At 64.4% G+C, this 94,270-nt stretch carries 75 protein-coding genes; 42 read left to right on the top strand and 33 right to left on the bottom strand.

Annotated elements, in window-relative coordinates; genetic code table 11:
- Positions 1-159: 159 nt before the first annotated feature.
- Positions 160-450: a hypothetical protein gene (locus tag AB3X95_RS36665; RefSeq protein ID WP_176111852.1), complete on the top strand. Its 291-nt coding sequence runs from the start codon at positions 160-162 to the stop codon at positions 448-450.
- A gap of 32 nt (positions 451-482) precedes the next feature.
- Here the strand turns inward: AB3X95_RS36665 and AB3X95_RS36670 are convergent, their stop codons facing one another.
- Positions 483-1,973 (bottom strand): hypothetical protein, encoded by a 1,491-nt coding sequence (locus tag AB3X95_RS36670; protein ID WP_368623849.1) that lies wholly within the window; start codon positions 1,971-1,973, stop codon positions 483-485.
- Here AB3X95_RS36670 and AB3X95_RS36675 point away from each other — a divergent pair.
- Positions 1,855-2,277 carry a hypothetical protein gene (locus tag AB3X95_RS36675; protein ID WP_368623850.1) on the top strand — a complete coding sequence of 141 codons (423 nt, stop codon included), beginning with the start codon at positions 1,855-1,857 and terminating at the stop codon, positions 2,275-2,277. The two genes, AB3X95_RS36670 and AB3X95_RS36675, sit on opposite strands and share 119 nt — an antisense overlap.
- 344 nt (positions 2,278-2,621) lie before the next feature.
- Here the strand turns inward: AB3X95_RS36675 and AB3X95_RS36680 are convergent, their stop codons facing one another.
- On the bottom strand, positions 2,622-4,562 hold the full coding sequence (locus AB3X95_RS36680; protein ID WP_368623810.1) for a sigma-54-dependent Fis family transcriptional regulator: 1,941 nt from the start codon (positions 4,560-4,562) through the stop codon (positions 2,622-2,624).
- 440 nt (positions 4,563-5,002) lie between these two features.
- Between AB3X95_RS36680 and AB3X95_RS36685 the strand changes: the two genes are divergently transcribed.
- The 6 genes from AB3X95_RS36685 (at position 5,003) to AB3X95_RS36710 (ending at position 11,818) form a co-directional block, all read left to right on the top strand.
- Positions 5,003-6,058 (top strand): NAD(+)/NADH kinase, encoded by a 1,056-nt coding sequence (locus AB3X95_RS36685; protein ID WP_184227748.1) that lies wholly within the window; start codon positions 5,003-5,005, stop codon positions 6,056-6,058.
- A gap of 82 nt (positions 6,059-6,140) precedes the next feature.
- Positions 6,141-7,124 (top strand): thiamine pyrophosphate-dependent dehydrogenase E1 component subunit alpha, encoded by a 984-nt coding sequence (locus AB3X95_RS36690; RefSeq protein WP_176111856.1) that lies wholly within the window; start codon positions 6,141-6,143, stop codon positions 7,122-7,124.
- Positions 7,125-7,158: 34 nt separating this feature from the next.
- A complete protein-coding gene (locus AB3X95_RS36695; protein ID WP_184227749.1) occupies positions 7,159-8,163 on the top strand; it encodes an alpha-ketoacid dehydrogenase subunit beta in 1,005 nt (334 codons plus the stop codon).
- 3 nt (positions 8,164-8,166) lie between these two features.
- A complete protein-coding gene (locus AB3X95_RS36700; RefSeq protein ID WP_176125491.1) occupies positions 8,167-9,276 on the top strand; it encodes an acetoin dehydrogenase dihydrolipoyllysine-residue acetyltransferase subunit in 1,110 nt (369 codons plus the stop codon).
- A gap of 5 nt (positions 9,277-9,281) precedes the next feature.
- Positions 9,282-10,262: a lipoyl synthase gene (gene lipA, locus AB3X95_RS36705; RefSeq protein ID WP_368623811.1), complete on the top strand. Its 981-nt coding sequence runs from the start codon at positions 9,282-9,284 to the stop codon at positions 10,260-10,262.
- Positions 10,263-10,411: 149 nt separating this feature from the next.
- Positions 10,412-11,818 carry a DNA-binding protein gene (locus tag AB3X95_RS36710; RefSeq protein ID WP_368623812.1) on the top strand — a complete coding sequence of 469 codons (1,407 nt, stop codon included), beginning with the start codon at positions 10,412-10,414 and terminating at the stop codon, positions 11,816-11,818.
- Between the two features lie 153 nt (positions 11,819-11,971).
- Here the strand turns inward: AB3X95_RS36710 and AB3X95_RS36715 are convergent, their stop codons facing one another.
- The 3 genes from AB3X95_RS36715 to AB3X95_RS36725 all read right to left on the bottom strand — a co-directional run bounded on the left by AB3X95_RS36715 (position 11,972) and on the right by AB3X95_RS36725 (position 14,906).
- A complete protein-coding gene (locus tag AB3X95_RS36715) occupies positions 11,972-13,441 on the bottom strand; it encodes an aldehyde dehydrogenase (protein ID WP_368623813.1) in 1,470 nt (489 codons plus the stop codon).
- Between the two features lie 12 nt (positions 13,442-13,453).
- A complete protein-coding gene (locus tag AB3X95_RS36720) occupies positions 13,454-14,491 on the bottom strand; it encodes an LLM class flavin-dependent oxidoreductase (protein WP_176368694.1) in 1,038 nt (345 codons plus the stop codon).
- Between the two features lie 73 nt (positions 14,492-14,564).
- Complete coding sequence (locus AB3X95_RS36725; RefSeq protein WP_368623851.1) at positions 14,565-14,906, bottom strand: alpha/beta fold hydrolase; 342 nt, start codon at positions 14,904-14,906, stop codon at positions 14,565-14,567.
- On the opposite strand from AB3X95_RS36725, the gene AB3X95_RS36730 reads away from it, so the two are divergent.
- Positions 14,814-15,005, top strand: coding sequence for a hypothetical protein (locus tag AB3X95_RS36730; protein ID WP_368623854.1), 192 nt, complete (start codon positions 14,814-14,816; stop codon positions 15,003-15,005). The two genes, AB3X95_RS36725 and AB3X95_RS36730, sit on opposite strands and share 93 nt — an antisense overlap.
- On the opposite strand, the gene AB3X95_RS36735 is transcribed toward AB3X95_RS36730, so the two are convergent.
- Complete coding sequence (locus tag AB3X95_RS36735) at positions 14,998-15,600, bottom strand: amino acid synthesis family protein (protein WP_176125497.1); 603 nt, start codon at positions 15,598-15,600, stop codon at positions 14,998-15,000. The two genes, AB3X95_RS36730 and AB3X95_RS36735, sit on opposite strands and share 8 nt — an antisense overlap.
- Positions 15,601-15,834: 234 nt before the next feature.
- Here AB3X95_RS36735 and AB3X95_RS36740 point away from each other — a divergent pair, with 234 nt between their 5' ends.
- The 15 genes from AB3X95_RS36740 to AB3X95_RS36810 all read left to right on the top strand — a co-directional run bounded on the left by AB3X95_RS36740 (position 15,835) and on the right by AB3X95_RS36810 (position 31,954).
- Positions 15,835-16,125, top strand: a complete 291-nt coding sequence (locus tag AB3X95_RS36740; protein WP_176125498.1) for a DUF1330 domain-containing protein — start codon at positions 15,835-15,837, stop codon at positions 16,123-16,125.
- Positions 16,126-16,227: 102 nt separating this feature from the next.
- Positions 16,228-16,914 (top strand): GntR family transcriptional regulator, encoded by a 687-nt coding sequence (locus AB3X95_RS36745; RefSeq protein WP_368623814.1) that lies wholly within the window; start codon positions 16,228-16,230, stop codon positions 16,912-16,914.
- Positions 16,915-17,165: 251 nt separating this feature from the next.
- A complete protein-coding gene (locus AB3X95_RS36750; RefSeq protein ID WP_368623815.1) occupies positions 17,166-18,101 on the top strand; it encodes an alpha/beta fold hydrolase in 936 nt (311 codons plus the stop codon).
- Entirely contained in the window at positions 18,094-19,062 is a 969-nt protein-coding gene (locus tag AB3X95_RS36755; protein WP_184227757.1) for a flavin reductase, read from the top strand. Before AB3X95_RS36750 ends, AB3X95_RS36755 begins: the two co-directional genes overlap by 8 nt.
- 110 nt (positions 19,063-19,172) lie before the next feature.
- Positions 19,173-20,204, top strand: a complete 1,032-nt coding sequence (locus tag AB3X95_RS36760) for a polyamine ABC transporter substrate-binding protein (RefSeq protein WP_368623816.1) — start codon at positions 19,173-19,175, stop codon at positions 20,202-20,204.
- A 75-nt stretch (positions 20,205-20,279) separates the two neighbouring features.
- A complete protein-coding gene (locus AB3X95_RS36765) occupies positions 20,280-21,164 on the top strand; it encodes an ABC transporter permease (RefSeq protein ID WP_176368690.1) in 885 nt (294 codons plus the stop codon).
- Between the two features lies 1 nt (position 21,165).
- Positions 21,166-21,960, top strand: coding sequence for an ABC transporter permease (locus tag AB3X95_RS36770; protein ID WP_176111870.1), 795 nt, complete (start codon positions 21,166-21,168; stop codon positions 21,958-21,960).
- Positions 21,961-21,988: 28 nt separating this feature from the next.
- Positions 21,989-23,077, top strand: coding sequence for an ABC transporter ATP-binding protein (locus tag AB3X95_RS36775; RefSeq protein ID WP_368623817.1), 1,089 nt, complete (start codon positions 21,989-21,991; stop codon positions 23,075-23,077).
- Between the two features lie 11 nt (positions 23,078-23,088).
- Complete coding sequence (locus tag AB3X95_RS36780; RefSeq protein ID WP_176368688.1) at positions 23,089-23,796, top strand: GntR family transcriptional regulator; 708 nt, start codon at positions 23,089-23,091, stop codon at positions 23,794-23,796.
- A gap of 27 nt (positions 23,797-23,823) precedes the next feature.
- On the top strand, positions 23,824-25,284 hold the full coding sequence (locus tag AB3X95_RS36785) for an NAD-dependent succinate-semialdehyde dehydrogenase (protein WP_368623818.1): 1,461 nt from the start codon (positions 23,824-23,826) through the stop codon (positions 25,282-25,284).
- Positions 25,285-25,378: 94 nt separating this feature from the next.
- Complete coding sequence (locus AB3X95_RS36790) at positions 25,379-26,299, top strand: LysR substrate-binding domain-containing protein (protein WP_176125506.1); 921 nt, start codon at positions 25,379-25,381, stop codon at positions 26,297-26,299.
- A 186-nt stretch (positions 26,300-26,485) separates the two neighbouring features.
- Positions 26,486-27,781, top strand: coding sequence for a dicarboxylate/amino acid:cation symporter (locus AB3X95_RS36795; protein WP_184227762.1), 1,296 nt, complete (start codon positions 26,486-26,488; stop codon positions 27,779-27,781).
- Complete coding sequence (locus AB3X95_RS36800) at positions 27,778-29,244, top strand: aspartate/glutamate racemase family protein (RefSeq protein ID WP_184227763.1); 1,467 nt, start codon at positions 27,778-27,780, stop codon at positions 29,242-29,244. Before AB3X95_RS36795 ends, AB3X95_RS36800 begins: the two co-directional genes overlap by 4 nt.
- A gap of 95 nt (positions 29,245-29,339) precedes the next feature.
- Entirely contained in the window at positions 29,340-30,758 is a 1,419-nt protein-coding gene (gene aspA / locus AB3X95_RS36805) for an aspartate ammonia-lyase (protein WP_368623819.1), read from the top strand.
- 74 nt (positions 30,759-30,832) lie between these two features.
- Positions 30,833-31,954, top strand: a complete 1,122-nt coding sequence (locus AB3X95_RS36810) for an asparaginase (RefSeq protein ID WP_368623820.1) — start codon at positions 30,833-30,835, stop codon at positions 31,952-31,954.
- A gap of 43 nt (positions 31,955-31,997) precedes the next feature.
- Here AB3X95_RS36810 and AB3X95_RS36815 read toward each other — a convergent pair whose 3' ends face one another.
- Positions 31,998-34,604: a PAS domain-containing protein gene (locus AB3X95_RS36815; protein WP_368623821.1), complete on the bottom strand. Its 2,607-nt coding sequence runs from the start codon at positions 34,602-34,604 to the stop codon at positions 31,998-32,000.
- A 300-nt stretch (positions 34,605-34,904) separates the two neighbouring features.
- Here AB3X95_RS36815 and AB3X95_RS36820 point away from each other — a divergent pair, with 300 nt between their 5' ends.
- Entirely contained in the window at positions 34,905-35,081 is a 177-nt protein-coding gene (locus AB3X95_RS36820) for a hypothetical protein (RefSeq protein WP_176125512.1), read from the top strand.
- Positions 35,082-35,117: 36 nt separating this feature from the next.
- Here AB3X95_RS36820 and AB3X95_RS36825 read toward each other — a convergent pair whose 3' ends face one another.
- Positions 35,118-37,346: a SulP family inorganic anion transporter gene (locus AB3X95_RS36825; RefSeq protein ID WP_368623822.1), complete on the bottom strand. Its 2,229-nt coding sequence runs from the start codon at positions 37,344-37,346 to the stop codon at positions 35,118-35,120.
- A 248-nt stretch (positions 37,347-37,594) separates the two neighbouring features.
- On the opposite strand from AB3X95_RS36825, the gene AB3X95_RS36830 reads away from it, so the two are divergent.
- A complete protein-coding gene (locus AB3X95_RS36830) occupies positions 37,595-40,888 on the top strand; it encodes an adenylate/guanylate cyclase domain-containing protein (protein WP_368623823.1) in 3,294 nt (1,097 codons plus the stop codon).
- A gap of 20 nt (positions 40,889-40,908) precedes the next feature.
- On the opposite strand, the gene AB3X95_RS36835 is transcribed toward AB3X95_RS36830, so the two are convergent.
- Complete coding sequence (locus AB3X95_RS36835) at positions 40,909-41,265, bottom strand: CPBP family intramembrane glutamic endopeptidase (protein WP_176111882.1); 357 nt, start codon at positions 41,263-41,265, stop codon at positions 40,909-40,911.
- Positions 41,266-41,496: 231 nt separating this feature from the next.
- Between AB3X95_RS36835 and AB3X95_RS36840 the strand changes: the two genes are divergently transcribed.
- Positions 41,497-42,384: a class I SAM-dependent methyltransferase gene (locus AB3X95_RS36840; RefSeq protein WP_368623824.1), complete on the top strand. Its 888-nt coding sequence runs from the start codon at positions 41,497-41,499 to the stop codon at positions 42,382-42,384.
- On the opposite strand, the gene AB3X95_RS36845 is transcribed toward AB3X95_RS36840, so the two are convergent.
- From AB3X95_RS36845 to AB3X95_RS36895, 11 genes are read right to left on the bottom strand one after another with little or no spacing between them, the layout of a single operon-like run.
- Complete coding sequence (locus AB3X95_RS36845; RefSeq protein ID WP_368623825.1) at positions 42,321-43,874, bottom strand: efflux transporter outer membrane subunit; 1,554 nt, start codon at positions 43,872-43,874, stop codon at positions 42,321-42,323. The genes AB3X95_RS36840 and AB3X95_RS36845 overlap by 64 nt on opposite strands.
- 2 nt (positions 43,875-43,876) lie before the next feature.
- A complete protein-coding gene (locus AB3X95_RS36850) occupies positions 43,877-47,122 on the bottom strand; it encodes an efflux RND transporter permease subunit (RefSeq protein ID WP_368623826.1) in 3,246 nt (1,081 codons plus the stop codon).
- On the bottom strand, positions 47,119-48,225 hold the full coding sequence (locus AB3X95_RS36855) for an efflux RND transporter periplasmic adaptor subunit (RefSeq protein ID WP_184227798.1): 1,107 nt from the start codon (positions 48,223-48,225) through the stop codon (positions 47,119-47,121). The genes AB3X95_RS36850 and AB3X95_RS36855 overlap by 4 nt, the downstream gene beginning before the upstream one ends.
- A 2-nt stretch (positions 48,226-48,227) precedes the next feature.
- A complete protein-coding gene (locus AB3X95_RS36860; protein WP_368623827.1) occupies positions 48,228-49,898 on the bottom strand; it encodes a fatty acyl-AMP ligase in 1,671 nt (556 codons plus the stop codon).
- 16 nt (positions 49,899-49,914) lie between these two features.
- Complete coding sequence (locus AB3X95_RS36865) at positions 49,915-50,919, bottom strand: fatty acid desaturase (RefSeq protein WP_176125518.1); 1,005 nt, start codon at positions 50,917-50,919, stop codon at positions 49,915-49,917.
- 55 nt (positions 50,920-50,974) lie between these two features.
- Positions 50,975-53,752 (bottom strand): phosphoenolpyruvate synthase, encoded by a 2,778-nt coding sequence (locus tag AB3X95_RS36870; protein ID WP_368623828.1) that lies wholly within the window; start codon positions 53,750-53,752, stop codon positions 50,975-50,977.
- Between the two features lie 15 nt (positions 53,753-53,767).
- Positions 53,768-55,429 carry a nucleotidyltransferase domain-containing protein gene (locus AB3X95_RS36875; protein ID WP_368623829.1) on the bottom strand — a complete coding sequence of 554 codons (1,662 nt, stop codon included), beginning with the start codon at positions 55,427-55,429 and terminating at the stop codon, positions 53,768-53,770.
- 18 nt (positions 55,430-55,447) lie between these two features.
- Positions 55,448-56,530, bottom strand: coding sequence for an SDR family oxidoreductase (locus AB3X95_RS36880; RefSeq protein WP_368623830.1), 1,083 nt, complete (start codon positions 56,528-56,530; stop codon positions 55,448-55,450).
- Positions 56,531-56,556: 26 nt separating this feature from the next.
- Positions 56,557-57,474 carry a hypothetical protein gene (locus tag AB3X95_RS36885; RefSeq protein ID WP_184227774.1) on the bottom strand — a complete coding sequence of 306 codons (918 nt, stop codon included), beginning with the start codon at positions 57,472-57,474 and terminating at the stop codon, positions 56,557-56,559.
- Complete coding sequence (locus tag AB3X95_RS36890) at positions 57,471-57,800, bottom strand: phosphopantetheine-binding protein (RefSeq protein ID WP_176368669.1); 330 nt, start codon at positions 57,798-57,800, stop codon at positions 57,471-57,473. Before AB3X95_RS36890 ends, AB3X95_RS36885 begins: the two co-directional genes overlap by 4 nt.
- Positions 57,801-57,817: 17 nt before the next feature.
- Entirely contained in the window at positions 57,818-58,588 is a 771-nt protein-coding gene (locus AB3X95_RS36895; RefSeq protein WP_176125524.1) for a Coq4 family protein, read from the bottom strand.
- 526 nt (positions 58,589-59,114) lie between these two features.
- Between AB3X95_RS36895 and AB3X95_RS36900 the strand changes: the two genes are divergently transcribed.
- The 4 genes from AB3X95_RS36900 to AB3X95_RS36915 all read left to right on the top strand — a co-directional run bounded on the left by AB3X95_RS36900 (position 59,115) and on the right by AB3X95_RS36915 (position 64,086).
- Positions 59,115-60,224, top strand: a complete 1,110-nt coding sequence (locus AB3X95_RS36900; RefSeq protein WP_368623831.1) for a hypothetical protein — start codon at positions 59,115-59,117, stop codon at positions 60,222-60,224.
- 71 nt (positions 60,225-60,295) lie between these two features.
- A complete protein-coding gene (locus tag AB3X95_RS36905) occupies positions 60,296-61,828 on the top strand; it encodes a radical SAM protein (protein WP_368623832.1) in 1,533 nt (510 codons plus the stop codon).
- A gap of 68 nt (positions 61,829-61,896) precedes the next feature.
- Entirely contained in the window at positions 61,897-63,324 is a 1,428-nt protein-coding gene (locus AB3X95_RS36910; protein WP_368623833.1) for a tryptophanase, read from the top strand.
- Between the two features lie 9 nt (positions 63,325-63,333).
- Positions 63,334-64,086, top strand: coding sequence for an AAA family ATPase (locus AB3X95_RS36915; RefSeq protein ID WP_184227776.1), 753 nt, complete (start codon positions 63,334-63,336; stop codon positions 64,084-64,086).
- Positions 64,087-64,235: 149 nt separating this feature from the next.
- Here the strand turns inward: AB3X95_RS36915 and AB3X95_RS36920 are convergent, their stop codons facing one another.
- A complete protein-coding gene (locus AB3X95_RS36920; protein WP_176125529.1) occupies positions 64,236-64,709 on the bottom strand; it encodes an Lrp/AsnC family transcriptional regulator in 474 nt (157 codons plus the stop codon).
- A gap of 288 nt (positions 64,710-64,997) precedes the next feature.
- On the opposite strand from AB3X95_RS36920, the gene hppD reads away from it, so the two are divergent.
- The 3 genes from hppD to AB3X95_RS36935 all read left to right on the top strand — a co-directional run bounded on the left by hppD (position 64,998) and on the right by AB3X95_RS36935 (position 68,880).
- On the top strand, positions 64,998-66,071 hold the full coding sequence (gene hppD, locus AB3X95_RS36925; protein WP_368592888.1) for a 4-hydroxyphenylpyruvate dioxygenase: 1,074 nt from the start codon (positions 64,998-65,000) through the stop codon (positions 66,069-66,071).
- A 173-nt stretch (positions 66,072-66,244) separates the two neighbouring features.
- Positions 66,245-67,630 carry an amino acid permease gene (locus AB3X95_RS36930; RefSeq protein ID WP_368623852.1) on the top strand — a complete coding sequence of 462 codons (1,386 nt, stop codon included), beginning with the start codon at positions 66,245-66,247 and terminating at the stop codon, positions 67,628-67,630.
- 44 nt (positions 67,631-67,674) lie between these two features.
- Complete coding sequence (locus AB3X95_RS36935; RefSeq protein WP_368623834.1) at positions 67,675-68,880, top strand: amino acid aminotransferase; 1,206 nt, start codon at positions 67,675-67,677, stop codon at positions 68,878-68,880.
- Positions 68,881-68,944: 64 nt separating this feature from the next.
- Here AB3X95_RS36935 and AB3X95_RS36940 read toward each other — a convergent pair whose 3' ends face one another.
- A complete protein-coding gene (locus tag AB3X95_RS36940; protein ID WP_368623836.1) occupies positions 68,945-70,063 on the bottom strand; it encodes a patatin-like phospholipase family protein in 1,119 nt (372 codons plus the stop codon).
- Between the two features lie 300 nt (positions 70,064-70,363).
- On the opposite strand from AB3X95_RS36940, the gene AB3X95_RS36945 reads away from it, so the two are divergent.
- The 7 genes from AB3X95_RS36945 (at position 70,364) to AB3X95_RS36975 (ending at position 80,531) form a co-directional block, all read left to right on the top strand.
- The gene (locus AB3X95_RS36945; protein ID WP_368623837.1) at positions 70,364-72,412 is read left to right on the top strand and encodes an ATP-binding protein; all 2,049 of its coding nucleotides are present in this window, start codon (positions 70,364-70,366) and stop codon (positions 72,410-72,412) included.
- A 125-nt stretch (positions 72,413-72,537) separates the two neighbouring features.
- Complete coding sequence (locus tag AB3X95_RS36950) at positions 72,538-73,503, top strand: LysR family transcriptional regulator (protein ID WP_176125534.1); 966 nt, start codon at positions 72,538-72,540, stop codon at positions 73,501-73,503.
- 52 nt (positions 73,504-73,555) lie between these two features.
- Entirely contained in the window at positions 73,556-74,965 is a 1,410-nt protein-coding gene (gene tcuA / locus AB3X95_RS36955) for an FAD-dependent tricarballylate dehydrogenase TcuA (RefSeq protein WP_368623838.1), read from the top strand.
- Positions 74,952-76,169, top strand: a complete 1,218-nt coding sequence (tcuB, locus tag AB3X95_RS36960; protein WP_311733512.1) for a tricarballylate utilization 4Fe-4S protein TcuB — start codon at positions 74,952-74,954, stop codon at positions 76,167-76,169. The genes tcuA and tcuB overlap by 14 nt, the downstream gene beginning before the upstream one ends.
- A gap of 45 nt (positions 76,170-76,214) precedes the next feature.
- A complete protein-coding gene (locus AB3X95_RS36965) occupies positions 76,215-77,534 on the top strand; it encodes an MFS transporter (protein ID WP_176125537.1) in 1,320 nt (439 codons plus the stop codon).
- A gap of 486 nt (positions 77,535-78,020) precedes the next feature.
- Positions 78,021-79,589: a hypothetical protein gene (locus tag AB3X95_RS36970; protein WP_368623839.1), complete on the top strand. Its 1,569-nt coding sequence runs from the start codon at positions 78,021-78,023 to the stop codon at positions 79,587-79,589.
- Between the two features lie 249 nt (positions 79,590-79,838).
- Positions 79,839-80,531 (top strand): phosphatase PAP2 family protein, encoded by a 693-nt coding sequence (locus AB3X95_RS36975; protein ID WP_368623840.1) that lies wholly within the window; start codon positions 79,839-79,841, stop codon positions 80,529-80,531.
- 99 nt (positions 80,532-80,630) lie between these two features.
- Here AB3X95_RS36975 and AB3X95_RS36980 read toward each other — a convergent pair whose 3' ends face one another.
- The 7 genes from AB3X95_RS36980 to AB3X95_RS37010 form a co-directional block, all read right to left on the bottom strand.
- Positions 80,631-81,722, bottom strand: coding sequence for a porin (locus AB3X95_RS36980; RefSeq protein WP_368623841.1), 1,092 nt, complete (start codon positions 81,720-81,722; stop codon positions 80,631-80,633).
- Positions 81,723-81,791: 69 nt separating this feature from the next.
- A complete protein-coding gene (gene dmpG, locus AB3X95_RS36985; protein WP_368623842.1) occupies positions 81,792-82,808 on the bottom strand; it encodes a 4-hydroxy-2-oxovalerate aldolase in 1,017 nt (338 codons plus the stop codon).
- A 13-nt stretch (positions 82,809-82,821) separates the two neighbouring features.
- Complete coding sequence (locus tag AB3X95_RS36990) at positions 82,822-83,772, bottom strand: acetaldehyde dehydrogenase (acetylating) (RefSeq protein WP_368623843.1); 951 nt, start codon at positions 83,770-83,772, stop codon at positions 82,822-82,824.
- 13 nt (positions 83,773-83,785) lie between these two features.
- Positions 83,786-84,589, bottom strand: a complete 804-nt coding sequence (locus tag AB3X95_RS36995; RefSeq protein WP_368623853.1) for a fumarylacetoacetate hydrolase family protein — start codon at positions 84,587-84,589, stop codon at positions 83,786-83,788.
- A 29-nt stretch (positions 84,590-84,618) separates the two neighbouring features.
- Positions 84,619-86,157 (bottom strand): bifunctional 3-(3-hydroxy-phenyl)propionate/3-hydroxycinnamic acid hydroxylase, encoded by a 1,539-nt coding sequence (locus AB3X95_RS37000; RefSeq protein ID WP_368623844.1) that lies wholly within the window; start codon positions 86,155-86,157, stop codon positions 84,619-84,621.
- Between the two features lie 107 nt (positions 86,158-86,264).
- On the bottom strand, positions 86,265-87,119 hold the full coding sequence (gene bphD, locus AB3X95_RS37005; RefSeq protein ID WP_368623845.1) for a 2-hydroxy-6-oxo-6-phenylhexa-2,4-dienoate hydrolase: 855 nt from the start codon (positions 87,117-87,119) through the stop codon (positions 86,265-86,267).
- A 53-nt stretch (positions 87,120-87,172) separates the two neighbouring features.
- Positions 87,173-88,228 (bottom strand): VOC family protein, encoded by a 1,056-nt coding sequence (locus AB3X95_RS37010; protein ID WP_260332352.1) that lies wholly within the window; start codon positions 88,226-88,228, stop codon positions 87,173-87,175.
- 116 nt (positions 88,229-88,344) lie between these two features.
- Between AB3X95_RS37010 and AB3X95_RS37015 the strand changes: the two genes are divergently transcribed.
- Complete coding sequence (locus AB3X95_RS37015; protein ID WP_176126546.1) at positions 88,345-89,100, top strand: TetR/AcrR family transcriptional regulator; 756 nt, start codon at positions 88,345-88,347, stop codon at positions 89,098-89,100.
- A 78-nt stretch (positions 89,101-89,178) separates the two neighbouring features.
- On the opposite strand, the gene paaK is transcribed toward AB3X95_RS37015, so the two are convergent.
- From paaK to AB3X95_RS37035, 4 genes are all read right to left on the bottom strand, one after another.
- Positions 89,179-90,504 (bottom strand): phenylacetate--CoA ligase PaaK, encoded by a 1,326-nt coding sequence (gene paaK / locus AB3X95_RS37020; protein ID WP_176368656.1) that lies wholly within the window; start codon positions 90,502-90,504, stop codon positions 89,179-89,181.
- Positions 90,505-90,541: 37 nt separating this feature from the next.
- Positions 90,542-92,101 (bottom strand): 3-hydroxyacyl-CoA dehydrogenase PaaH, encoded by a 1,560-nt coding sequence (gene paaH / locus AB3X95_RS37025; protein WP_368623846.1) that lies wholly within the window; start codon positions 92,099-92,101, stop codon positions 90,542-90,544.
- 14 nt (positions 92,102-92,115) lie between these two features.
- Positions 92,116-93,318 carry a 3-oxoadipyl-CoA thiolase gene (gene pcaF, locus AB3X95_RS37030; protein ID WP_368623847.1) on the bottom strand — a complete coding sequence of 401 codons (1,203 nt, stop codon included), beginning with the start codon at positions 93,316-93,318 and terminating at the stop codon, positions 92,116-92,118.
- A 188-nt stretch (positions 93,319-93,506) separates the two neighbouring features.
- Positions 93,507-94,270, bottom strand: a 764-nt coding sequence (locus AB3X95_RS37035; RefSeq protein WP_368623848.1) for a 2Fe-2S iron-sulfur cluster-binding protein, incomplete at its 5' end; no start/stop codon positions are given.

Consider the following 94,270-nt stretch of genomic DNA (forward strand, 5'->3'; position numbering starts at 1 on the left):
GCCTGGCGCTGACAGCGCTCAGGCCACGACCGAAGCCGGAGCCGACTTCGTACTTGAGGGCATGCGGGTGTCTGCACCGTAGGCGCCCGTATTGCCGAAGTTCGGCCAGACGAGCGAGGAGGTCGTAGCGGCTTCGAGCAACCGGATTTCCGCCAGCCAATGAAAAAGGATAATCAGCAGCATATTGCGGTACTGGTTGTTCTCATATCCCAAATCGCCTTTCTGGCAATGTTCGCATTCGCTGAGCATGTCGTCAGGCATAACAAATGGATCGCCGCAGGATTTGGATTCGACCTTTTATTCGGGCTGATTCTGTCGGTCGGTTTTGTCGGGACCTGGCGCGCGCGCGCTATCGATTCAGATTTTCTCGGCCTTCTTCTGGCCAATCCGGTCGAGCTGGCTGTCGTTATTGCAACTGCCGGTCAGTTGGTGGCCATTCTCCTTGTTTAAGCCGATCGGAAAGTGCGCGTCGCAACATACGCTCAGCTATCGGCATGGCTCGCGATAAAGCTCGCGAACGCGTTATATGGAAGCGCAAGCGCCGTGCCGTTGATCATCAGGCCGTAGGTGGAGTCCCCGCTATCGAGCTCGTAATACATCGCCGATTGGATATTCTTCGTCTTTCTCGCCTGATAGTAAGTGAGCAGACGCGAGCTGATGTAGTTGGCCCGATACGCCTCGGTCTTCTCGGGCCCAGTGTTCCATTCTGAGATCACGAAGGGGACGCCGTAGCGGGCCTTGCAATAGGTGGGCAAATCGAAGCCCGGGCCGGACCCGTCGGTGCCGATGTCGAAGATGTCGCCGTACACCTCGTAGTTGTGCCACGTAGTCAGGTCCCACCTCACGGTCGGATGGCCGCTCGTGCCATCGGGCTGCTTGCCATCCCACAGAGCGTCGGACGCGCCGATATCGGCAACACAAAAGTTGACGCCGCATTTAGCGTCCGCCTGCACCGACTTCACTCCGTCGATCATGCCGCGCATCACGCCGCGCATCAGCGGCCAGTTCGCATTGTTGAAGTCGACTACGCTCGTTCCCGCGCTGGTGGAGTCGAGAATGATCCCGTTCGCGCGCGTCAATTCGTTACCGCATTCATACATGGTCACGCCGTGGGGTTGCAATGCCGACGCGACAGTCACCGCGCAATTGAAGCCCCGCGTATAGGCCGCCGCTTCACTCGTGAACAGGTTGCCGTTGCCGTCGTAGATGCCGACGTCGATCAGCACGAAAAGAGTCAAGCCAGCCGGCTGGAATGCTTGCGCCAACGCCAGGACCTTGGCGAGTTGCGGTGCGTAGTCCGTACAACTGAGCCGGTACGTCGAGCAGCCGAGGGCTTGCATGATCGATACGATCTGTGACGTCGAATACAGGTAGTCGTAATGCCCGTTGACACCGTGAAACGAACCGGCCGGCGCCGCGGTCGCGGTGCGCGGATCGCTGCACGGCAACCATTGGTCCGCATCGCCGCATACATAGAACTGACCGCTGGTCGATTGTGCCCAGAACTTGCCGCCGTACCACAGCAGCAGCGCCGCATTCGACATCGTGCCGACGGCATTGCGATTGCGATACACGACGCCGTTCACGACGGTCCATATCGAGCCGGCCTTGTCGATCAGATACGTCGCGGGCGGGATCATCGCGCCGTCGACCGAGGTGCCGCCCAAACGCGGGTCGTTGCACGCGAACCATGTCGTCCCATTCCATCCGTAGAACTGACCGCCGGTTCCCTCGTGATAGATCGTGCTCCCGTACCAGAGGATCAACGAAACGTTGTAGGTGTAGCCCGCTGCGACGCCGTTCCTGTAGACAGACCCGCCGACCAGGGTCCACGACGCGTTCTGACTGTCGATGATCACCGTCGCCGGCGGGATCGTCGTGTTCTGTGGCGAAGCGTTCGAAGCGTTGCCCGGCGACCCTGAGTTCGGGTCTGATGCAGAGCCGGAGCTGTCGCCCGAGCCCGACGTATCGATGAGTCCCGTTCCATTCGATGGCGCCGGCGACGAGCCGTTCGCCACCGTGGTCGCGCTACCCGTCGAGGGCGCAATACTCGCGGTGGTCGTGCCCGTCGTGCCTGTCGTGCCCGTCGAGGCCGTGATGCCGGAGCTTGCCGTGCCGGTAGAGGGTGATGCCGCGGTGCTCGACGGACTCGCGGAATTGCCCGTGGAAGAACCGCCGGCATCCGGCGTACCACTACTATTACCACCACCGCCGCCGCCGCCGCACGCGCTCAATACGACAGTTCCGCCGAGCGCAGTAAGACAGCCAAGAAATTGACGTCGTCCAATCATGACAATAGCGCGGGCTGCCGCGAGGCGACCCACGAGAAAATCTGGAGAGAGAGGGGGAGTCCTGCGGGTCGCGAGTGCGTCGCGTGAGCCGTTCAGGACATGCGATGTGCGGTAGTGGATGGTCTTTCGTTGCGACCGATCACTGAGTCCGGCAGGTCATGCCTGTCTGTCGGCATGAATTGCGCGTAGGAGCAGGGGGGTGCGGAAATAAAATCTTTTCGCTCGCAATGGACGAATTGCGGAAAGATTTCACTCGCTGGATGCGGGCGTGGGAATCGGGCGAGGTGTGGGCAGCGGCGGGCTTGGACCCCCGCCGCCTTTCGCGGCCGCCTATGCGCGATGCGGCCCGACGATGCCCAGCCGCGCGATGCGCCGGTACAGCGTCGCGCGCGATATGCCCAACGCCTGCGCGGCGGCGTTAGGCCGCCACTGGCAACGCGTGAGCGCTGCGACGATCCGTGCCCGCTCGTCGTCGGCGCTGGCCGGCGACGTGGAGGCCGCCGAGAGAGCCGGCGTCGCGGCGGGCGCGAGTTGCGCGGCAAAGTCTGGCGACACATGCCGCAACTCGACGCGGGCCGAATCGCAGACCGCGCACGCATAGCGCAGCACGTTGCGCAACTGGCGGATATTGCCGGGCCACGAGAAGGCGGCAAGGCGCTCGGCGAATTGCGGATCGAGCATCAGCACATGGCTGGCCGCCTGTGCTTCCTCGTTGAACACCGTATCGATCACATCGCGGATGTCGGCGCGCTCGCGCAGCGGCGGTATCCGCAGCGTCGCGCCGCTCAGTCGATAGTAAAGATCCTCGCGGAACGACCCGGCATCGACCATCTGCATCAAGTCCCGGTGCGTCGCGCAGATCACGTCGATATCGACGCGCACTGGCGTATCGCCGCCGAGCGGCACCACTTCGCCCTCGGCGAGCACGCGCAGCAGGCGGGTTTGCAGGCCGAGCGGCATGTCGCCGATTTCATCGAGAAACAGCGTGCCGCCATGCGCGAGCGCGATCTTGCCGCGCGCGCCGCGACTGCGCGCGCCGGTGAACGCGCCAGGCGCATAACCGAACAGCTCGCTCTCGATCAGCGGCTCCGGAATCGCGCCGCAATTCACGGCGACGAACGGCCGCGTGCGCCGCGAGCCCGAGTCGTGCACCGCGTGCGCGAACACCTCCTTGCCGACACCGGTTTCGCCGAGCAGCAGAACCGGCAGCCGCTTGCCGGCGATCCGCAAGGCGACTTCGGCGTTGCGCGCGATCCGTTCGTCCGAGCTGTGCAGAAAGCGGCTCATTGCGCCGATGCTGCCATCGGCGTGCACGTCGCCCGGCCGTGTCGTGACGAGCGGGCGGCCCGCGCGTCTCATCGGTGCGCGAATGCGCGCATACAGCATCGCGCCGGTCGCGCGCAGCCGCAGCGCCACGATCATGTCGGTGCGCGCGACGTCGTGCAGACGTACCTCGGACGTGTCGAATATCTCGTCGATGTGGCGCGGACCGTCGAGACCCGCGATGCTCTCATGCGCCTTGCGGTTCGCGGCGGCGATGTTGCCGCATTCGTCGAAGGCGATCAGCGCTTCGGGTTGCGCTTCGACGAAATGGCGGCTTTGATGGCCGAACAGCACCCAGTGCTGCGCGGTCTGGTTCAGGAAGTAGCCGTCCTCGATCAAACTCGCGCTTTGCCGCACCAGTTGAAAAACCAGCCCCTGGCTGTCGCGGTTGTCCGGCGATCGGATCGCCGAGGCATCGAGCACGCCGATCAATTCGCCGGTCGGCGCGAAGATCGGCGAAGCGCTGCACGTGAGCGTCGTGAACGCGGCCCGGAAGTGATCGGTCTTGTGCACGGTGATCGGCGCGAGATCGGTGAGCACGTTCGCGATGCCGCAGGTGCCTTCTTCGCGCTCGGACCAGCACGAGCCGATATGCAGCCCCGCATGCTTGAAATCGTTGCGCCGGTCGCGGTCGATCCGATAGTCGATCGTGACGCCGTGCGCATCGGACAGCATCACGCAATAGTCGGCGACGCGGATCATTTCGTGCAGCCGCGTCAGGCACTGGCCCGATGCGCGCAGAAAGGCTTCCTCCTTGCCCTGGACTTCACGCAGCTCGGCGGACGACAGCACGCGCGGGCCGATCACGGAGCTGGGGTCGAGCCGGTACTGCTCGTACGAGCGCTGCCACGACGACACGAGGCGCGGCGAATTCGCTGGCGCGGGCAAGCGTCCTTCGATGGCCCCGCGTACGCGATCGACGTGCTGCGTTTGAGAAACATAGGGCATGGCCGGCTCCAGGCGAGCGACACCGAGTAAGGCGAGTCCCTGTCTTGTAGCACATCCGCCACGAGCAATCACATTGCGGCGCAGCACTCGAGGCGCGTGAGACGAACGTCTCAGAGGCTGGCGAGACGCTGGTCGCATCGCGCAAACCCTTGTCTGGCGCGGTGCCGCGCAAGCGCCGCGGCGTGTGTCGAGCCTCGCGCCTCGTCGCGAAGCGCGCTCGTGAGACACAGTGAACTGCGCGGCGCAGGTCCGATGAAAGCGGCCGTGAACGCGGGCCCCCGCGTCTGCCCTTTGAATACAACGCTTGCGGCGCGTGCGCACGGCGCGCAAGCAACTGGCCCGACCTTTGCAGTATCGCTGGCAGACGAAAGCAAACGCGACAGCAAGCGCGCTTCACCCCAACAAGTCCGCTTCGCAACTCGCGCACCGGAGACAAGCCAGTGTTATCGCCCATCACCGTCGGCGTGATCGCGAACCCGGCATCGGGCCGTGATATTCGACGCCTCACCACACACGCTTCGGTGTTTCCGACCGCCGAGAAAGCGAACATGGTCGTGCGCCTTCTCGCGGGCCTCGGCATGTTCGGCGTCGCTCGCGTGCTGACCTTGCGCGACCGCACAGGGGTTGCCGCCTTGGTGCTGCGTGCGCTTGAAACCCATGCAGCCGTGGCCGAGCCGCAGCCCTGGCCGAAGGTCGAATTCCTCGAACTGCCGATCACGGACAGCGCGGCGGACACTCACGCGGGTGTCGCGCGAATGGTCGGCTTGGGTGTCGACTTGATCGCGGTGCTCGGCGGTGACGGCACGCATCGCGCGGTGGCCGCGCATTGCGGCGACGTGCCGCTGCTGACGCTGTCGACGGGCACCAACAACGCGTTCCCAGAACTGCGCGAAGCGACGGTGGCGGGCCTCGCGGGCGCGCTCGCCGCTTCCGGGCTCGTGCCGCCCGAGGTCGCGCTGACGCGCAACAAGCGTTTGGTGGTCCGCTGCGTCGCGGGCCCGAACAAGGGGCGCGAGGAAATCGCGCTGGTCGATGTGTGCGTGAGCCGGCAGCGGTTCGTCGGCGCGCGGGCGGTCTGCGAGCCGACGGATCTCGAAGCGCTGTTTCTGACGTTCGCGGCGCCGGATGGCATCGGTCTGTCGTCGATCGGCGGCGCGTGGGCGCCGGTCGAGCGCGGCGCGCCCTACGGGCTGCATCTGACGTTCGCGCGTGCGGGCGAATCCGGCGTGCCGATCTTCGCGCCGCTCGCGCCGGGCCGTGTCGATCAGGTGACGATGCGCACCTGCGAGCGTTTCGAAGCGGGTTGCTGGACGCCGCTGCATACCGAACGAGGGACGCTCGCCTTCGACGGCGAGCGCGAGATCGAGCTCGAACGCGACGACCGCTACGAGATCGCGCTCGACTGGGCGGGACCGCTCACGGTCGATGTCGGCCGCACGCTGCGCTTTTGCGCGTCGCGGCAGTTGATGCGCGAAGCGGCGGCGCGTCGGAGGTAATCAATTCAGGAGGAAGCCAACGCTGGAAACAAAGCCGGCTGAAGTAGCAGTGACCATCGAGATCATTCCCAGGAGACACACCATGTCTGTTTCGACGCAGTTGAGCAAGGAAAAGCTGCTGGAAGCGTACCGGATGATGCGCACGATCCGCGAGTTCGAGGAGCGTCTGCACGTCGAATTCGCGACCGGCGAGATACCCGGCTTCGTGCATCTGTATGCCGGCGAGGAGGCGTCGGCGGTCGGCACGATGATGCATTTGAACGATGCGGACTATGTCGCGACCACGCACCGTGGTCATGGCCACTGCATCGCGAAGGGTGTGGACGTGCGCGGCATGATGGCCGAAATCTACGGCCGCAGCACCGGCGTGTGCCGCGGCAAAGGCGGCTCGATGCATATCGCCGATCTGTCGAAAGGGATGCTCGGCGCCAATGGGATCGTCGGCGCGGGCGGGCCGCTCGTGTGCGGCGCCGCACTCGCCGCGAAGCTAAAGAAGACCGGCGGCGTCGGCGTGTGCTTCTTCGGCGACGGGGCGTCGAACCAGGGCGTGATCTTCGAATCGATGAATCTCGCTTCCGTCTGGCGCCTGCCGGCGATTTTCGTTGCGGAGAACAACGGCTATGCGGAGGCGACCTCGTCGACATGGTCGGTCGCGGCCGACAACATCGCCGACCGTGCGAGCGGCTTTGGCATGCCCGGCGTGATCGTCGACGGCTTCGATTTCTTCGCGGTGCACGAGGCGCTCGGCGCCGCGATCGAGCGGGCGCGCGGCGGCGGTGGCCCGACGCTCGTCGAAATGAAGTTGTCGCGCTATTTCGGGCACTTCGAAGGCGATGCGCAAACGTATCGCGCGCCCGGCGAAGTGCAGAAGCTGCGCGACGAAAAAGACTGCCTGAAGCGCTTCGAGGAGCGCGTGGTGCGGGCCGAAATGCTCAGCGCCGACGAACTGCGCGGCATCGATGCGACGGTGAAGCAGTTGATCGACGGCGCAGTGACGGAAGCGAAGGCCGCGCCTCTGCCGACGGCTGCCGACCTGCTGACAGACGTCTACGTGTCCTATCCGTAATCCACAGCGCGAATCATTCAATCAGGAGACAGTCATGGCACGGAAGATCACGTTTTCTCAGGCGATCAACGAAGCGCTGAGCCAGGAGATGGCACGCGATGAAACCGTCATCGTGATGGGCGAGGACAACGCGGGCGGTGCCGGGTCCCCAGGCGAGCAGGATGCGTGGGGCGGTGTGCTCGGTGTGACGAAAGGGCTTTTTCACAAATATCCGGGGCGGGTGCTCGACACGCCGCTATCGGAAGGCGGCTTCATCGGCGCGGCGGTCGGCGCGGCCGCATGCGGTCTGCGTCCGGTGGCCGAGCTGATGTTCATCGATTTCATGGGCGTCTGCTTCGACCAGATCTTCAATCAGGCCGCCAAGTTTCGCTATATGTTCGGCGGCAAGGCAGTGACGCCGGTCGTGATTCGCACGATGCAGGGCGCTGGCCTGCGCGCGGCCGCGCAGCACTCGCAGATGCTGACGTCGCTGTTCACCCACATACCCGGCCTGAAGGTGGTGTGCCCGTCGACGCCATACGACGCGAAGGGTTTGCTGATCCAGGCGATCCGCGACAACGATCCGGTCATCTTCTGCGAGCACAAGCTGCTGTATGGCCGCGAGGGCGACGTGCCGGAAGAGTCGTATGCGATTCCGTTCGGCGAAGCGAACGTGGTGCGCGAAGGCGACGACGCGACGATCGTCACGTATGGCCGGATGGTTCATCACGCGACCGATGCCGCCGAAACGCTCGCGAAAGAGGGCATCCAGGCCGAGGTGATCGATTTGCGCACGACCTCGCCGCTCGACGAGGAAACGATATTGGAAAGCGCTGAGCGAACCGGACGCGTCGTCGTGGTCGACGAGTCGAATCCGCGCTGCTCGATTGCGACCGATATCGCCGCGCTGGTCGCGCAGCGCGCGTTCCATTCGCTGAAGGCGCCGATCGAACTCGTGACCGCGCCGCATACGCCCGCGCCTTTCGCAGGCGTGCTCGAAGACATGTATATCCCGTCGGCGGAGAACATCGCCGCGGCCGTGCGGAAAGTAAGGAGCTGAGCAATGCCGATTCACATGATCACGATGCCCAAGTGGGGGCTGTCGATGGAGCAGGGGCAGGTCAACGGCTGGCTGAAGGAGGTCGGCGAAAAAGTCGCGAAGGGCGACGAGATACTCGACGTCGAGACCGACAAGATATCGTCGGGCGTCGAGTGCGCTTTCGACGGCACGTTGCGCCGGCAGATCGCGCAGCAGGGCGACACGCTGCCGATCGGCGCGCTGCTCGGCGTCGTCGCGGACGCCGAGACGTCCGATGCCGACATCGATGCAGCCGTCGAGGCGTTCCAGCGCGACTTCGTGCCGGCCACCGCGGATGCCGCGGACGCGGGGCCGCAGCCGGAAAAAGCGCAGATCGGCGGGCGCACCGTGCGTTACCTGAAGATCGGCGACGGCGGCACGCCCGCTGTGCTGATCCACGGCTTCGGCGGCGATCTGAACAACTGGCTCTTCAACCATGCGGATCTCGCCGCGCACCGCGCCGTGTGGGCGCTCGATTTGCCAGGGCACGGCGAGTCGGGCAAGGCGGTCGACACGGGCAGCCTCGACGAACTGGCGGACAGCGTGATCGCGTTTCTCGATGACCGGGGCATCGAGCGCGCGCATCTGGTCGGCCATTCGATGGGCGGCGCCGTGTCGATGACGGTCGCCGCGAAGGCGCCCGAACGCGTCGCGTCGCTGGCCTTGATTGCGGGTGCGGGGCTCGGCGACGAGATCAACCGCGAGTACATCGAAGGCTTCGTCGCGGGCAGCAGCCGCAACACGCTGAAGCCGCATCTGGTGAAGCTGTTCGCCGACGGGTCGCTGGTCACGCGGCAACTGGTCGAAGACATCGTCAAGTACAAGCGGCTCGAAGGCGTGAACGACGCGTTGCGCAAGATTGCCGCGTCCGCGTTCGAAGGCGGGGTGCAAAGCCGCGTCTATCGCGACCGGCTCGACACGCTCGCGCCGCGCACGCTGGTGATCTGGGGGGCGCAGGACCAGATCATTCCGGCCGCGCACGCACAGGGGCTGCCCGCTCAGGTGCGCGTGCACGTAATCGACGGCAAAGGGCACATGGTGCAGATGGAGGCTGCATCGGACGTGAACCGCCTGCTCAACGAGTTCTTCGGATAACCGCGATGGACGCCGCTTCTCATACCGACAGCGTCACGGCGCTTGGCCAGCATGGCAAGCGCAATCGCGACAAGCTCGCCCGCATTCCGGTGAAGATCGTGCCGGCGGACCATGCGGCCGTCTTGCCGAAGCCGCCCTGGCTGCATGCTCGGCCGATGATGAGCGAAACCGTCGCGGGCATGGCGGCGGTTCTGCGCGAGCACAAGTTGCATTCGGTCTGCGAGGAGGCGATGTGTCCGAACATCGGCGAGTGCTTCGCGCAGCGCACCGCGACATTCATGATCATGGGAGGGATCTGCACGCGGCGCTGCGCGTTCTGCGACGTCGCGCATGGCCGGCCGCAAGCGCTCGACGAGGACGAGCCCGCGCGGCTCGCCGACGCCGTCGCGGCGCTGGGGCTGCGCTACGTGGTGATTACATCGGTGGACCGCGACGATCTGCGCGACGGCGGCGCCGCGCACTTCGCGCGCTGTATCAAGCTCGTGCGCGAGCGAATACCGGGTATTCGCGTGGAAATCCTGACGCCGGATTTTCGCGGGCGAATCGAGCGCGCGCTCGATGCGCTGTCCGGCGCGTGGCCGGACGTCCTCAACCACAACATCGAGACGGTGCCGTCGCTGTATCGGGCGGCGCGGGCAGGCGCGGACTATCGCGGTTCGCTCGAATTGCTGTCGCGAGCGAAACGCCAGAACGCGGCGGCGTTGACCAAATCCGGCCTGATGGTCGGCCTCGGCGAGACCGACAGCGAACTGCTCGCCACGATGCGCGATCTGCGCGCCCACGACGTCGACGTACTGACGATCGGTCAGTATCTCGCGCCGTCGCGGTATCACATGCCGGTGCGGCGATATGTGCCGCCTGCGACTTTCGACATGCTGCGCGATGAAGGTTTGAAGATGGGGTTCGTCGAAGTAGTGGCGGGGCCGCTCGTGCGCTCGTCGTATCACGCCGATCGGACGCCGCAGGGCCACGCCCCAATCCCGTGAATACCTCCCCGTAACCTCGGCTTTTCGACCGATTGGCCGCCAGCCAGGTAGCCGACAATTGGTGACTATACGAGGCGAGTCCCAGCACGCGGCTGCCTCCCGGACGACGAAACGGTATTCGTCACCACGTGCACTTTGTCGAGGCAGACATGTCAAGCAACATTACGATCACGGACGAACTCGTAGCTGAAATCGCAAACCGGATGGCCGACGAGGGCCAAAAGGTGTCTCCCGTCGCCATCTGGTCCGAAGTTCATAGCGGTTCGGTGGTCGCGGTGTCCGCGGCATTGCGCAAGTGGCGCGAAACGCGCGCCGCGCGGGTGCCGCAGGTCGTCGAACGTCCTGCTTTGCCGGAAACCGTGACGGACACCATGCGCGAAGCGCTCGACCGGCTGTGGACGTCGGCGCAGGACGAAGCGGAACGCTCAGTGGCGCGACGCCTCGCCGCGATGCGCCAGCGTGTCGAGGACGCCAGCAACGAGCGCGACGAAGCGCTCGCCGAACTGCAAACCACCGTCCAGGAACTCGATGCGCTGCAGGTCCAGCTGGACAAGATGACCAGCGCCTACGACGAGAAGGTCGATGCCGTGGCCGGGCTGGAAGAGGACATCGCTCTCGCGGTGCAACGCACCGACGCGGCCGAGAAGCGCGCGCAGGAGCTTGCCGACCGCGTTTCGCAACTCGAAGCGGAACTGGAGCGCGCGGAACACGCCGCGCAGCGTGGAGCGATTGCGGGCGACGAGAGCGATGCCGCGGGCGAGGGCGAGGCGGCGTGCGAGTCGGCTGAGTCGGTAGTCGAAACGCCGGCCGGCGAAGCAGAGCGCGCGGCGCTGGAAGCGGAGCATGCCGAAGCGGTCGCTCGTCTTCAGAGCGAGCTCGAAGCGATTCGCGCGCAACTGCAGGCTGAGCAGGAAGCGCATGCGGCCCGACGCGAAGAGGTCGAGGGCGCGCAGGCTGAACGGGATGCCGCCGCGCTCGAATTGCAGAATGCCCAAACGCGAATCGCCAGCCTGAGCGACGAGCGCGATGCGGACGCTTCCGAAATCGCGAGGTTGTCGGCCAGCTTGTCCGAAGCGCAGCAGCGTGCCGAGGCGGAGCGGCAGCGCGTGGCCGAACTGGCCGAAAGCGCGGCGGCCGCGAGCGAGAAGGCCGAGGACGCGGAATCGGCGTCGCCGGCGGGGGGCGACTCGCAGGAACTCGAGGCATTGAAGGCGCAGATGTCGCGCGACGCGCAAGCGCATGCCGCAGCGATTGCCGAGGCGCGGGAGACCGTCAGGAAATGGTCCGACTACTCGAACGCACTGAAGCAGCAGCTGACTCAGGCGAATGAAAAAATGGTGGTCGTCCTTGCCCGCGGCGCGGGCGAAGCGACCTTGAGCCGCCGGCTTTCCGCTGAACTCGGTCGGGTCGAGCCGGAGCATGAATTGCTGCGCAAGGAGATCCAGCAGCAAGTGATCGTCGAAACGATCACCGCTCACCTCGAGAAACAAGGCTACCGCTACGACGAGCAGACGGGTGCGGTGTCGAAGCTGAACACCGAAGGCTCGCCTGCGTGACAATGGGCAGAACGCTGTTGTTGTTCGACGGGTTTTTCATAGTGTCCATCTTTGTCGCACAGGCGTGCGCCATGCTACGTTCGATGGACGTGACATGGCATTGCCCTCTACGGCTTTGAAACGGTGCAGCGGGGAATGGACCGCGCGCTGGACTCAGCGCATCACGAACGGATCGCTGATCGGCTCGTCCGAGGTGCGCAGCCATACCGACTTCGTCGTCGTGTATTCGAGCGCCGCGGCCATGCCGCCTTCACGGCCGTGACCGGACAGGCCGAAGCCGCCGAATGGCACCAGCGGAGACACCGCGCGATAGGTGTTGATCCAGACGATCCCCGAGCGCACGCGCTTCGACACGCGATGCGCGCGAGTCAGGCTGGTGGTGAAAATGCCCGCGGCGAGACCGTAGGCGGTGCTGTTCGCCTTGTCGATCGCTTCCTGCTCGGTGGTGAACGTATCCACCGAAAGCACCGGCCCGAACAGCTCCGTCGTAATGCTGTCGGCGTCGCTCACGCCGGTGCAGTCGAGAATCGTCGGCGCATAGTAGTAGCCGTCGCGCGCGAGCGTCTTGCCGCCGGCGAGCACCCTGGCGCCCTGGCGCACCGAGTTCGCGACGACCTTCTCGATGTTGCGCAGTTGCCTCTCGGTGCAAAGCGGCCCGTATTCGGTCGTCATCTCGTTGGGCGAACCCACCCGTATGCGCGACACGCGCTCCACCAGCAGGGCGAGAAACCGCTCTTTCACGGAGGCTTCGATCAGCAGCCGCGAGCCCGCCACGCAGCTTTGGCCGCTCGCCGCGAAGATGGCCGCGACCTGCGCGTTCACGGCGCTCTGGATATCGGTATCGGCGAACACGATGAAGGGCGACTTGCCGCCCAGTTCCAGCGACACCTTCGCCAGGTTGTTCGAGGTGTTCGACACGATGTGCCGCGCAGTTTCCGGGCCGCCCGTGAAGGCAACCTTGTCGACCTTCGGATGGCTGCTGAGCACGGCGCCGCATTCCGGCCCGAAGCCGGTAATCACGTTGACGACGCCTGGCGGGAAGCCGGCCTCGTGCACGAGCTTCGCGAATTCGAGCAGCGGTCCTGGGGCTTCCTCGGACGCCTTGAGCACGACCGTGCAACCTGCGGCGAGCGCCGGCCCGAGCTTGACGGCGGATAGGAACAACTGGCTGTTCCACGGCACGATCGCGGCGACCACGCCGACCGGCTGCCGTTCGAGCCAAACCTGCATGTCCGGCTTGTCGACGGGAATGCTGCTCCCTTCGAGCTTGTCGGCGATGCCGGCGTAGTAGCGGTAGTACTCGGCGACGTAAGCGATCTGGCTGGACGTCTCGCGAATGATCTTGCCGGTGTCGTTCGTTTCAATTTCAGCGAGTCGCGGCGCAGCCTGTTCGACGAGCCCGGCCAGCTTGTAGAGCAGCTTGCCGCGCGCCGACGCGGTGAGGCCGGCCCACGCGGAATCGGTGAGCGCGCGGCTGGCCGCCTCGACCGCGCGGTTGACCTGCTCCGTGCGCGCTTCGGGCATTTGCGCCCACGCTTTGCCGGTGGCCGGATTGACGCTCGCGAACGTGGCGGCGCCGGGTTCGAACTGTCCGTCGATATACAGCTGAAAATGCGAATCCATGGCGTCGGCCCCTTACCGGAATGCAGGCATCACGTCGTTGATCATGCGTTCGAGCGATGCCTTCTTGCGCTCGAAGCTCATGCCCGTATCGATCCAGAACGAGTACTCGTCGAAGCCGAGCGCCTCGTATGCCCTCAGGCGCGCAATCACTTCCTCGGGCGTGCCGATCACGTTGTTCTTGCGCATCGCCGCGGGCGTGTAGAACGGATGAGCGGCGATCTCTTCCGGGCTCAGCGTCTTGATCATGCCGCGGCTCACCGGCCGCTCGTTCTTGAACCATGCACCGAAGTAGTTGTAGAAGGTGTTCACTTCGTCGGCCGCGATCTGCGCGTCGTTTTCGCTGCTCGCGACATACGTGTGACGCAGCAGCATGATCTGCGGGCGCGGCAGGCTGCTGAACTTCTCGCACGCGGCGTTGAAGTGGCCAACCAGCTTCTCGACCTCTTCGTCGCCCAGATGCAGCGGCGTCACCTGCACGTTGCAACCGTTGGACACCGCGAACTCGTGGCTGTTCGGGTCGCGCGCGGCCACCCAGATCGGCGGATGCGGGCGCTGCAGCGGCAGCGGCGAAGACGTCGTGGAAGGAAATTTCCAGAATTCGCCTTCGTGCGCGTAATCGCCTTCCCAGAGCTTTTTCACGGCCGGGATCAGTTCGCGCATGCGTTGACCCGCGCCCCACGCGTCGAGCCCCGGATGCAGGCGTTCGTATTCGAACGAATACGCGCCGCGCGCGATGCCCAGCTCCAGGCGGCCGTTCGAAATGATGTCGGTCATCGCGGCTTCGCCGGCGAGCTTGATCGGGTGCCAGAACGGCGCCACCACCGTGCCGGTGCCGAGCCTCACGTGCTTCGTCTTGTTGGCGAGGTCCGCGAGATTGATGAACGGATTCGGCGCGATCGTGAAGTCCATGCCGTGGTGCTCGCCGGTCCAGACGGCGTGCATGCCGCCGCGATCGGCAATCTGGCAAAGCTCGACCATTTCGTCATACAGCTGCTTCTGACTGGTCTGCCCGGAGACGCGCTCCATGTGAACGAAGAGGGAAAATCGCATGATGTGACCTTTCAGGAATGAAGCGGGCGGACTGTGCCGTTGCTATGGTCGCCGAAGTACAACCCGTAGCTCTTCAACTGGCTTTCCTTGCGGTAGCGGTGCAGCATGCTGGCCACGGCGCTGTCCTGCAACGCTTGCGTATCGATGTCGTCGAGGCCGATGAATTCGCCCGAAGCGTCAGCCGAAGCGGCGAGTTCATCCGGCGCGCTGCACAGGAACGAGATGTACTGGTATTGGGTTTCGGTGTTGTTGTAGGCCGAATAGATGAAGCTTGCCGATGCGTCGGGCTGGTGCTTCTCGCCGCTGCCCACTCGACGAACTGTTGCAAGCCGGCGCCTGGCTCGAGCGGATCGCTTCGACCGTGGCCCGGCACATCGACCGAGATCAGCCGGAACTCGGACGACAGCCCTTCGATCTGCGGGTACCACGCGAGCGCCTGCATGCCGACGCCGTGGATCAGGACCAGCGGTTCGCCGCTGCCCTGCTCCAGATAGCGAGCGACGCGCTTATTTGACAGCTGCAGGGTTCTTGACGTCATTTCCGAGCTCTGCGAGGTCTTTGTAGCGATCGCCAATGCGGTGATGCGGACGGCCACCGGTCGCGGCGCCAATCGCGATCACGAGTTCGTCCGCGGCCGGCGCGTCCGCAATCGCAAACTGCAGCGTCAGATAGTGCGAACGGCGGCCTTCGTCGTTCTTGTCCATCATCGGGATCAGAAGCGGCGCATTGGCGGGTCCGCGCGTGTTGTTGAACGCCAGATACGACTTCGCACCGACGGCCGAGCGATACGTGTTGCCGAAGTGCAGCGTGTGGATCAGCGCGGACGCATGCTCGATCTCGCCCGCAAGGCCGACGATCGCGCTCTTGCCGAACGCTTCGACCGCTTCACCCGAACCGGCTTCGTCGATGATCAGCCTGGTCAGGTGCTCGCTCAGTTGCGGCGCGAGCGCACGAATCTCCGGCGACAGGTCTTCCACATAACCGCGGCCCGCCCACGGGTTCTTGATCACGGCGGCCGCGCCGATCATTTTCAGCGGCTTGGCGGCGACCTTGTCGCCGTCGACGAAGACGGTCTCGACATGGAGGATGGATTTGCGAATCAGGCTCATGGCAGCTTCCTGCGTGGGTTAGATGTGTGAGGCATTGTGGTATACCATGTTACGGCATGCCATGAGTGTTAACCCGGGGCGCCGTGGAAGCCGCGTCTGGTGGGGAAAGGGCGTTTTTTGCGAGGGATTTGCTGGCGAGCAGCGACGTCGAAAACACGTAGCGCGCGGTTCGTCGGACCATCAACGAAGCGGCAACTATGGCGCAAACCATTCTGGATTTACGAAGGAGGAGATATGGCTGCATATTGGATCGCCCACGTAACCGTGCTCGATGCGGCGAAATACAAGGGCTACACGGACCTCGCACCGCAGGCGTTCAACAAGTACGGCGCGGTGTTTCTCGCGCGCGGCGGCGCGTCGGAGGTGCTGGAAGGTGAATCGTTCGAGCGGCACGTCGTGATTCGCTTCAGGGATATGCAAACGGCGCTCGACTGCTATCACTCGCCCGAGTATCAGGCCGCCAAACAGAAGCGCGACGGACATTGCCGGGCACAGATCACGATCGTCGAGGGCCTGGGCGGCTGATTGTGCCCTCGTGTGCAAGCCTGAAAGTCAGATGAGTCATAATATGGCATTCCACGCCCGCGCCCTCGGTGCGGGCCCTCGTCCATCGTCCCACTGCCGCCTATGCACGACCTCAAAATCGACCGCAATGTCAAAACCTTGCGTGAACTCACGCTCGACAAACTGCGCGCCGCGATAGTCCAGGGGTATTTCCGGCCGGGCACCCGCCTCGTCGAACGCACGCTGTGCGACGAGCTTGGCGTGAGCCGCACCGTCGTGCGCGAGGTGCTGCGGCATCTGGAGACCGAAGGCTTGGTCGAGATCGTCGCTCGGCAAGGTCCGATCGTCGCGCGGCTCGACCCCGCGCAGGTCGGCGAGATTTATGAGTTGCGCGGGCTGCTCGAAGCGAACGCCGCCCGGGCCTGCGCCGAGCACGCCACGCCTGAAGTCGTGCGGCAACTGCGCGAGGTCCGCGCAGTCATCGAAGACGCGTTCGAGAAACACGATCTGCCGCGCGTGCTCGAATACACCGAGCGCTTCTACGAAACGATGTTCGAAGCCGCCAACAAACAGGTGTCGCTGGCGGTCGTCACGTCGCTCAATGCGCGCATCAACCGGCTGCGCGCGTTAACCATCGCGACGCCGGGCCGAGGCGGCGACTCCAACCGCGAAATGAACCTGCTGCTCGACGCGATCGAGCGGCGCGACGGTGACGCGGCGTCCGCAGCGTCGTTCGCGCATATCAAGCGGGTGTCGGAACTGGCTTTGACGGTTCTTGCGGAGCAGAACGAAGCGAGCGGCGACGCCTAAGCCCATCCGTAGTCGCCCCTGTCAAGGCCGCCGGCAACTGCCGGCGGCCTTTTCTTATGTCTGTTTGATCAAGCAAACACGCGCATAGCCCAAACCGTGCCAGCGTAATTCATCGCAATATCATGGTATTCCATAATACGCTATGCAGTGTTGTAGGCCATAAGATGGCATACCATAATCTCATCGATATTGATCTTTTGGCTCGAAGCCTGAAAGGAGAACCCCATGACGTGCGAAGTGGAGCGTGTCCGATGAAGCCCGATATGTCGCCGACGCGCGTGATCTCGCATGGTCAGCGTGGCCGCACCGCGGGCACCTGCTACAGCGTGTACGCGCGGCAATCGGACGCCGCCGCCGAAACCGTCGTGCTGATCCACGGCGTAGGCATGAATCAGAGCGTGTGGGCGCCGCAGATCGATGCGTTATCCGAATCGTTTCGCGTCGTTGTCTACGACATGCTGGGGCACGGCGACAGCGTGCTGCCGAGCGCGGAGCCCTCGCTCGACGAATATGCGGCGCAACTCGCGTCGCTGCTCGACGCGCTGCGGATCGAGCGCGCGCACGTGGTGGGCCATTCGATGGGCGCGCTGGTCGCACTGGAATTCGCGCTGACCCACCCCGAGCGCACGCTCAGCGTCGCCGCGTTGAACGCGGTGTACGACCGCACGCCGGCACAGCGCGAGGCGGTGATGACGCGCGCGGCCACGCTCGGCGATGCGCGTGCCGACACCGGGGTGGACGGAACCCTGTCGCGCTGGTTCGGCGATCCCATTCCGGGACACCTGACCCAGGCCGCGCGGGCGGTGCGAGCGCTGCTGCTTGCCGTTGATCCGGTGGGCTACGCGCGCACCTACCGTCTGTTCGCCTGCTCGGACGACGCGCATGTCGGGCGTCTCGCGAGTCTCGAGATACCCGCGCTATTTCTGACGGGCGAGGGCGATCCGAATTCGAGCGCGCAGATGTCCCGGGCGATGGCCGCGGCGGCACCACAGGGCCGCGCCGAAGTGATCGCGAACGCGCGCCACATGATGAACGTCACCGACCCGGAGCGCGTGAACGCAAGCCTGCTCGCGTTCCTCGTCGAAGCATCGGCGGTGCGACGGAAGGGCCCCGTAACGACCGCGGCAACGACCGCAGCAACTACCGCAGCAACTACCGCAGTACCAACCGGAGAACGCCATGGCTGAGCCGATCATCGCCCCGACCGCGCAACCCGCTTTCGATATCGTCGATTTTCGACGCGCGCTCGGCGCATTCGTGACGGGCGTGACCGTCGTCACGACCGTCCAGGCAGACGGTTCGCCGCGCGGCTTCACGGCGAACTCGTTCACGTCGGTGTCGCTCGATCCGCCGCTGATTCTCGTGTGCGTCGCGAAGACGGCGGCGAGTTACGCAGTGTTCTCGGACACGCACCGCTTCGCGGTGAGCGTGCTCGCCGAAGACCAGAAGCATGTGTCCGGCGTGTTCGCTTCGAAGGCCGCGGACAAGTTCGCGCAAGTGCCGTGGAGCACGCGCAAAACGGGCGCGCCGGTGATGGATGGCTCGGCCGCGAGCTTCGACTGCACGACGCATCAAGTGGTCGATGCGGGCGATCACATCATCCTGATCGGTCGCGTGGTGGACTTCGTGCAAACGAGTTCGTCGCCGCTTGGCTACTGCCGCGGCGCATACGTGAACTTCAGCCTGTCGCAGGACGCGCTGACCGCGGCTGGTGGGCGCGCGAAAGTCGGCGCGATCCTCGAGCACCGCGACGGGCTGGTGCTCGTCGACACCGGCAAAGGCTTGGGGCTGCCAACCGGCATCAAGCTCGACCCGGCCAGCGACCCCGCGAGCCTGCACGGCGTGCTCGCCAAGCTCGGCCTGCATGTGCATCTCGACTTCCTGTTTGCGGTATTCGAGGACGGCAGCGGCAAGGAGCCCGGCGTGCATATCTACTATCGCGGCCGCGTGATTCCCAACGGCTCGCCGTGGCTCGACAGCAGCGTGCGCATCGTGCCGCTGACCCAGATTCCGTGGGACGACGTGAGCGACGCCGCGGTGCGCTCGATGCTCGAACGCTATGAGCGCGAACGCAGGCAGGACGCGTTCGGCATTTATGTCGGCGATAGCGAAGCCGGCACCGTGCAGCCGCTGGGCCTCGCGCATTGACAGCGCGGCACCGCTGCAACCAACAACTCACAACTCACAACGATGAAGCCGGCGCGTTTTCTCGCCGCCGGACCGACGAAGCAACACCCAACCGTATCCCGGAGACAGACATGAGCAGCAGAAGCATTCCGTTTATCGCGCCGTTGTTCGTTGCTTGCGCGACGGCGCTCGCGACAGCGCCCGCACTCGCCGCAGACCCGATCGTCTTCACCAGCTGGGGCGGCACCACGCAGTCGTCGCAACAGAAGAACTGGGCGCAGCCGTTCACGCAGGCGAGCGGCATCACCGTATTGATGGATGGCCCGACCGACTACGGCAAGCTGAAGGCGATGGTCGACAGCGGCAACGTGAGCTGGGACGTCGTCGATGTGGAAGGCGACTTTGCGTACGCCGCGCAAAAGGCCGGCCTGATCGAGCCGATCGACTACTCGGTCGTGAAGAAGGACGAACTGGACCCGCGCTTTGCGACTCCGGACGCGGTGGGCAGCTTCTATTACTCGTTCGTGCTCGGCTACAACAAGTCGAAGTACACGGGCGCGCAGCCGCAGACGTGGGCCGATCTTTTCGACACGAAGAAATTCCCCGGCAAGCGCACGTTCTACAAGTGGTCGGCGCCGGGCGTGCTGGAAATCGCGCTGCTCGCCGATGGCGTGCCGCCGAACAAGCTCTATCCGCTCGACCTCGACCGCGCGTTCAAGAAGCTCGACACGATCAAGAGCGACATCGTCTGGTGGAGCGGCGGCGCACAATCGCAGCAACTGCTCGCATCGGGCGAAGCGCCGATCGGGATGTTCTGGAATGGGCGCTTGCACGCGCTCGCGCAGACCGGTGTGCCGGTGGCCATTTCGTGGAACCAGAACCTGACCGCCGCCGACATGCTGGTGATTCCGAAGGGCGCCAAGCATCGCGCGGAAGCGATGAAGTATCTGGCGGCCGCGACGAGCCCGCAGGCGCAGGCGAAATTCGCCGCCGAGACGGGTTACGCGCCGATCAACGTGAAGTCGGCGGCGCTGATGCCGGCCGCGATGGCGAAGACGCTGCCCGACCAGTACAAGGATTCGCAGATCAATCTCGACATGAAGTACTGGGCCGACAACCGCGACGCGATTGCGAAGCGCTGGTACGCGTGGCAATCGAAATGAGCCGCACGGACCGACGTTAGAGCCGCGCGCCGCGCGATGAACCGGCGCGCACAGAGACACCGAGCAGGAGACATCATGCCCAACGTAATGAGTACCGTCGCGCATCCGCCCGCGACGGCCGCGCGCAAGCGGCGCGACTGGCGCAGCATCTGGCTGCTGACGCCGGCCATGTTGCTGCTGCTGATCTTCTTCCTGCTGCCGGTGCTGTCGCTGCTATTGCGCAGCGTGCTCGAGCCGACACCGGGACTGGAGAACTATCAGCAACTGGTCGGTTCGACCACGTATCTGCGCGTCTTCGGCAATACCTTTCTCGTCGCGACGGTCGTGACCGTCGTCACGGTGCTGGTGGGCTTTCCGATGGCATGGCTGCTCGCGATCGCGCCGCGCAAGCTCAGCTCCGTGCTATTCGCGATCCTGCTGCTGTCGATGTGGACCAACCTGCTCGCGCGGACTTTCGCGTGGATGGTGCTGTTGCAGGGTACGGGTCCGATCAACCGCGCGCTGATGGCGATCGGCCTGATTCACGAGCCGCTCGCGCTCGTGAACAACCTCACCGGCGTGACGATCGGCATGACATACATCATGCTGCCGTTTCTCGTGATGCCGCTGCACGCGACGCTGCGCGGCATCGATCCGTCGACGCTGCGTGCCGCCGCGGTCTGCGGCGCGAGCCGCTGGCAGGCGTTCTGGCGCATCCTCGTGCCGCTCGCGATGCCGGGCGTGGCCTCCGGCGCGCTGATGGTGTTCGTGATGGCGCTCGGCTACTTCGTCACGCCCGCGCTGCTCGGCGGTCCGTCTTACATGATGCTCGCCGAACTCATCGCGCAGCTCGTGCAGGAACTGCTGAACTGGGGGCTCGCCGGTGCGGCGGCGTTCGTGCTGCTGGCGGTGACGCTCGCGCTTTACGCGCTGCAATTGCGCTTTACCGGCAGCGCGCGCGCAATTCAGGGAGGACGCTGACATGTTGCTCGATTTCGATCGTCTCGGCGGGCTTCGCTGGGCACTGGTGGCCATAGGCGCGGCCGTCGCACTGTTTCTGCTGCTGCCGATCCTGTTCATCGTCGCGCTGTCGTTCGGCGATTCGCAGTGGCTGATTTTCCCGCCGCCGGGCTGGACGCTGGAGTGGTATCGGCAGCTTTTCACGGACGCGGGCTGGATCGACTCGCTGCTGACGAGCGCGAAGCTGGCCGTGATCGTGATGGCGCTTTCGGTGCTGCTCGGTTTTCTTGCGTCGCTTGCGCTGGTGCGCGGCAAGTTCCGCGGCCGCGAAGCGGTGAAAGGCTTCTTCCTGACACCGATGGTGCTGCCCGTCGTCGTTCTGGCCGTCGCTCTGTACGCGTTCTTTCTGCGCATCGGCCTGAACGGCACGATGACCGGCTTCGTGCTCGGCCATCTGATCATCGCGCTGCCGTTCTCGATCATCTCGATCAGCAACTCGCTCGTGAGCTTCGATACGGCGCTCGAAGATGCCGCGCTGATCTGCGGCGCGTCGCCGCTCACCGTGAAGCTGCGCGTGACCCTCCCTGCGATACGGCTCGGCCTGTTCGCCGCCGCGATCTTCGCGTTTCTGGCGTCGTGGGATGAAGTCGTGGTGTCGATCTTCATGTCGAGCCCGACATTGCAAACGCTGCCCGTGCGTATCTGGTCGACGCTGCGGCAGGATCTTACGCCCGTCGTCGCGGCGGCGTCTTCACTGCTGGTCGCATTGACGACCGTATTGATGCTGGCGGGCGCCGTGCTGCGCCGCGCGCGCTAATCGACGTAATCAGCGAGGTAAACAAGCCATGACTGCATTCCTGCAAATCCAGCGTCTGCGCAAGACCTACGACGACGTCGTCGCCATCGACCAGGTTTCCCTCGATGTGCGCAAGGGCGAATTCATGACGTTTCTCGGACCGTCCGGTTCGGGCAAGAGCACGACGCTGTATATCGTCGCGGGCTTCCAGGAGCCCACTGACGGCCGCGTGCTGCTCGACGGCAAGCCGCTGCTGGCGGTCGCGCCGAACAAGCGCAACATCGGCATGGTGTTTCAGCGCTATACGCTGTTCCCGCATCTGACCGTGGGCGAGAACGTGGCGTTTCCGCTGCGCGTGCGCCGGCGCCCAGAAGCCGAGATCAACGCGAAAGTCGACAAGATGCTCAAGCTCGTGCACCTGTCCGAGTGCCGCGACCGGATGCCCGCGCAGCTGTCGGGCGGGCAGCAGCAACGCGTGGCGATCGCCCGCGCGCTGGCCTACGATCCGCCCGTGCTGCTGATGGACGAGCCGCTGTCCGCGCTCGACAAGAAGCTGCGCGAGGAAATCCAGCTCGAACTGCGCCGCATCCATCAGGAAACCGGCGTGACGATCCTCTACGTCACGCACGACCAGGAAGAAGCGCTGCGGCTGTCCGACCGCATCGCGGTGTTCAACAAAGGCCGCATCGAGCAGGTGGGCACCGGTGAGGAGCTGTACGCGAACCCGGCGTCGCGCTTCGTCGCGAGCTTCATCGGCAATTCGAATTTCTTGCCGGTAAAGGTGACGAAGAATTGCGATGGCCGGCTGAACGGCGTGTTTCCGAACGGCCATCAGATCGCCGCGAATGACTTCAATCCGGTGCTCAGCGCCGGCGACGACGGCACCTTGATGATCCGCCCCGAGCAGATGCGCATCAGCGCGCTGCAAAGTGCCAGCGGCACGAGCGGCCTGCCCGTGACGGTGCGTGATATCACGTATCTCGGCGACGCGATGCACTACGCGGTGGCGACCCCGTGGCAGCAGGAAATCTCGATCCGGATGCCGGCCGCGCATCGGCACGACAGCGGCATCGCGATTGGTACCCAGGCGCTCGTCGACTGGGACGCACGCGATGTGCGCCTGTTCGCTCAAGCATGACGGCGACTGCCATGAGCGGCGCACTGCCATCGCTGAAGGTTCAACGCCCGACGACCACCTTGCGCGAACTCGCGCTCGAGAAGATGCGCACGGCGATCCTGGAGGCCCATTTCCATCCTGGCGAGCGGCTTGTCGAGCGTTCGCTGTGCGAGATTCTCGGCGTGAGCCGCACCGTGGTGCGCGAGGTGTTGCGGCACCTGGAAACGGAAGGGCTCGTCGACTCGATACCGAACCAGGGGCCGATCGTCGCCGTGCTCGACTTCGATACGGCGGCGGAGATCTACGAAATACGCGCGCTGCTCGAAGGCGAGGCGGCGATGGCGTGCGCGAAGCATGCGAACGAGCAGACGGTTGCCGATCTCGCTGGTTTCATCGAACAAATCCAGACGGCGTTCGAAGCGCAGGATCATCCGGCCGTCAGGGCGCTCACTACGGCCTTCTACGAACGCATGTTCATCGCGGGAAAAAAGCATGTGGCCTGGGAGATCGTGCAGTCGTTGACCGCGCGCATCAACCGTCTGCGAGCGCTGACGATCGCTTCCGACGACCGCGGCCGCCAGGCCGTCGACGAGATGCATCGCATTCTCTCGGCCATCGCGGCTCGCGATAACGCCGCCGCGCGCGAGGCCGCGATCGCGCATGTGCACCGGGTGGCCGAAATCGCCCGCAAGCTGCTGGCCGAAGGGCATGAGCAGGCGGTGTGGCGTCAGGCGGGCTAGCATTTTTGTGTATCAAAGGAAAGCAACGTGGAATTGAAGACCCTGTTGAAGGACGCGGCGCTTCTGCGCGATCAGGCTTATATCGACGGGCAATGGTGCCCGGCCGACTCGGGTGCGAGCTTCGACGTATTGGACCCGGCAACGGGCGCAACGCTGGGCAGCGTTCCGTTGATGGGCGAGGCCGAAACGACGCGGGCAATCGATGCGGCAAACGCCGCGTGGCCAGCGTGGCGAGCCCGCACAGCCAAGCAGCGCTCGGTCGTGATGCGCCGCTGGTATGAGCTGATGATCGAGAACGCCGACGACCTCGCGCTGATCCTGACGGCGGAACAGGGCAAGCCGCTCGCCGAAGCGAAAGGCGAAATCGCTTATGGCGCATCGTTCATCGAGTGGTTCGCCGAGGAAGGCAAACGCGTGGCCGGCGACACGCTCGCGACGCCGGCATCGGACAAGCGGCTCGTCGTCCTCAAGGAGCCGATCGGCGTGTGCGCCGCGATCACGCCGTGGAATTTTCCGAACGCGATGATTACCCGCAAGGTGGGCCCGGCGCTTGCGGCGGGCTGCCCGATCGTCGTGAAGCCCGCCGAAGCCACGCCGTTCTCCGCGCTCGCGCTCGCGGTTCTGGCCGAGCGGGCCGGCGTGCCCAGGGGCGTGCTCAACGTCGTGACCGGCGATCCGAAGGCAATCGGCGGCGCGATGACGAGCAGCCCGGTGGTTCGCAAGCTGTCGTTCACCGGATCGACGGGGGTGGGCAGATTGCTGATGGCGCAAAGCGCGCCCACGGTGAAGAAGGTCACACTCGAACTGGGCGGCAATGCACCATTCATCGTGTTCGACGATGCCGATCTCGACGCCGCGGTGGAAGGCGCGATTGCATCGAAGTACCGCAACAACGGGCAAACCTGCGTGTGCACGAATCGCTTCTACGTGCATGCGCGGGTCTACGACGCGTTCGCGTCGAAGCTGGCTGCGGCAGTCGAAGCCCTGAAGGTTGGGCATGGCATGGAGGGCGGCGTCACGCTGGGTCCGCTGATCAACGACGCGGCGGTCGGCAAGGTCGAAGCGCACATCGCCGATGCGCTCGGCAAAGGGGCGACGCTTGCCACGGGCGGCAAGCGCCACGCACTCGGCCACGGCTTTTTCGAGCCCACGGTGCTGACCAACGTTACAGCGCAAATGGCCGTGGCGAAAGACGAGACCTTCGGCCCGCTCGCGCCGCTGTTCCGTTTCTCTAGCGACGAAGAAGTGGTGAGGCTCGCCAACGACACCGAGTTCGGACTGGCCGCCTACTTCTATAGCCGCGATATCGGCCGCATCTGGCGCGTGGCCGAACAGCTCGAATACGGGATGGTGGGCATCAACACCGGCCTGATCTCCAACGAGGTGGCGCCGTTCGGCGGCGTGAAGCAATCGGGTCTCGGCAGGGAAGGCTCGCACTACGGAATCGACGATTACCTCGTGATCAAGTACCTGTGCATGGCGGTTTGACCTCGGTCCGATAGTCAGCGCGCGGCACGGTCAAGCGTAGAATTGCGGGCGCAGCGGCGAGCCGATTCGTCGCCTGACCGGAGACCGATGGCTGATGGAAATCAAGTGGATCGAAGACTTCATCGCGCTCGCCCGCTATCAGAGCTTTTCCCGCGCGGCGGAGTTTCGCAACGTCACGCAGTCGGGATTCAGCAGACGGATTCAGCAGCTCGAACAATGGGTCGGCGCCGATCTCGTCGATCGCAGCGGCTTTCCGCCGACCTTGACTCCGGCAGGCCAACTGTTTCGTGACGCGGCCGAAGACATCCTCGACAAGCTGTTCGACACGCGCGCGATCATTCGCACCGAACAGCGCATTGCCGGCACGAGCCTGCAGATCGCGGCGGGCCACACGATTGCGCTGAACTTCCTGCCCGCGTGGCTGCGCACGCTGTCGAAGCATGTCGGGGAAGTGCGCGCGCGCGTGATTCCGGCGAACGTGCACGATTCGATACTGATGCTCGTCAACGGCAACTGCGAGCTGATGTTCGCTTATCACCATCCGCAGCTGCCATTGCATCTCGATCCGACTCGGTACGAATGCGTGACCGTGGGCGTCGACACTTTCATGCCGGTATGCAGGCCCAATCAGCGGCTTGCGCACGTGTACCGTCTGCCCGGCGTGATCGAACATCCGATGCCGTTCATCGCCTACACCGAGACCAGCTACTTTGGGCGCTGCTTCGCGTTGCTGATGGAGCAGAGCAAAGCGTCGCCCGCGTTGCATCTTCACTATGAGTCCGACATGGCCGAGGTCGTGAAGAAGCTCGTGCTGGAAGGCGAGGGCGTCGCATGGTTGCCGAAGAGCTCGATCGCCGCCGAACTCGACAGCGGCGAACTCGTCGCCGCCGGCCGCTCGGAATGGCAACTGCAACTGGAGTTGCGCGTGTACCGTGACGTGACGAATCGCAGCGAACTTCTCGATACGCTGTGGCGGCATCTTCTGGCTTCGTCGGGGCCCGCCGGGCAGCGCTGATAGGGTTATCCCGCGTTATGCGAAACTTGCATAGCCATATGCAACACTAGCATTCAAGGCGGTTCTGCCGTCTCTAGAATTCCGTCCAGACACAAAAGCGGTGCATCCACATGCGATGTGCCGGCCATTCCCGAGCGCGCGCCGGTCGATGCCGACCGTTCGTGCGCCATCCCTGGACGGAGACACATGAAGAATCGGCTTACCCTCTACATCCTCGCCGGCATGCTGCTCGGCGTGGCCGTCGGTTATGTCTGCCATCGCACCGCGGCCGATGCCGCGCACGCGAAGGAGATCGCCGGCTACTTTTCGATCATCACCGATATCTTCCTGCGGCTCGTGAAGATGATCATCGCGCCGCTCGTGTTCGCCACGCTCGTGTCGGGTCTCGCCGGCATGGAAGGCACGAGCGACGTGCGCCGCATCGGGCTGCGCTCGATTGCGTGGTTCCTGTGCGCGTCGCTGTTCTCGCTCGCGCTCGGCCTCGTGCTCGCGAATCTGCTGCAACCGGGCGCGGGCTTGCACATGGCCCAGACGAGCGCTGACGTGGCCACTGGCCTCAATACGTCCAGCCTCAACTTCAAGGACTTCGTCACCCACGCGTTCCCCACCAGCATCATCGATGCGATGGCGCGCAACGATATCCTGCAGATCCTCGTCTTCTCCGTGCTGTTCGGCATCGTGCTCAGCGTGATCAAGTCGGACCCGCGCGTCGCGCCGCTGATCGCGGGCGTCGAAGCGCTCGTGCCCACCATGCTGAAGTTGACCGATTACGTGATGCGTCTCGCGCCTCTCGGTGTGTTCGGCGCGCTGGCCTCGGCGATCACGGTGCATGGCCTCGACGTGCTGACCACCTACGGCAAGCTCGTCGCGAGCTTCTATACGGGGCTCGCGCTGCTGTGGGCGGCACTGATCCTTGCCGGCTACGCGTTTCTCGGCAAGCCGATCTGGGCCTTGCTCAAGGCGATCCGCGAACCCGCGATGCTGGCGTTCTCCACCGCGAGCAGCGAGGCGGCGTATCCGCGCCTGACGGAGAAGCTGGAGGAATTCGGCGTCGACAAGAAAGTGGTCGGCTTCACGTTGCCGCTCGGCTATGCGTTCAATCTCGACGGCTCGATGATGTATCAGGCGTTCGCCGCGATCTTCATCGCGCAGGCGTTCGGCATCGACATGCCGCTCGGCACGCAGATCGTGATGCTGCTGGTGCTGATGGTCAGCAGCAAGGGGATGGCGGGCGTCGCGCGCGGCTCGGTGGTGGTCGTCGCGGCGGTGGCGCCGATGTTCCACCTGCCACCATCGGGCGTCGTGCTGGTGCTCGCGATCGACCAGATTCTCGACATGGGGCGCACCGCGACCAACGTGATCGGCAACAGCATCGCGACGGCAGCCATCGCGAAGTGGGAAGGCAAGCGCGTGGCGCGCCAGCAGCGCCGCGCGGCGATCGGCACGGCTTCGTTCGGCCAGTTCGAAGGCGAGACGAAATGAGCGGCATCGATGCAACCGCTGCCACGAACGCGCGCAAGTTCGGCGTGGTGGGCGGGCTCGGCCCGCTCGCGAGTGCCGACGTGTTCTTCAAACTGATCAAATCGACGCCGGCCACGCGCGACGCCGAGCACTTCGATGCGATCTTCGAGCAGCAGCCGTTTCGCAGCGCCGATGCCGACAGCGAGACGCTGACGCAGCGCAAGCTGTACATCTTCGATCTGATCAGCAGCTTCGAGAAGCGCGGCGTGACGACGGTCGTGCTGCCGTGCTTCCTGAGCCATACGTTCATCGACGAACTGAAAGCCAATTCGCCGCTGCAGATCGTCGATATGGTCGATGCGGTGCGCAGCCACGTGCGCAGAAGATTTCCCGCGGTGCGCCGCGTGGGCGTGCTCGCATCGGCCTATACGCGGCGCAAGCGTCTGTTCGAGAAGTGCTTTGCGGCGCCAGAATTCGAAGTGATCCACCCGCGCATCAGCGACGGCACTGATTTCGTCACCGAAGCCGTCTATGGCGAGGATGGCGTGAAGAGCGGTAATCTGCGTGGCCGTCCGGTCGAATTGCTGCGCGCGGCTTGCGAGGATTTGATCGCGCAGGGCGCCAATGTCATCGTGCCGGGGCTCACCGAAATCGCGCTGGTCGCGGATGAACTGGGTGCGTTGCGCGTGCCGCTCGTCGATTCGAACCTGGCTTACGCGCAATACGTCGTGTCCGGCCAGTACCACACGCCCGAGACGATCTTCAAGGTCGGCGTGGTGGGCGGCGTGGGTCCAGCGGCCACCGTCGATTTCATTCACAAGATCGTGCGTGCGACGCCCGCGCAGCGCGATCAGGACCACATCAAGCTGCTCGTCGAGCAGAACCCGCAGATCCCGGATCGCACGGAGAACCTCATTGGCGATGGACCCGATCCGACCATCTCGCTGTACGCGACCTGCAAGAAACTCGAAACGGGCGGCGCGGATCTGATCGCGATCCCGTGCAATACCGCGCATGCCTTCGTCGAGCGGATCCAGCCTTATCTCGGCGTGCCGATCGTCAATATGCTGACGGTGACCGTGCGTTATCTGCGCGAGTCGTTTCCCGCGCTGCGCTCGGTCGGCGTGCTCGCGACCTCCGGCACGCTCGCGAGCGGCGTCTACCAGAAGGCGCTCGAATCGCAGGGCTTGCGGCAGGTCGTGCCGGCACCCGCGCTGCAGGCGCGCGTGATGGACGCGATTTACGGCAAGGACGGCGTGAAGGCCGGATTCACCTCGGGGCAGTGCCAGCAAGACCTCGCCGCGGCGATCGACGGACTGATCGCCGAGGGCGTCGAAGTGATCGTTCTCGGCTGCACGGAACTGCCGCTGCTGCTGCGCGAGCCCTATGTGATCGGCGCGAACGGCGCGCGCGTGAGCGTCGTCGATCCGACCGATGTGCTCGCGAAGCAGTGCGTCGCCTGCGCGACAGCGCCGCCTCGATAACCCAACCGCATCACCCATTCAACGCGACGGACCTGCACACGACGTGTGCCGGATGACCCCGCTCGCCTGTCGTTTTCAGAACCTGAGAGGAACTCATGCTTGCACCGACCGAACGTATCGAACACGACCTTCTTGGCGATCTCGCCGTGCCCGCGACCGCGTACTACGGCGTACACACGCTGCGCGCGCTGCAGAACTTTCCGATCACCGGTCTTCCGATCTCCGTGTATCCGAACCTCGTCAATGCACTGGCGAGCGTGAAAGAAGCCGCCGCGCTTGCGAATCACGATCTCGGCCTGTTGAGCGCAGCGAAGCTGCAGGCCATCGTGCATGCATGCAGGCAAGTGCGCTCAGGCACTGCGCACGAGCATTTCGTCGTCGATGTGATTCAGGGCGGCGCGGGCACGTCGACCAACATGAACGCGAACGAGGTGATCGCCAATCTCGCGCTCGAACATCTCGGGCGACAGCGCGGCGAATACGCGATTCTTCATCCGAACGAGGATGTGAATCTCGGCCAGAGCACCAACGACGTTTATCCGACCGCGCTGAAGATCGCCACGTACGCGGGAATCATGCAACTCGTCGATGCGATGGGCGTGTTGCGCGCATCGTTCGAACGCAAGGCGGTGGAATTCGGCAACGACCTGAAGATGGGCCGCACGCAGCTTCAGGACGCGGTGCCGATGACGCTCGGCCAGGAGTTCAGCACCTTCGCGGTGATGCTCGGCGAAGATGAAGAGCGGCTGAAGGAGGCCGCCCAACTGATCTGCGAGATCAACCTCGGCGCGACCGCGATCGGCACCGGCATCAACACGCATCCAGAATACGCACAGCTTGCCTGCAGGCACCTGAGCGAAATAACCGGTATTGCGTTGACCACGTCACCGAACCTGGTCGAAGCGACGCAGGATGTCGGCTCGTTCGTGCAGCTTTCCGGCGTACTGAAGCGCGTCGCCGTCAAACTGTCGAAGACCTGCAACGATCTTCGCCTGATTTCGAGCGGCCCGCGCGCGGGCCTCGGCGAAATCAACCTGCCGCCGGTGCAGGCGGGTTCGAGCATCATGCCGGGCAAGGTGAATCCGGTGATTCCCGAGGTCGTCAACCAGATCGCGTTCGAAGTCATCGGCAACGATGTGACGGTGAGCTTTGCCGCCGAAGCGGGTCAGCTGCAGCTCAACGCGTTCGAACCGATCATCGCGCACAGCCTGTTCAAGAGCGTCGCGCATCTGCGCGCGGGGTGCCTCACGCTCGCGTCAAAATGCGTCGACGGCATCACCGCGAATCGCGAACGGCTGCGCGCGATCGTCGAGAACTCGATCGGCATCGTGACCGCGCTGAACCCATACATCGGCTATACGCACTCGACCGAAGTCGCGAAGGAAGCGCTGGCGTCGGGCAAGAGCGTGGCGCAGATCGTGATCGACAAAGGGCTGCTGAGCCAGGCGCAGCTCGACCAGATCCTTCAACCGGCCATGCTGACGCAACCGAGAAAAATGTCCCCGGCGGAATGAGCGACGAAGGTTTTCCCAGTGACAGGTCGCGTGTATACGCACGCGACTCATTTAAACGATGGTGGAGACGAAACATGAGCATCAACACGATCAATCGAAAAGCACTGCGGCTGTGCGGTTCGGCGGCACTTCTGATTGCGGCACTTGCCGCGGGTACCGGCGCGCAGGCGGCCGACGCGTCATCGCAACAGGCAAGCGCCGTCACCGCAATGCCGCGCGTTCTGCTGCTGGCCACCGGCGGCACGATCTCGGGGACCGCCGATCCGCGCTCGGCAATCGGCTACAACTCGGGCAACGTGAAGGGGCAGGAACTGGTGCGCGGCGTGCCGGGCATCGAGAAGCTCGCTAGCATCAACGCGGAGCAGATCTCGAACGTCGGTTCGCAGGACATGAACGACAAGATCTGGTTGCAGCTTGCGCGGCGAATCGACGAGGCCTTCGAGCGCAACGAGGCCGACGCCGTCGTGATTACGCACGGCACCGATACGATCGAGGAAACCGCGTTCTTCCTGAACAACGTGCTGCACTCCGACAAGCCGGTGGTACTGGTCGGCTCGATGCGCCCGGGCGGCTCCACCAGCGCCGACGGCCCCAACAATCTGTACGAAGCCGTCGAAGTGGCGGCGAGCCCGCAGTCTCGTGGCCGAGGCGTGATGGTCGTGATGAACGATCAGATTCACGCGCCGCGCTGGATCACCAAGACCAATACCACGGCGGTACAGGCGTTCGCGTCGCCGAACGCGGGCGCGATCGGTTATGTCGATCCGGCCAGCGTGCGCTTCGTGATGCCGGCGGTGCAAGCGACGCGCACCGCGCTGAGCCTGCCCGCGAACGGGCAATTGCCGCGCGTCGATATCGTGTATGCGCATAGCAACATGGATGGCCGCCAGATCGAGCATGCGATCGCCGATGGCGCGAAGGGCATCGTCGTAGCTGGCGAAGGCGATGGTGACATGTCGAAGGAAGCCCTCGCGGCGCTCGACCGCGCGGCGGCAAAAGGCATCGTGGTGGTTCGTTCGACGCGCCTCGTGTCGGGATTCGTGAACCGGAACGTCGAGGTGGACGACGACAAACGCGGCTTCGTCGCATCGCTCGATCTGAATCCGCAGAAGGCGCGCTTGCTGACGCAGTTGCTGGTGGCCAACGGCGTGACCGATCCGGTCAAGGTGCAGCAGGCATTCAGCGGAACGTGGTGATGGGTTGGGGGCGGCTCGGCATCGCAAGCGACGGATAGCCGCTCTAGCGCCCCTCCATCAGCGACGAAAGCAGCTTCAGCAGGCTATCGATATTGACGGGTTTGACGAAGTGATAGTCGAAGCCCGCCGATTGTGCGCGCAGCCTGTCGTCCGTCTGACCGTATCCGGTGATCGCGATCAGCAAGGGCTTCGCATCGCCTTTGCGGCGAAGCTGCCTAGCCAGTGCGTATCCGTCGATATCCGGCAAGCCGATATCGAGCAGCGCCACGTCCGGCGCAAAAGACGGTGCCGCGTCCAGCGCCTCGGCTGACGAATACGCGACGCGGGCCACATGCCCTTCTGATTCGCACAGCATCGCGAGTGAATCGGCGGCGTCGCGATTGTCATCGACGACCAGCACGCGCAACGCGGTTCGCGCGTGCCCCGGCGCGGGCTCCGACAGCGCGACCGCCGAATGGCGTTCATGGTGGTGCAAACGCGGCAGTCGGACCGTCACCGTGGTGCCGAGATTGGGGCCTTCGCTGTGCACGGCGATCGTGCCGTTGTGCATTTCGACGAGCTTCTTGACCAGCGACAGTCCGATGCCGAGGCCGCCATCCGAGCGATCGAGCGTGCGTTCGCCTTGCGAAAAGAGCTCGAACACCTTCGGCAGAAGCTCGGCCGAAATGCCCGTGCCGGTATCTTGCGTGACGATGGAAACCCATTCGCCGTCGGCCGCCACGTTCACCGTGATATGCCCGTTCTCCGGCGTGTACTTGCTCGCGTTGTTCAGGATATTGACGAAGATCTGCGAAATCCGCGTGATGTCGCCGCATACCCACGTGGTCGGGTCGCAAACACTGACGTGCAACTGCTGATGACGAGCTTCGGCCATCGCCGCGATCGCCTCGACAGCGTGATAGACGGCCGTGCCGACCAGAACGGGCTCGAGTTGCAGCACGATGCGGCCTTGGGTGATGCGCGACACTTCGAGCAGATCGTCGACGATTCGCGTCATGTGCTCGACCTGCCGGCGCATCAGGTTGATCAGCTCGTGGGGGCGTGAGCCCGTGTCGGGCTGCTTGTCGAGCAATGCGATGGCAGTGCGTAGTGGCGCGAGCGGATTGCGCAGTTCGTGCGCGAGCATCGCGAGAAACTCGTCCTTGCGGCGATCGGTTTCGCGCAGCATCAGTTCGAGCTGCTTGCGCTGGGTGATGTCGATCACGCTGGCGATGATGCGCAACGGCTTGCCGTCCGCGCCTCGCTGAAGCAGCGCGCTGCCGTGCATCCATTGTTCGCCGTACGCGTTCTGCAAGCGGAATTCGAAGTTCGCGACCGGGTCGTGGCCTTCGGCCAGTCGGCAGACATATTGTTCGAGCATCGCGCGGTCGTCGGGATGCACGTTGCGCAGCGCCTCGTCGTAGCTGAGCACATGGTCTATCCGCGGTGCGTGGCCCTCTTCGAACGACAGCGTGCGCGAGGTCAGGTCGAAGCAGACGATGTTCAGCCGCGCCGCCTGCATCGCGACGGACAGACGCAGGTTGCGCGCTTCGATCGCCAATTGCGCTTCATACTGAGGCGTCACATCGGTCGTTGTGCCGAACCACTCCTGGAGTTTGCCGTGGCTGTCGAACAGGGGCGCCGCCTGCGCGTGCATCATCCTGTACTGGCCGTCGTGACGCCGCATGCGGAACATGAGCGATCCGGGCGCGCGTCGCTGCAGCACATCGACCCACCCCTGCCTTGCCGCCTCGCGGTCGTCCGGGTGAACGTAGTCGAGCCATCCCCAGTCCGCCAGACGGACCGCGCCGTCGCCCGTGAAGCGGCTCCAGTCCTCGCCTGCGGGCCGGATGTCGCCGTTCGGCTCGGCCGACCATACGAGTGCGCCCGTCGATTCCACGAGCACCCGATAACGCCGTTCGCTGAGACTGAGTTGCTCTTCGGCTGCCCGCTCCTTGCTGATGTCGAAGGTCACGCCGTACACATGCGCGAGCGTACCGTGCTCGTATTCCGCGTGGCCGCGCATACGCAACCAGCGTGGTGAAGGCGATCCACCGTCCAGCACGAAGTCGAATTCGAAGGGACCGCCGTGTTGCAGAGCGTCATCGACCTTCCGCTGGAATAGCGCCCGATACTCCGGTTCGACACGGTTCTCCAGATCGGATAGCGCAAGCGCATCGGTGCCGGGTGGAAACCCGTACAGATCCGCGAGTTGCGAGGTCATTCGCACGACGCGGCGCTTCATGTCCCATTCCCACGCACCCATGCGAGCGCCGTGGAAGGCAGCCTTCAGGCGTCGCTCGCTCGCTTCGTACATGGCCCACGCGTGACGGGCTTCGTGGATATCTGTCGCGACGCCCACCGTGTCGCCGATGCGGCCATTCGCGTCGCGCTCGGCTTGAAGATGCAACACGTGCCAGCGATACTCGCCGTCCGCGCGCAGCAGACGCACTTCGACATTGCCGAGCAGCGTGCCGTCCCGCATCTGCCGCACTGCGTCGAGCACATGATCGATGTCGTCGGGATGAACGAAGGTCTTCCAGTGCATCCCGACCAGTTCAAGGGCGGGAATGCCGAGATACCGTGATGTCCACGGGTTGGCGTAGCGGACGACGCCGTCGCGATCGGCACGCCAAACGAATGAAGGAAGGAAGTGAGCAGGATCGTTCATCAGCGTCCTTGCATCGGTTTCCTCTGCGGACATGGCGCCGAGGATGATCCAGCGCTGCGCACATGGTGTGCCTGCTTACATTAGCTAGCCCGAACTGCCAAACACGATGTTTGTACCATGCGAATGTTCATGCGGTAAAGGCGAGCCAGACAGTCGGAGATATAGACGGATGCCGCGATGGCATTGAACTTGCTCAATTGTGCATATCAAGCCGGCGGTTTCGCCGCAATGAACGCGTGCGTCATTTCCGCTTTGAACGCATCCGAGACGGGACCACCGGCCATCCAGAAGGAGACAACGATGAATCACCCCGAAAACAGCAAGCCGCAGGAAGGTCAGCCGCGCGATGCGGCTGGGATGAGCGAAACCTACGTGCCGTCATACCGTTTGTTGTTGAAAGAGCCGACCGTACTGCTTGCTGGCAACCCGATCGACCGCACGGATGTCGCAACCGCAGCGATCCTGGGCTACAACTGACGATCGCGCGCGATGCGCCGGTCCTGCATACATAAGTTACAAAGCCGCGCGTAGCGCCTCATCGGCAACGGCAAGGCGCAACGCAATCGTCTTCACGAGAAACCGATGCAACTGTTGCGCGGTTGCCGGGTCCTGCTGTTCGAGTTCGAGCAGCCGGGAGATCGACAGGCGGTACACGCGCGTCGGTGCCTCGGCAATCACGTCCGCGCTGCGCTGCTGCTGCGTGTACACCGCCATTTCCCCCACTACCGTGCCCGGGCCGAACGAGCGCAGACGCGCCGAGCGGCCATCGGCGAGCGGCAGCGAGATCGCGACACGTCCTTGCTCGACGAAATACAGCGCATCGCCCGGCTCGCGATGACGAAACAGTGCCTGGCCTGAAAGCAGATCACGCATCTCCAGACTCGCGACCAAGCCGTTCAACGCACTGGCCGTGAAATGCGGCTCGAGCATCGCACGCAGATCGCCGCCATGCGCGAGCGCGAGCGAGTTCGACGCTAGCAGTTTGTCTTCGATCCACTCGAGACCCGCATCGAGCGTATCGAATTGATGGATCTTCAGATTGAGGGTGCCGGTCTTCTCGAGCAGATCGCGCGAGCGCGGCGGCAGCGCGGTCAACACGAGGTCCGCGTTCTTTGCCGCGCAGAGTTGCCTGATCTTGACGAAGCTGATGGATACCGAGGCATCCATGCCATGTGTCGCCGCAAAGTCCAGCACGACGAAACGGACTTGCACGGGACTGTTTGCATTGAAGCGTTCCCGCAGGCGCTGCAGAATCGAATTGGCCGTGCCGAAAAAGAGGAAGCCTTGCAGGCACATTCCGCATACCTGGGAGCCGATGGCACGCAGCGCCTGGGTGTCTTCGATGCTGCGCTCCACATTCGAGGACCGCGCGCGCAGGTCGAACTCCATGCGTATGCAGCCGACCCGGCCGTAGAGCAGCGTGAACATCACACATGCCGCAACGACGCCCACGACTACGCCGACGATCACGCCATAAGCGGCGATCGTGCCGAGAATCACGGGCACGAGCAGATACTCATACCAGTTGAGCCTGGTCCAGGCGCCCGCGAGCCAATGCACGAGCAGACGCAGCCCCATGAACAGTTGAAGGCCGACCAGCACCGGCACCGGAAACAGCGCCACGATGTCGGGCGAGGTGGCGAGCACGACCACGCACGCAAGCGACGCGAACACGCCCGCCACCCGGCTCGTCGCGCCCACCCGCGCATTGAGCATCGAGCGATTGAACGACTGGTAGCCGACCATGCCGCCCAGCAGTCCGCTCGCGAGATTGGCGAGGCCGGCGGCGCGCATCTCGCGATTGAGGTCGACGTCCTCTCCGGTGGCCGTGCCGATCGCGGTCGAATTCATCAGGATGGTCACGGCCGATACCGACGTCACCACCAGACTCTCGGGAAGATGCGCGCCGACCGCCGACCAGTCGATGGCGCCTTGTCCGAGCCTCGCGGCCAGGTGCAGCTCCGGCAGCCCGGCAAGGTGCAGCTTGACGCGCGGCAGCAGCAGACCCATGCCGCGCGCGTCGTCGATCGAAATTCCGGCAACCTGTAGCAGAACGTAGAAAAGCACGACACCGAAGGCCAGCGTGAGCGGCAACGCGGCAATGTGCTGCCACGTACGCATCAGAACCGTGGCGAGCACGCCGACGACGAGCGCCGGAAGCCATGTGATCCAGTGAAGGTGCGCGAGCAACGCGAGCGTGTGCCACTCCAGCGGCTGGCCCGTCAGCACGCGGAACGCCCCGGCGAGCAGCAGGTAGCCCGTGCCGGCGAGAAACCCGCCGAGCACCGGATAGGGCAGGAACTGCAACGAGCGGCTGCGCCTGGACGAGCCGATCGCATAGAGCGCGATGCCCGTCATCACCGAACAAAGCGCGATGGCGATCAGCACCGTGAGGATCTGCGTCTGCGGTGAGCCGCCGTCCGCGCGCACGCTGCTGGCCACACCCGCCGCCACGCCCGCGAGAAAGGCCGCCGCGTTGCTGTCGGGGCCGCCGATGTTGATGCGCATCGAACTCGTCAAGGCGATCACCAGCGCCGTGACGACACAGCTCACGAGCGCGGTGGGCACGCCCAGCATCGCGTAGCGCGCAAGATCGGCGCTAAAGATCATCGTGCCGAGGCTCATCGCATAGCACAGCATGACGAGCGTCGATACGGCGCCCGCCGCCACGTCGCCTGGCAGGCCCGCCAAACGCGAGCGCAGCGCGACGTCGGAGACGGAAACGGTCTTGCCCGGCTTCACGTGGATTCCCGGTCGAATGCGAGGGCGCCGCGAGGCGCGCCAGCCAGTATCCTGCGCGGCTCGAACGGCTGTCAAACGCGATGCAGCGTGCTGATCGGACACCTACACTGGTTATTCATCGGCCTCGTAGCTGGCGGCTCCACGCGAATGCACTGCGCCTCAGGGCCGTTCACGCGGGCGGCCGTCACGCGCGTTATTCGTCTGAGTTTTTGCCCGCGGGACCACGCATCGGAGGCAGGGCGACGAACATGGACATCGAGAAATGGCTGCGGGGCCTCGGGCTCGAGCAGTACGCCCACGCGTTCGCGGCAAACGACATCGACACGTCGCTGCTCGGGCAGCTGACCGACGCGGACCTGAAAGAGCTTGGCGTACAGTCGCTCGGCCACCGTAAGCGCATTCTGGCCGCGGCGACGGCATCGCTACCGACAGCGGCGCCGCTATCGCCCGCCACGGCCGACGACCACGAAGTGCCCGCGGACGAGCGCAGGCAGGTCACGATTCTGTTCGCCGATCTGTGCGGGTACACGATGCTGTCGCGCTCGCTCGATCCCGAAGACCTGCGCGCGCTGATCGGACGCTATACGGCGCTGGTCGACGGGATCGTGCTCGCCTATGGCGGCACGATCGACAAGCACATCGGCGACGCGGTGATGGCGCTGTTCGGCGCACCCCGCTCGCACGAGACGGACACGCTGCGCGCCGCGCGTGCCGCACTCGACATTCACGACGGCGTGGCGCGACTGGCCACCCAGACCGGGCGGCAGTTGCAGGCGCACATCGGCATTGCGAGCGGCGAGGTCATCGCGGGCGCGCTGGGCCGCGCCGACGCGCAGGACTACACCGTGCATGGCGATCCGGTGAACCTCGCCGCTCGGCTCGTGGCTGCCGCGCCAGCGGGCGAAACCTGGCTATCCGACGACGCAGCGCGCACGCTCGGCGACGTCGCCAGTTGCGAGGCAATCGGCGAGCGGCGCTTCAAGGGCATCGACACGCCGGTGCGGCCATGGCGCCTCGTCGCGCTCGGCAGCGAGCCGGTCAGGACGAGCCACAGCCATTTCGTCGGACGCGAAGCCGAGCTCGAACAGTTTCATGGCATCCTGCATGCGTGCATGGCAAAGCGCGCGGGGCACGTCGTTCATGTGCGAGGCGAAGCCGGCATCGGCAAGACCCGGCTCGTCGACGAGATGCGGCGCCATGCGCAGGCGCAGGGCTTCACGCTGCATCGAAGCCTCGTGCTCGATTTCGGCGTCGGCAAGGGCCAGGACCCGGTGCGAACCATCATCGGCAGCCTGCTCGGCTTGCCGGCCGGTGCATCGAGTGAGGCACGGCAGGCCGCCGCCGCGCAGGTCGCGGCCGAAGGCATCGTCAAGGCCGAGCAGATCGTATTTCTGCACGACTTCCTCGACCTCCCGCAGAGCGCCGAATGGCAAACCATTTACGAGGCCATGGACCACGGCGCGCGCAAGCGCGGCAAGCAGGCGCTCGCCGCGAGGCTGACCGAGGACGTGTGCGCGCACGCAGCGACGCTCATCGTCGTCGAAGACCTGCATTGGGCCGATGCCGAAGTCATCGGCTACCTGTCGGCGTTCGCGTCGGGCATTGCCAACGGTACGGGCCTGCTGGTGACGACTTCGCGCGTGGAAGGCGATCCGATCGATGCAGGCTGGCGCGCACGTTGCCGCGACACGCCGTTCGCCACGATCGATCTCGGACCGCTGCGCAAGGACGAGGCGCTGAGCCTGGCGGGCAATTTCATCGATGCGACTCAGCGTGTTGCGCTCGCCTGCATCGAGCGCGCGGGCGGCAATCCGCTGTTTCTCGAACAACTGCTGCGCAACGCCGAAGAAGGCAGCGGCAGCAACGTACCCGCGTCGATCCGCAGTCTGGTGCTCGCGCGGATGGACCGGCTCGCGCCTCGCGACCGCCTGGCGTTCCAGGCGGCCGCCGTGATCGGCCAGCGCTTCGACCTGGCGCTGCTGCGAGAACTGGTCGGCGATCCTGGCTATGTCTGCGCCGGACTGCTCGTCAATGCACTGGTGCTGCCGGAAGGCGAGGACTTCCTGTTCGCGCACGCGTTGATCCAGGAGAGCGCCTACTCGACGTTGTTGCGCGCGCGCCGCCGTGAACTTCATCTGCGCGCGGCCGAATGGTTCGCACACAGCGATGCCACGTTGCACGCCCAGCATCTCGATCGCGCCGAAGACCCGCATGCGCCGCACGCCTACCTGGGCGCGGCGGTGGCTGAGCGTGCCGCTCATCGTTTCGAAGCCGCGCTGCGGCTGGCCGAGCGGGGCATCGAGATCGCGCGGTCGGACGCGGACCGCCATGCACTGAGCTGCTGCAAGGGCGAGCTTCAGCGCGACCTGGGCGACATTGCGGGATCGATCGCGACGTACCGCACCGCACTCGCCGCCGCCACCGACGACACCGCCCGATGCGACTGCCAGCTCGGGCTCGCGGAAGGTCTGCGGGTCAGCGAGGGTCTCGACGAAGCACTCGGTCTGCTGGCGCAAGCGCAACGGATCGCGGAGCGGGACAACCGGCTGGGCGAGCTGGCAAGCCTCCATTATTTGCGCGGCAACATCCTGTTTCCGCTCGGCAAGATCGACGCCTGCTGCGCCGAACACGAGCGCGGTCTCGCCTATGCGCGCCGCCTCGGTCTGCCCGAGGCCGAGGCTCGCGCGCTCGGCGGCCTGGCGGATGCGGCGTATGCGCAGGGACGCATGCGCACCGCGTTCCATCATTTCAGCGAATGCGTGGCGATGAGCCGGGAGCACGGCTTCGGCCGCATCGAGGTCGCCAATCTGTCGATGCAGGGCTTCAGCCGCATCTATCTGAACGACGCCGGTCCGGCACGCGAGGACGCCATCGCTGCCGCCCGCACCGCCGAGCTGATCGGGCAGCCTCGCGCGCAATTGCTGGGTGAGACGCTGGGGGTGTTCGCGTGCCAGGAATTGGGCGACGTGCAGGCGGCCAGCAAGCATCTCGCGCAGGAACTGCGCGTGATCCGGCAACTGGGTGCGCGCCGCTTCCAGGCGCAGAACCTGGAGATGCAGGGGCGCCTGTTACTGGACCAGGGATGCCGCAGCGAAGCGGTGTCGGCGCTGCGCGAAGCACTGGCCATCTCACGCGAGGTGGGCAGTCAGTTTTCCGGGCCAAAGACCTTGAGCGCACTGAGCCGCGCGGTTGACGACAAAGACGAGCGGACGCGGCTACTGGCTGAAGGCGAGGCGCTGTTGCGCCTTGGCGCGGTCGGCCACAATCACTTGTGGTTTTACCGCGACGCCATCGAAGCGATGCTGGGGGCGGGCGATCCTGCCGGCATGCTGCACTACGTGGACGCACTCGAGGCCTATACGCAGCGCGAACCGTTGCCGTGGTCCGAGCTTTTCGCGGCGCGTGGCCGTGCGCTTGCGCTCGCGCTTCGGGCGCCGCTCACGGACGCCACACGATATGAACTGCTGCGGCTGCTCGAGGCGCTACAGCAGGCCGGCTTTCGCAACTACGTGGGCGCGGTCGAAGCGGCCCTTGCGGCTTGAGGCACGCGCGTAGCCGATCGTCAGCGCGGCGCCGAATCGTCGCGGGGCGGGTCCTTGTGGACCAACTCCATGTCGATGGTGCGGCCGTCGTCGTCGGGTGTGTCCCTGTGAACGACCTCCATGTCGACGGTGCGGCCGTCGTCGCCATACGCGGCCGCCTGCCGGCGCAACTTGCGCATCTTCCACCACAGATAGCCGACCACGACCGTGCCGACCGCGAACAGCACGGCGAACAGCACGATTGACAGCGTCGCGGCCACCACGAACAGGATCGCGCTCAGGGCGACGGTCAGCAACCGACCGAACCAGCCTGAGCCACCGATCCGGATCCCTTTCTCATATGTCACCCGCCGCGGCGGCGGTCTGTCGTTTTGCATCGTTCATCTCCCGGCCGCCGTCCGGCGGCTGATGCGGGTAAGTCCTAATCCGTTGTCATTATGCGGGATGTGAACGGCGAGCGTCGCCGGCGCGGGGCGACTCGGCGTATAGTCGATTGACGCCGTTAAAGAAGCCCGCGCGTTGGCTCGTTTAACTTCGGTAGTAAGTTGCCGCTCGCCAAGACTGACCGAGCGGCGTGGTTTTCAGTTACCTCGGTTGCCCGCGTAATCATGCGACGCCTGCATCTGCTCGAAATCGAAGACCAGCCGTGGTGCCCACGCGCCCTCCGTGACGGCGGGACGGACTGGCTGCACTTTCTGGCCAATTCCCACAAGGGCTTCAACGTGATCGCGGGCAAGCTGCGCGAGGCGATGCGCCGGGTTGGCAGCGACCGGATCGTCGATCTGTGCTCGGGCGGCGGCGGGCCATGGCAGACGCTTGCACCGTTGCTCGCGCTGTCCGGCCGCGTGATGGTGCAGTTGACGGACTTCTATCCCAATCGCGCCGCGTACGAGCGGATCTCAGCCGGGTCGACCAACTGTGTCACTTATGTGAGCGAACCGGTGGACGCGATGAACGTGCCATCGAGATTCGACGGTGTGCGCACGATGTTCAACTCGTTCCACCATTTTCGGCCGGACGATGCGCGCGCGATCCTCGCCGACGCCGTGACGAAGCGCCGCGCGATCGTCGTCGTCGAGGGTGCGGATCACCGGCTGCTCGGTATCGTGTTCATCCTCGTGATGCCGCTGATGATGCTCGCACTGACTCCGCTGATCCGACCGTTTCGCTGGTCGCGGCTAGCGCTCACCTATGTGCTGCCGGCGATCCCGCTGCTGTGTCTGTTCGACGGCATCGTGTCGATGCTGCGCATCTACAACCCCGACGAATTGCGTGAGATGGTCGCGAGTATTCCGGATCAGCAGAGCTTCGATTGGGACATCGGCACGCTGCCGGTGCAGGGCTCGCCGCTCGGTCTGACTTATCTTGTCGGCGTTCCGCGGCAACCCGCAGGCTTGAACGCAAACGCGCGCCGTCGGCAGCGGCGCGCGGATCACTTGCCGGCCAGATGCTCGGGTGTCTGGGTGTTGCCCGGCGGCAACTCGCCCATCGCCTGAAACAGCGTCGCCGTATCGGCCAGGCGCCGGCCGATCAGGCGGATTTCTTCCAGCCTCGCAGCTTCGTACTGCTGCTCGCCGCCGCGAGCGGATGCAGCGGGCAGCGCGCCGAGCCGCTGACGTGACGTGGCATCGTCGAACGTCTCGCGTGCGTCGCGGGCAGCGCCGCTCGCGGCTTCGAGTGCCTGCGCGTCGTGTTCGAGCGACGCAAGCGTGTCGGCGACGTTTTCGAACGCGGCCAGCACCGTCTGCTTGTACTCCAACACGGCGGCCTCGTAGGTGTCGATCGCCGCGCGCCGCTGCGCGACGAGCGCGCCGCCATGAAACAGCGCTTGCGACATCGTCGCGGCGATGTTCCAGATCGCGCCGGCGCCCGACAGCGCGAGCGGCCAGCTGAACCCGCCTTGTCCCATCGATGCGTTCAGCGTCAGGCTCGGAAAGAGTTGTGCGGTGGCGACGCCGACGTCGTTCGCGGCGGCTTTCAGCGCCGCCTCGGCGGCCGCGATATCGGGCCGTGAGCGCAACAGGTCCGATGGCAGCACGACCGGCACGTCCTGCGGCAAATGCAGGCTCGCCAGATCGGGCTCGGGCGGCGCCGCGTCGGGCGTGCGGCCGAGCAGCACCGCAAGCGCGTGTCGGGTCACGGTCAGCCGTTGCCGCAGATCGGCCACGCTGACCTGGAGCGCGGCGATGCTTTGCCGCGCATTCGACACGTCGCCGCGCGTCAGCGACCCGAGCTGGTAATGCCGTTCGGTATCGTGAGCCTGATCGCCCGCCAGCACGATCAGGCGCTCGGTCGCATCGATCTCGGCGCGCAGCATCGCCGCCTCGATCGTCGCCGTGACGATGTTGGTGGCCAGCGCGCGGCGCGCGGCTTCGCGTTGATACGCATCGATGTCGACCCGCGCGGAGCGCGCCGCGTTGGCCTTGCGCACCGCGCCGAACAGGTCGAACGTGTATTGCGCCTGGACCACGCCGATGAACTCGTTGTAAAGCAGCGTATTCGGCGCGCCGGGAACCGGAATGCCGAGATCGCGTCCGCGCGAGGCCTGCGCGACCAGATCGACCGACGGCAGCAGCGTGGCGCCGATCTGCGCGCGCAGTTGTTCGTGCGCGGCGGCCAGGTGCTTGTCGGCGGCGGCGAGCGTCGGGCTGTTGCGCAGGCCTTCTTCGACGAGGTCGTTCAATGTCGTCGAGCCGAACAGCCGCCACCATTGCGGCACCGGCTGCGCGCCAGTGGTGAAGCGCTGTGCGACACCGAGCGCCTCGACCGTCTGCGCGGGCTGCGGTTCGACGCCGTAATGGGCGGGCGAGGGCATCGCCGGCGGCTCGCCGCTCGGACCGAACGAGCATGCGCCAAGCGCGATCACAGCGGCCGCGCCGAACGCCGCGCGCCAGCGATGGATCGACACGGCCCGCGCTCGACGCGGCGCGAAAGTGAAATGCGGCGCGCTCGCCGGCACGTCGATGGAGTTGCAGTCTGTGCGCACGATCAGCTCCACGTGTATTCGATTGTCGAGGACGCGGTTCGCACCCCGCGTTCGAAGTGCCGCACCTTGAACGCGGTTGCGTAGAGCGCAGGAACGAAGAACAGCGTCAGCACGGTGGCGCCTGTGATGCCGCCCATCAGTGCGGTCGCCATCGGTCCGAAGAAGGCCGATTGCAGCAGCGGGATCAGCGCGAGCACGGCGGCCGCGGCGGTCAGCATGATCGGGCGGAAGCGCCGGACCGTGGCGCTTACGATCGCATCGAAGCGCCCCTGGCCTGCGGCGATATTGCGTTCGATCTGATCGACGAGAATCACCGAGTTGCGCATGATGATTCCGGACATCGCAATGACGCCGAGCATCGCGACGAAGCCGAACGGCTTGCCGAACAGCAGCAGTGCGGCGACCACGCCGATCAGGCCCAGCGGCGCGGTGAGCACGACCATCAGCACGCGCGCGAAGCTGCGCAGTTGAATCATCAGCAGCGTCAGCACCACCACGAGCATCAGCGGCAGTTGCGCGATCACCGACGCCTGCGCGTTGCCGCTGATCTCGCCCGCGCCGCCGGTCTCGATCCGGTAGCCGATCGGCAGCGACGCGCGCAGCGGCGCAAGCGTCCGATCGATCGCCTGGGTCACGTCGAGCTCCAGCGCGTTGCCGCGCACGTCGGCCTGGACCGTGATCGTCGGTTGACGGTCGCGGTCCCAGATCACCCCGTATTCGAGTTCGTTGTGCAGGTGTGCGAGCGTGCCGAGCGGAACCGGGCCGTTCGGCGTCGGCATCGCGAGGTTCACGATCTCGGCGGGATCGACCCGCTCACGCTGCGGCGCGCGCAGGTCGACGCTGATCAACCGGTCGCGCACCCGGTACTGCGTGAACGTATAGCCCGACAGCGTCATCGCGAGGAAGCTCGCCACGTCTTCCGACGTGACACCGAGCTCGCGCGCCTTCTGCTGGTCGATCTCGAAGCGCAGCGAGCGTTCGCCGGGTTCGTCCCAGTCGAAATGCACGCCCGTCGTGCGGGCATCGGCCTTCATCGTCGCCGCGACTTTTTCCGCGATTTCCCGCACGGTGGCGAGGTCGTTCCCGCTGACGCGAAACTGCACCGGATAGCCGACCGAGGGGCCCGTCTGCAGCGGCGAAACGCGCGCACGCACGGCGGGAAAGCTGTTTTGCAGCGTGCTCGCGAGCCAGCGTTCGAGCTTTTCGCGGTCGTCGACGGACCTGGCGGTGATCACGAGCTGCGCGAAGTTCGGCTGGGGCATCTGGACGTCGAGTGGCAGATAGAAGCGCGGCGCGCCCGTGCCGACGAAGTCGACCAGATGATCGATCTCGGGCCGGCCGGCTAGCGTCTTTTCGAGGCGCGCGGCTTCGCGCAGCGTCGCTTCGAACGACGCACCTTCGGGCAGCCGCAGGTCGACGAGCAGCTCGGGACGCTCGGAGCTCGGGAAGAACTGTTGCGGCACGAGCGCGAAGCCGGCCAACGCGACGACGAACAGCGCAGCCGTGACGCCAATCACGACGAGGCGGCGCTTCACGCACCACGCGATGCAGTCGCGCAGGCGGTCATGAAAGCGGGGCGCGCGGGGCGCCGCCAGCGGGGCGCGGCGCGTCTGCGCGTCGTCGCGCCGGCGCAACTTGCGAAGCGCGCGCCGAGGCGGCGTCTCGCGCGCGATGTCCTTGCGTTCGGGCAGCAGGTGATAGCCGAGCAACGGAATCAGCACGACCGCCGCGAACCACGAAGCAACCAGCGCAATCGCGGACACCTGAAAGATCGAGCGCGTGTATTCGCCAGTGGCCGATTTCGCCAGCGCGATCGGCAGGAATCCCGCCACCGTGACCAGGGTTCCCGTCAGCATCGGAAACGCGGAGCTGCTGTAGGCGAACGCCGCGGCCCTCGCGCGGCCCCATCCCTGTTCGAGCTTCACTGCCATCATCTCGACCGCGATGATCGCATCGTCGACGAGCAGCCCCAGTGCGAGGACCAGCGTGCCGAGCGAGATCTTGTGCAGGCCGATATCGAACCCATTCATGCATAGCGCGGTGACCGCGAGCACGACCGGGATCGAGATCGCCACAACCACGCCGGCGCGCCAGCCCAATGAGATGAGGCTCACGGCCAGCACGATCACGATCGCTTCGGCGGCGGCGCGCAGAAAGCCGTTGACCGAGTGCGAGACCGCGTGCGGCATGCTCGACACCTGGAGGAGTTCGAGCCCCGCGGGCAGACGCGCGCGCAATTCGGCCGTCTTCGCGTCGAGCAGCTTGCCGAGCTGAATCACATCGCCGCCAGTCTGCATCGTGATGCCGATGGCGAGCACCGGGCGGCCGTTGGTGCGAACCTGCGAGACCGGCGGATCGTCGTAGCCGCGCTTGATCGTCGCAATGTCGCCAAGACGAACGAGGCGGTGATTGATGTCGATCAGCGTGTCGCTCATCGCCGTCAGGTCGGTGAACTGCCCGCTCGGACGCACGAACACGCGATCGAACGCGGTGGTGAGCGTGCCGCTCGGCGTGACCGCGTTTTGCGCGTTGATCGCCCGCGCGAGTTGTTGCGGCGTGATGCTGAGGCGCGTCAATTGCGCGTTGGGAATCTCGATCGTGATGTGCTCGTCGGGGTCGCCGAAATAATCGACTTTCGCGACACCGGGCACACGCAGCAGCACGCCGCGCAGTTCGTCCGCATAGTCGTGCAGTTGGGCCGGCGAGAAGCCGTCGCCGGCGAGCGAATAGATGTTCGTGTAGACGTCGCCGAATTCGTCGTCGAAGTACGGCCCGCGCACGCCGGGCGGCAGCGTATCCGCGATGTCGCCGATTTTCTTGCGCACCTCGTACCACGTGTCGCGCACCTCGCTCACCGGCGCGGAGTCTTTCATCGTGAAGACGATCAGCGATTCGCCCGGACGCGAGTAGCTGCGCAGATAGTCGAGATGCGGCGTCTCCTGCAGCTTGCGGCCGATCCGGTCGGTCACCTGCTCCTCGACCTGGCGCGCGGTCGCGCCGGGCCAGAAGGTGCGGATCACCATCGCGCGGAACGTGAACGGCGGGTCCTCCGATTGTCCGAGCCGCGAATAGGCGAGCACGCCGAACAGCGTCGCGAGCACGACGGCGAAAAAGACGAGCGCCTGGTTGCGGATCGCCCACGCGGACAGATTGAAGCGGCCGGTGTCGTCCGCTGCTGGCCGCCGCGGTCCACCCGGTTCACCGGGGCCGCCCGCTCCGTCGGGCCCCTGGCCGAACAGCGCTCTCATGATGCGAAGTCCTCGGGATGCAACGGCGCGACCGCGCGCACGGTTTCGCCGGCGCTGACTGTGTGCACGCCTTGCAGCACGACGCGCTCGCCATCGGTGAGACCTCGCGCGACGGAGATCGTGCGGTCGTCATAGCGGCCCACCTGGACCCGGCGCAATTCCAGCGCCTCGTCGCCGGGCCGCACGACCCAGACGGCCGGCGCATTGCCGTCGTGAAAGAGCGCGCTGGCGGGCAGCGTGATCGGGTCGTCCGCTTGCGCCTCGCCGGACGCGTCGGCGAAGGTGATGGTGGCCGTCATGCCGAGGCGGACTTCGGGGCCTGGCGCATCGAGCGTCAGTTTCGCGCGATAGGTGCGGCTGCCGGGGTCTGCTGCCGGCGACAGCTCCCGGACGTGCGCGGTGAAGCGTCGGTCCGTGACGGCCGGCAGCGACACGCTGGCCGCGCTGCCGACCGCCAGCGCGTTCAGCAGGCTCTCGGGCACGTCGCAGAGGATATCGACCTCGCCGGACCACGCGAGGTGGTAGACCGGCTGTCCCGCCGCGACGTTCTGCCCGGTATCGGCGTCTTCGGCGGTGACGACGCCGGCATGGTCCGCCGTGAGGACCGTGTATTGGGTCTGATTCTTCAGCAGCGCGAACTGCTGTACCGCCTGATCGCGCTGCGCGGCGGCCGCCACATACGCATCCTGGGTCTGCTCCAGCTGCGCCGTCGAGATCAGCTGCTCCTGCGCCTGCGCCCGGTCGCGATCGAGTTGCTGCTCGGCGAAGGTGAGCCGATGCTGTGCCGCCATCAATTGGGCCTGCGCGCTCGCGAGGCTGCGCTGCGCGTCGTCGGCATCGAGCCGCGCGATCACCTGGCCGGCCGTGACCGTATCGCCGAGCCGCACCTTCCGCTCGACCAGCTTGCCGGCGACGCGAAACGACAGCGGCGTCGCATAGCGTGCGTTGACTTCGCCCGGCAGCGTCGCGAGCACCGGCTTGCTGTCCCGATGCACGACCACCGCGATGACTGGGCGCGGCAGCGTCACCTCGGCTTCTTTCGCGTGACAGGCGGCGAGCGCGAGCGCGCCCGACACCGTCAGCATGATCTCGCGCCAGCGCATGCTCACGAGTGTTCCTCCAGCTCGCCGGCTTCGAACTGCGCCTTGGTCCGGCGGCGCTGCACCTTGCCGCTCGAAGTCCGCGGCAAGCTGCCCGCCTGCACGATCGCGACGTGACCGACCTGCAGGCCCGCGCATTCGGCGACCTTCTGCGCGATCGCACGGCGCAGCGCCGTGGCCTCCGCGGGCTTGCCCTCGGCGCAGACGACCAGCGTCTCGTCGCCGTCGCGCATCACGCCGAACGCGATCACGCCGCGGCTTTGCACGCTCGGCAACTCGGCCACCGCCCATTCGATGTCCTGCGGATAGAGGTTCGAGCCGTGAATCACGATCAGGTCCTTGCTGCGGCCGCAGATATAGAGCTGGTCGCCCGCGACGTAGCCGAGATCGCCGGTCTGCAGCCAGCCGTCGCGGTACGCGTCGGCGCTCGCTTCGGTGAGGCCGTAGTAGCCCACGGTGATGCTGGGCCCGCGCGTGACGATCTCGCCGACGCAGCGTTCGGGCAACTCCCGCCCGGATTCGTCGACGATCCGCAGCTCGTGTCCGGGAAAGCAATGGCCGCAGCCGACCAGTTCGATCGTGCGCAAGCTGGTATCACGCGCGGCCGGTATCGCTCGACCGAGCCCCAGCGGTGCCGCATAGACGACGTCGGTGACGATCGGCTGGCCGTGGTCGTGAAACGTGATCGCGAGCGTTGCCTCGGCCATCCCGTAGCACGGCAGCAATGCTTCGGCGCGAAAACCGGCCGGCTCGAAGCGCGCGCAAAACTGGCGCAGCGCTTGTGCATTGATCGGCTCGGCACCGCAGCCGGCCACACGCAGCCGACTCAGGTCGAGGCCTTCGAGGTCCTGGTCGCGCGTGCGGCGCGCGGCGAGCGCATACGCGAAGTTCGGCGCGAAGCTGATCGTGCCGCGGTACTTCGTGATCGCCTCCATCCAGAGGCCGGGCCGGCGCACGAATGCTTCGGTTGATAGCAGCACGCTCGGCAAGTCGCAGATCAGCGCGCCCAGCACGCTGATGAGTCCCATGTCGTGGTGCAGCGGCAGCCAGCTCACATAGACATCCCGCTCGTGCAGATCGATGCCGCGCGGTCCGAGGAACGCTGTTGCATTCGCGATCAGATTGCGATGCGTGACCATCACGCCTTTCGGCAGCGACGTACTGCCCGACGTGTATTGCAGAAAGCACAGGTCATCGGGATGCAGCGCCGGCAAATCGCAGGCGGGCGGCTCGCCGTCGAGCAGCGCTTCGACGGTCACGATGCGTTCGAGGCCGGTGTCGGCGGCCAGCACGTCCTCGATGGTCTCGCGTGTCGAGTTCGACGTGAGCAGCATCCGCGCGCCTGCCGAGCGCACGATGTGACTGACGGTTTCGGCGTAGCGTGCGCGGGTTCTGAAGTTCAGGCTTCCGCGCGGAAAGATCGGGACCGGCACCAGACCGGCGAACGACGCGCCGAGGAAGCTCAGGATGAACGCTTCCGGGTCGAGGATCACGAGCGCGATACGGTCGCCCTTGTTCAGGCCCAGTGCCACGAGCTTTTGTGCACGCTTGCGTGCCTCGCGCTCGAGCGCGTCGTACGGATAGTAGTGCTCGTCGCCGTGCGAGGAGACAAAACGAAGGCCTCGAGCGTCGCCGCGCGGCAGCGCTGAAACGGCATCGACTAGCGTCAGGTTCATGGTGACGGCTCCCCGCTTACTTGGTCGAGATTCCGTGATCGAGCGAAGCAGCGGGCGACCAGTCGCGGATCGGCTGCAGACGGCGACGCAAGAGCGCGACCACCTCGTCGTCGCTGCGCACCGGCGCGCCCGGCAAGCGCACGAAATGCCTGGCGAGCTTGCGGTGCTGACGCGTGACGAGCAGCAGCCAGATCTGCGCGATGTCGATGCGATCGAACACGACTGCGTCCTCGTGACCGTACTTCTCCAGGTTCGCGGCGAACTCCTTCGTGAGCTCGCTGAAGTGCGTGCCTTTGCGGACGTGGTGGTAGATGTGATAACCGGCGTTGAAGACGCGCGCATTGAAACGCGAGTCGATCGTATTGGTGCTGCTCGTGTACGGGTTGTCCGGATGATCGGGGTCGATGAACGCGTGCTGGACCCAGTTGCCGATCATCATCATCAGCCGCACGAATACGAACGGGAACACGAACACGACGAGCGTCGCCCGCAGGTTCCAGTACGCGGCCGCGCCGATCGCTGCATAGAACGCGATCTCACCGACGAGCAGTTGCCGCATCAGCTTCGTATTGCGCGAGCGCCACAGATAGACGCTGAGCTCGACCGGCACCAGCGCGGCGAAGCGCAGGTAGTAATGCAGAAAGCCGATGACGCTATCGCGCTGAAACCGCATCGTCGAACTCAGGTCGCGTGGCAGGTTGTCATCGATGTGATGCATGCCCATGTGATGGACATAGAACGTGCCCGGCGTCTGGCCGAAGAACGGGCACAGCACCCAGTCGAGCAGGATTTCGAGCGTGCGGTACTTCTTCCTGAAGAGCCGCCGATGCAGCGTGCAGTGGTAGCTCATCGTGAAGCGGTCGCCGAACATGTTCCAGACCAGCACATAGGCCACGCCCGCCCACCAGGGAAAGTGGCCGAGCCAATACAGCACGGCCGCGGCGGGGATGAATATCAGCGCGCACTCGATGTAGAGCCACAGATGCGGCAGGTCGCGACGATCGTTGAGCAGGCGGTACATGGCAGTTTCCTTCAGGGGCGGTTGCAGTGGTCGGTCAAGGGGGTGGGGATTCGTTTCAGGTCGGCTCGGGCAGTTCGATCACGCCGCTATGGCCGTCGACCTTGAGCTGCATGCCTGACTGCACGCACGTGGTGAGGCCCGGAATCTGTACGACGGTCGGGATGCCGATTTCGCGTGCGACGATCGCGGCATGGGTCAGCGGACTGCCGCGCTCGATCAGCAGGCCGGTCGCCGACGCGAATACCGGGACCCAGCCGGGGTCGGTCCGATAGGTGACGAGGATGCCGCCGTCGAATTCGTTCGCTTCGCGCACGACCTTCGCGGGCCCTTCGGCAAAGCCCGGCGAGCAAGGCGTGCCGCGCAGCGTCGCGCCGGCCGCATGGGCGGGCGCCGCGTGCAGCGCCGCGAGGTTGGCCGGCTTGCTGAGCCAGGCCGCTACGGGCCCATGCGTGACGAAGCGTGGCGGCAGGTCATCCATCGCGCGATAGCTCGCGTCGTCGCGCTTGCGCTGCTCGATGAGCGGGCGCAGTTCGCGGTGAGACACGGTGCCTTCGAAGCAGCCGCGAATTTCGTCGAGACGCAGATGGAAGATGTCGCGGCCTGTGGCCAGCACGCCGTCGGCGGCGAGACCCTCGCCGATTGCGCGGAACATCCGGCGCGCGACCCCGAACGCGCGCGAACGGCAAAAGCGCACGGTCTCGCGCGCCCGGATCGCGGCGCGCACGCGGCCGCGTGCGCGGGCAAAAATCCAGCGCTGCAGCGGACCCAGCCGCTCATGCAACAACGCGTCGATGCGCGCTTCGGTGGCGCTGCGATCGATCGTCGCGGCGCCATGCGCGAGCGAGGCCTTCAACATATCGAACAGCACGCCCGGGTCTTCGCGCAGATCGGGCTCTTCGAGCTTCAGCTCGTTGTTGCTGCGGTACGCGAAGTCGGCGAGGTAGCGCTCGACGTCGGCGACGATCTCGGGCGCGCCGCATTCGCGCAGTGCCGCATACGCGTCGGCTGACGGCGTGTTGCGAATCAGCGCATCGACCCGCGGCTTCGACCGCACGGCTTCCGCCAGCGCGGCCAGCCTGCGGACCGGCTCGATCGACTCGATGTCGTCCATGCCGCCGATCACCGCCACTTCGAGCCAGTCGGGCGCATCGGGGATCCACCGCTTGATCAGGCGCCTGAGCACGCCGTAACTGAGACCGATCGCCGATTCGAGCACGATCATCATGCCCCAGCGTGCCAGCAGCGCCCGCTCGAAGCGGCAGTAGTGCGCATAGACGGCATCGGCGGGAAGCGAGCGATAGTCGAGCGCGTTGAACTCGTCGTAGACCGGATAGAAGAACGCGCGGAAGCGCTCGACGTTGCGCTCCAGCCGCGCGAAGTGCCACGCGAACTTCGTGCCGCTCACGGCCCGGATGCAGGCGAGCGCAGCGCGCGAGCCGGCCTTGTACGGCGCGATCAGCTCGGCGAAGCTCGCCAGATCGAGCGGCTCGTCGACGCCCATCTGCACTTCCATCATCTTGCGTCCGAGGTCCTGGAATGGCGCGAGCCCGGAAAGCTTGTACCAGTGCAGCAGGTTGTAGTACACGCGCCCGTTCAGGAACGCGAGCGTCGAGCCGAGGAAGCCGTCCATCTCGCGCCGCTGCTTGTGCGGAATCGCGAGCAGCCGGCAGAACTCGCGGAACACTTGCGCATAGACGTGCTGCGCGAAGGTGAAGGTCAGCTGCGTGGTCACGCCGGGATAGTTCTCGACGATGTTGGAGTTGTCCCACAGCTGGAATTCGCCGGTCCGCGATGCGGCCGGTGCGACCGGCGTGGTCACCGGGCGCGCCTGCAGAATCCACAACTGGTGTTCCGCGATACACCATTCGATATCGAGCGGCTCGCCGAACCTGCTTTCGAGCGTGCGGGCCGCTGCCACGACGCGCTCGATCTCGTCGTTGGAAAGGGCCGCAGCATCGCGCAGCGCGGCCGGCACCTCGCGGATGTGGCGGCCGTCATGACGCTCGCGTTTTTCACCGATCACCACCTGCTTGTGCTGCCCGGTGTGGCGGTCCACGGTGATCGTGTCGGCGTCGACGGCGCCCGACACGAGTCCTTCGCCGAGCCCGTAGACGGCGCTCAGCACCAGCTCGTCGCGGTTGCCGTTGGCGGGGTTGATCGTGAACACGACGCCGCTCGTGTCCGCTTGCACGAGGCGCTGCAGGATCACGGCCATGCCGGCGCCGGCCATGTCGAGTCCGTGCTGATGCCGGTAGCGCAGCGAGCGCTCGGAATACGCGGAGGCCCAGCACCGGCGCACGTGTTCGAGTGTCGAGTCGAGCCCGCGTACATCGAGGAACGTGTCGAACTGGCCTGCGAACGAGAAGCTCGCGCTGTCTTCTTCGACACCTGACGAACGCACCGCGAGCGGTCCGTCTCCGATCGCTTCGTGCGCGCGTTCAATGTCGGCGCGCAACGCGGCGCTGATGTCGCACGTCAGCACGGCCTCGCGGATCTCGCTCGCGATCGCGGCGGCGTTGGCGGGCGTGAAGTCGCTGAGCAGCGTGGCGATGGTTTGATCGAGGCCGCCGTCGCGGCGGAACTCCGCAAAGCAGTCGGTGCCGAGGATCGCCCAGTGCGGCACCGCTACACCGAGGTTCGCCAGCCGATGGAGCGATCGTCCCTTGTTGCCGGCGAGCCGCTCGATGGCTTCGGCGGGACTTGCCGCGGTGAGGATCAAACGTGGCGATGCCGTTGGGCCGGCCCTGCTGCTTGCGTCGAAGCTCTCGTGCTGTGCGTAGCTCTTGCCCGCTTCGAACTCGCCGCATGCGCGCGCAATGGTGTCGAAATTCATTGAGGTCCCCGTTGCTCAGGTGCTCGACGAAGCGAGCAGGTCTCTTGCTTCCTCGGCGGTACCGCGCCCGCCGTGAGCGGTCTGCGGAAAGCGCGCGTGCAGATGCGCACCGAGGTTGATCCAGTCGTAGGCGGCGTGGATCGTGCCGCGCCAGCCCGACGCCGTATCGAAGCTCGCCGGAAACTGCGGGTCGCCGCCGAGGTTGCGCAGACGCTGCGCGAGTTCATCGGCGAGCGCGACGTAACGCTCGGCATCCGGTGCCGATCCGATCGAGCACTGTTCGAGTTCGCGGATGCCGTCGATCAGCGCCGCATCGAGAGGCAGCAGCCGGATCGCGTCGAGCGTCGCTTCTTCCATCGTGGACTGCGGCGTCACGCCGTGCGCGCCGAGCGTGACCATGCAGGCGGTTTGCATCATCCGTTGCAGCGCGTACTCGAGCACCTTCCATTGGCCGCGCCGCAGTGCGCCCTGGGCGTCCTCACGCGCATTTTCGAGGCCGATGTTGGCCCAGACCATCTCGAGGCCCGCTTCGGCGAAGCGCCCGGCGGGCATCGGCAGCAACTGGGCACCGCTCGCGCGGCCGGCCGCGAGGCGTGCGCCGTCGATCGAGATCAACGGCGCACGGGACACCGGCGTCGAAGTCGCCTGCTGTCGTGCGTGGATTTCTCCGCTGCCCTTCCAGCGCAGGCTGACGAGACCCAGCCGGCTGAAGTCCGCGATCAGCGCGCGCTGCCGGCTCGCCGCCTGCGCGTCGCCACGGCTGGCGATGGCCGTGCATGGGGTGTCGAAGGTGATCGCACGCCAGGCCTGGGCGGCTTCGTCGTCGAGCGCAAAGACGTCGCTGCCTCGCAGCACATGGACCCGTTCGCCGATCTGCCAGGTCGTGGCGTCCTTGCCTGGGCCGATCAGCACGTTCTCCGCCGCGAGGCTCACGCCGCCGACGCCAAACTCGCGGAGCAGCGCGACCCCCGCCGCGAGGAACGCGCTTTCGGCGCCATGCTCGCGCGGCGCGTGCAGCAAGTTCCACAGACGGCCGGCGAGACCCGCGTCGACAGCCGCGCGTTCGAGTTGCAGCGACAGCCATTTCGGGCTCATGTAGCACTCGCCGAGCCGCGCCACATGGCTCTTCGCCGCATGGAACGCGGCGGTCCTGATCCAGGCGCGGGCGTAGTCGGGCTCGCCGAGCGCGAACATCGCGACCGCATAGCGGCCGGTCTGGCGCGCGAAATCCTCGAACCACAGCGCCACCGCCTCGCAGAGCGCGTCGCGGCCAAGCTCCGCTTGCAGCGTTTCGATCAATGCCGGGTTGTCGATCGGCAGCGCGCCGATGAAGCGCTGGCACCGTTCGAGCAGATTCCACGACAGGCGCGCGACCGCGCGACGCCCTTTGCCGAGCGCTGCGCGAACCTGCGCGAGCTCGCGGCGCAGGCGCGCCGGACTCAGCAACCTGACTTCGATGCGGCGGCCGTCGATGAACAGGATGTACGGCATCGTGGCCGGCTCCAGCCCGCTATCGACGATCGCGACGAAGTCGACATCGGAGCGCTCGTTGCCGAAACCTTCGGCGATCGAGCCTTCGAGAAAGACGGCGCTCGGTGCCCGCTGTTCGAACTGGGCGCTCAACGCGGTGCGCGCTTTTTGCCAGAGCTCGGCGAGCATCGGATCGGTCATCAACATGGTTAGGCTCCCTGAGCGTCAAGCCGTGCGCGGCACGAAGTAGCCCGCCGCGATCCCATAACGGAAGATCCTGCGCAGCAGCGTTTTGCCCGTCGCGCGGGGCAGGGCCGGCAGGATCGCGGCGGTCGCGTCGCGGGCGAAGCGCACCTGGCGCGTCAGGTACGACTCGTACAGCTTCACGACCTCGTCGTAGTAGCGCCGCTCGAGCGGCTTCATCGCGGCGGCGTCGAACACATGCCGCGGCACATAGCGAGGCACGTGAAACGATGGAAACTCCGCGCAGACGTCGTTGATTTCGCGCAGCGTGGTCGGCGTGCCCGAGGTCAGATGCAGCGTGCGCCCGCGCACCAGCGGGAACTTCACCAGCGCCTCGACGACGCAGTCGGCGACCCAGTCGATCGGCACGATGTTCAGCGTCGCGCCGTAGTCGCCGGGCATCGTGCGCACGAGTCCCGCGGCCGTCAGGCGCACGACGGTGTAGAGCGTGTCGAACTTGCGGATCACGCCGCTCGCCGAGTCGCCGACGATGATCGACGGGCGCAGCACCGCGGCCGGCAGACCGCTGCGCATCGCCGCCCGCACCGATTGTTCCGCGCGGTACTTGCTCTGCTCATACGGGTTGCCCAGCCGCTGGCCGAGGTCGAGATCGTCCTCGCTGAACACGCCGGGGCGCTCGCCGCAGACATAGGCGGTGCTCACGTAGAGCAGCGGAATCGGCGCGTCGTCGCGAGGTTGCGCGAACTCGACGATGCGCTCGGTGCCGCGAAAGTTGATCGCGTCGTAGACCTCGGGCTTGCGGCCGAAGCTGGTCAGCGCGGCACAGTGGACGATCGCGCCCGTCGTCGCGCGCAGCGCCTCGTAGGTGTGCGGGTCGAGCCCAAGCTGGGGTTCGGCGACGTCGCCCCGCACACACGCGAAGCTTCCGGCCGCAGGCGTGTGGCCGTCGTACGTGGTTGCCGCGAGCGGCGTGCCGTCGTTGCGGACAACCGGTCCTTCGGAGCGCAAGAATGCGACGACCGGGTAGCCCATTGCCGTGAGCCGGGCGATCACTTCGGCGCCCAACAGACCTCGCGCACCGGTGACGAGAACATGCTTATCCATCGTGGGTGACCATCCAGGGTTGCGTGTCATTTGAGGAGAATCTCGGCCAGCAGTCCGAGCTCGACGGCGACGATGAAGCGCGTGCCCGCCCAGCGTGGCCGGCCCGGCCTGCTCGCGGGGCCCGGCCAGCTCGCGTTGAGCCAGACGAGCCATACGAGTGGCAGCGTCGCCGCATAGATCGAATAGGTTTGCGACAGGCCTGCGAGGCGCGACAGCGACACGTTGATGCCGAGCGCCAGCATCAGCAGGACATTCAGCGCGACGCGGATTTCGCGCGCCGACAGGTGATAGGGCTGCAGTGCGGTGGTGCCGACTTTGCGCGAGAACTTCCAGAATTCGTAGCCGGTCCACATCGAGCCCGCTACGCACATCACGGCATAGAAGCTCAGTTCGCGGCCAGCCATGTCGCGCCACCAGAAATAGCCGTACATGAAGACCGCGAAGGGCGCCCCCTCGAATGCGGGAAAGCACAAGAGCGGGCAGCTCGGGAGCAGCCGCTTGAATACGAACGGCGCGGCGAAGGCGAGGGCGGTGGCGGCAGCGGCGGCCGTCCTTGCGTGCCCCATGCCGGTGTTTAGTGCAACGAGCAGCAGCGCGCTGGTCGCGAGGCTGGCGACGAGACGTGTGCGTCGTGCCTCGCGGCGCGCCAACAGCGCGTGCCCGGCGGGATAGTCGCGTTCGAGATCGTCGAGATCGTCGATCAAGCGAAGCTGGACGAACAGCAGGAGAAAGGACACGAGGCCGGCCAGCACACGCCAGCCCGGTTCAACGGCGACGCCGGCGATCCGTCCGTAGAGCAGCAGCGAGCAGACGAACGCGCCGGCGATCGGCAGCGCCTCGGCGGCCAGCGGCAAGCCGCCGAGCGTGCTGCCGAGCGCAACTGCCGCGGCCGCAAGCCGGCCACGTCTTGCCTGCGCGGTGGCCAGCGAAAGGCGCGGGCTCATGTACGCATCCCCTCGTTGGCGTCCACGCCGATGGCGGCGTGCCGGATGCACAGGTCCACGAGCGAGCCGACCGTGAAATACGTTTCGGCGTGTTCTTCGTTCAACGCTTCTAGCGGCAGACGGTCGATGCCGAACGCCTGCTCGACCGCGACCACCGCTTCGACGAGCGATAGCGAGTCGAGGCCGAGATCGGCGATCAGCGAACTCTCGAGGTGAATCTCTGCGTTGAAGTCGCGCTGATGCTCGCGGCAGACGCGCAGCAACTGCGTGCGTACGATGCCGAATACGGTGTTGCGCAGCGACGCATTTCTCGGTGTGCTGGCCATGCTGGGTTCCTTTCCGTTCACGCGTTGCTCGGCGCGGCGTAGCGCCACGGCAGAGTCTGGCCACCGGCCAGGATGCCCTGGGGATGCGCGAGCGCGACCGGCTCGATCGCCAGTTGCAGGCGGACGAGTGCGAGCGGTCGTTCCAACGCTTCTTCCCAGCGGTATGAGAGGGGAATGCGCGCGCGCTTGCCACGCAGCCATGCGCGGCGCAGAAAACGATGGACCCAGAAGTTCGGCCACCACGGCGCGGTCAACGCGGTACCGAGCAGACCGACGATGCGCGCGCGCATCGGTTCGAGGCCGCAGTCGAAGGCGAGAAGCGAGGTCTCGCCGGCCCAGTCCTGTCCATAGCCCGTCAACACGTGCAGCAGGTCATGAATGCAGCCGCTGCGCTCGATGAACCATTGACGGTCCGGGCCCGGCAGGATTTCTTCGAGACCGGCGGCCAGCCGGCTTGCTTGCAGCAGACCATCGGCGCTGTAGCCGCTGCGCTCCATCATCGCCATGTAGGCGCGGCCGAACGAGCCGGGCGGCAAGCGCAGCAGCGTGTCGGAATCAGCGAGCGTGTCGAGCAGCGACGGCTGCTCCGCAATCAGCGCGCCGGCGCCCGGCTCGCTCAGAAAGCGCTGGTACATCGTCTCCATCTGACCGCCGTCGAGCGCGATCATCACTTCGTAGGCATGCTGAATGTCGTCCACGTTCTCCCTCAACGCCTTGATCGCTCGCAACGCGCGCGGCCAATCGATGTGGCGTCGCGCCAGCGCGTCGTCCTTCAAAGTTGCTGTCATCTGCGGCTCCCGGCAAAGATCAAGAGGGCGGGTCACGAGTGGCGATCGACCGGTGCCACTTCTTGCGGACGCTTTTTGCAGGGTTCATGCCAGTCATCCGTTGGCACCACGCAAGTCGTCCTCATCCCCTGCAAGAACGGAACGAAGTGCCCAGATCTCAAAAGGCGGGGCGGGTATCGCGCAGATTGAAGCGGTGTCGGCGAATTGCCGACGCACGTTGGAGGAAAACCGCTCGCAGCCTCCTGCATGTCGGTGCCGGGCCAACATCCGAAAGAGATCTGTTGGTTGCAGCTCGACTGCACGACGTCTGATAGCGGCCCGGTTCACATGCCAACGTCCAAACATCTAAACGTTTGGATATATCGCCCGGCCCTTTGAAATCTGGCTGCCTGCTTGCGTCATTGCCACTGACGGGGACTCACTTCGCGCAGCCAAAGAATGCCTGGCACGAACAGTGCACCAGGAGCGCGAACAACGGGTGGTGCCCTTTGGAATTCCTGGAACTCACGAGGACGGAGGTAGAGCAATGAATCAGGCCTGGAAGGCGAAAGCGGGGCAGTTCCTGCCGGGGGCGAATCTGACTGTGCTGCCGCACTGGGAGCGCGACGCGGTGCCGAGCTACGATCGTGCCGAAGTCTCGGTGCCAGGGCGCCTTCACTTCGCCGTATTCGACTTCATGCAAATGATGCCCGGCTTCGGCGGCGGCGGACTCGGCGTATCGACGAGCACGGTCGGACACAAGATCACCGTCACGAAGACGAACAACGGCGAAGGCGGCTGCGACGTACCAAGCGGGCGGCACATGCTCGAGTTGTTCAAGCGAACGGTCGGCTACGCACGCGACGACATCCGTGTGGATCGGCTGCGCAGCATTCAGCATCAGCACAGCGGCTTCGGCTCGAATGTGTCGTTCAACACCGCGACGCTCGCCGGCTTGAACGCGTTGTTCGGCTCACCGTTTTCGCCGCACGACATGTGGGAAATGATCACCCGCAACTACGTCGAGACCGCGAAGGATGACGAGCACGTGTATTTCGGCCTCGAGACCGGCGTCGGCGAAGCGTGCCTGTTCTTCGGCGGTCTGGTCTGGGTCGACGAGAAACACGGCAACGGCCGTTTCCTCGGCAACCTGAGTTCGGAAAACCTGTGGGTGACCACCGCCGTTGGCAACTACGACACGCTATCGACCGAAGCGCTGCGTGCGCATGGCGAAGGCGCGGACATGTCCGGCACCACCGAGGCCGGTTTCGTGCCGACGCATTTCGTCGAGTGGCAGAAGCGCTATGGCAGCGCGTGGCGCAACTTCATCGAACAGAAACTGCGGCCGGCGCTGCATCGCAACGACCTGTTCGCGTTTCTGAAGCACGGCTGGGAACTCAACAGCATGAGCAACATGAAGGTGCTCGAAGGCATCTTCCGGACCGACGTGATGCGTGAGTTCGACGAGACGATGCAACGCGAGGGCGCGGTGTACGCGGGGATGAGCAGCGCGGGTCCGGGCTTCTATGCGTTTTCCGACTGCGAGGAAAAGGCGAAGCACCTCTCGGCGGTGATGCTGCATCGGTTCAGTGAATTCATGAGCGAGATGACGGTGGCCCGCGCGGGCCAGAAGATGTCGATCGACGTCGCCGTCTAGCCGCGCGTTTCTGCGACCCCTTGCGAACCCTCGCGAACCCTCGCGAAACTTTCCACTGAGACTGATCGAACATGGCTAAGCGCGTCACCTTCGTCAACACGAACCAGATCAAGCCGGCGATTGCGCCGATTGCCTTCGACTATCTGTCGGCGCCGATGGAGCGTGCAGGGTTCGAGCTCAACTTGCTCGACCTGTGCTTCTCCGACGACTGCGAGGCGGCCATTGCCGAGCACTGCCGCACCGCCGCGCCGGATTACTGGGGGGTGACGCTGCGAAATACCGACGACGTCTATTTCTCCAGCGGCTACAGCTTTCTCGAGCGCATCAGGGACATCGTCGCGATGCTCCGGCGTGCGCGCGCGGTCCCGATCGTGATGGGCGGCGCGGGCTACTCGGTGATGCCGGAAAAACTGCTTGCGTACCTCGACGCGGACTTCGGCATCGTTCGGGAAGGCGAATTCAGCTTTCCCGAACTGCTGACTTGCCTCGAAGAAGGCAGGAGTTTCACGCACATACCTGGCTTGGTCTACCGCGATACGGCCGGCGTGCACGCTACGCCGCTCGCGCCCAACACATGCGGACCGTTGGCCAGCATAGGGCCTCACAAACGCGAGCTGGTCAACAACCCGCACTATTTCGCCAAAGGCGGCCAGATCGGCATCGAAACGAAACGCGGCTGCAATCGCTCCTGCATCTATTGCGTCGAGCCGCTGATCAAAGGCCGCTCGGTGCGCATGCGCGAACCCGATGACGTCGTCGCCGAGATGGCATCGCTCGAGGAGCGCGGGGTCAACGTCTTTCACATCAACGACTCGGAATTCAATCTGAGCGTCGCGCATCCGATGGCGCTGTGCGCGGCCATCATCCGGCACGGGCTCGCCGGAAAAATCCAGTGGTATGCGTACGGGATGCCGCGGCCGTTTCCCGACGAACTCGCAGCCGCGATGAAAGCGGCCGGTTGCGTCGGCATGAACTTCGGAGTCGATAGCGCCAGCGAAACGATGCTGAAGATACTGCGCCGCACCTTCAGTGCTCCCGACATCGAACATGCGGTCAATACCGCGAAGCGCCACGGCCTCGAGCACATCATCGAACTGCTGTTCGGCGCACCCGGCGAGACGCAGGAGACCGCTCGCGAGACCATCGAGTTCATCAAGCGGGTCGATCCGGAGCGCGTTTCGGTCACGGTCGGGCTGAGGATCTTCCCGGGCACCGAGCTCGAGCAGATGATCCGCCGCGAAGGCCTCCATGCCGGGAATCCGAATCTGCACGGCCATATCGAAGGCAACGACGATCTGCTGCACCCGGTGTTTTATCTGCCGACCGCATTGGGCCCGGACCCGCAGCAGTTCATTGCCGATCTGATCGGCAATGACCGGCGGTTCTTCGGGACCAATGCGAGCCTGTTCAACTACAACGCGAACGACGCGTTGGTCGAAGCGATCGCGCAAGGCGAGCGCGGCGCGTATTGGTCGATCCTGAACCGGATCGAGAAACGCTTCGAAGCGGCCCATCACGCGCGCGCTTGTCACCGCGCGTCCGCGGACGGCGGCGATCCGGACTGGACGCCGATCGAGATTGTGCCGATCGAGCAAAGCGCCTGACGCGGGATGTGATGCCCGAAGCGGCCAGCCATCCGCTGGCCCGTGTACTTTCAACGCAGGAGGAGTGCATGCTTTTAGAAAACAGCCAGCCTGAGCCGTACAGGATCAAGATGGTCGAGCCGATCAGGCTGATCGACCGCGAGCAACGGCAGGCGCGGCTTGCCGCTGCCGGGTACAACGTGTTTCGCCTCGAAGCCGACGACGTCTATATCGATCTGATGACGGACAGCGGCACCTGCGCGATGAGCGCGAACCAGTGGGCGGGCATCATGACCGGCGACGAGTCGTATGCCGGCTCCCGCAGCTTTACCAAGCTGACGCAGGCGGTGCGGGACATGCTCGGCTTCGAATACGTATTGCCGACTCACCAGGGACGGCCGGCCGAGCACTTCCTGTTCCGAACCCTCGTGCGCCCGGGCCAGGTGGTGCCGTTCAACGCCCCGTTCGATTCGACCGAGGCGCACGTATCGATTGCCGGCGGGACCGCGATCTCGTGCGTCGCCGAAATCGGCTACCAACCCTCTGTCGAGCATCCGTTCAAGGGCGACGTGGACGTGCAGAAACTGCGCAACGTGATCGAGAGCGAAGGACGCGACAACGTTCCGCTAGTCATGGTCTCGCTGACGAACAACGCGGGCGGCGGACAGCCGGTATCGATGGCGAACCTGCGCGCGGTGAAAGCGTTGGCCGATGAGTTTGCGATTCCCGTGTACTTCGACGCGGCGCGCTGCGCGGAGAATGCTTATTTCATCCAGCAGCGCGAGAGCGGCTATGCGAACCGGTCGGTGGCGGAAATTCTGAAGGAGCAGTTTTCCTACGCCGACGGCTGCACGTTCAGTTGCAAAAAGGATGCGCTGGTCAACATCGGCGGCTTGCTCGCGACACGGTCGCGCGCGCTCTACGAGCAGGTCGTGCCGCTGCTCGTGCTGCACGAAGGCTTCGTCACCTACGGAGGGATGGCAGGCCGCGATCTCGAAGCGCTCGCGATCGGTCTGCGCGAGATGGTCGACGACAGATACCTGCAACACCGCGTGGGTCAGGTCGAACGGCTAGGAGACACACTGCTTGCCGGCGGCGTTCCGATCCTCAGGCCGACCGGCGGACACGCGGTGTATGTCGATGCGGCCGCCTTCTTGCCGCACGTGCCGCGCTCGGAGTTCCCAGCCGAGGCGCTGGCTTCCGAGCTTTACCTGGAGGGCGGCGTGCGCGCCGTCGGTCTGGGCTCGTTGGCGTTCCTGAAAGAAGATCCATCGACGGGCGCGGTCAGCGCCCCGAGGCTGGAACTGCTGAGGCTCGCCATTCCTCGCCGCGTCTACACCGATAGCCACCTCGCGGCGGTTGCGGCGGCGTTGATCCGGGTCTACCAGCGACGCGATTCGATCCGCGGTATGCGCATCGTCTCGGCACCGCCGATTCTCAAGCACTTCACCGCGGTGCTCGCACCGATCGAGGCCCGTGACGAGGTGCTTGCGGAGTGTCGCGAAGTGATGGTCTGAGGTGATTTCATGTCGAATGCCGTGTTCGAAGCGCTCGAGCTCAAACCGCATGCTTATCCCGGCGTGCTGGTCACGTTGTGCGGCGTGGATGGGGCCGGGAAGTCTTCACTGATGGAAAAGCTCGAAAGCGCGTGCACTTGTGCCGGGCTCAATTGCGTGACGACGTTTACGCCGACCAGTCGCATTCGCAAGGACGCAGTGTTCCGGGATATGGTCGACGGCCACTGGCATGCCTCTAAAGCCAGCCTGGGGCCCGACGCAAGCGTACGTCGCGTCGACATGCTGGGCATTCTGCTGTCCATCATGGGCGACCTCGTCCAGCACCTGACCGACACGGTCATACCGGCACTGGAACGCGGCGACGTAGTCTTTTGCGACCGCTACGTGTTCACCTCTCAGGCCGAGATCGGCACGCGTTCCGATCCGGCTGAGACTGCGCCGGTGCTCCGCAGCATCGCTGGCCATGTGCTGCGGCCCGACGTCGCCTTTGGTCTGAACGTTTCCGGCGCGACTTCACACCGCCGCGTGCGCTCAAGGAACGACGTGAACGACCAGCCGCCGCCGATGAGTTTTCTGACGCGTCAGGTGGCGGCCTATCGTGCCGTGTTCGACGTCAATGGCGTCGTCGCGCTGGATGGGGAGCGGAGTATCGACGAGACGTACCGCGCGGCACTCAGTCATATCGCGGCTATCGAACGGGTTGCGGGGCGGTTGGGCCCTATCGCGGCGGAACACGCTGCACGAACCCTGGCGGCGTGCTAAGGCTTCGACCTGCGCCGACACGCCGCATCCTGGCGTCGAGGTGTGCGACAAAATGCACGTCGACACGTTTTGGTGAGCATCTATCCTTCGAGACAGGACCATGTTGCATGGAAACAAACCCGCGTCAGTACGGTCTCCGAGTCGATTCACTAGGCCGCCAACGGGACAGCGCCTGTACATTTGATTTCATCGAGGCAAACGCTGGACTTGACTCCGCTCACGCCCGGAATACGCATCAGCGTATCCAGTAGAAACTCCGACAGCGCTTTCAGGTCGTGCGCGACGACTTTGAGCATGTAATCGATATCACCCGTTACGACGAAGCATTCCTGAACCTGGGTGAGTTCCGAGATCATTCGCTTGAACTTCGACAGGTCGCGCACATGGCCTCGCTCCATCGTCACCTGGATGAAAGCCACTACGCCGAAGCCCAGCAGCTGCGCATCGAGCCGCGTCTCGTAGCACTTGATTACGCCCATTTCCTCGAGCCGGCGATGACGCCTCAGCGTTTGCGCGGGCGAAAGCTTGATCGCCTCCGCCAACTCGAGATTGGAGATGCGCCCTCGCGACTGAAGAATCTCCAGCAAACGCACGTCGATTCGGTCGATGTCGATTGTATGCACTCTTATTTCCTCGTTCCGCAGTGAAATGAAATGTTAATGCACAAATCAGGGTTTGTCTGCGTCCGCTAGGAAATCCTATTGCATCGATAAAAAATTAAACTGATTCCAGATGGTGCTGCGACACGAGCGCGTGTGCTGGGAAGGGTGGTCAGATGAGCAGGTGGCTCGAGGGCCTCTCCCTGCGTGACCAATGGGGAAATTTTCTTGCATTTTTCCAACATGCCTCCGCATCAGTCAGTGCCCGTCGATCGCCACCAATCATTCATCCTCCGCTGAACCTGAGAAATCATGGCCGACCTGTTTGACAATCCAATGCAACTGATGGGCTTCGAATTCGTTGAATTCGCCTCGCCCGTACCCAATGTCCTCGAACCGCTGTTCGAGCAAATGGGCTTCACACTGGTGGCTCGCCACCGTTCGAAAGACGTGCTGCTTTACCGCCAGGGCGAAATCAACTTCATCGTGAATAGGGAGCGCAATAGTCAGGCCGCTTACTTTGCCGCCGAACATGGCCCGAGTGCGTGCGGCATGGCATTTCGCGTGAAGGATTCGCACAAGGCCTACGCCCGCGCGCTCTCGCTGGGCGCTCAGCCGATCGAAATCGCAACCGGTCCGATGGAGTTGCGATTGCCGGCAATCAAAGGCATTGGCGGCGCGCCGCTTTATCTGATCGACCGCTTCGAAGACGGCAAGTCGATCTACGACATCGATTTCGAATTCATCGAAGGTGTCGAGCGCCGGCCGGCCGGTCATGGCTTGCGCCTCGTCGATCATCTGACGCACAACGTTTATCGCGGCCGCATGACCTATTGGGCCAACTTCTACGAGACGCTGTTCAACTTCCGGGAGCTACGCTACTTCGACATCGAGGGCGAATACACGGGGCTTACGTCGAAGGCGATGACGGCGCCGGACGGCAAGATCCGCATTCCATTGAACGAGGAATCCGGCAAGGGGAGCGGCCAGATCGAAGAATTTCTCATGGCCTTCAACGGCGAGGGCATTCAACACATCGCCTTTCTGACCGACGATCTGATCGCGGTGATCGACAACCTGCAGATGGCTGGCGTGCCGCTGATGACCGGGCCGAACAGCTACTACTACGATGCGCTCGAAACCCGCCTGCCAGGCCACGGTCAACCGGTTGGCGAATTGCAGTCGCGCGGCATTCTTCTCGATGGAACGACTGCGGATGGATCGCCGCGCCTGTTGCTACAGATTTTTTCCAAACCGCTGCTTGGCCCCGTCTTTTTCGAATTCATCCAGCGAAAGGGCGATGAAGGTTTCGGGGAAGGCAATTTCAAGGCACTTTTCGAGTCGCTCGAACGCGATCAGATCGAGCGGGGCACGCTGAAAGTTTGACGCGCATGCAACCCGTTCATCGCCGCTTGAACCATACCTATCCCAGCAAGAAACGGCACCGGCGTCGCAAGCGTCGGCTGTGAGGCCTCGGCATATTTCGCCTGCTCTGACCCGAGCAGGCGAAAAAAGCGAGGCGTGGCGTCCAGAACCAACCGCAGGACACAGGAGACAACATCGTGGCACACCAGGAACAGGGCACGCTAAAGCGCGGCCTGAAGAATCGTCACATTCAGTTGATCGCGCTAGGAGGCGCAATCGGCACGGGCCTGTTTCTCGGCATCGCGCAGACCATCAAGACGGCTGGGCCGTCCGTGTTGCTCGGGTACGCGGTCGCGGGCATCGTCGCTTTCTTCATCATGCGGCAACTCGGCGAAATGGTCGTTGACGAACCCGTCGCAGGTTCTTTCAGTTACTTCGCAGGCAAATACTGCGGGCAATTCTCTGGCTTTGTTTCCGGGTGGAATTACTGGGTGCTGTACGTGCTCGTGTCCATGGCGGAACTGTCGGCCGTTGGCATCTACATGCAGTACTGGTGGCCAGGACTGCCAACGTGGGTCTCCGCGCTCGTATGCTTCGGCGTGATCAACGCGATCAACCTCACGAGCGTGAAGTCGTACGGCGAACTCGAATTCTGGTTCTCGATCGTCAAGGTCGCGGCGATCGTTGGCATGATCGGCTTCGGCGGCTATCTGCTGATTTCGGGCCATGCGGGTCCTGAGGCGGGCGTGGCCAATCTGTGGCGCCACGGCGGCTTCTTCCCGAACGGCGTGTCGGGTCTCGTGATGGCGATGGCCGTCATCATGTTCTCGTTCGGTGGACTGGAACTCGTCGGCATTACGGCCGCCGAGGCCGAAGATCCTTCGCACACGATCCCGCGCGCGACCAACCAGGTGATCTACCGGATCCTGATTTTCTACGTCGGCGCACTCGGCGTGCTGCTGTCGCTGTATCCGTGGGAAAAAGTCGTCGCGGGCGGTAGTCCGTTCGTGCTGATCTTCCACGCGATGAATAGCAACTTCGTCGCCAACGTGCTCAATGCGGTGGTGCTCACCGCCGCGCTGTCGGTGTACAACAGCGGTGTCTATTGCAACAGCCGCATGCTTTACGGCCTCGCAGGCCAGGGCAATGCGCCGCGCGCTCTGCTGAAGGTCAACGCGCGCGGGATTCCGCTCGTCGCGCTGGGTGTGTCCGCCGTGGCGACGGCCGCCTGCGTGGTAATCAACTATCTGATGCCGGGCAAGGCATTCGAGCTGCTGATGGGGCTCGTCGTCTCGGCGCTGATCATCAACTGGGCAATGATCAGCATCATTCATTTGCGTTTCCGCGCTGCGAAAGCGCGCGCCGGTGAGACGACCCTATTCCGCAGCCTCGGTTATCCGCTTACCAACTATCTTTGCCTGATCTTCCTTGCCGGCATTCTGGTCGTGATGTGGCTGATACCGGATCTGCGCATGTCGGTCTACCTGATCCCCGTTTGGCTCGTTGCGCTGGGCGTCGGCTACCGCTTGCGCAACAGGCGGGCGGGCGCCTCGGTTGCCGTTGGCGTGCCGACGCGCTAGGCACGGCGCTTTTGCAATCTTTTGGCCTGATTCAAGGAACTAGCATGTTCGAACATATCGATGCCTATGCGGGCGACCCGATCCTCACTTTGAACGAAAACTTCGCGAAGGATTCGCGCGACCACAAGGTCAATCTGAGCATCGGCATTTACTACGACGATCAAGGCCGTTTGCCGGTGATGCAAGCGGTACGCGAGGCCGAAGGACAACTGCTCGCCGAGCTCGGTCCCAAGCCGTACCTGCCGATGGCGGGCTTCGCCCACTACCGCGATGCCGTGCAATCGCTGGTGTTCGGCGACGACTCGGCGGCGCGTACCGAGGGGCGCATCGCGACCGTGCAGACCTTGGGCGGCTCGGGTGCGCTGAAGGTCGGTGCGGATTTCATCAAGCGCTACTTTGCGGGCTCGCGGGTATGGATCAGCGATCCGACGTGGGAAAACCACCGCTTCATCTTCGAGCGCGCCGGATTCGAAGTCAACGCGTACCCATACTACGACGAGTCGAGCGGCGGTCTGAAGTTCGAAGAGATGCTATCGGCCATCGACGCTCTGCCGGCGCGCAGCGTCGTCCTGCTGCACGCGTGCTGTCACAACCCGACGGGTGTCGATCTGAACGACGCGCAATGGGTGCAACTGATCGAGGTCATTGGAAAGCGGAACCTGCTGCCATTTATCGACATGGCGTACCAAGGCTTCGGCGCTGGTATCGACGCCGACGCATTCGCGATTCGTGAACTGGTGCGCCAGAACGTGCCGGCGTTGGTGGCCAATTCGTTCTCGAAGAACTTCTCGCTGTATGGCGAGCGGTGTGGCGGACTGTCGGTGATTTGTGAGTCACCGGATATTGCCGCGCGCGTATTGGGTCAATTGACGAGCGCTGTGCGCGCCAACTACAGCAATCCGCCGACGCATGGCGCGAAGATCGTAGCGCGCGTGCTGACCACACCGGCGCTGCGGCAATCGTGGCAACAGGAGCTTGCCTCGATGTGCCGGCGCATCATGCGCATGCGCGCGGAGATCCATGAATGCCTGCGCGGCAAGGTGCCGGACACGATGCTCGCGCGCTACCTCGAGCAGCGCGGCATGTTCACGTACACGGGGCTCTCGGCGGAGCAGGTCGACACGCTGCGCGAACGGCACGGCGTCTACCTGATCCGGTCCGGGCGCATGTGCGTCGCCGCGCTCAATGACAACAACGTTGCGACGGCGGCGCAGGCCATCGCTAAGGTCATCTCGCGCGCAGGCGATTGACAGCACCGCAGGCTGAGCGCGCCAGCCTGCTACGCGATGTCGTTAAATGCGCCGTCCGTCCATGTCAGTTTCGTCGCGCGCTCGCGTTGCCGCTGTGCTTGAGCGTCGGATCGATCAACGAAGCCTTGACGTCCACCGAAGACGCTTGCCCGAGCTTCGCGTAGCCGCCCTTGAGCCATACGTCGGCGACTTCACGGCCACGCTCGAACAGCGTGCTGAGCAATGACCAGGACGTGCTGCTCTTCGACACGAATCCGAACTTCGCCAAAAATTCGTCGTCGCGAATCAGGTGAAACCTGACGGGCTTGTAGCGGCTCTTGCTCGCCGCTTCCTCGCCGACCGAATCGAGCACGTGGTTGACCGCTTCGATCGCGTTGATCTCCAGCACCACGGACGCGTTGAAACCGATTTCATTGAGCCGTTCGAGAATGCCGCGCGCATCTTTGGGCGGCATATCGTGGCGCACGAACGGATTCGCGAGCACGAGAATCAGGTCCTGGGCATGCTCGATCAACGGCGCCAAAGGCGGGTTGCCCAGATAACCACCATCCCAGTACGGTATGCCGTCCACGCTGACGGTGCGAAACTCGTTCGGCAGGCATGCGGAAGCGCGCAATACGTCAATCGAAATAGCGGGGCGGGTGAAGATTGCGCGTTGGTTGGTTCGTACGTCGGTTGCGCAAATGAATAGTTGCGGGCCGTCGCGCGTCGTATTGAGCGCGGCGAGATCGTGCTCGGGGAGCGCGGAACGGATCACCGGCCCGAGCGGATCGCGGTAGAACGGATTGCCATAAGGCGAAGCGACGAGTCCGACGGCCTCCAGCATGATGGCGGCGGGATTCCAGTCGATATTCCAGCCGCCGAATGGGCCAGGTTCGGAAAAGCCGACGAGCGCGTTGCCCGCCAGCGCGCCGGCGCGCGATACCGCTTCCCAAAACGCGCGCAGCATGTCGCGTGCTTTCGTTGCCCCGCTGGTTGCGAGACCCGCCGCGCACAGCGTCGCATTGATGCCGCCCGCGCTCGCGCCGCTGATTGCCGCGATATCGAGTGGCATTGCCTGCGACGAGGCCTCCAGCAGACGGTCCAGCACACCCCACGTGAACGCGCCGTGCGAACCGCCGCCTTGCAGGGCAAACGCGACCTTGGGGCCCTTGTGCCGCGTCGAGTTCCGAGGTTCCTCCATCGTCACGGCTCCTTCGCGTCTTGATCGCGTTCGGGCAATCTTACCCGTAAGTGTCACGCGTTTGGTCTAGCCTCGCCAGACGCGGCTGCGGGTTTGTCTCGGTTAAACCGCCGCCCGGCAGCAGGTACAGTGTCAGACGATTTGCGGCGGGCCGGGGTCCAACTTCGGCCGATCGATACTATTAATAGTCGCAAGCGACATATCCGATAAAAAACGGGCCATGAGAGAGAAGTTGAATGACATAAGCCAGCGTGCCAGGGCGGCATCGCGGGCTCACCGCGCTTGTCCGGGGGCGCCTCGATGAAACGGGATTTCGACCAGAATTCCCGAGGCGCGATCACGCTAAATGGGCTGGCGCGCAGGCTGGGGCGTACCCGTGAGCAGCTGATGCAGCGCTGGATCGCCGAGACTTCGGAGCAGGGCGCGCACCCCGGTGCGGACAGCGGGCAGGGACTGACTGCCTGTTTCGCCTACATGCTGGCCGAGGTATGCGCTTCCTTGCTGGTCGCCGACAGCGACGCGTCTTTAACCGATCACGTAGGTATCGCGCAGCCCGGCAGGTTCTGGCCGGACGACTGGCGGGTCACGGATCTGTTTCGCAACATGGATCTGATGCAGCGCTTTCTGAAGCACGAGATCCGCGCGTATTTCGGTCCCGTCGCCGCTTCCGTCGACGTTCACATGCGGGCGCACGACATTGTCGAGCGCACCTTTCGCGCGATGATCGAAAACGCGATCGAGGCCTACATGCAACGTCAGGAGGCCGAGGTGGCGGCGGCACAGGACAGCCTGCGCACGGCGCTGACCGCGCTGAAGCTCACGGAGGAGCGGCTGCGTGTCGCGACGAGCGCGGCCGGCATCGGCATCTTCGAGTGGTGTGGCGCGTCGCGACAAGGCGTGTGGGAAAACCGCCGGATGTACGAAATCACCGGGCAGCCCGAGGACAGGGGCCCGTTGACGGAAACCGAGTTCATGACGTCGGTCGTTCATCCGGACGATGTCGAACTGCTGCGACGCCATTTCCAGGCCCGGCGGGTCTCCGGCGAGCCGGTGCATGTCGCGTTCCGGCTGCACCGCATAAGCGACCGTGCGCTGAGGACCGTCGAAATGTTCGGGTATCTGCGACCGCCCATTCATCAGGACGATTACACGTTCATCGGCAGCTTGTGCGACGTGACGGAGCGGGCCGACGCGGAGGCGAAACTGCGCGACGCCGATCGCCGCAAGGACATCTTTCTGGCCACGCTCGCGCACGAGCTGCGCAATCCGTTGGCGCCCGTGCGCAACGCCGCGCATCTGCTGGGTCACAGCGCGGGAGCCGATCCCGCCAAACGCGAGTGGCTGCGCAATGTGATCGAACGCCAGACCGGTCACCTGTCGCATCTGATCGACGACCTGCTCGATGTATCGAGAATCACCACCGGCAAGATCGAGTTGAAGCGCGAGGTCTTCGATATCAGGCTGGCACTCGACCACGCTCTCGAGATCACGATGCCGGCTGCGTCGCAGCGGCATCACGACATCGTGCGTCTGCCGCTGGAGCACCCGGTGTACGTGCACGGCGACCCGGCGCGGATCACCCAGACATTTTCGAATCTGCTCGATAACGCGATCAAATACACCGACGACGGTGGCAGGATCGTCGTGTGCGCGACGCTCGTCGGCCGGGAAGTATCCGTGACCGTGTCGGACACCGGCACGGGTATTTCGGACGACGCACTGCCTCACGTGTTCGATCTGTTCGTACAGGGTTCCTGCCACGGCGAGCCGTCGAGGGGCGGTCTTGGGATCGGGCTGTCGGTGTGCAAGACGCTGACCGAGATGCACGGCGGGACCATTGCCGCGAGGAGCGAAGGCAAGAACAGGGGCAGCGAATTCGAAATACGTCTACCCGTTTGCCAGGCCCGCCACCAGGACGCGAAGGACGGTGCCGAGGCCGGTCGACCGGCGTCCGACCCATTGCGTGTTCTGATCGTCGAAGATAACAGCGACGCCGCACTATCGCTCGCCATGATTCTCGACGCGCACGATGTGCGCACCGCGCACAGCGGCGAAGACGCGCTTCAGATAGCCGCTGCGTTCGAGCCGCAGATCGTGTTCCTCGATCTTGGGCTGCCGGGAATCAGCGGCTATGAGGTTGCGCGTCGGCTGAGGGATCATCAGGCGGCGGGCAAGCGCCTCGAAATCGTCGCCGTCTCGGGATACGGACAGCCTGAGGACGTGGCTCACTCGGCGCAGGCGGGGTGCGATACGCATCTAGTCAAACCCGTCGATATCGAAGAGCTGCTCGCGATCATCAGGCGGATGACCGGCGAAAATCCAGACCTCCGTCGCCAATCGAGCGGATAACCCACCGACCGTCACTCCGGCGGATGATCGCGAGGTATTCACGTAAACGCGAGCCGTGACCCGCCGTCAGTACCCGTTTCCAATCTGCGACAATAGCCGCGATTCTCGTCCACGCCGATCGTGAAATGGAACTCAGACAATTACGCTATTTCCTAAGCGTCGTCGAACACGGCAGCATGGGAAAGGCCGCGCTCGAACTCGGCGTCGTCACTTCCGCGCTGAGTCAGCAGATCAGCCGCCTCGAAGGCGAACTGTCGACGCGCCTGCTGCAGCGCACCTCCAGTGGTGTCGTGCCGACCGATGCCGGTCTCGCGTTCTGGCGTCAGGCGCAACTCGCGCTGCGTCATATCGACGACGCGGCGCTCGCCGCGCGCGCTGCCCGGCTCTCGGGCCACGTCAGCGTCGGCATGGCGCCCAGCACCGCCAGCGTGCTCGGGGTGCCGTTCATGCAGGCCATGCGCGCGCGCTATCCCGACGTGCGGCTGCGCATCGTCGAAAGCCTGTCCGGCTATCTCGCGTCGATGCTGAGCGCACGCCAGATCGATCTTGCCGTGCTGTTTCGCCCGGAGCCCGCGCAGCGCTGGAGCGTCGTGTCGCTGCTCGACGAGCGGCTGTTCGTGATCGGCCGGCACGAGCTCGAAGGCATGCCGTCGGGCGCGAGCGTGCGTCTCGGGCAACTCGGCAAGCTTCCCCTCGTTCTTCCGAGCGGCGCGCACGGCCTGCGCTCGCTGCTGTCCGCCGCGTTCAAGCGGGCCAAATATGAACCGAACATCGCGGCCGAAGTAGACGGCCTCGCGCTGCTGATGGACGTCGTGCGCTCAGGCATCGCCGCGACCATCCAGCCCGGCGCCGCACTCGCGCGGCCGGAGAACGCGGTACTGGCTAGCGTGCCCGTGTCCGAAAGCTTCGCCGTGCGGCCCAATATGATCGCGAGCATCTCCGACGACGAGCTTTCACCTGCGGGGCTCGCCGCGCGCGTGGTGCTCGCCGACGTCGCGCGCGAACTGGTGCGCGAAGGCCGCTGGCCCGGCGCGCGCCTGCGTCAGTCGGAGGGCTTCACAAAAACTGAAGGCCTGTTGACGGCCCGCTGATGGCGGAGGACGAGCGCGACCTTTAGAGTGCGTCCGAAAGGAGGCCCACAAGATGGTCGACGTACTCGTAATCGGAGGAGGCAATGCGGCGCTCTGCGCGGCATTGATGGCGCGCGAAACCGGCGCGTCGGTTCTGCTTCTCGAATCGGCGCCGCGCGAATGGCGCGGCGGCAATTCCCAACACACCCGCAATTTGCGCTGCATGCACGACGCGCCGCAGGACGTGCTCGTCGATGCCTATCCGGAAGAAGAATTCTGGCAAGACCTGCTGAAGGTCACCGGCGGCATCACGAATGAGCATCTCGCGCGCCTGACGATTCGCGCGTCGTCGTCGTGCCGGCCCTGGATGCAAAAGCACGGCGTGCGCTTTCAGCCGCCGCTGTCGGGCGCGCTGCATGTGGCGCGCACCAACGCGTTTTTCATGGGTGGCGGCAAGGCGCTCGTGAATGCGTATTACCGCAGTGCCGAGGCGCTGGGCGTCGAGATTCGCTATGACACGCCGGTCGATTCGCTGGAACTGGACGGCGGCCGTTTCGTCGCGGCCAGGAGTGGCAGCCAGCGCTTCGAGGCGCGCGCCTGCGTGCTGGCGGCGGGCGGCTTCGAATCGAACCGCGAATGGCTGCGCGAGGCCTGGGGGCAAAACGAGCGCGGCGAGTGGCCCGCCGACAACTTCCTGATCCGCGGCACGCGTTTCAACAAGGGCGTGCTGATCCGCCACATGATGGATGCCGGCGCGGACATGATCGGCGATCCGTCGCAGTCGCACTGCGTGGCCATCGATGCGCGCGCGCCGCTCTATGACGGTGGCATCTGCACGCGCATCGACTGCGTGTCGCTGGGCGTGGTCGTCAATCGCGAGGCCGAGCGCTTCTACGACGAAGGCGAGGACTTCTGGCCGAAACGCTATGCGATCTGGGGACGCCTCGTTGCGCATCAGCCGGGACAGATCGGCTACTCGATCATCGATTCGAAGGCGATCGGCCGCTTCATGCCGCCGGTGTTTCCTGGCGTGAAGGCCGACACGCTGCCCGAACTCGCGCGCCAACTGAAGCTGCCGGAAGCACGCTTCGTGCAGACGCTGTCGCGTTACAACGAGTCATGCCGGGTCGGCACCTTCGATCACACCTCGCTCGACGACTGCCACACGGAAGGCGTCACACCGCCCAAGACGCACTGGGCCCGCCCCATCGACACGCCGCCGTTCTACGGCTACGCATTGCGTCCCGGCATCACGTTCACGTATCTCGGGCTGAAGACCAACGACCGCGCGCAGGTGCACTTCGGCGGCGAGGCGAGCGAGAACCTGTTCGTCGCGGGCGAGATGATGGCGGGCAACGTGCTCGGCAAGGGCTATACAGCGGGTGTCGGCATGTCGATCGGCACGGCGTTCGGGCGCATTGCCGGCACTCAGGCCGCGCGCGCCGCACTGCAGACTACGGAGGTTTCCTGTGCAGCAAACTGACACGCTCGCGTCCGAACGCACGCGCGCCGCGGCGTTCGAATCGAAGCAGGATATGCAACGCACGCGCGGCGGCTCGCGCGTGATTCCGATCGTGCCGCTGACCACAAGCGAAGGCGAAGTGGCGCGCCAGATGCAGATCTGCAACGCGTGCCGCTATTGCGAAGGCTTCTGCGCGGTGTTCCCGGCGATGACGCGGCGCCTCGAATTCGGCAAGGCCGACGTCAACTATCTGGCCAATCTGTGCCATAACTGCGGCGCCTGCTACCACGCATGCCAGTACGCGCCGCCGCACGAATTCGCGGTCAACGTGCCGAAGGCGATGGCGCAAGTGCGCCTCGAAACCTACACCGAATACGCGTGGCCCAAGGCGCTGGGCGGCTTGTACAAGCGCAATGGCGTGACGCTGTCGGTCGCGCTGGCGGCGGGGCTCGCGCTGTTTCTGCTGCTCGGCACCGCACTGCATGGCGGATTGAGCGGTAACGTCGCGCCCGCGAACTTCTACGCGATCTTCCCGCACAACCTGCTGGCGGCGATGTTCGGCGCGGTCTTCCTGTTCGCGATCGTGGCGCTCGGCATCGGCGTGACGCGCTTCTGGCGCGACGTGTCGCCGGGAACCGGGAACGCGAGCACGCCGGCCGTGGCGGAAGCGGCGAAAAACGCGCTGACGCTCAAGTATCTCGACGGCGGGCATGGCGACGGCTGCAACGAATCCAACGATGCCTTCACGCTCGCGCGGCGGCGCTTTCACCACTTCACGTTCTACGGGTTCATGCTGTGTTTCGCGGCAACGGTGGTGGCGACGCTCTATCACTACCTGCTCGGCGAGGAAGCGCCGTATCCGTTCTTCAGCGTGCCGGTATTGCTGGGAACGGCGGGCGGGATCGGCCTGATCGTCGGGCCCTTGGGGCTGCTGTGGCTCAACCTGAAGCGCCGTCCGGAGCAGGGCGATGCGCGTCAGCGTCCGATGGACCGTGCCTTCATCGCGCTGCTGTTGCTCACCAGCGCGTCGGGCCTCGGGCTGATGGCTTTGCGCGAAACGGCGGCGATGCCGTGGCTGCTGGCGGTGCATCTTGGCATCGTGATCGCCTTGTTCGCGACGCTTCCGTACGGCAAGTTCGCGCACGGCATTTTCCGCTCGGCGGCGCTGCTCAAATCGTCTATCGAAAAGCGCCAGCCCAATACCTTGGGTCTCGGCTCGGACTAGGCGCGACACGCGCCGCATATTGGCATAACAACAGGGGACATATTCATGAACGCTACCGAACCACTAGCCGGCACCCCGGTCGGGGCTCGCTCGTCCAAAGCCGCGGCCGTACTGCGCGTGACGAGCGGCAACTTCCTCGAGCAGTTCGACTTCTTTTTGTTCGGCTTCTACGCCACGTCGATCTCGAAGATTTTCTTTCCGGCGTCGAGCGAGTTCGCGTCGCTGATGCTGACCTTCGCCGTGTTCGGCGCGGGCTTTCTGATGCGTCCGTTGGGCGCGATCTTTCTCGGCGCCTATATCGACAAGGTGGGGCGGCGTACCGGCCTGATCGTCACGCTGTCGATCATGGCGAGCGGCACGATCCTGATCGCGTGCGTGCCAGGTTACGCGACCATCGGCCTGCTCGCGCCCGCGCTCGTTCTGCTCGGGCGGCTGTTGCAGGGCTTCTCGGCGGGCGCGGAGCTGGGCGGCGTGTCGGTGTATCTCGCGGAAATGGCCACGCCCGGCGCGAGGGGTTTCTACACGAGCTGGCAGTCGGCCAGCCAGCAGGTCGCGATCGTGATGGCGGCGGCGCTCGGCTACGGATTGAATCACTGGATGAGCGCGCAGCAGATCGGCGCGTGGGGCTGGCGCATTCCGTTCTTCATCGGCTGCGCGATCGTGCCGTTCCTGTTCATGCTGCGCCGCTCGCTGCAGGAAACCGCCGCGTTCGAGGCGCGCCGGCATCATCCGCAGACGCGCGAAATCTTCGCGATGCTGCTCAGCAACTGGCGCACGGTGATCGCGGGCATGCTGCTCACCGCGATGACGACGACCACGTTCTATCTGATCACCGTCTACACGCCAACCTTCGGCAAATCCGTTCTCAAACTGTCGACATCGGATAGCCTGATGGTGACGTTGCTGGTGGGCGTGTCGAACTTCATCTGGCTGCCGATCGGCGGCGCGCTGTCTGACCGGATCGGCCGCAAGCCGATTCTGCTCGCCATTGCCGTGCTGGCGATCTTCACCGCGTATCCGGCGCTGTCGTGGCTCGCCGCGGCGCCGAGCTTCGGCCGCATGCTGAGCGTGCTGCTGTGGTTCTCGTTCTTCTTCGGCATGTATAACGGCGCGATGGTCGCCGCGCTCACCGAGGTCATGCCGGCGGAGGTGCGCGTCGCGGGTTTTTCGCTGGCGTTCAGTCTCGCGACGGCGCTGTTCGGCGGCTTCACGCCGGCCGTGTCGACCTTCCTGATCGAAACCACACACGACAAGGCCGCGCCCGGCTACTGGCTCAGTTTCGCCGCGCTGTGCGGGCTTGGCGCGACGCTTGGGCTCTATCGGCGGCGAGCGGAGCGGGCGGCTTCTACTGGTTCGTCGGCGTAAGGCTGTTAGCGCGTTGCCGTTGACGTGCTGAGCTGTATGGAGAGGGCGCCGCCACGGTTGGCGGCGCCCTCTCGCTCATTCCCGATACGACGGATCGATCCGATCCAGCTTGCGCAGCAGCGCCGGCCATTCCCATCTACTTAGCAGGTATCGACGCCGGGCCGTTCATCGTAACAAAGCGATTTTCGTCTGCTTTATCGCTTCATTCCATCTGCGCTGCGTCTGTCCTGGAACCTCACGGGTGCCTTCGTCAGCGAGACACCGAAGGAATGTCTTCACCTTTGTGTGAGGTGACGTACAAATGGCTATGTTGGCCCGCGCGTATGCTTGTAAAAAAAATGACATATAGCACTATGAGACCGAAAACGTCCTCGAATAGAGCTGCGCGACAGCTTCCTTGAGAAACGTAAATTTCGGTGAACAGAACAATTCGAGAATGCCTTGCGTGGAGGGTTCCAAATTCCCAATCAACCTTCCGAGGTTTCGATGACTGTCAGCGACCGGATGAACACTGGCATTTCGCTAGTGCGTCTATGGGGTGTGTGGCTGGTTGCGACCGTGGTTGCGTCGGTGCCATTCCTCGTCACGCTATATCCGCCTCTCGGGCAACACTTTTACAATATCGTCAGGGTCGATATCCTTTCTCATCCGGCTTCGTATGCGAGAAACTTTGTGGTTCATTGGGATGCCGTGCCTGACCTTGCCATGGACTTGACCCTCCCGTGGTTCACGAAGCTCATACCGGTAGAATGGGCCGCCTGGCTATTTACCCTCGCTGAACTCGGGCTATTGACCTCGGGCTGCCTGGTGTTGAGCCGTGTTGCCAATGGTCGCTGGTCATGGTTGCCGCTTGTCAGCTTCCTGCTCCTCTATAACTGGATACTCATCCGCGGCTACGATAACTTTCTGTTCGGTCTTGGCATTTCATTTTGGGCGATCGCTGCGCATGTGGCGTTGCGCAGAGCCACCCTCGCGCGGATCGTGGTCTCGTGCTGCAGTGCCCTTGTTATTTATTTTTGCCATCTGTTTCCACTCGCCGTTTTCGCTCTGGTCGTAGGCACGTGGGAACTTGGCTGTCTTCTTCGCGAGGGGAAGATCTCGAGTCAATCAATGGCTCGCCACGCGGCCGCGACCGTCGTTCCGTTGCTGCTTCCTCTTGCACTGTTGGTCCGCAGCACCACCGGTGGCCTCCACGGGTCAACTCACTTCGGCCTTATTCACGTACTTTCGAAGCTCGCTCTCTGCATCGATGTCTTCTCGGTGGGCAATCGTGCGGGCGATGTGGCGATCGTGGCGGGTTTGAGCCTGTTCGTGGCCATTGGTCTCGTTCTGAAATGGTGGACGTGCGAGCCAGAGTTCCGGATAACCGTGTTTTCACTTCCACTGGTAGTCCTACTCGCACCGTTTGACGCATTTGCTTCCTACGGTGTGATCGAGCGATGTGCGATCAGCTTCGCGTTTTTGCTGACTGCGTTGGTCGGCATACGGCCCTCGGTGGCTCCACGTTTTCAACGTATCGGCGCAGTCGCGCTCACGCTTATCTTTGTTTTCCGGATCGTGACTGTGACTGAAGACTGGCGTGGCGACAGGCCTGTCATTCAGGCTTACCGCAATACGTTCGCTTCGCTGAAGGCCGGTTCCGTATTGTTCCAGTACAAGCAGGACACCGCCGACCGGTCTCCATGGAAAGACCCCCACCGCTGGAATCCATATCTGGACAAGGTGGTGGCGCTCGCAACGGTGAATGGCGTTCTGGTGCCGGATTTGTATCTCAAACCGGGGCAGCAACCCGTGCTTTACCGGAGCGAGAACGTAGCATTGAGGGAGTTCCAGGACGACAGCTCCACCCGCAAACCGAATGTCTTGGCAAATGGAGAGATGTTGCGCGCCTGGTCGACTGAACTGCTGGATCGTTTCCCGGACCTTCAAAGCCGGTTCACGACGGTCTATCTTGCGGTGCTCGACCCGTACCGGCGTCTACCTGAGACGCTTGATGGTTGGCAACTGGTTGCGACTTTGCCGGAACATCGGCTCTATGAATTGCGCCCCCGCTGAGCTCGAATCTTGACGGGAGGCCACCACGACGCATGAGCGTTATACGGTCTCTACCAGGCATCATACGACGGGTTGCATCGGGCAGACTACCGTTGTTCCTTGATCTCTTCAGGTAGTAGGCCATCCTCATAAGTTTGCGATGAAATTGTGCAGTAGAAGTTGTCGGTGAAAGTAAGCGTCGTGAAATGTGGCACATCCAATGGACCATGCTGATTTCCGATGGGACCAGCTCGATATTCCTACAAGACAATGAACAGCATCGATTCATCTATCGAAACATATCTATCCAACATCCACTTCGAGAATCTCACGACCCAAACCATAGAGGTCATTGCAGACCTCTACACGTTCAAAGGGCTCGTACTCATACCGTTGCTGTGGTGGATGTGGTTTCAGCGTGGCGATCGCCGCGAATGGCGGCGGGAAATGGTGCTCGCAACGCTTCTCAGCGGCCTCCTGGCGCTCTTCGTCGGAAGGCTGCTGACTCACTGGTTACCGTTCCGAGTGCGTCCCGTCTTTAGCAGCGAGTTGCATCTGCGCTTCGCGGGTCGCGTCATCGGCGACGCACAGTTGTCGACATGGAGTTCCTTCCCAAGCGATCACGCAATGCTATGGATGGCGATCGCGACTGGCATCTTCCTCGTGTGGCGGGCCGTCGGTGTGCTGGTGCTTATCTATGCGGTGCTGGTCATTTGCGTGCCGCGCGCCTATCTCGGCTTTCACTATCCGTCCGACTTGCTGGTGGGCGCGCTCATCGGCGCCGGAATCACCTATCTAATGACGCGAGATGCGATTCGCGTACGCTACGCTACTCCGGCGCTGCGTTGGATGGAGCGTTACCCGGGACCGTCAGCATCGCTGGCGTTCATGCTGTGCCTCGAACTCGCCACGCAGTTCGACGAACTGCGCAAGTTGGCCGGCAGTGTGATCAGACACCTATGAATTAGGCGAGCAGCATCGAGTTGAAAGCGGTTACGACGCTGCGGAGTCACCGCCTGCAAGCGTTGCCAATCGCCACGTCCAGCCCAGAACAGCCGGATATCAGAACGCGGTGCGAAGGCCAACTCGTGCAATGGCTTGCGACGTCGTGCTAGACGATCCGTTGGAACCCATGATGCCGTTGATCGCAGCCTGCGAACCTGCGCTCGCCTTCTGATAAACGCCCTCCGCATAAACCATGCTCCGCTTGGAGAGCGAATAGTTCAGCGTTGCACCAAGCTGATGCGCGTGGTTGTTGTTGAGTTCCTCGTTACCTTTCAGGTACATATAGTTCCCGCCGAACGACCACGCGGGAGTGATCTGCCAACTGGCGCCGACTTGTGCGGCAAAGGCCGCGGCGCCGTTGAACGAGTTGCGCACGCTCGTGATGTTCGCGACCGTGTAGACGGGTCCGATTACATAGTGAGCGCCGAAACCCCAGTTCGTGATTGGAATCTGCGGCGAGCCGTTGCTGGAGCCGGGATATTTCGCTTTCGTGTAGGCGGCCCCGACTCCGAACGGACCGGCACCGTAATTCAACCCGAAGCTCACGGTTGAATTCGACCCGAACGAACCAGCTACTCCGCCGAGCGAATACATTGCCCCAGCGGACAAGCCCGCAAACACCGGTGATTGATACTTGATCGAATTGGCCGCCGGGATGCCGCTCATGCGGCTCCAGTCGAACCAGCCGGTCGGGTTTTGCGGAATGTTCAGTTTCTGGAACGGGCCGGCCGCGAAGTTGTACAAGCCGCCAGTGAACACGGCAGGAGCATTGCCCGCCTCGGTCAGCGACGTCGTCATGAAATCGAAGACATTCCCGAAAGTCAGCTTGCCGAAGCTGGCACTATCCAGACCGACGTAAGCATTCCGCCCGAAGATGCCCGGCTGCACCGTCGCGCCCGTACCGAGCTGAAACTGGTTCTCCAACTTGAAAATGACCCTGTTTCCACCGCCGATATCTTCGGCGCCCTGCAAGCCGAACAGGTTCGGCGTATAGATGCCGTCGTCAAACTTCGTGACCGAATGCCCCCCCTGGTTCGTCACATAGGAGACGCCCCCGTCAATCAGGCCGTACAGCGTGACGTTGCTCTGGGCGAACGCGTATCCGACAGGGAGGAATCCAAAAAGAATTGCAATGGAATGTTTTTTCATTCCAGTCTCCAGATAATTTATTTGATCGATCTTTTGTGCAGCTTCAATGAGGCTGCTAGTCCGCGCGCTTCAAGCCTGGCGTGCCTGCTTCAAGTCGAGCGCGACATCGACGATCATGTCTTCCTGGCCGCCGACCATGCGGCGCTTGCCCAGCTCGACCAGAATGTCGACGGTCTTCAGACCGTACTTCTTCGCGGCCACTTCCGAATGACGCAGGAAGCTCGAATACACGCCCGCGTAGCCGAGCGCCAGCGTTTCGCGGTCCACGCGCACCGGCCGGTCCTGCAGCGGACGCACGATGTCGTCGGCGGCGTCCATCAGCGTGTAGAGGTCGGTGCCGTGATTCCAACCCATGCGCTCGGCTGCCGCGATGAACACTTCGAGCGGCGCGTTGCCCGCGCCCGCGCCCATGCCCGCGAGCGATGCATCGATGCGATCGCAGCCTTCTTCGACCGCGACGATCGAATTCGCCACGCCGAGCGACAGGTTGTGGTGCGCGTGCATGCCCGTCTGCGTTTCGGGTTTCAGCACGGTCTTCACCGCGCGGAAGCGGTCGCGCACATCGTTCATCGTCAGTGCGCCGCCCGAATCGACCACGTAAATGCAGGTCGCGCCGTAGCTCTCCATCTTCTTCGCTTCGATGGCGAGGTTCTCCGGCGTGGTCATGTGGCTCATCATCAGGAAGCCGACGGTGTCCATGCCGAGTTCGCGCGCGTATTCGATGTGCTGCTTCGAGATGTCCGCTTCCGTGCAGTGGGTCGCCACGCGCACCACGCGCGCGCCCGCGTTGTACGCAGCCTTCAGGTCGTGGATCGTGCCGATGCCGGGCAGCAGCAGCGTCGCGATCTGCGAGTGCTCGACGACATCCGCGACCGCTTCGATCCATTCCAGGTCGCTATGCGCGCCGAAGCCGTAGTTGAAGCTCGAACCTTGCAGGCCGTCGCCGTGCGCGACTTCAATCGAATCCACTTTCGCGCGGTCCAATGCGCGCGCGATGTCCTGCACGTTCTGGATCGAGTACTGGTGACGAATCGCGTGGCTGCCATCGCGCAGCGTCACGTCGGAGATATACAGTTTCTTGTCCATGCGAAAAGTCTCCTTAAGCCTCTGATGCCTGCACGAGCGCCTGCGCCATGCGCTCGGCGGTCGCGAGCGCGGCCGAAGTCATGATGTCGAGATTGCCGGCATAGGCGGGAAGGTAGTGCGCGGCGCCTTCGACCTCGATGAAGACCGACGTCTTCAGGCCGCTGAACTTGCCGAGGCCCGGAATATTGAGCGGCGCGTTCGCGGGGATTACATCGAACTGCACCTTCTGCTTCAGGCGATAGCCGGGCACGTACGCTTGAACCGCGGCGGCCATCTGCTCGATCGAAGCCTCGACCTTCGCGCGATCTGCGAGGTCCGACAGCGTATAGACGGTGTCGCGCATCATCACCGGCGGCTCGGCCGGATTGAGCACGATGATCGCCTTGCCTTTCGCCGCGCCGCCGACCGCTTCGATCGCCTTCGACGTGGTCTCGGTGAATTCATCGATATTCGCGCGCGTGCCGGGACCGGCCGACTTGCTGCTGATCGACGCGACGATTTCCGCGTAATGCACCTTCGCCACGCGCGACACGGCCGCGACCATCGGAATGGTCGCTTGTCCGCCGCAGGTCACCATGTTCACGTTGGGCGCGCCGAGATGCGCGTCGAGATTGACGACCGGTACGCAGTACGGCCCGATCGCGGCCGGCGTCAGATCGATCACGCGAATCGAAGGCTTCAGCTTTCGCAACAGCGCATCGTTCTTCACGTGCGCGCCGGCCGAGGTCGCGTCGAACACGAAGTCGATGTCATTGAACACGGGCAGACGCGTCAGACCTTCGACGCCTTCATGCGTGGTCGCGACGCCAAGCCGCGCGGCGCGCGCGAGGCCGTCGGAGTTCGGATCGATGCCGACCATCGCCGCGACTTCGAGATGCTTGCCGTGACGCATGATCTTGATCATCAGATCGGTGCCGATGTTGCCCGAGCCGATGATCGCGGCCTTCAGTTTTTCGGAAGCCATATAAAGTCCTGATTCAAGCGATAAACGTGGCACGCACGCTGCCGAGGCCTTCGATCTGCGCGCAGTAAGTGCCCGGCTCCTTGACGGCGACCATCGGGCCGAGCGCGCCGGTCAGCACGACGTCGCCGGCGCGCAGCGGCGTGCCGAGCTGGACCATGCGATCCGCGAGCCACACGGCGGCGTTCAGCGGATTGCCGAGACACGCCGTGCCGCTGCCGCGCGAGAGCACTTCGCCGTCGCGCGACAGCGTCATCGCGCACGCGGCGAGGTCGATCCGCGACAGCGGCACCGGCCGGCTGCCGAGCACGAACAGCGCGCTCGACGCGTTGTCCGCGACCGTATCGACGAAGCGGATGTCCCAGTTTTCGATGCGGCTGTCGACAACCTCGATCGCGGCCAATGCGTACGCACTGGCGCGCAGGATGTCGACGAACGTGTGCTTGTCGTGCGTGAGGTCGTGTTCGAGCACCAGCGCGATTTCGGCTTCGACCTTCGGCTGGATCAGTTTCGACATCGGCATCGGTTCGCTGTCGCCGTAGGCCATGCCGGCGAACAGCGCGCCGAAGTCGGGCTGATCGACGCCAAGCTGCTTCTGCACGGCAACGGACGTCAGACCGATCTTGCGGCCGACGATGCGCTCGCCGTTCGCGACGCGCAGATCGACGTTCGCCTGCTGCACTGCGTAGGCGCTGGCGACGTCGGCGAGCGGGATGCCGCCCGCAGCGATGTCGCCGCGTACGGGCGAGATGGTCTGGCGCATCGCTTCAGCATTGCGCAAGCGCGAGGCCAGCGCGTTGACGACGTTGGCGTCATGCATGTTCATGTTTCTCCCTGGTTTGAGACGTGTCAGGCAGGTACCGCAAGGCCGCTGACGTCGGCGGAGGCGACGAAGCGATCGGGGCGCAGTGCGACTGCGCGCGCACCGTACTTGCGCAACCATGGGCGCAGTACGCCGTCGAGGTCGACGAATTCGTCGCAGCCCTTGGTGTGCTGATCCTGTTGGCGCAGCGCGATGTAGCGGGCGCCGAGCTGGTCCCACGCCGCTTTTTCATCGGGCGTGAGCAGCGTGGCGGGATCGACGTCGTCGCCGAGCAGCACGAAGCCGTCGCCGAGCAGGTCGTCCAGCCGTGCCATCACCCCGCGGTTATCGCCCACGACGGGTTGCGGGACCATGCGGCCCACGATGCTGTCGTGAGCCAGCGGACCGCGCAGCCAGCCGGCTTCCAGCACCGGCGGCGCGATGAGCGGCTGCTCCGGCGCGTCGGGCGGAGGCGGTGCATTGAGCGCGGCCTGTTCTTCTTCGGAGAGTTCCTGTTTGATGATGCGGCCGAGTTGCACGGCAAGGCCGGTGTAGAACGCCGCATTGGGCCGACGTTCCGCTTCATAGGTGTCGAGGAACTGCTCGGGCAGCGTGCCCTTGAGCACGCCTGCGAGCTTCCAGCCCAGATCGAACGCGTCGCGCATGCCGGTTTGCATGCCCGCGCCTGCCCAGGGCGGCATCAGATGCGCCGCGTCGCCCGCGAGAAACACGCGCCCGACACGCCACTTGTCGGCCATCCGCGTATGGTGGCGATAGAACGCATACTGGTGGATTTCGACGTCGTCCTCGGTGACGCCGAGTGCTTTAAGCAGCGGCCAGACGTCCTCGTTCGTCGCGAAGTCGGCTTCCGACTCGGTAGGCTTCAGCGGCAGTTCCCAGCGGTGGTTGCCGCCAGACAGCGCGATGTCCACCACCGGCCGTTCCTTGTCGGACCAGAACGTCAGCAGGTTGCGGTCCGGCCACCAGCGCTTGACGCGGCAGTCGATCACGATCCACTGCACGTCGAGCGTATCGCCCAGCAGCTTGACGCCGAGCTTGCCGCGCGTGGCACTGCTGCCGCCATCGCAGCCGATCACGTAGCGCACGCGGGTCTGTTTCGTTTCGCCAGTCGCGAGGTCCCTTGCGGTCACCGTGACGCCGGTTTCATCCTGCTCCAGCGACACGACTTCGAAGCCGTAGCGCACGTCGATGTAATCGGCGTGCTTCGCCGCGCATTCGCGCAGTGTGGACTCCATCGTCGGTTGATAGATGTTGAAAAAGCGCGGCTTGATGCCGAGTGTCGAAGGCGGGTGCTCGATGCGCAAAATCTCGGTGCCGTCATAGCGCATCCAGCGTAGCGCGCGTTGCGGATCGATCTGCTTCAGCACCGGTTCGTCGACGCCGAGGTTCTGGAAGATGCGCATCGTCCAGTCGTTGACGGTGACTGCGCGCGCACGCTGGTAAATGTCTTTGTGTTGCTCGAACGCGATGGTGGAAATGCCGTGTTTCGCGAGGGTCAGCGCGGCGATCACGCCGGTCGGCCCATAGCCGACGATGGCAACCTCGGCGTCGTACTCATTGGTCATATCTTGTCTCCACTAGATATTCTGGATGTTCAACGTGGCAGCGGGATGCGCGTATTCGCAGCGCAAGGGCCAGCGCGATGACGGCGACCGCCGCCGTCGCCCGTTTTTTAGTTATTCAGGAAGTCAATGACGAGGCGGTTGAACTCGTCGGCGTGTTCCCACTGAGCCCAGTGGCCGCACTGCGGCAGGATATGGAGTCGCGCATCCTGCAAGGTATTGATCATGCGCAGGCCGTGATCGAGAGGCACGAAGCGGTCGTCGCGGCCCCACGTGATCAGCGTCTTGTGAGCGATTTGCGGAAAGCGTGCGGACAGGTCCCATGTGGTCACGGGGCAAAGCTTCGAACTCGCGATGAAGTTCTTCAGGTGGTTCAGGTTCGACTCGATGTTGCTCCAGCGTCCGCGACGCAACTCCTCGGTGATTGCGCCAGGCCAGTACACGAACACTTCGAGCATGGCCTCGAAGTTCTCATAGGTGGGTTCTGCATACAGCTTGAACATGCGTTTGATGCCTTCGCCCGGCTGAGGCTGGAGGATGCTGGGACCCTGAGCGCCAGGTCCCATCAACACCATGCGATCGAGGCGTTCCGGATACTCCAGCGCGAAGCTCAATGCCGATGCTCCGCCCATCGAGTTGCCGACCAGATGCACGTTGGCGATGCCAAGCGCATCGAGCACCCCTTTGGTCGCGCGCGCGTTCAGCAGGTTGCGGGGCACGTCGCTGACGATCTCGCCTGATTTGTTGAAGCCGGGGCTGTCGATGAGCAGCACTCGAAATCCCGCGTTCACAAGCGCGTCGACATTGCGGTAGTAGTTGCTCCAGCCGCTTGCGCCGGGCCCGCCGCCGTGCAGCATGGCGACGGCCGGGCCGTGGCCGGCGTCGTTGAAATGGATGGTGAAGTTCTCGAGACCAGGTTCGTTGATCGTCACGAACTTGCTGGTGCTGGCTTCGGTCAAGGTCATACTGTGGCTCCAGGAATATGGTCTTGCAGTCAAGCTATGTGATGAGTCGGGATTCAGTGCGCTTTGGGGGCGGGCGCTCCGGGCGGCGGATTCAGTTTGTGTCCCCAGTCGCTGAGTTCGGAGTAGCGCTTGATTTCCCATGTGTCGTCGTTCACCACGATGCCGCCCGCGCCGAATTCGATCGCGAAACCGGACGGCGAGATCATGTAGAACGAAAACATCTGGTCGTTGGGGTGATGGCCCAGTTCCATCAGGATCGGCACGCCGGCCTGCTTGCAGCGGTCGTAGGCGAGGCCGACGTCGTTGGCGTCGGTGCACTCGACCATGATGTGGTGGATACGTTTGGGGACCGGGAACGGCACTTCCGCGACCGCCATCGAGTGGTGACGTCCGCTGCGAGCGTGGAAGAACGTGACGTCGAGGTTCACGCCCGGTGCGGCTTCGCCAGTGATGGAGTCGCTGAGCTTCAGGCCGAGCACGTCCTGGCAAAACGCCTTGGCGCGCGCACTCTGCTTGGGCACCGTGACGAAGTGGCCAGCACCCAGGCGTCCTGTGCTGAATGCTCCGCGCAGTGCCGAGGAGCGGAATGCGTCGCGTGTGTGAGCGCGGTACGCGCAGCTATAGAACTCGTGGCTGATGCCGTCGGGATCGTGGCACACGAACAGGCGGGCTACGCGGCGCTGCTCGGCGATTTCACGATCCGCCTCGACGATCCCGGCTCCGCGGGCACGCGCCTGATCGACGAACGCGTCGAGCTGCGCATCCGTTTCGAATTCCCAGCCGGCGGCGAGGAAGTCGTCGAGCTCGCTCTTGACCAACAGGAAGCGCTGCTCGTAATCATCCATACGCAGGCCGAGCGATTCGCCGGCGACGCGCCTGCCCACCTGCAAACCCAGTACGTTGACGGCGAACCCCTCCCATGCCGCCAGGTCGCTTACGCCAAGGACCATATACCCCAGTGTCGACACGCTGTGCATAGCTCTCCTTATGTTCAAGTTCTGATGACGGGCCATTGGCCCGGAAATGGTGCGAAGCACTCTCCGGTGCGTGCTCGTGTCCGGATCGGGCGATGAGGAACAACGCCCGATCCGGACGCTGGTCTGGCTCATTCCCACAGTTGGAATTAGTGTACCGATCGGTCCAATCGCGAACAGCCAGGGCAAACCAGTAATGAACCGATCGGTCCAATACGGTAGAAAAGGGGGCGAAGCGGTATACTTTTCGAATGGAAACCACACAGCAAATTGGCAATCGACGCGGCCAGAGATCGCGCCAGGAAATCCTCGACGCGGCCGCCCGCGTGATGTCGGCCTATGGCTACACCGGCACCTCGATGTCGGCGCTGGTCGAAGCAACCGGAATTCCGAAGAGCGCGATTTATCATCATTTCGGCTCCAAGGCCGGGCTGTTGGCGGAGGTGATGGCCCAAGGCGCGCGGGGCTTCTTCGCCGCGATGCGTGAAGCTCACCAGAATCCCCCGGAGGGCGGCACGTCGCGCGAGCGTCTGGGCTGGTATCTGAAGAAGACGGGGGAGGTGTTCCAGCACCGCGAGAACTTCCTGCGCCTGTTGGTCGTCATGGTGATGAGCAACGAGGCCGCGGAGCCGGAGGCGATCCAGACGGTGATCGAGGTGCGCAACGAAGGCCGCGACTATATGCGCGAGATGATCCGCAGCGCGTTCAGCGCTGAAGGCGACGCCGCGGCGTCAGCGGTCGCCGACGAACTGGCGTATTTCGGCATGCTCGGCTTCGACGGCGCTTTCGTCTCCTTTCAATCTGGCGACAACAGATCGATGGAAACGCATATGGCGCAGCTCACCGATGCGCTGATTGCGCTAGGCGAGGCGCGCGCCGCGTCGTTCCGGGAAGCGACACGGGCAGCGGGCCGCAAGCGCGAGGCTAAACCGGCGAAGGACTCTGTCCGGCTGGCGGAGAAGCGGCCGAAAGGCAAAGCGGTGCAAAAGGGCGGCATCGCTGGCTAACTCAGCCTCGCGCGGCCACGTTGAACGGGCAGAGCGGGCGTTGCGCGAGTCCCCGCGCGCAGCGCCTCTGAACGATGCTTACAGGTTCGCGCCCCGCAGATCGACGACGCGTTTCGCCTTGCCGGTGGCGGTCATTGGAATATGTCCGGCAAGCGCGACCGAGACCGTCGTCGAGACGCCGACCATCGTCTTGATGCGATGCTGCAGTTCGCGCGCGAGCGCTGTCCGATCGTGGTCGCTCAACGACTCGCCGACCTCCGGCCGCGCTTCGACGCACACCGCCAGAGAATCCAGATGCCCGTCGCGTTTGACCGTCAATTGATATTGCGCGCTCAGCTTGGGAATCGCGAGAATCAGCTCTTCGATCTGGCTCGGAAACACGTTGACGCCCCGGATGATCAGCATGTCGTCGGAGCGTCCGGTGATCTTCGCGAGCCGGCGCATCGCGCGGGAAGTCGGGGGCAACAGCGAGGTCAGATCGCGCGTGCGATAGCGGATGACCGGCATGGCTTCCTTCGTCAGCGAAGTAAAGACCAGTTCGCCTTCGCTTCCATCCGGCAGCACCTCGCCGGTAACGGGATCGATGATTTCCGGGTAGAAGTGGTCTTCCCAGATCACCGGACCGTCCTTGCTTTCGATGCACTCCGCCGCGACGCCGGGGCCCATCACTTCTGAGAGGCCGTAAATGTCGACCGCGTCGATTCCCGCCCGCGTTTCGATTTCGCTACGCATGGCCTGGGTCCAGGGCTCGCCGCCGAAGACACCAACCTTCAGCGACGATTCGGCCGGATTCATCCCTTGGCGCGTCATCTCGTCGATCAGGTTAAGCATGTACGACGGCGTGACCAGAATGATCGACGGTTCGAAGTCGCGGATCAGCTGAACCTGCTTTTCCGTCTGGCCGCCGGACATCGGCACCACCATGCAGCCGAGCCGCTCCGCGCCGTAGTGAATGCCCAGCCCGCCCGTGAACAGGCCATAGCCGAACGCGTTGTGCAGCGTGTCGCCGCGACGGCCGCCGGCAGCGCGGATCGAACGCGCGACGATGTCGGCCCAGGTATCGATGTCGCGTGCGGTGTAGCCCACGACCGTCGGCTTGCCCGTGGTCCCGCTCGATGCATGCACACGCACCACCTGGTCGCGCGGTACCGCGAAAAGACCGAACGGATAGTTGTCGCGCAGGTCCTTCTTCGTCATGGTCGGAAACCTGGCCAGATCGGACAGTTCCTTCAGATCGTCCGGATGCACGCCAGCGGCATCGAACGCCTTGCGGTAATGCGCCACGTTGTCGTAGGCATGGCGGACCGACCATTTGAGGCGAGTCAGTTGCAGAGCCTGCAGCTCGTCGCGGCTGGCGCGTTCGATCGGTTCGAGTTCGTCGGATTGAGGGGTGCGTCGGACCATGGGAGTCTCCGGAATACTGGAATTGGATTGATTCGAGTCAGGCTGCGCTGTCGATGGCAGCGTGGGCATGCCATGACGCACGCGACCACGAAAGTGCGGCTAGTAGCGGTGAAACGCGGTACCGGTCTTCACCGTAATGGGTGCAGAGATTGCTCAGTACCGTAGAGAACAGAGCGACGCCCGCGTTATCCGCCCACTGCAGCGGGCCCAACGGATAGTTGACGCCTTTTTCCATCGCCAGGTCGAGATCCGCGGCCGTGCACACGCCCTGATTGACTGCATCGGCCGCTTCGTTCACCAGCATCGCGACGGTTCGCATCACGATCATGCCGGCCACATCGGCCATCGGCACGACCGAGTAGCCGGCCGCCTGCATCGCGCCGACAACGGCCGCATAGGCCGAATCACTGCATTGCCGCGCACGGGCGAGCGCGACCGTGCTGCAGCCGGCGTAGTCGAGTGCGAGGTCGACGAGCACCACGTTGTCGTGATCCATGTCGTGAGCGCATTGAGTTGCCGTGCGCCCGTCGGTCAGTCGCAGCAGCGCGTCGTCGATTTGCGCGACCACACCGTCGACGCGTTCGGTTTCTGGCATCGTCGCGGTAACGAGCCCGGCATCCAGCAGCCTTTGTTGAAGCCGCGCGATCACGCCGGACTGCGGAAACAGATTGACGACCCGCGGAGAATCCGCGGGTGGCGCAAGCCGCGGGCTCGGGCGCGCGGCGTTCGGACCATATTCGTAGAAACCACGTCCCGATTTGCGGCCCAGAAAACCCGCATTGACCAGCTCCTGCTGAATCAACGATGGCGTGAACCGGGGATCGTTGAAATACGCACGAAACACCGACTCGGTGACCGCGAAATTGACGTCGTGTCCGATCAGGTCCATCAGCTCGAACGGTCCCATCCGGAAGCCGCCCGCCTCGCGGATCACCTCGTCGATCGACGCGGCACTCGCTGCCTGTTCGTTCAGAAGCCGCAGACCTTCGGCGTAAAACGGACGTGCCACGCGGTTCACGATGAAGCCGGGCGTCGAGCGTGCGTAGACGGGCGTCTTGCCCCACGCGGCGGCCGTTTCGTACACGCAGGTCGCGACGTCCGGCGATGTGGCGAGGCCGCTGACCACTTCGACCAGCGCCATCACGGGCGCGGGATTGAAGAAGTGCATGCCCACGAGGCGCGACGGAATCTTCAGCGTCGCACCGATCGCCGTGACGGAAATCGACGAAGTGTTGGTCGCGAGAATGCAAGCGTCGTCCACGTGCTCTTCGAGCTCGGCAAAAATCTTGCGCTTCACTTCCAGCCGTTCGGCGACGGCTTCGATGACGAGCCCCGCATCGCGCATCGCGGCCAGCTGGTCGACCGCAAACAGCCTTCCGTTCGCTTGAGCGGCAGCCGTTGCGTCGAGGCGGCCTTTGTCGACGAGCCTCGCGAGATTCGCGGCGATGCCCTTAATGGCCTTTGCGACCGTAACGGCATCGAGATCGAACAGGGCGACCCGGTGTCCGGCGAGCGCGGCCACCTGGGCGATGCCCGCACCCATCGCGCCCGCGCCGACGATGCCAACGATCGTGGAAGTCTTCAATACGCTCGACATGCTAGTGGCTCCGCTCAAACGCGCTCGATCGCAATCGCGATGCCCTGGCCAACGCCGATGCACATCGTGCAAAGCGCGAAGCGTGCGTTGCGGCGTTCGAGTTCGTAGGTCGCCGTCGTGACCAGCCTGGCACCCGAAGCGCCGAGCGGATGGCCCAACGCGATCGCACCGCCGTTCGGATTGACGCGGGGATCGTCCTCCGCGACGCCGAGACGGCGCAGCACCGCGATACCCTGCGACGCGAACGCTTCGTTCAGCTCGATCACGTCGAACTGGTCGAGCGTCATGCCGAGGCGCGCAAGCAGCTTCTCGGTGGCCGGTGCCGGTCCGATGCCCATGATGCGCGGCTCGACGCCCGCCGTAGCCATGCCCAGGATGCGGGCACGCGGCGTCAGATGGTTGCGCTTCGCTGCCTCTTCGCCTGCGATCAGCAGCGCGCAAGCGCCGTCGTTGACACCCGAAGCGTTACCCGCCGTCACCGTGCCGTTGGGGCGCACCACACCTTTGAGTTTCGCCAGCGCCTCGAGCGAGGTCTCGCGCGGATGTTCGTCGCGATCGACCACGAGGGGTTCGCCCTTCTTTTGGGGAATGCGCACCGCGGTGATTTCCTGGGCCAGCGTGCCGTCCGCCTGAGCGCGCGCGGCGCGTTGCTGGCTGCGCAGCGCAAAGCGGTCTTGCGAGCCGCGGTCCACGCCGAAGTCGTCGGCCACGTTTTCCGCGGTTTCGGGCATCGAGTCGACGCCGTACTGGCTGCGCATCAGCGAATTGACGAAGCGCCAGCCGATCGTCGTGTCATGGATTTCGGCGGAGCGCGAGAACGCCGTCGCCGACTTGCCGACCACGAAAGGTGCGCGCGTCATGCTTTCGACGCCGCCCGCAATGTAAAGGTCGCCATCGCCCGCGCGGATCGCGCGCGCGGCGCTGCCCACCGCGTCCATCCCCGAGCCGCACAGGCGGTTGATCGTGGAGCCGGGGACGTCGATCGGCAAGCCCGCGAGCAACGCGGACATGCGGGCGACGTTGCGATTGTCCTCGCCGGCCTGGTTCGCGCATCCGTAGAGGACGTCCGCGACCTGCTGCCAGTCCACCGACGGATTGCGCTGCATCAGCGCGTGAATCGGCACGGCGCCGAGGTCGTCCGCGCGAACATCCTTCAGTACGCCTGCATAACGTCCGAACGGAGTGCGAATGGCATCACAGATAAAGGCTTCGGTCATGGTGTTTTCCGGTAGAGAAATTGAACGATTCAGGCTTTGCATCCGCAACAGGGTTGCGCGGTGCGATCAGACATGAGCGGCTTCGCGCGGCGGCACGTGACGCCGTACCTACCGTCGCTGCTTGTTGAACAGTGAATGAGACATGAGATGGAACTTTGATCGAAGACGGGGGTGTGATGCGCTTGTGCTTATCGTTCGTCGTAACTGACGACAACCTTCTCGCTCACCGGATGACACTGGCACGTCAGCACGAACCCATCGCGGACCTCGTGTTCTTCGAGCGTGTAGTTCTTTTCCATCTTCACTTCGCCCTCGAGCACCTTCGCGCGACACGTGCAGCACACGCCGCCCTTGCACGCGTACGGCAGCGCGAGACCGGCGCGTAGCCCGACGTCGAGCACGCTCACGCCCTGATACGGCAGGCGCAGCCTGCGCCGTTTGCCGTCGAGCACGATCTCGAGGTCGGCCGCCGGGGTGTCCGCGGTGATCTCGACGGGCGGCACGCCCGCCTGCGGCAGCGGCGTGCCGAAGCGCTCGACGTGCACCTTCGCGGGCGGCACGCCGGCGGCCTTCAGCGCCGCCTCGGCCGCGTCCATCATCGGCGCGGGGCCGCAGATGAACGCCTCGTCGATCGCGTCGGCTGGCAGCAGCTGCTCGAGGAACGCCGCGCACTTCTGCTGGTCGAGCACGCCGTTAAACAGCTCGACGTCCTGCAGGTCGTCCGACAGCACGTGATACAGCACGAAGCGGTTCATGAAGCGGTTCTTCAGATCCTCGAGCTCCTCGGCGAACATGATCTGGTCGACGCTGCGGTTGCCGTACACCAGCGTGAAGGTGCTGCGCGGCTCGACCTCGAGCGTGGTCTTGATGATCGCGAGCACCGGCGTGATGCCCGAGCCGCCCGAGAACGCGAGGTACTGCTGGCCCTGTTCGGCGTTCAGGTGCGTGAAGA

Source organism: Paraburkholderia sp. BR13444, from assembly GCF_040948755.1.
Lineage (GTDB): Bacteria > Pseudomonadota > Gammaproteobacteria > Burkholderiales > Burkholderiaceae > Paraburkholderia > Paraburkholderia youngii.

Bases quoted from the DNA above. Each gene is read 5' to 3' on its own strand.
- AB3X95_RS36765 (WP_176368690.1), top strand. From the start codon at position 20,280: ATGCCCAACGTAATGAGTACCGTCGCGCATCCGCCCGCGACGGCCGCG.
- AB3X95_RS36980 (WP_368623841.1), bottom strand. From the start codon at position 81,722: ATGAAAAAACATTCCATTGCAATTCTTTTTGGATTCCTCCCTGTCGGA.
- AB3X95_RS36795 (WP_184227762.1), top strand. From the start codon at position 26,486: ATGAAGAATCGGCTTACCCTCTACATCCTCGCCGGCATGCTGCTCGGC.
- tcuA (WP_368623838.1), top strand. From the start codon at position 73,556: ATGGTCGACGTACTCGTAATCGGAGGAGGCAATGCGGCGCTCTGCGCG.
- AB3X95_RS37010 (WP_260332352.1), bottom strand. From the start codon at position 88,228: ATGAGCCAGACCAGCGTCCGGATCGGGCGTTGTTCCTCATCGCCCGAT.
- AB3X95_RS36815 (WP_368623821.1), bottom strand. From the start codon at position 34,604: ATGAACGATCCTGCTCACTTCCTTCCTTCATTCGTTTGGCGTGCCGAT.
- AB3X95_RS36790 (WP_176125506.1), top strand. From the start codon at position 25,379: ATGGAAATCAAGTGGATCGAAGACTTCATCGCGCTCGCCCGCTATCAG.
- AB3X95_RS36680 (WP_368623810.1), bottom strand. From the start codon at position 4,562: ATGCCCTATGTTTCTCAAACGCAGCACGTCGATCGCGTACGCGGGGCC.
- AB3X95_RS36830 (WP_368623823.1), top strand. From the start codon at position 37,595: ATGGACATCGAGAAATGGCTGCGGGGCCTCGGGCTCGAGCAGTACGCC.
- AB3X95_RS36820 (WP_176125512.1), top strand. From the start codon at position 34,905: ATGAATCACCCCGAAAACAGCAAGCCGCAGGAAGGTCAGCCGCGCGAT.
- AB3X95_RS36780 (WP_176368688.1), top strand. From the start codon at position 23,089: ATGAGCGGCGCACTGCCATCGCTGAAGGTTCAACGCCCGACGACCACC.
- AB3X95_RS36745 (WP_368623814.1), top strand. From the start codon at position 16,228: ATGCACGACCTCAAAATCGACCGCAATGTCAAAACCTTGCGTGAACTC.
- AB3X95_RS36850 (WP_368623826.1), bottom strand. From the start codon at position 47,122: ATGAGAGCGCTGTTCGGCCAGGGGCCCGACGGAGCGGGCGGCCCCGGT.
- AB3X95_RS36865 (WP_176125518.1), bottom strand. From the start codon at position 50,919: ATGTACCGCCTGCTCAACGATCGTCGCGACCTGCCGCATCTGTGGCTC.
- AB3X95_RS36885 (WP_184227774.1), bottom strand. From the start codon at position 57,474: ATGAGCCCGCGCCTTTCGCTGGCCACCGCGCAGGCAAGACGTGGCCGG.
- AB3X95_RS36990 (WP_368623843.1), bottom strand. From the start codon at position 83,772: ATGGCTTCCGAAAAACTGAAGGCCGCGATCATCGGCTCGGGCAACATC.
- AB3X95_RS36735 (WP_176125497.1), bottom strand. From the start codon at position 15,600: ATGAGCCTGATTCGCAAATCCATCCTCCATGTCGAGACCGTCTTCGTC.
- hppD (WP_368592888.1), top strand. From the start codon at position 64,998: ATGGCCGACCTGTTTGACAATCCAATGCAACTGATGGGCTTCGAATTC.
- AB3X95_RS36775 (WP_368623817.1), top strand. From the start codon at position 21,989: ATGACTGCATTCCTGCAAATCCAGCGTCTGCGCAAGACCTACGACGAC.
- AB3X95_RS36695 (WP_184227749.1), top strand. From the start codon at position 7,159: ATGGCACGGAAGATCACGTTTTCTCAGGCGATCAACGAAGCGCTGAGC.
- AB3X95_RS36665 (WP_176111852.1), top strand. From the start codon at position 160: ATGAAAAAGGATAATCAGCAGCATATTGCGGTACTGGTTGTTCTCATA.
- AB3X95_RS36835 (WP_176111882.1), bottom strand. From the start codon at position 41,265: ATGCAAAACGACAGACCGCCGCCGCGGCGGGTGACATATGAGAAAGGG.
- AB3X95_RS36855 (WP_184227798.1), bottom strand. From the start codon at position 48,225: ATGCGCTGGCGCGAGATCATGCTGACGGTGTCGGGCGCGCTCGCGCTC.
- AB3X95_RS36810 (WP_368623820.1), top strand. From the start codon at position 30,833: ATGAGCATCAACACGATCAATCGAAAAGCACTGCGGCTGTGCGGTTCG.
- AB3X95_RS36895 (WP_176125524.1), bottom strand. From the start codon at position 58,588: ATGACAGCAACTTTGAAGGACGACGCGCTGGCGCGACGCCACATCGAT.
- AB3X95_RS36710 (WP_368623812.1), top strand. From the start codon at position 10,412: ATGTCAAGCAACATTACGATCACGGACGAACTCGTAGCTGAAATCGCA.
- AB3X95_RS36950 (WP_176125534.1), top strand. From the start codon at position 72,538: ATGGAACTCAGACAATTACGCTATTTCCTAAGCGTCGTCGAACACGGC.
- AB3X95_RS36700 (WP_176125491.1), top strand. From the start codon at position 8,167: ATGCCGATTCACATGATCACGATGCCCAAGTGGGGGCTGTCGATGGAG.
- bphD (WP_368623845.1), bottom strand. From the start codon at position 87,119: ATGACCTTGACCGAAGCCAGCACCAGCAAGTTCGTGACGATCAACGAA.
- AB3X95_RS37000 (WP_368623844.1), bottom strand. From the start codon at position 86,157: ATGACCAATGAGTACGACGCCGAGGTTGCCATCGTCGGCTATGGGCCG.
- aspA (WP_368623819.1), top strand. From the start codon at position 29,340: ATGCTTGCACCGACCGAACGTATCGAACACGACCTTCTTGGCGATCTC.
- AB3X95_RS36910 (WP_368623833.1), top strand. From the start codon at position 61,897: ATGCTTTTAGAAAACAGCCAGCCTGAGCCGTACAGGATCAAGATGGTC.
- AB3X95_RS36750 (WP_368623815.1), top strand. From the start codon at position 17,166: ATGAAGCCCGATATGTCGCCGACGCGCGTGATCTCGCATGGTCAGCGT.
- AB3X95_RS36860 (WP_368623827.1), bottom strand. From the start codon at position 49,898: ATGAACCTGACGCTAGTCGATGCCGTTTCAGCGCTGCCGCGCGGCGAC.
- AB3X95_RS36800 (WP_184227763.1), top strand. From the start codon at position 27,778: ATGAGCGGCATCGATGCAACCGCTGCCACGAACGCGCGCAAGTTCGGC.
- pcaF (WP_368623847.1), bottom strand. From the start codon at position 93,318: ATGACCGAAGCCTTTATCTGTGATGCCATTCGCACTCCGTTCGGACGT.
- AB3X95_RS36915 (WP_184227776.1), top strand. From the start codon at position 63,334: ATGTCGAATGCCGTGTTCGAAGCGCTCGAGCTCAAACCGCATGCTTAT.
- AB3X95_RS36890 (WP_176368669.1), bottom strand. From the start codon at position 57,800: ATGGCCAGCACACCGAGAAATGCGTCGCTGCGCAACACCGTATTCGGC.
- AB3X95_RS36720 (WP_176368694.1), bottom strand. From the start codon at position 14,491: ATGCGATTTTCCCTCTTCGTTCACATGGAGCGCGTCTCCGGGCAGACC.
- AB3X95_RS36935 (WP_368623834.1), top strand. From the start codon at position 67,675: ATGTTCGAACATATCGATGCCTATGCGGGCGACCCGATCCTCACTTTG.
- AB3X95_RS36715 (WP_368623813.1), bottom strand. From the start codon at position 13,441: ATGGATTCGCATTTTCAGCTGTATATCGACGGACAGTTCGAACCCGGC.
- AB3X95_RS36740 (WP_176125498.1), top strand. From the start codon at position 15,835: ATGGCTGCATATTGGATCGCCCACGTAACCGTGCTCGATGCGGCGAAA.
- AB3X95_RS36870 (WP_368623828.1), bottom strand. From the start codon at position 53,752: ATGAATTTCGACACCATTGCGCGCGCATGCGGCGAGTTCGAAGCGGGC.
- AB3X95_RS36900 (WP_368623831.1), top strand. From the start codon at position 59,115: ATGAATCAGGCCTGGAAGGCGAAAGCGGGGCAGTTCCTGCCGGGGGCG.
- AB3X95_RS37015 (WP_176126546.1), top strand. From the start codon at position 88,345: ATGGAAACCACACAGCAAATTGGCAATCGACGCGGCCAGAGATCGCGC.
- AB3X95_RS36760 (WP_368623816.1), top strand. From the start codon at position 19,173: ATGAGCAGCAGAAGCATTCCGTTTATCGCGCCGTTGTTCGTTGCTTGC.
- AB3X95_RS36770 (WP_176111870.1), top strand. From the start codon at position 21,166: ATGTTGCTCGATTTCGATCGTCTCGGCGGGCTTCGCTGGGCACTGGTG.
- AB3X95_RS36875 (WP_368623829.1), bottom strand. From the start codon at position 55,429: ATGTTGATGACCGATCCGATGCTCGCCGAGCTCTGGCAAAAAGCGCGC.
- AB3X95_RS36840 (WP_368623824.1), top strand. From the start codon at position 41,497: ATGCGACGCCTGCATCTGCTCGAAATCGAAGACCAGCCGTGGTGCCCA.
- AB3X95_RS36905 (WP_368623832.1), top strand. From the start codon at position 60,296: ATGGCTAAGCGCGTCACCTTCGTCAACACGAACCAGATCAAGCCGGCG.
- AB3X95_RS36995 (WP_368623853.1), bottom strand. From the start codon at position 84,589: ATGCATGACGCCAACGTCGTCAACGCGCTGGCCTCGCGCTTGCGCAAT.
- paaH (WP_368623846.1), bottom strand. From the start codon at position 92,101: ATGTCGAGCGTATTGAAGACTTCCACGATCGTTGGCATCGTCGGCGCG.
- lipA (WP_368623811.1), top strand. From the start codon at position 9,282: ATGGACGCCGCTTCTCATACCGACAGCGTCACGGCGCTTGGCCAGCAT.
- AB3X95_RS36880 (WP_368623830.1), bottom strand. From the start codon at position 56,530: ATGGATAAGCATGTTCTCGTCACCGGTGCGCGAGGTCTGTTGGGCGCC.
- AB3X95_RS36970 (WP_368623839.1), top strand. From the start codon at position 78,021: ATGACTGTCAGCGACCGGATGAACACTGGCATTTCGCTAGTGCGTCTA.
- AB3X95_RS36690 (WP_176111856.1), top strand. From the start codon at position 6,141: ATGTCTGTTTCGACGCAGTTGAGCAAGGAAAAGCTGCTGGAAGCGTAC.
- AB3X95_RS36755 (WP_184227757.1), top strand. From the start codon at position 18,094: ATGGCTGAGCCGATCATCGCCCCGACCGCGCAACCCGCTTTCGATATC.
- dmpG (WP_368623842.1), bottom strand. From the start codon at position 82,808: ATGGACAAGAAACTGTATATCTCCGACGTGACGCTGCGCGATGGCAGC.
- AB3X95_RS36965 (WP_176125537.1), top strand. From the start codon at position 76,215: ATGAACGCTACCGAACCACTAGCCGGCACCCCGGTCGGGGCTCGCTCG.
- AB3X95_RS36945 (WP_368623837.1), top strand. From the start codon at position 70,364: ATGAAACGGGATTTCGACCAGAATTCCCGAGGCGCGATCACGCTAAAT.
- AB3X95_RS36940 (WP_368623836.1), bottom strand. From the start codon at position 70,063: ATGGAGGAACCTCGGAACTCGACGCGGCACAAGGGCCCCAAGGTCGCG.
- paaK (WP_176368656.1), bottom strand. From the start codon at position 90,504: ATGGTCCGACGCACCCCTCAATCCGACGAACTCGAACCGATCGAACGC.
- AB3X95_RS36975 (WP_368623840.1), top strand. From the start codon at position 79,839: ATGAACAGCATCGATTCATCTATCGAAACATATCTATCCAACATCCAC.